A 113,987-nucleotide genomic window follows, 5' to 3' on the forward strand; every position below is an offset into this window, starting at 1 on the left:
GCCGGGCACCAGGGCGTTGAGCTTCTCGGCAAGCTCGATATAGCCCGGGTAGGGGGTGACCTGAAAGCAGGTGTGGCTGAATTTTTCCAGTTGTTCACGCACCGCCGCTACCACTTTGGGGTGGTTGTGACCGGTGTTGAGCACGGCGATGCCGGAGGCAAAGTCGATGTAGCGGTTGCCCTCCACATCCCACAGCTCGGCATTTTGCGCACGGTCGATAAAGACCGGCAGCAGGGTGCCAACGCCATTGACCACTGATGCTTCGCGGCGCGCTTGCCACGCCTTGTTTGATTCTGACTGACTCATCTTTCCTCCCTGAGGGGCCGCAGCCCCCGATATTCCCTGAAAATGTGGCAGGCGTTTTGGCGCCCATCACCGCCGATCAGCCCATCGGGCCAGTTCGGCGGCGCCTTGTCTCTCTGTTGCAGCCCTAGCGAATGGCGCCAAAGCAGAGGTATTTGGTCTCCAGATACTCCTCCAGCCCCTCGGCTGCTCCCTCCCGACCCAGACCCGACTCCTTGATGCCGCCAAAGGGGGCCAGCTCGGTCGAGATGATCCCCTCGTTGATGCCGACCATGCCGTACTCCAGCTGCTCGGCCACCCGCCACACCCGGGCGATGTCACGGCCATAGAAGTAGGCGGCCAGGCCATAAGGGGTGTCGTTGGCAATGGCGATGGCCTCGGCTTCTGTCTCGAAGCACACCAGCGGGGCGACCGGGCCGAAGATCTCCTCCTGCAGGATGGGGTTGGTTTTATCCACCTTGCCCAAAATGGTGGGTTGGTAGAAGAGGGGGCCGGCGGGGTGAGCTTCGCCCCCCAGCAGCACTTCGGCACCGGCGGAGACCGATTGCTGCACCAGCTCGGCCACCTTGCTGGCGGCGGCGGGGTTGATGAGCGGGCCGATCTGGGTGCCCTCCGCCATGCCATCTCCCACCTTGAAGGCCTTGACGGCTGCGGTCAGCTTCTCGGCGAAGGCGTCATAGACGCTGGCCTGTACCAGAATGCGGTTGGCGCAGACACAGGTTTGCCCGGCGTTGCGGTATTTGGAGGCGAGCGCCCCAGCCACGGCGGCGTCGAGGTCGGCGTCGTCAAAGACGATAAAAGGGGCGTTGCCACCCAGCTCCAGTGACAGCTTTTTCATGGTGTCGGCGCATTGGCGCATCAGCAGCTTGCCGATACGGGTGGAGCCGGTGAAGGAGAGCTTGCGCACCACCGGATTGCTGCACAGCTCGTTGCCCACCGTGCTCGCCTGATGGCTGGTGACGATATTGATGACCCCGGCGGGGATGCCCGCCTGCTCGGCCAACACCGCCAGCGCCAGCGCGCAGAGCGGCGTTTCTGCGGCCGGCTTGATGACGATAGTGCAACCCGCTGCCAGCGCCGGGCCCGCCTTGCGGGTGATCATGGCAATGGGGAAGTTCCACGGGGTGATGGCGGCGACCACGCCCACCGGCTGCTTGATGGTGGCCAACCGGCGATCGCCGCTAAAGCCCGGGATGGTGCGGCCATAGGCGCGCTTGCCCTCCTCGGCGAACCACTGGATAAAGCTGGCGCCGTAAGCCACCTCGCCCTTTGCTTCTGCCAGCGGCTTACCCTGCTCGCAGGTCATGATGCGGGCCAGCTCGTCGCTGTGGGCAGTGATGGCGGCAAACCAGGCGTAGAGCTTGTTGCTGCGCTCCTTGGCGGTCAGCGCAGCCCAGGTGGGTTGCGCCGCGTGGGCGGCCGCGATGGCGCGGCGGGCATCCTCGGCATCCATGTCGGGTACCTGGGTAATGACGGCACCGCTGGCGGGGTTGGTGACCTCGAAGGTGCGGCCGCTGGCGGCCTCGCACCACTGTCCATCTATATAGGCGCGGGATGTGATCAAGCTGGAGTGGGATGTTGTTCCTGACATGAGAAGCCTCGAGTGTGGGTCAGAGCAGCTGGTTGCCGGAGTGAGCCGACCCTTCCTGCGCCGCTGCCGTATAAAATAATAAGCACAGGAAGACCATAATTTGAGCTGAAATGTTTTTCAAGTGTTAAATATATTTGAATTGCTGGGGGGCGCCATGCTAGAAAATGGGCTGTGTAGCGCGCTTTCTCCAGTTCGCTTGCTGGCTGTAAGTGGGCAAACGACCGGGGGATGGTAAATCAGGTGTGCAAAATAATGAACGGCTGTGCTGTGTAACATAGTGAACGGCAAGGGAAAGCTGGTTGGCTATTTTAACCAGCAGGGTAAACAGGCTGCGCTTGATCCGATGCGATCACGCGCAAGCAGGAGAGGCTGATGATGCAAGGATGCAGATATGGCGCAGCAGGGGGCTTGTCATGAGCGGGCCACAGAGCCGGGAGGGCGTGGCTCGACCGTTGGGTGCTGCTGACGCCGGGGCGCGCACCATGGGGGAGCGGTTGGCGGCGGTGCGCCATCAGCTGGGGCTCTCCCAGCGGCGGGCGGCCGAGCTGAGCGGCCTGACTCATGGCGCCATCTGCATGATCGAGCAGGACAAGGTGAGCCCCTCGGTCGCCTCCCTGCAAAAGCTGCTCACCATCTATGGCCTGCCGCTGTCGCGCTTCTTCGCCGAGGAGGAGAGCCGCACTCCGGAAGTGGTGATCAAGGCTGATCAGCTGATCGAGCTGGGCAGTCAGGGGGTCTCCCTCAAGCTGGTGCACAACGGCAACAACCGCCGCCAGCTCGGCTTTATGCTGGAGACCTATCCCCCTGGCACCGACACCGGAGGTCAGGTAACCCATCAGGGGGAGGAGGTCGGCACAGTGCTGGAGGGGTCGGTGATCCTGACGGTGGCGGGCCAGAGTTATCCGCTGGAGGCGGGCGACAGCTATGTGATCGACACCGGCGAGCCCCACAGCTTCAGCAATCCGTCGGGGGAGACCTGTCGCATCGTCAGCGCCCACACCCCGGCGAGCTTTTAATCCTGACAGTAGTTTGGCAACCGAACCGGTAAGGAAACAGGGATCATGACCGAACATGTAAACAGTTACTATGCAGCCAGCGCCAATAAACACACGCCCTATCCGACACTGACCGAGCAGCTGGAGTGCGATGTCTGCGTCATCGGGGCGGGTTATACCGGCCTCTCCAGCGCGCTGCATCTGGTAGAGAAGGGCTACAAGGTGGTGGTGCTGGAGGCCGCACGAGTCGGCTTTGGCGCCAGCGGCCGCAACGGTGGCCAGATCGTCAACTCCTACAGCCGCGACATCGACACCATAGAAGCGAACTGCCCGCCGGATCAGGCCAGGCTGCTCGGTTCCATGCTGTTTGAGGGGGGCCAGATCATCCGCGAGCGGATCAAGCGCTACAACATCCAGTGCGATCTGCAGGAGGGGGGCGTCTTTGCCGCCGAGACCGAGAAGCAGCTGCACGAGCTCAAATCCCAATACGCCCGTTGGCAGAAGTGGGGCAACGACCAGCTGGAGCTGCTCGATGCCAAGGGGGTGCGCGAGGTGGTCGCGAGCGATCGCTACATCGGCGCCCTGCTCGACAAGAGCGGCGGCCATATCCACCCCCTCAATCTGGCCCTCGGCGAGGCTGAAGCCATCCGCATCCAGGGTGGGCTGATCTTCGAACAATCCGCCGTCACCAGTATCACCCCGGGGCAGCCAGCCTTGGTCAAGACCGCCAAGGGGTCGGTGAAGGCGCGCTTTGTGGTGGTGGCGGGCAATGCCTACCTCGGTAATCTGGTGCCGGAACTGGCCAGCAAGAGCATGCCCTGTGGCACCCAGGTAATCGCCACCGAAGTGCTGGGGGAGGAGCGAGCCCGCTCACTGCTGCCGCAAAACTATTGTCTGGAGGATTGCAACTATCTGCTCGACTACTACCGTACCTCCGGCGATCACCGGCTGCTCTATGGCGGCGGCGTTGTCTATGGGGCGCGGGATCCGGCGGATATCGAGCGGCTGATCATCCCCAAGATGCTCAAGACCTTCCCGCAGTTGGCCGACGTCAAGGTGGAGTACACCTGGACCGGCAACTTCCTGCTTACCCTGTCACGGCTGCCGCAGTTTGGTCGCATTGGCCCCAACATCTACTACATGCAGGGCTACAGCGGCCACGGCGTCACCTGTACCCATCTGGCAGGCAAGCTGCTCTCCGAGGTGCTGAGCGGTCAGGCGGAGCGCTTCGATGCCTTTGCCAAACTGCCGCACTACCCCTTCCCGGGTGGCCGCCTGTTCCGTATCCCCTTCACCGCCGCGGGCGCCGCCTGGTACACCCTGCGCGACCGGCTGGGGGTATAAGAGCCGCTCTGCGAGAAATGTGGGCTGGTGGGTGCCGCTTAGATAACGCTGACGCCAGCAGCAATGCCGGAAACAACAAGGCCACCGCGAGGGTGGCCTTATTGTTATCAAGCAGCAGCGCGCTGATTAGCTGTAGAAGGCTTCAACGGTGCCCTTGAGCTTGATCAGGATGGGCTGACCACGGCGATCCAGCGCTTTGGGGGAGGGGATCTTTACCCAACCTTCGCTGATGCAGTACTCCTCGACATCGGTGCGCTCTTTACCGTTCAGGCGAATACCGATCGGGTGCTCGAAGCAGGCGGCCACATAGTGAGGGCTGCGGGGATTGCAGGATAGGTGATCCGGCAGAGCCGGTTTGGTGTTGGTATCGCTCATCGATATAACCCGAAATGAATAAAAAGTGGGTCATTGTAGAGAATGCCGCCATGGCATTCAAGGCGGCCACAAAACAGGCAAAGTGTGCTCGCCATCGCTATGGGCGACCCGCTTATCCTTGTTGCCAATGCATCACCAGCTCGGGGTGGCCGCTATGCTCGCACAACTGCTGCTCACCCTCTTTGAAACCGTTGCGGGAATAGAAGCGCCGCGCCTGCTCATTTTCGGCGTAGACCGTCAACTCGAGTCGATCATATTGGGCTTTGAGGTGTTCGAGCAGTTGGCGACCCAACCCGTGTGATTGGTGATCTGGGGAGATAAACAGGGCGGCGACAGACCCCTGATACCAGGAGATAAAGCCCAGTAGCTGTCCATCCTCCTCATAACCCCAGCTCTTGCTGGCGGGCAGATAAATGTCCCGCATCGCTGCCCGTTGCTCATGCCAAAAGGCGGTGGGAATAAAGTCGTGGGCTTGCACCGATGCCTGATACCAGAGCTCGACGGCGGCATCCAGATCGGTGGCGGATAATGGACGGATCATCGTGGCCTCAATTACAAAGTGTGGAAATAACGCAATGACGTAGGCTCGATAAGCGCAGTGTAATCGGGCATTCGTGGTCGCGAGGAGGGGGAGAGTTCTGCACCACTCCCGGTTCGCCACCTTGGCCAAAATGGCAAGGCTGTGATTTATGCAATCCCTGTTACCGTATAGTGTCGCTCGACATTGACGGTAATTTCACCCCAGCGGGAGGATTTGATTCTGGCTTGGTGCGCTTGAAAAGCCACCTTATCAACAAACTCTTCGTATACATCGAATCGGCAGGGATTGAGAGGGTCTTGAGTCACCTGAAAGATCAGGCAGCCGGTTTCAGCTCGGGTGAGCTGAATATGATTATCAAGCTCATCCTTAACCGCCATTAAATCATTTTGGGATACAAGAATAAATCCCTTTAATATTATTTCCTTCATTAGTTATCCTAGTGATGAGGCTTTGCTTGGCATATTGTTTTCCTGTGAGATAAGTTTATTTTAATAGCCACTCTATAACTCTATCAATATTTAACTTGTATGATGTTTCAATTAAATTGGCTTGAAATGCTGTAAATACAACAAGTATTATAGTTAGTATAACAATCGATTTCTGGCTTCGACTATCAGATTTAGCTCTTGCAACTTCTATCTGATATTGCTCTAGCGTGGCAATTGCTTTGCCAGTTATTTGATAATTTCCTCTACATGCTTTTAGCTCTCCAGAGGCAACAAAAGAGTCTAGATATAAATGCATTTTTTGCGAGGTTTCTTTTCTTTGAGGATGTGAATACCAACGTAAGCCGTATACGTGACTCATTATATCTAAATGATCAAAGGGTTTCTGTGGATATACCGATTGTCTATCTATTATTTTTTCTAAAATCTTCATCCTGCTAGGGAGTTGCAACGCGACTTGGTTAAATAAATATTTTGGAATATGAAGCTTAGCTGAAGCAAAAAAAGTCTGTGCTTTATATAAACCGGTCCATTCATGCCATAAATAATCAAAAAGACCATTATAAACATGTGAATAGAGTCCGTAATAGTGTTCTATTCTTATAGAAACTCCGTACATTAATGAAAAAGGGATGCAGGCTTCAGGATTAAATCTATTGCTTTCAAAATAGAAACCAAAAAATCCGTTTTCATTAATTTTTTCAACTAATAATGACGGGATATTGCCTGCATATAAACTAATGGAGTAACAGTTTACTTTTTTACCTTTTTCACCACTCCTAGGTATATTTGTAGGGCATGTCTTATGAAGTAATCTTTCAAATATTCTTATTTTATATTTGTTCATCATATCTCAATTAACTTAATATTATATTTTCAAGGAGGTTGTTTTTATGTCTGATCATAACATTTTGCTCCATAAGACGTAGAGATACGTAAAACGCTATCGCCCCCGGTGCGCTGCTTTTAACCCATGTTCTGCGGAAACACCCTTCTGACAGCGAATGCTCATGGTGTGGCTCCGGAAGCAGCTTTGTGCCGCGCAACCATGATACCGATTGAAGCCGGTGGTGGAAGGGCAGAGGGGCGATGATCAGTGCCGGATCAATAAATTAAAACAACTTGGGTGGCAGAAACGACAAGGCCCCCGAGGTTGGGGGCCTTGTGGTAGGGCCATCACTGGCGAGGCTGAGCAGGGCAATGCCGATCAGGGCAAGTCCAAGGTAAAGCGGGCACCGCCGAGGGGGGACTCATCGACCCGGATCTGGCCGCCGTAGCTGTGGACGATTTCGGTCACCACCGCCAGTCCGATGCCCTGACCCGGCGAGCTGTCAGCCCGCACGCCGCGCTGGAAGATCTGCTCCGATTTGGCCGGGTCGATACCCGGGCCATCATCTTCCACTTCGATGCGCAGCCGCTCGAGATGGCGGCGCACCGTCACCTTCACTTCGCTGATGGCAAATTTGCAGGCGTTGTCGAGCAGGTTGCCCATCAGCTCCATCAGGTCGCCCTGTTCGCCGTGAAAGAGGGCGTCATCGTCGAACTTGAAGTGGGTTTGCAGCTTCTTGTGGCGATAGACCTTGGTCAGGCTGGCCAGCAGTTTTTCAATCAGCGGCACCGGCTCGGTGCCCTTGCTGGCAAGGCGCTGGCGGCCGGTCACGGCCCGTCTGAGCTGATACTGGATCATCTGATCCATGGTGAGGATCTGCTCATTGATGTTGTCGTGGATCTCCCGCCCCAGCTTCACTTCGCGGGTGGTGATCTGGATCAGCGCCAGCCGGGTTTTCAGGCTGTGGGCGAGATCGTTGAGGGCGTGCTGGTAGCGCTGGGTCTGCTGGCGTTCGTTCTCCAGCAACTGGTTGATGGAGTCGGTCAGCGGGGCCAGCTCCCGCTCAAAATCGCTCGAGAGGTCATCGCGCTTGCCGGCCCGAATATCGTCGATCTGACGGGCGATGGTGCGCAGGGAGCTGAGGCTCCAGAAGGTGGTGAGCAGCAGCAGCCCGGCCAGCAGCATATAGGCGAGCAGCGCCTGTTTGGCAGTCTGGTAGAGATAGGTGCGGGACTCTTCGTGGTAGCGTTTGGCCGAGTCGATCATCACCACGTAGTAGGCGGTGGTGCCGCTGCCGGGATTGCGGATAAACCGCAGGCTGTAGACGAAGTAGCTCTCGCCGTTCTTGATGGTGTGCTTCTTGAAGAAGTAGTCGAGATCCATCCCCCCCAGATACTTCATCAGGTCGCCGCAGATGGTCTGTTTGGCCTTGATCACCTCCGGCATATGGAGGCTCGACCAGACCAGATCGCCATCGGCGCGGCAGATCAGGGTATCGAGGTTGCGATCCCCCGCACCACGGGATATCCGCCCCAGCTCGACGTTCGACCCCTTGTCATCCGGCTCGGTGGAGGAAAACAGCTTGGCCAGGTTCTCCTGCATCCGGGCGCTGGCCTTCTGGGTCTGCTCCTCGACGTGGCCAAGATAGAGGGCGTAGACGGCAAACCCCATGATCAGCGCGATGACCAGCAGCGAGCTGAGCAGCAGTTTGATGTGCAGTGAGCTGCGGATCATCTTGATAGGGCGCGGCAGATGAAACTGCATCAGTTACAGGAGAGGTTGAAGATGTAACCCTGACGCCGGATGGTGGAGATGGGTTGAATCGTTCCCTCCGGATCCAGCTTCTTGCGCAGGCGGCTCACCATCACCTCGATGGTGTTGGGGTCCCCCTCGCCGTCGCCGTAGAGCTGGTCGAGCAGTTGCTGCTTGGAGACCACCTGACGGGCGTTGCGCATCAGGTACTCCAGAATGAGGTATTCAAAGCTGGTGAGCACCGCCACTTCACCGGCGATAGTCAGCTCCTTGCGGGAGAGATCCAGCTCGTAATCACCGGCTTTCACCCTGGGCGAGATAAAGCCGGCACTGCGGCGCACCAGCGCATTGAGTCGGGCCAGCAGCTCATCTTTCTGGAACGGTTTGACCAGATAGTCATCAGCACCCGCTTCCAGTCCTTCGACCTTGTCCTGCCAGTTGCCACGGGCGGTCAGCACAATGATGGGGAAGGGGATCTGCCGTTCACGCAGTTGCCGGATCAGTTGCAGGCCGTCCATATCGGGCAGACCGAGGTCGATGATGGCCACATCAATGGGATAGTCGGCGGCGTAGTGCAGTGCAATCCCGGCCTGGTCGGTGCTGTAGACCTGATTGTCGGCTTCGGTCAGCAGAGAGGAGAGGTGGTGATTGAGCAGCTTGTCGTCTTCGACCAACAGAATTTTCATGATGTGAGCGGTCATAGGGATCCAGGCTGTCAATTAGAAAGTGTATGTCGCTTCGAGTCAATTCGAATCCTAATGCATCCCGGCTGTATCGGGACTGAATCAGTGGGACTTCAGAGTTCGCGCCAACTGGTCGTTTAACCATGGTCCGGGTTGTCGATGGCATGCTGGTCGGCAGCCATGCTGCGAAAGGTTTGATGTGATGAGAGAGATGGCCGGGAGGCTGCTGGCGCGACTGCAACAGCGTGAGCGCAGCGACCTCCTCTATATTGTCTGGCTCTGCTGGGGGGCAGCCTTGCTGCTCTACGTGCTGGGGTCGCCCTGTTTTCTGTGACCAGTGGCGCCGATGCCGCTGGTTCTGCTTGTGTGGTTGGTGGAGAGAGTACGGATGTTTGGAAGAAACAAAGGTGGTGCGGCTACTGCGTCGGCCGGCGCCACTGTGATTGCAGCAGGTGCCCGCTTCAAGGGCGAGTTGCAGGTGGAGGGGGATCTGGAGGTGCGCGGTCAGATCAATGGCACCATCCAGCTCATCGGTGGTGTGCTGCGCATCATGGAGGGTGGTAGCGTTGAGGGAGAGGTGAGTGCGCCCCACGTGATCATCAATGGTCTGCTGGAAGGCACCTGTACCTCCGCTGAGGTGGAGATCCTGGAGAGCGGCAAGATGCAGGGGATCTTCAAGGGGGGCAGTCTCTCCATCTGCAAAGGCGGCAACTTTGTTGGCCAGTCCCAGCCCACCGTGGCCGGCAAGGCCGATCCCGTGTTGCAAGCCTTGTCTGAAAACAGTTCATCCGGGAGCAAGCAGCCGGAGAGCAAGAGCAATGTGAAAAAGCTGCCGCACGAGCCGAAAGGCAAGCCGACCGAGGAGCTGGCCAAGCAGGCGTGATGCCATTTGCCAGCTGTGCAGATGACGGTTGTTCAGGAAAACAGAGAGGGGGCCATAACGGCCCCCTCTCTGTTTATCTGTCACCCGTTAGCTGCGGCGCGGCGGCAGCATATTGGTGAGGGTGTTGTCTTTGAGAATATGGTGGTGATAGAGGGCCGCCACCGTGTGCAGGCCGATCAGGGCGTAACCGATATTACCCAGCGTCTCGTGCACCTCCTTGATCAGCCCCTTGAGTTCCGGACTGGGGGAGAGCAGAGCAGGCAGCTCAAGCCCGAAGAATGGGACGGGCTTGCCTGCGGCGCTGAGCAGCAGCCAGCCAAACAGCGGGGTCAGAATAAGAAAACCGTAGAGGGCGAGATGGGCCAGTTTTGCCAGCTTGTGCATGACCGGGGAGAGCTCGGGCACGATACGGGGTGTCGGGCTCATCCAGCGCAGCGCCAGTCTGACAAAGACCAGGGCGAAGATAAGCAGCCCCAGCATAAAGTGCCACTCCTTCATCAGATCACGGCCAGGGTCCCCTTTGGGGAAGATATCGCGAAATTCGATCAGGGCGTAGACGGCGATCATGGCCCACAGGGTCAGCCAGTGCAGCCCGATATTCAGGGTGCCATAACGTTGTTCACTGTTCATCAGCATAGGTTTGTTCCTTCGAAGTGCTGTCACATCCGTGTGGCATCCCCGCACTCAAACGTGTCGGGGCCAGGCCAGATCCTTTGGTGGCAACAGCAGAGCTACCATGCTTGCCATACATCGATAGCCTGCCGCTGGCATCAGTCAGAGAGGAGATGCCCTCTGCTGTCTGCATGGTATCACTGGCAACCGGGTGGATAGTCTGATCAATGCCACACAATTTACAGGCTCATTAAGCCCCTTGTGACGTGAAGAAGGCGTGAAATAGCATCAGTGATGTCAGCCCGCCAAGGTTCAGGCGGGCTCGATGGCCAGCACCACGCAATCCGGCTCGCTGATGCGAAAACGGACGTTGCAGCCAAACAGCCGCACCCCGTACTCCTTCTCATCGGGCTTGCCCTTCTTGTAGGCGGGGCGCGGATCTTGTGCCAGCACTTCGCTCACCAGCTGGCGCAGCTCGGGATGGGCCTTGAGCCAGGGTTGCAACTGCTGCTCGGCCTCGGCACTGAAGCTCACCGCCAGCGGCGGGGTGGGGGCGTCGGGGGCAAAACCACCACGGGCATCCGGCAGGCTGTCGGCATAGGGAATATAAGGCTTGATATCGACGATGGGGGTGCCATCGAGCAGATCCACCGCCCCCAGCTCCAGCCACAGCTTGCCCCGCTCACGGCCGATCCCGTGCAGCTCGACCACCGAGAGCCCTAGCGGATTGGGGCGGAAGGTGGAGCGAGTGGCAAAGACGCCGACCCGCTCGTTGCCGCCAAGGCGCGGCGGGCGCACCGTCGGGTGCCAGCCCTGCGCCATGGTCTGATGAAAGACGAAGCTGAGCCACAGATGGGAGAACTGCTCGATGCCGCGCAGCACATCCGGCTGATCGTAAGGGGGGAGCAGCTCGAGGCGGGCGCGGGCCGATTTGACCAGTCCGGGCTGGCGGGGGATGGCGAACTTCTCCTTGTAGGGAGAGCGGATGATCCCGAGGGTGTCGATTTCGAACTTCATGGCGGATCCTGACTGAAAACCCCGGCAATTTAGCACAGGCGGCCCCAAAACGCAGGCTTGGCCTCGCTACGCCAATTTCTGCGGCGCTGCCGTGATCCCTGTCCCATCCCGGCCAGTCGGGGGCTGTGCCCGCGCGCCAAGTTGCGTAGGGTGGAGGCAACTGGCGTGTCAGGATGAAATGTGCGCACATGCGCCGAAGGGGGAGGGAGAGGGATGAAACTGCTGATTATCGGTGGCACCGGCTTTTTGGGGCGCCACCTCACCGCGCTGGCGCTGGATTGGGGCCATGAAGTGACGCTGTTCAACCGTGGCCTGCACCAGCATCCGGACTGGCGCGATCTGGTGCAGCTCACCGGCGACAGGGACAAGACCCTGAGCCCCCTGCAAGGGGCCGGGTTGCAGTGGGATCTCGTCATCGATACCTGCTGCTATCGCCCCGAGCAGGCGGCGAGCCTCTCGGCGGCTTTGCTCGGGTGCTGCGCACGGCTGATCTTTATCTCCACCATCAGCGTCTATCGCGATTTCTCACTGCCCGGGAGGGATGAATCTGCGCCGCTGCACCTTATCCCCGAAGGCGAAATGCCCACTGACTATGGCCCGCTCAAGGTGTTGTGCGAGGAGGAGTATCGCGCCCGCTGGGGCGAGCGGCTCTGCATCCTGCGCCCGGGCGTGTTGTGCGGCCCCCATGATCCTACCGGGCGCATGGCCTGGTGGATTAAGCGGGTGCAGCAGGGCGGGCCCTGGTTGCTGCCGGGCCGTGGCGAGGATCGCTTGCAGTATCTCGATGTGCGCGACTGCGCCGAGTTTGTGTTGCGCGCGGCCGAGCAGCAGTTGGGGGGCACATTCAACTTGCTCAAATCCGGTATTACCTTGAGTGACTGGCTGGAGCGGCTGAGCGCCCGGTTGCAGCCCGCCCGCCCCATCCAGCCCGAGTGGCTGCCCTGGTCCACCCTGATGGCAGCCGGAATCGAGCCCTGGCAGAGCTATCCCACCCTCTTGCCCTGCGCGCAGGCGGAGTTTGCCGGTTACGGCTCTATAAGCGCCGAGGCGGCCATCGTCCACGGGTTGAACTTCCGGCCACTGGAGGAGACCGCCGCAGACCTTGCCCACTGGCTGGCCATCGAGCCTGCCGCCGGGGGGGCGGAACATGCCATGACTCAGGCCGAGGAGACCTCGCTACGGCAGCAGCTGCTGGAGCCCAGTCTGCAATAGGAGAGGTGCATCGAGCCGCTGCTACCGAGCGTGGCGCGGCAGGTGTGAATACAACGAGAGAGGGCATCCCGCGGGATGCCCTCTCTGTCTATCCATGCCTGATGGTTGCCGAATACAGGCTGACGCGATTCCCCATCACATCGCTGTCGCTCACCGAGTTAGCGGAGGGTGGCCCCTGCAGCTATCAGCAGCTCTTTCAAGATGGCGCGATGGCAGCGGGACTCCTGCTCGCAGTAACAGCCCACCGACAGGTTGGTGGTGTGGGAGATGGCGGCCAGCAGCGCCAGATCATGCCTGGCGGCCGGTTGCGCCATCTCGGCCTTGTACAGTTTGCCAAACGCCGCCCACTGGGCGGGTGTCTCGGCTGCCTGCCCCAGCTTCATGGTCTCGCTGCTGGGAGCAAGGTTGGGAAACCAGACATCGTACCAATGCTGGTTGGCAAATTCGCTCTTGGGTACGCCGCGGGGCGGGCGGCGCACCGTGCCGATCCGCAGCCCCTCATCGGGCAGGCGCGGGCTGCCAAGGCGAACGATAGCGAGGGCCATGACAGTGGGTTACTTCTCTTCGGCCACTTTCAGCGCCTGCCCGTAGCAGATCACCTGTTTCAGGCAGCCCGGGGTGTCGCTGAACTCGGCGCACTTGTCGATGGTGACGCCGTTGCCACCCATGTCGGCCGCGCGGCGGCGAGCCAGGGTGCGCGCTTCACCGGCGTTGGGCACCGGTTGGTTGGCATCGGCCTGGCAGGATTCACCCTCGATGGTGCCGAGGTAGAGGTAGTTGAGGTCAGCCAGCTCATCCTGTTCATAGATGCGCACGCTACCGGGTTTGAAGTATTCGTCGAAGTTCTCTTTATCCAGATTGCTGTTGAAGGCGTAGTTGGCACAGCCGGAGGCAATCAGGGGCATCATCAGGATCAGGCGTTTCATCGTCTCGTATCTTGTGTCGGTGATGAGGACAGTAGAAATGCGCAGGCGCTCCATGTCGGCATCTTGTTGAATAATGAGGGGGACATTATAGGGGCCAGCCGCCTGCGGCGACCAGCCCCGTTTTGCGCCCGGTTGTCGGGGTGTGACCCCTATCAGCCTGATATCAAACAGGAGCCAGCCGCTGATAGAGGCTGCGGTAGTAATCATCCCCCAGCAGCTCGTCGTGCGGGGCGCAGAGGCGGATCTGTCCCTCTTCCATCAGGGCAATCCGATCCATCTGCTCCATCCCCAGCAGACGGTGGGAGATAAGCAGCAAGGTGCGATCTGCCCCGAGCTTGAACAGCAGATCCATGATCTCCCGCTCGGTCTGGCTGTCGAGCCCTTCGGTCGGTTCGTCCAGCAGCCAGAACGGCGCATCGTGCAGCAGGGCGCGGGCGATGCCGATACGGCGACGCTCACCACCGGAGAGGGGGCGGCCGCCGTCACCGAGCCAGGCGTCGAGGCCCGCCTCATCTTCCAGTAGATTGGCCAGTCCGACCTGGGTCAGCACCGCAATCAGCTGCTCGTCAGAGGCGGTCGGGGCGGCCAGTTTGAGGTTGCCCCGCAAGGTATCGGCAAACAGATGCACCCGCTGGCTCACCACCGAGATGGAGGCGCGCAGCGCCCCTTCGCTGTAGTCGGTGAGCGGTTTGCCACCCAGCAGGATTTTGCCTGCCTGCGGGCTCCACTCCCGGGTCAGCAGCCCCATCAGGGTCGATTTGCCGCAGCCGGTCTGGCCCAGCAGCGCCAGCTTTTCACCGGCGTGCAGTTGCAGGGTGCAGCCACGCAGCACCGGCTGGGGGTTGCCGGGGTAGCCAAAATAGAGGTCATTGATCTGCAGCGCACCAACGGTGGCATGGGTCTGTTCGTCGCCCCACACGGGGGCTTTGGCCTCTTGCAGGATCTCGTTCAGGCGGCGTGCCGAGGTAAGGCTGGTGGAGAGGTGCTGGAAAGCCCCCGCCAGTGGCATCAGTGCCTCGAAGCTTGCCAGGGTGGCAAAGACCATCAATGCGGTAATGGGGTCGGGCGCAGCACCCGCTACCCCATGACCGGCCAGCCAGAGCATCAGGGTCAGGGTCCAGCCGCTCAGCAGTTGCACCGAGAAGTTGGCCAGCCCGCTCACCTTGGCCATCCGGGCCTGCGCGACGAGCAGCGCCTGTTCGGCTTGTTGCAGCTCAACCAGCGCCTTGGGGGCGGCGGCAAACATCTGCAGCTCGGCCTGACCATCCAGATAGTCCACCATCCGGGTACGCAGGGTTGATTTTTCCGCAATCAGCGCCTGACCGGGGCGACGGCCGAGGAAGTAGAACACCAGCGGCAGGGCGATCATGCCAAACAGCAGAATGGCCCCCAGGGTGAGGGCGAGACGGCTGTCGAAAAACGACAGGAAGAAGACCAGTCCGGCGGTACTGAGCAGGGCCGCGCCTATGGGGGTGATCAGCCGCAGATAGACGTGGTCCATCGCATCGATGTCTGCCACCAGTCGGTTGAGCAGATCCGACTGACGAAAACCGGCCAGGGTACCGGTGGAGAGCGGCGAGAGTTTCTGCCAGAACCAGACCCGCAGTCGGGTCAGCACCCTGAAGGTGGCGTCGTGGCTCACTACCCGCTCACCCCAGCGACCGGCGGTGCGGACGATGGAGAAGAAGCGCACGCCGCCCGCGGGGGTCATGTAGTTAAAGGCATGGGTCGTCGCAACGGTCATTCCCGCCACCGCGGCGGCGGAGAGGAACCAGCCGGAGAGGGAGAGCAGCCCCATGCCGGCGGCCAGGGTCACCAGCGCCAGCAGCAAACCAATGGTGAGGCTGAGCCAGTGTTGGCGATAGAGGCGCAGAAACGGCAACAGATCACTCATCGAGAGAACCTCCGGAACGTTGGGAGAGCAGGCGGGCAAAATGCCCCTGCCCAGAACTAAGTTGCTGGAAGCTGCCTTGCTCCACCAGCTGGCCGCGGGCCAGCACCATTATCTTGTCCATCTTGGTAAGCTGGTCGAGACGGTGGGTGATCATCAGCAGGGTCTGGCCAGCCATCGCCTGCTCGAGGGTGGTCATGATGGCGCGTTCGGAGTGGCGATCCAGACTGGCGGTCGGTTCATCGAGCACCATCAGCTGGGTTGATTTGAGCAGGGTGCGGGCCAGGGCAAGGCGCTGGGCCTGACCGACCGAGAGGCCACCCGCCTGATCGCCGACCGGATAGTCGAGCCCCTTCTCCATGGCAAACTCCCACGCCTGCGCCCGTTTCAGGGCATCTTCCAGCTCGGCATCGCTGGCCGTCGGTTTGGCCAGCAGCAGGTTGTCACGCAAGGAGGCGTGGAACAGCTGCGGGTTCTGCGAGAGCCAGCCCAGTTGCAGGCGCCACTGGCTCATGTCGAGGGTGGCGAGCTCCTGCCCGTTGACCTTGAGCTCACCACGATAGGGGGCAAAGCCGAGCAGGGCGTTGACCAGCGAGCTCTTGCCTGCGCCGCTGACGCCGATGAGGGCGGTGCGCGTACCGGCTTCCAAAGTGAAGTCGATGGGGCCGACCAGCACCTTGCCTTCGGCGCTCAGCACTTCAAGGCCTTTTGCTTCTACCTTGACCGGGCTGTCGGCATGGAACTGCGCCGTGCCTGCGGCCGGTTCGCTCACCTCGGCTTCGAGGAATTCAAGCAGCTGCTCGGCAGCGCCGATAGCCTGCGCCTTGGCGTGGTAGTGGGCACCCAGTTCCCGCAGCGGGGCGTAGAACTCGGGGGCGAGAAACAGCACGAACAGACCGGTAAAGAGGGTGACCTTGACCCCATAGCTACCAAAGTTCAGATGGTCGATATAAGAGAAGCCGAAGTAGACGGCAACCAGCGCTACCGAGATGGCGGCGAAGAACTCCAGCACGGCGGTGCTCAAAAACGCCAGGCGCAGCACTTCCATGGTGCGCTCGCGAAAATCTTCCGAGGCGTCGCGAATGGCTTCACCTTCCGCCTGGGTACGCATAAAGAGTTGCAGGGTACGCAGCCCCTTCAGGCGATCGAGGAAGTGGCCGGAGAGGCGAGCCAGCGCCTGAAAGTTGCGGCGGTTGGCATCGGCGGCGCCCACACCTACCAGGATCATAAAGATGGGGATGAGGGGCGCAGTGCCCAGCAGGATCAGGCCCGCCGCCCAGTTGACCGGGAACACGGCCACCAGAATGACCACCGGAATAAAGACGGCGATGGCCATCTGCGGCAGATAGCGGGAGAAGAAATCCTGCATATTTTCAATCTGTTCCAGCAGCAGGCTGGCCCAGCTACCGGCCGGACGGCGCTGGATATAGGCAGGGCCGAGGCGACTTAAGCGCGTGAGCACCAGCTGGCGGATGGTTTGGCGCACCGCGCTGCCCGCCTTGAAACTGGCCACTTCCCGGCCGTAGGCCAGCGCCGCTTTGCCAAGCGTCACCAGCAGCAGGGTAATAAAGAGCGTGATGGATTGCTCAGGCGTTGAGCCTTCGATGATAAAGCCGTGCAACAGGGTCGCCAGCAGCCAGGCTTGCGCCACCATCAGAATGCCCTGGCCAAGGCCAAAAGCGATGGATATCGTGATCCAGCGGCGACCGTGACTCGATTGCTTGCGCAACCAGCCATAGAGACGTTTTTGCGTTTTTTTATCCATTACCACCATCCTCGCGTCGAGTGGCGCAAGACTATCCTTGCCGTTTGGCCTTGGCAACCTTGTAAATTATCTGTGTTGAAAATGTTTGATTGAAAAAGCAACCGTCTGTTCAATCCTTGTCCGAACAGATTGATTTATTGAAAAAAGTGGCAAAGGCGCCATTGCGCTCGGCGGCAAAATGCATATAGTAAGAGCCCTGACGCGGGTGTAGTTCAATGGTAGAACGGTAGCTTCCCAAGCTGCATACGTGGGTTCGATTCCCATCACCCGCTCCAAATTTCAGATGCCAGGCGGGCATCGTATAATGGCTATTACCTCAGCCTTCCAAGCTGATGATGCGGGTTCGATTCCCGCTGCCCGCTCCAGCTTCAAAACAAAAAGCCCACTCCTGCGAGTGGGCTTTTTGTTTTTCATCTGTCTTGTGCGCCGTTCGACGTCACGCTCACCATTTCTAAGCTTTAAGGCAAACCGCAGAGACAGAAAAGGCGCCCGAGGCGCCTTTTCAGATCAACAGCGTAGCGGGAGCTTATTCCTGCTCCAGCTCACCACAGAAACGGTAGCCTTCGCCGTGGATGGTGGCGATGATCTCCGGAGTATCGTTGACGCTTTCGAAGTGCTTGCGAATGCGACGGATGGTCACATCGACGGTACGGTCGTGGGGCTTGAGCTCACGGCCGGTCATCTTCTTCAGCAGCTCGGCACGGGTCTGGATCTGGCCCGGGTTTTCGCAGAAGTGCAGCATGGCGCGGAACTCGGAGCGCGGCAGCTTGAACATGTCGCCAGTCGGGCTGACCAGTGCGCGGCTGTTGATATCCAGCGCCCAGCCGTTGAACAGGTAGCGCTCAACCAGTTTCTTCTCTTCGCCACCGGCTGCCACGTTCATGGTGCGGCTCAGCAGGTTGCGGGCACGGATGGTCAGTTCGCGCGGGTTGAACGGCTTGGTGATGTAATCATCGGCGCCGATCTCCAGACCCAGGATCTTGTCCACTTCGTTGTCACGACCGGTCAGGAACATCAGGGCGATGTTGTCGTTCTCACGCAGCTCACGGGCCAGCAGCAGGCCGTTCTTGCCCGGCAGGTTGATGTCCATGATCACCAGATTGATGGTGTGGGAAGTGAGGGCCTGGTGCATTTCGTCGCCGTTGTTGGCTTCGAGCACGATGTAGCCTTCGGCTTCAAAAATGCTTTTCAGGGTATTGCGTGTGACCAGCTCGTCTTCGACGATCAGAATGTGTGGTGTTTGCATGAGTATTCCCAGATTCTTATCAGTTAATTATCTTAAATTTAACACTCTTTGGCGTTTCAAACCGATTTCCTGACTGATCCTGAAAATTTATTACGTCATCCTGGGTATGAGAGTCAGGTCGGAATATCGCGAATTAGGCATCAGTACCGGCAAGTATCCCTGTGCCACTTATAGGTTCCCGACAAGTCTGGTCGAGCAGAGCCTGGAAAGGTCGTCCATTACGAAAGTGGCCGCATTTTATCAGTTAACAGGAGCATAACAACACTCTTTGCCGTCAGATAGCAACTTTTTAACTCTGATTTGATATAGGTCAAACCCTGGTACAGCAGCATCATACTTGGCCTGAACCGGGTTTTCGCCCCTACAAAATGTAATGGAATGTAACATGTGATTGACATGAATTTGTGGGAAAACTACAAGAAAATCTGCTTTATCGCGCCATTTGAGCCACCAGGCTGGTCTGCCTTTGCCATTATCACAGCCTGGAATCCGGCCAGCCAGTGGGTCACAGAACGACGCAATATACGGCGGGAACGGGCGCTGTGGCGCCATCTGACCGTGGATTTGCATGTGCCCGTGGTGGGGCCATTTTGGGGATCTGACCCGGACGAACGCTGGCAGGAGTCATCGCTGGCGGTGGCGCTATGCCTGCCACAAGCCCGTCAGCTGGCTGCGCGTTTTGGCCAGAATGCTCTCTACTGGGTGGAGGATCGCCAGCTCTGGCTGGTACCAGTATTGATGGATAAATCAGCAGTTTGTCTGGGCAATATTGAATCCTTCTGGATTGCCAGAAACCTTGCCTGATGAAAGAATGAACACCTTCATGTATCTGAAAGGAATCAAATCATGCTGGATCTCCTGCCCGACCTCTGCGATCAACATGGCGATTTGCTGCAAGTGGCCGACTCGGTGTTTCAGGATTTTGGCGGCAAGGCCATCTTCTATGGTCGCGCCGTAACGCTCTCCTGTTATGAAGACAACAGTCTGGTGCGGGATCTGGTGACCCGCCCCGGTCACGGCAAGGTGATGGTGATCGACGGCGGCGGCTCGCTGCGCCGTGCGCTACTGGGCGATCAACTGGCGGTCAAGGCGGTGGAGCAGGGGTGGGAGGGTATCCTGATCCACGGCGCGGCGCGGGATGTGGGCACACTGGCGACACTGGCGCTCGGGGTCAAGGCGCTGGCCGCCTGTCCGGTCAAGACCGAGAAGCGGGGATTGGGTGAGTTGGGGGCCGTGGTCAGCTTTGCCGGGGTGACCATCCACGAAGGGGATTATGTCTATGCGGATCGCAATGGCGTGGTGGTGAGCGCCACGCCGCTGTTGTGATCATCAGAAATTGAAACCGACCCCCAGGCTCAGTGCCTGATCGGCAGTGATGGCGCTGACGCCGTAGTTGGCGGTGAGGGAGAGTCCGGGGGTCAGCAGCAGGCTGGAGTTGAGCTCCAGCAGGGTGCTGGCCTTGTTGAGATCGAGATGCTTGATCTGGCTGCCGATATTGAATGCCGGAGAGAGCTGGTAGCGTACCCCCGAACTCATATTGAAACCGGATGTGCGATTCTGATCCGCCACCGCCGGGCCCGCTTCCATAAAGAGGGTCACATCATCCACCACCGGATATTGATAGCCGCTATTGACCAGCCAGAGATCAAAACTGTCGCTGTGATGGCTATGGCCATTGAGCAGCACACCCGAGTAACTTTTGACATAGAGAGACGGGTTGGATTGCGGCTGAACCACTGCCCAGTCGGCGGCCTGTGCGGCCATGCTGGTGCAGGTTGCAAGCAGTGTGATGATGAGCGATTTGACCATTCGTTTCCCCTCCCTGGGTCCGGAACTGAGCCTAAGCATGGCACATGCCAGCTGGTAGTAAAGTGAAGCGAGATCACAATAAAATCCTTTGGCATGGGCGCCAGCCATGATAAACAGGCTGCCGTATTGATGGCTCTAATCATTAAGAGGTGAATCCATGAACAAGAAACTGACTCTGCTGGCCGCGCTGGCACTGGGAGGCTGCGCAATGGCACCAGGTTCCAGCATGGCTCAACTGCAAGCATCCAGCTGGCAGCTGCAAGGCGCCACCGGCGATACCTTCACCCTGCAAGTAGTTGACGGCAAGGTGGCGGGCAAGGGCGGCTGCAACCGCTATTTTGGCGGTATCACCAAGCAGGGTGACGGTGTCTTGACGCTGGGCGCCATGGGCTCCACTCGCATGATGTGCATCGGCGACGCCATGAGCAAAGAGTCCGAGTTCCTGCAAAAGCTGGAGAAGGTGGCAACCTACTCCATCAACGGCAACCAGCTGACTCTGAGCGATGCCAACAAGGCCGCCCTGCTTACCTTTAACTCTGTGCCAGCAGCCAAATAAGGCACGCGTTCGTCTGATTGCCCCGACAGCGCTGACTGTCTGATACGCCCTCCCTCTGGAGGGCGTCTGTTTATCTGCGATGAACCCTGTGTGGTCGTCCGCTACTGTTGTTCACTCGTCGATTCCCCTTTCTGCCCGGTTTGATACCAGAACCTCGTATCTTCGCTTTGGTACGTATCTTGATCATTTCAATGATTCTTGTATAGTTGAAATGAAAGATCACACCAAGGGGAGTGAAGATGAACAAAGAGATGGCCACCAAGGTCTTTGAATCGCTGGCATCCGGCATCCGGCTCGATGTATGGCGGCTGCTGGTGAAGGCCGGGCTGGAGGGGCGGGTCGCCGGTGAACTGGCCAGCGAGCTCGATATTGCCCCCAATACCCTCTCGTTTCACCTCAAGGCGATGCTCAACACCGGTCTGCTGTCGGTGGAGCAGGAGGGGCGCTTTCTGCGCTACCGCGCCAATATTCCCCTGATGCTGGATGTGATCGCCTACCTTACCGAGGAGTGCTGCGCCGGTCATCCTGAGGCGTGCGGCGTGATGCGTGCCGAGTCAGCCTGCTCCCCCCATGTTCTGCCTGCGCAGCCCTGCTGCAACAAGGAGTAATGCCATGTCCTCCATTCAGATTTTTGATCCCGCCCTCTGCTGCTCCAGCGGTGTCTGCGGTACCGAGGTTGATCAGGCACTGGTCACCTTCGCAGCCGACCTTGCCTGGGCCAAGGAGCAGGGCGTTGCCATCGAGCGTTTCAATCTGGCCCAGCAGCCGATGCAATTTGCCGAGACACCTGCCGTCAGCGCTTTTCTGACCCACGCCGGGGAGGAGGGGTTGCCGCTGGTGCTGGTGGAGGGACAGGTGGTGTTGACCGGCCGTTATCCGAGCCGCAGCGAGCTGGCCCGTTATGCCGGGCTGCCTGCGCCGCAAGCGGCCATCAAGGGGATCGTCAAGGGCGGCTGCTGCTCTGGCAGCGGTTGCTGCTGAGTCGCGACGCACCATTCGGGAGAGGCTATGTATCATTTTCTGACCAATCCACCACCGTTTCTCTTTTTCACCGGCAAGGGCGGGGTGGGCAAGACCTCGCTGGCCTGCGCCAGTGCGGTGGCTCTCTGTGATATTGGCAAGCGGGTGCTGCTGGTGAGCACAGATCCTGCCTCCAACGTGGGGCAGGTGTTTGCCACCGAGATCGGCAATCGCGTCACCGCCATCGCCGCTGTGCCCGGTTTGTCGGCGCTGGAGATAGATCCCCCCGCGGCGGCCAAAGCTTATCGGGAGCGGATCGTCGGGCCGGTGCGCGGCAAGTTGCCCGAAAGCGTGGTGCGCAGCATAGAAGAGCAGCTCTCCGGCGCTTGCACCACCGAGATCGCCGCTTTTGACGAATTCACCGCGTTGCTGACCGACCAAACGCTGCTGGCCGAGTATGACCACATCGTCTTTGATACGGCCCCAACCGGCCACACCATCCGGCTGCTGCAACTGCCGGGCGCCTGGAGCGAATTTCTGGAGCAGGGCAAGGGGGATGCCTCCTGCCTCGGCCCGCTGGCGGGGCTGGAGAAACAGCGCAGCCAGTATGGCGAGGCGGTCGCCGCACTGGCCGATGCCACTCGCACCCGGTTGGTGCTGGTGGCGCGGGCCCAGCAATCCACTCTGCGGGAAGTGGCCCGCACCCACGAAGAGCTGGCCGCCATCGGTTTGTTGAATCAGCAGTTGGTGATCAATGGCCTCTTCCCCGAAGGCGCCATTGCCGGAGATCCGCTGGCAATGGCGCTCTGGCAGCGCGAGCAACAGGCTCTCGCCCAGATGCCGCAGGGGATAAAGGGGCTGGCGCAGGATCATATCCCGCTGCTGGCCACCAATCTGGTGGGGCTCGACAGTTTGCGCCTGTTGCTGCAACCACCCGCGATGGCCGATCAATTCACGACCGTACAGTCCGGCATCCAGCATGCCCAGCCCGAGTTGAGTTCGCTGGTAGACGAGCTGGCCGCCGACGGTAACGGCCTTATCATGCTGATGGGCAAGGGCGGGGTGGGCAAAACCACGCTGGCGGCCGCCGTGGCGGTGGAGCTGGCGAGCCGCGGTTTGCCGGTGCACCTCACCACCTCGGATCCTGCCGCGCACCTGAGCGAGACCCTGGTAGCTAGTCTGCCCCATCTTGAGGTGAGCCGCATCGACCCCCACGCCGAGACCGAGCGTTACCGCGCCCAGGTGCTGGCCACCAAGGGGGCGGCGCTGGACGAGCAGGGGCGGGCACTGCTGGAGGAGGACTTGCGCTCCCCTTGTACCGAGGAGATTGCCGTGTTTCAGGCCTTTTCCCGCATCATTCGTGAGGCGGGCAAGCGATTCGTGGTGATGGATACCGCCCCTACCGGCCACACCCTGCTGCTGCTCGACGCCACCGGCGCCTACCACAGGGAGATCGCTCGCCAGATGGGAAACAAGGGGCTGCACTTCACCACCCCCATGATGCAGTTGCAGGACCCCAAGCAGACCAAGGTGTTGATTGTGACGCTGCCCGAGCCGACCCCGGTGCAGGAGGCGGCCAATCTGCAGGCCGATCTGCGCCGGGCTGGCATCGAGCCCTGGGGCTGGCTCATCAACCACAGCTTGCAGCAAGCCGCGGTCAGCTCACCGCTGCTGCAACTGCGGGCCGAGCGCCAGTTGCCCCATATCGAGGCAGTCGAGCAGCAACACGCCAGCCGCTACGCCGTGGTGCCGCTGCTTGCCGAGGAGCCGGTGGGGCCCGATGCCCTGCGCCATCTCTGCCAGCACCATTGAGTCGTCGCCCCGGTCTGCTGCCGGGGCGGCTTGAATATGCCGTTACTTGTTATAACCCCTTGTTTTGAACCAATAGAAGATGCGGGATTGCGCCGCATCGGGAGCTGTGATGTCTGCAACATGTGATGCCAAGGCCGTGCCTGCCATCGGCTTTTTTGAACGTTATCTGACCGCCTGGGTCGCCCTCTGCATTCTGGTGGGGATTGGGCTCGGGCAGGGTTTGCCGGATCTCTTCAAGGCGATCGGTGCCATGGAGGTGGCCAAGGTCAACCTGCCGGTGGGGCTGCTAATCTGGGTGATGATCATCCCCATGCTGCTCAAGATCGACTTTGGCGCCCTGCATCAGGTGAAGGGCCACATGAAGGGCATTGGGGTCACCCTCTTTATCAACTGGCTGGTCAAGCCCTTCTCCATGGCCTTTCTCGGTTGGCTCTTTATCCGCGTGCTGTTTGCCGACTGGCTGCCGGCAGATCAGCTCGACAGTTACGTAGCGGGGCTGATCCTGCTGGCGGCGGCCCCCTGTACCGCCATGGTGTTTGTCTGGAGTCGTCTCACCAACGGCGATCCCTACTTCACCCTGTCGCAGGTGGCGGTGAACGACCTCATCATGGTGTTTGCCTTCGCACCGCTGGTGGCGCTGCTGCTCGGGGTCTCCAGCATCATAGTGCCGTGGGATACCCTGCTTACCTCTGTGGTGCTCTATATCGTCATCCCGGTCATCATCGCCCAACTGCTGCGCAAGGCTTTGCTGAAAAAGGGTGAGGCCCATTTTGACGGCGTCATGACCCGCATCCAGCCCTGGTCGGTGGCGGCTCTGCTGCTCACGCTGGTGCTGCTGTTCGCCTTTCAGGGCAACGCCATCATCGAGCAGCCGCTGGTTATCGCCCTGTTGGCGGTGCCGATCCTGATCCAGGTGCTGTTCAACTCCGGGCTGGCTTACTGGCTCAACCGCAAGGTGGGGGAGAAGCACTCGGTTGCCTGTCCTTCCGCCCTGATCGGCGCATCCAACTTCTTCGAGTTGGCGGTGGCCGCCGCCATCAGCCTGTTCGGCTTTCACTCCGGCGCGGCGCTCGCCACCGTGGTCGGGGTGCTGATCGAGGTGCCGGTCATGCTGCTGGTGGTGCGGGTGGTTAACGCCAGCAAACCCTGGTACGAAGCTGGGCTGGGCCGTTAACTGATGGCCGCGAACTGATGCTATCCATTTTCTATTCACTTGATTCATGAGAGACACGCAAATGAGTGCAATCACCATCTATCACAACCCGGAATGTGGTACCTCCCGCAACACCCTGGAGCTGATCCGCAACAGCGGCGTGGAGCCCACTGTCATCCACTATCTGGAGACGCCCCCCTCCCGTGACCAGCTGGTGGCGCTGATCGCCGCCATGGACATGCCGGTGCGGGATCTGCTGCGCAAGAACGTGCCCCCCTACGAGGCGCTCGGGCTTGCGGAAGATCGTTTCAGCGATGATGAACTGATCGATGCCATGCTGGCCCACCCCATCCTCATCAACCGCCCCATCGTGGTCACGCCGCTTGGCACCAAACTGTGCCGTCCGTCAGAAGTGGTGCTCGATATTCTGCCCGATCAGCAAAAAGGGGCCTTCGCCAAGGAGGATGGCGAGCAGGTGGTGGACGCAAGCGGCAAGCGCCTCAAGTAATCATCTGAACGCTCAAGTACGGATTGAAACAGGGCCAGCTTCACGCTGGCCCTGTTTCGTTGTGTGAACAAGTTGAAAAAGTTACTCCGGCTAATCGTTTTACCGCTTTTTCTGTGACGATGATCACTGTACCATCGCCGCCCGACCTGCCACCCGGCCGCATCTCCCCCTGCGACGGCGCTGGCGTCACCCGATACATGCTGTCACCCGGAACGTGAATGACCCCAGGATGGGACCCGCCACTAACCTGTAGGTTTGTGGTCTGCGTGTCGCGTGGGTCGGCACCTCTCCCGCCGGATCGCCCGCGACGCCTGTCTGCAGACTTGCCATATGAAACTCCTCTCTTCATAGGTGCAAGATGACACTGTTATTGAGTCTGGTCGGTATGCTGGCCCTGATGTTTATCGCCTGGTTGGCGAGTGAAAACCGCCGAGCCATCCGCTGGCGAACCGTGCTGGGTGCGCTCGCCCTGCAAACCGGTTTTGCTGCCCTGGTGCTCTATTTTCCCCCCGGACAAATCATGCTCGGTGCCATGAGCAATGGCGTCTCCGCCCTGCTCGGCTTTGCCGACAGTGGCATCCGTTTCGTGTTTGGCGATCTCGCCAGCAACGGCTTTATCTTCGCCGTGCGGGTGCTGCCGCTGGTGATCTTTATCAGCGCGCTGATCGCGGTGCTCTACCACTTCGGCATTATGCAGTGGGTGATCCGGGTATTGGGCGGTGCCATTCATCGTCTGCTTGGCACCAGCCGCGCCGAATCTCTGGTGGCCACCGGCAACATCTTCCTGTCGCAAGGGGAGTCGCCGCTGCTGATCCGTCCCTTCCTCGCCGGTATGACCCGCTCCGAACTCTTTGCGGTGATGACCTGCGGCATGGCCTCGGTGGCGGGCTCGGTGCTGGGCGGTTACGCCGGTCTGGGTGTGGATTTGAAATACCTCATCGCCGCCTCCTTTATGGCGGCGCCGGGTGGCCTGCTGATGGCCAAACTGCTGGTGCCGGAGCAGCAGCAGGTGAGCGATCAGACCGAGATCACCCTCGACAAGAGTGACTACAGCAACGCCATCGACGCACTGGCGGGCGGCGCCATGGGCGGCATGAAGATCGCCGTGGCCATCGGCACCATCCTGCTCGCCTTTGTCAGCGTCATTACCATGATCAACGCAGGTCTCACCACCGTCGGCGAGTGGTTCGGCTGGGCCGATCTCTCCCTGCAGCAGCTGCTGGGCTATCTGTTTGCCCCGGTGGCCTGGCTGATTGGTGTGCCCGCCAGCGAGATGATGGCGGCAGGATCCCTGATTGGTCAGAAGGTGATCATGAACGAGTTCGTTGCCTATCTGGACTTTGCCAACATCAAGGAGGGCCTGAGCGCCCACACCCAGATCATCATCACCTTCGCGCTGTGCGGTTTTGCCAATCTGGGCTCCATTGCGGTGCAGCTCGGCTCCATCGGTACCATGGCACCGGAGCGTCGTCACGATGTGGCCAATATGGGCTTCAAGGCGGTGTTGGCGGCGACCCTGGCCAACCTGATGAGCGCCACCCTGGCCGGGATCTTTGTCTCCCTCTGATGAGATAAAGCCAGGCTGCGCCAGTAAAAAAGCGCCCGCCCCATCTGGGGCGGGCGCTTTGCTTTATGGGGCTTTATGGGCCGGGTGCTAGCGAGCGTTCGCTTCCCCCAGCCGTGGGTTGAGGGAGAGGATCCGGGTCTTGCTGACCCGGTGGCGATAGATCTCCCGCAGATAGAGCAGCGCCTTTTTCACCGAGTCGCGGCTGAGGCGAATATCGTTGATGGAGACGAACTTCTCTTTTTCGCGGATAAGCTCCCGATATTTCTTCTCATACATGGGCTTGATAGCGTACCAGTTGGTATCGAGGATCTTGGCCGGGTTCTCGAACTCGTTGAGCATGCTGTCGAGCAGCGCATCGTTCCACTCTTCATTGCAGATCATCTCGATCACTGCCTTGTCCAGATGCTCATCGAAGCGATAGTGATCCTTGGCAAAGCAGCGCTTGATAAAGGCCACGATCAGGGTCAGGAAGTCATCGCTCAGGCAGGGGCTCTTGACGATCAGGGTGGTGAGGGAGATGTTGGCCGACGCCCCGATGACCAGCGCATAGCGCTTGAGGGTGGTATTGGGGAAGAGCCCGTTGAGGTGAGACTTGAGCCGGTTGAGATCCATATAGGAGAGCTTGTACTCCTTGGGCAGGGAGATGATCGACACCACCGATGAGCAGTTCTTGAAGAAGTGCAGCTCGTTGAGGTGGGCCGGGTCATGGCCGCTTTTCACATAGTCGTCCAGATACTCCCGATAGTTGCCCGCCTCGATGGGCAGCAGACTGATCCCCTCGATGGCCTGGGTCATCTTGTTGAAGTGGGGCAGCTCGATGGAACGGGTGAAGAGATCGTCCACATTGAGCCCGTCCTCCTTGTCAAACAGGCCGCCGGGGGGCGAGATGGACTCGGCATACGCCACCGCCACCGGCCCCGCCAGACTCATAAAGAGGTCGTTGGCATCGAGCCGAATGGTCTCGCTGATGTCGATGCCCGCCCGGCGAAAGTAGTTCTCGTCGTAGTCGGTGGTGACGGCCTGAGCGGTAAGAATGTTGAAGATCTGCTGGGAGATGTACTGGTTGGCGTACTTCTCCATGGTGTTGACGTCAACATGCTGGATCTCGCCATCGTCGCTCTCTTCGGCGTAGCGCATGATGTCGTTGGAGATCAGCATCATGGCATTCCAGGGCCTGATCCGCTTGAGCATGCTGGCATCGCAAGCCTGTTCGTTGTCGAAGTGATAGGAGAAGTCCCACTCCTCGGCCAGATACTTGCACAGCAAACGCCCGGCATTGATGTGCAGCGCTTCCGAGATCTCGATACCCCGATCACAGATATTGGGCAGGATGCAGATGCCGCTGGTGAAGATGGGATCGAACATAAAGTGCTCCCCGAGGGAGAGGTGCTCCTCCTCTTCTGACGGAGGCGAAAAGGTCTTGCTCATGTAGGAGTACTGCTGGGCCAGCCCGAACTCGGAGGCCATGCCGGAGCCGGTGCCGCCCCCGGCACTGAAGATGTAGAAATAGAGGCGGGACTGGTTGGCCTTGATGCCGCAGGAGTCCACCAGATAGGTATGAATGGCCTGCCACTCGGAGTTGGCGAAGTAGTGGGGGCTCTTGTTGAGGATGATCTTGGCCAGATACTGGCCCAGGATGGGGGCGTTACCCGCTCCTCCCGCGTGGATCTCCGACAAGTCCATCACCCGCATCTTGGCGTAGTCACGCAAGGAGCCACCTTCGCCGCTGCGATTGGAGTGGCGGATGCGGCCATCAATGTCCTTGTCCAGATCCCCCAGCATCACCATGGGCTCGATCAGAAAGACCGGCCGGGCCCCGTTGTTTGGCAGCCGCAGATTGCGCCGGATCCAGCTCACCGGGCCAAACTCCTTCTCCCGCTTGCGTTGCTCTTCACTGTTGAACTCATTGAGATAAAAGCTGCGGGCGTTGTAGACCAGCGAGGCCACATCCTGCGCGATGTTGGAGCCGCAGCGTCCCAGCCCCACCAGACAGACGGACGGAAAGTTGTGGGGCACGGTGGTGCCCGTTTCACTCTCTCCGATGGCGGCCGGAAATACCGCGTGGCGCAGCTGCTCCAGATTGGCGAGAATGCGGGCCAGATCCCCTTCGGTGTAGTAGAGGTGACGGTTGCCTGCGTCCTGCTCATCATCCGTGTTGATAGGTAGCAGATCGATATGCTCGGTCATGAAAAAAGATCCCTCTTGGCGGCGAATGTATATAAATCAGCAGCTTTTGGACTGCCCGGTAACTCTAGATGATAAAAAGCGGGGGCGCGGTGAGAGGAGGGCGAGAGTTGTGACTGTGTGATCATGGGCACAGCAACACCCCGGAAATCAGCCGGTACCCCGCCCTGGACGGATGGGGCAACGGCGCCTCATTCCCCTGAAAAGGGGGGCGACCACACTCAACAACGTGTTGGCCGCGCGCCGGATCATCCCGCTCTGAGCGGCCTGTTTCCCTTGCGCTGGCATGGTGGAACAAACACGAAAAAGAATTTTTAGATTGGTTTTCGTACTTCCAATCGATTATTTGATTGGGCAGTAACGGCATTAGCGGTGTCAGATTAGGGGAGCAGGTTGGCCAACGCGCCGTCAGCCAGTCTTTACGCGGTCACACAAGGAGACACTCTGATGGAAACACTTGACCAGAAAATCGACACCATGCGAGAAGCATTTATGCAGCAGGAGCGCAAACAGGCCCACGACAAGTGGCAAGCCAGGGTCGAGGAGCTGCTACAGATACGGGGTGAGGAGAGACAACCGGAGGAGCAGGAAGAGTAGTGCTCGTTCCCGGGCGAAAGTTGAGGTAGCGAACCCTTTGTATCGGCTACCCGTTATCTACCACCGATAAAAAAACCACCGACCTTTTGCAGGTCGGTGGTTTTTTTATGGATTGCGGCCGATTGGATGGCCTGACTTCCGGGCCGAGCAATGGGGTCACATCCAGGGGCGTAGGGGCGCGACTACTTCGAATGGGTGACGGGCTCTTCGGAGAGCAACTCGTTAACGAGTCCTGCAGCCAGATGAATATTCGACTCCATCTTGTCGCCATCCACCGCATTCTCTTTCCACGATTCGGGGGCTTCGGGGTGTGGCCCGGAAACGGCCACCTTGCCTTTGCCGTATGAGCTGATAAGCGCGGCAATATGATGGTTTTGAAAATGGGCGATGACCTTGACCTGCTCGGGGCTTGGCACCGGCGTAAATTGCGGGCCGGCCTGGTAATACATCTGGCGCTCTTCACCAAGCCAGCTGATCGGGAAGATCCTGGCGCTAAAGTCGCCGTCATAATCATCGGATGTCGCAGGAACAAGGCCCAGCGCCGGCACAAAGCCCTCTTCTTCAGACCAGCCGGTAGATGCCACAAAGGCACCCCCACAGATCCCGAGGTAGCGGCCACCATTCTGCAAATAGGTTTTTAATGCCGAACGCGCGTCCGCGGTGAAGGCGTTGAGGAGCGGCTCAACATCGTCCTCAGTGCCGCCAACGATAAACACCCTGGCATTATCGAGCTCTGCAGGCAGCGCCTCGATATTGGAGAGATACCTCACTGGCAAGCCCACCTGCCTGACCACATCCGCAATCGCTCTGGTGCTATCCCCATCAGAAACCGGCCCGTTATAGATCAGCGCGTACGGCTCTTGCTGCGGCTGCGCAGAGGCGGCCTCTGCCATGCATCCAGTCACTAACCAAAGGCTGATAACGCTCGCAATCCGCACGATGCTTTTTGATACATTCATCGCTGCCACTATCCCTGTGATGTGAATCGAAGAGAGTACTTATCACGATCCCGCTCTGTATGTCAGCCGCTGTTAAATGAACATTTCAAGTTAACGCGCCAACGCTGATTGGGCCTGCGTTTAGCAAACAGCGAGCCAATACAGTGGGCGCACTTCACCTTCACTTCACCGAGCGGGGGTAGGCTCACGTTTTCAGTTGGAGCTTTATTCTATGCCCACCATAGTTACCCACGCCGCCGTGCCTCTCTGCCTTGGACTGGGGCTGGGCGGCCGCATTATTCCGCCGCGCCTGCTGTTGGCAGGAGTTGCCATTGCCATGCTGCCCGATGCCGATGTGCTCGCCTTCAAACTGGGGGTCGCCTATGGCCATGTCTTTGGCCACCGCGGCTTTACCCACTCCCTGCTGTTCGCCTTTGTCCTGCCCACGCTGGCCATGCTGTTTCACCGCCAGCTTAAGGCCAGTGCCGCCACCGTCTGGTCGTTTCTGCTGGTCTCTCTGCTCTCCCACAGCTTGCTCGATTCGCTCACCACCGGCGGCAAGGGGGTTGGCTGGCTCTGGCCGTGGCGGGACGAGCGTTTCTTCGCCCCCTGGCAGGTGATCCGGGTCGCCCCCTTCAAGCTGGAGGCCTATCTCACCGCTCGAGGTGAAGCGGTGATCCTCTCCGAGCTCTACTGGGTCTGGCTGCCGGGGGTTGTATTGATGCTGGTATTGATGGGATGGCGGGTGTGGGGGCCTGATTTTATCTTAAAAATGTGAGCCCTTTTTTATGATTAAATTTTGCTGGCTGTTATAGGTTTTGTCATGTCGAAAATAAATGTTCTTATGTTATCTAAAACTGGGCTGTTATCCCTAATGCTAATTTTATTTACATGATCTTGGATGTCTATATCATCGCCAATATTTGGCTTGTCGAACCACTCACCTTTGAAACTCAAAATACAGTAAGCACCATATTTAGATTTTGTAGAAGCCATATATGCTGGTAGTTGTTGAATGAGACCATGAGCTAGATCTTTAGAGTGAGCTAGTTTGAATTCCACGCAGAGCCTTACCATTCCACGATCTTTGACTGATGCGATTAAAACAAAATCGATATTACCAACGCCAGCACCATATTCTGGAATGATTTCGATATTACTTAATAGCATTTGATCAGACAACATACAGTGAATGACTGGCTGTAAGTCAACCTCTATTTTGGGTTTTCTAGATATTATTTTTTGCCCTTTGTACTCGATATTCCAAAATGATTTATATGCATTAGCTTCGCTGATTTTATCGTTGATAGATGATAAAGATGAATATACCCTGTTCCGAAACTCCTCCTCTGAATGATAGATGTCTTTATTTAAAAGACTATTCTTTCTTGCCCAGCGTAAAAGTTCGACAGGTGGGGCGACAGATTTTGTTTTTATCTCATAATGTTTGCGGGGCTCTCTATTTATTCCACAGTTAAGGGTGATGCTTGAAGTTGACCAAATAACAAATGTTCGGATATCAGCAGAGAGATAAATAAACTCGTTAAGTTCTAAAACAGAAACGGTATCATTTCTTTGGAATACGATTGAATTATTTTGAAAGCTTATGGAGAGAATGAATTCTTCATATTCTATATGGAATATTATTCCGCCATGTATGACCATGTCGCAAGAAACATCAAACATAATTGTTGCTTCTGTTCTAAATAAATCAGAAGGAATGAGTCCTCCTCGAAATGCAGGACTAATATAAACTATAGGTTCTATCATATAAATCCTTTTGACCGACGATAAGTTGGTGACGGTGGTTGTGATTCAACCGGCTCAGGTCAGCCTTAATTACCGCCATAAAGATTATTCTTCCATCTTCTTGAGTATTGGCTATGATATGTCTTGCTCGAAAAGACAGGGTTCCTAATGTTTGTTATATTTTTATTTTATCACCATTATCTTGTTTAGTTATCACAACCCTTTCATTTTTTTACTCAATTCTTCAGCATGTTTATCAGCTTTTTCAATGTCATCTTCTTCATTAATGAAGAATAGCAATCCATTGGCTAGTCGATACTCAAAAATTCCATACTCTTTTTCAACGTATGGTAGCACCCAATCCTCCACTACATTATTTTTGAAAATATAATTATCTAATCTTAAAAAGTCTAGCATATATATTTTCCAATCTTCATTTGTGAGGCGCATAGTTAATACATGGTTCTTTTCATATAGATCACTAAACATCAAATCAGGAGTGGGGGTTAAAGAAAAGAATACTAATGCATCTAAGTTTTCAAAGTGTTCTGGGTTCTTTATATAAATGCCATTCACAGGGTGGTATAAGTATGAAAACAACTCATCCATACTGGTTGCATATTGAAAAACAACGACTCCAAGATTTATAACAGCTGTCTCATAACGGAATTTTTTATTTATCTTTTTAATATTTTTAGATAATTGCCGATAGTGAGTAGAAGCCTTTAATAAAGTTAGGTTGTTATAATCGTCTCTTTCCGATAAATGATCTAGAGAAACACCGCTAAAAAATGGCTTTACATATTTGCAACCGATTTTCAAACTTGATTCTTCACGATATTCAGGTGCTGTTTCAATAGTTTTAACTTCGACAGCGACTAAAGCAGAACCATTTCCAAGCTTTAAGTCAAGAGCATACTCAAGAGTTTTATCTTTTACAAATGCTGGCGGTTCATAGTATACGCCCTTCAGTGCAACATTATCATTGTTAGTTTTTAATAAAAAACAACAAAAAAGATAATAAAGAACATTAAACTCACCAATCCCTTCTTGAAATCTATTGTGGTCATATTTTCCTGCGACTTTCCCATTTAATTTTTTAAATATCAGATCATCTACTATTACTTCACTATTAGTGAACTTCATAAAAATAGATAAAATAAGATGATAAAAATCCCCCTCAAATTTATCATCTAAGAATGGATGTTGCTTAGGGTAATTAGCTTCTTGGATTTTTTTAATAATCTTATTCTTTTCTTCTTTTAAGTACAAATCTAAACTCATTTTATACTTCTATTTAATAATATAACGGTGATTAGATGTAAGACGATACTAACTCAATAGCATAGCCTTCCGTATAACTCAGTCCTGCTCTGATAGTTACGACGATAAAAATAAAAATATTACCATCGCGTATGTTGGGCTAAAAATCGTAGGTTGGTGCTGAACGAAGTGAAGCCCAACGTTTACCGAGAATATATCTGTAAATTTGTTTTACCGATCTACCACATCTTTTTTATCCCGATCCGGTTGGTGCAATAATGCTCTCCTGTTGGGCTTCGCTACGTGCTGCGCCAACCTGTAAAAACCACGCTACCGCCCCTGAGTGACAGCCCCCAGTTTGCTGCTGTTAACCTGCGAGATAGCAACAATCGCAGCCATGGTGCGCTCCCGAGAGAGGGATTGTCGTTTGGCTATCTTAAGGGGGAGGGTGGTGCGTTGAGAAGCGTGTTTTGGCGGGAATCTGTGTTGGATCAATAAATTAGTCATCGGTTGTGCTTTGGGTGATCAAGTCATTTGGCAGGGAATGTAAAGCTACCATCACCCCAGCTCTCTCCCGGAGGGAGAGGGGGCAAGACGCCCAGAGCTGCAAGCGGGTGCGAGCGAGATAAAAAGAAAGGGAGCCGGTCAGGCTCCCTTTTACGTGGTTATGCGAACTGGCAGATCAGGGTCACAACCATCTGACCCGATTTCCAACCTTATCGATTGGTCGCAGCCTTCATCCCTTCCACAAACTCTTTCAGACGAGTGAGCATATGCTCCGGGTTCTGGTGGTGGGTCTCGATGATCTTCACCACGGCGGAGCCGGAGATGGCACCGGCGGCGCCAGCGGCGATCGCTTCACGCACCTGAGCTGGTTCGCTGATGCCAAAGCCGAGCAGGGCGGGGGGGGCATTGAACTCGCGCAAGGTGTTGATCAGTCCCTCCACCGGCATGCCGGCCTTGGTCTCGGCACCGGTGACACCGGCGCGGCTGACCAGATAGGTGTAACCATTGCCGAGCTCCGCCACTTGTTTCAGGGTCTCGGCGTCGCCATTGGGCGGGGCGATAAAGATGCTGTCGATACCGAACTTGTCGGCGGCCGCCTTGTAGGGGGCGCACATCTGCACCGGCACGTCGGCGACCAGCACCGAATCCACGCCCGCCTGCTGGCACTTCTCGTAGAAGCCGTCGATTTTACGCACATAGACCAGGTTGGCGTAGACCAAGAGGCCAATGGGCAGCTGCGGGTACTTGGCGCGGATGCGGCCAAGCAGCTCGAAGCAGTCGTCCGGGGTGGTGTGGCTGGCAAAGGCGCGCAGTGCGGCGCCCTGAATGGTGGGGCCGTCCGCGACCGGATCGGAGAAGGGAATGCCGAGTTCGAGGGCATCGGCACCCCCTTCCACCAGCGCATCGACGATGGCCAGCGACAATTCGGGTGTCGGGTCACCCAGCATCACGAACGGCACAAAGGCGCCCTGATTGGCCGCGTCCAGACGGGAGAAGAGTTGTGCGTAACGATTCATGACAAGGTTCCTTCTTTCTCGATGCTTTCTGTTTCCAAGATGTCAGCCACGGTGAAGATATCTTTGTCGCCACGGCCGGATAGGTTGACGATGAGCACCTGCTCTTTCTCCGGTTCACTGCGGGCCATCTTGAGGGCGTGGGCCAGCGCGTGGGAGGACTCCAGCGCCGGTATGATGCCTTCGGATTTGGCCAGTTCCTGGAAGGCGTCCAGCGCCTCCTTGTCGGTCACCGAGGGGTACTCGGCACGGCCGATGGCGGCCAGGTGGGCGTGCTGCGGGCCGACGGAGGGGAAGTCGAGCCCCGCCGAGACGGAGTAGGACTCCTGAATCTGGCCCTGATTGTCCTGCATCAGATAGGAGTGCATGCCAAAGAAGACCCCCTTGCTGCCGTGACCGAGCGGCGCACCGTGCTCGCCACTCTCGATACCGTGACCACCCGGTTCGACGCCGATGAGGCGCACCGACGGCTCATCAATAAAGTCGGCAAACATACCGATGGCGTTGGAACCGCCGCCGACGCAGGCGATCACCGCATCGGGCAAGCGCTCTTCTTTCTCGAAGCACTGGGCCTTGGCCTCTTCGCCGATCATCTTCTGGAACTCCCGCACGATAGTGGGGAAGGGGTGCGGGCCGGCGGCGGTGCCGAGCAGGTAGTGGGCCGACTCGTAGTTGGCGGCCCAGTCGCGCAGCGCCTCGTTGCAGGCATCTTTCAGGGTGCTGGAGCCGGAGTGCACCGGAATGACGGTAGCGCCCATCAGCTTCATGCGAAAGACGTTGGGCTTCTGGCGCTCGCAATCCTTGGCGCCCATATAGACCCGGCACTTGAGGCCGAGCAGGGCGCAGGCCAGCGCGGTGGCGACACCGTGCTGGCCAGCGCCGGTCTCGGCGATGATCTCGCTCTTGCCCATCCGCTTGGCCAGCAGCGCTTGCCCCAGCACCTGGTTGGTCTTGTGGGCGCCGCCGTGCAGCAGGTCTTCGCGTTTCAGATAGAGGCGAGTCTTGGTGCCCTTGGTCAGATTGCGAGTCAGGGTGAGCGGGGTCGGGCGACCGGCATACTCGGTCAGCAGGGACTGAAACTCGGCGATAAAGGCCGGATCATCCTTGGCATCGACAAAGGCTTTCTCCAGCTGGAGCAGGGCCGGGATAAGGATTTGGGGCACATACATGCCACCAAATTCACCGAAAAACGGGTTGAGCAGGGTCATAGACTATTCCTTGTATTTATAGGCTTAAGCGATTCATTCATTTGGTGCATTTGTTGAGCGGGTTCGCAGCGCTTTTTCACAGTTGGCGCAGTGCGCCGAAGGCGGCTGCAATCTTGTGCGCATCCTTCTGGCCCGGGGCACTCTCTACCCCGGAGTTGAAATCAAGGCCGAGGCAGCCCACTTGCGCCGCCTGCAGGGCGTTGTCGGGATTAAGGCCGCCCGCCAGCAGCAGCTTGGCTTTATCGAGATTGGCCAGCATGGCCCAGTCAAATGCCTGACCGGTACCGCCGCTCTGGCTGCCCACTTTGGTATCCAGCAGCAGGCGATCGGCCGGATAATCGAGGGCGGGCAGCGGTTCGCCACTTGTGACTCCAACCGCTTTCCATAGCTGGCAGCCAGTCGGCAGCAGCGCGCGCAATCCCTCGATATAGGCGGCATCTTCATCCCCGTGCAGCTGCACCGCGGCGAGCCCCAGCGCCTCCACCGTCTTGACGATGGTGGCGGGCTGGGCGTTGCGAAATACCCCTACATAGGAGAGCGGTGCGCCCGCCATCACGGCGCGGGCGGCGGGAATGTCCACATAGCGCGGGCTTTTGGAAACAAAGATCAGGCCACCGAATACCGCCCCCGCCTGATGGGCGGCGGCGGCATCCTCGGCGCGGGTGAGGCCACACACCTTGTTCTGGCCCAGAGTGAGCTTGCGCACCGCAGCCTCCAGATCCGGCTCGGCCATCAGGGATGAGCCCACCAGAAAGCCCTTGGCGTGGTGGCGCAGATCCGCCACCTGAGCGCGGTGGTTGATGCCGGATTCGCTGATCACTACCCGATCGCTCGGAATATCTTTGGCCAGCTGTTTGGTGCGGTTGAGATCGACGCTCAAGTCGCGCAGATCCCGGTTGTTGATACCAATCACCGGCGCGCCAAGGGCGATGGCGCGGGTCAGCTCTTCTTCGTTGCTCACCTCGGTCAGCACGCCAAGACCCAACTCTTTGGCCACCGCGAACAGGGCGCGATAGCCCTCGTCGGTGAGCACCGAGAGCATCAAGAGGATGGCGTCCGCTTGATAGTGGCGGGCCAGATAGACCTGATAGGGGTCAATCATGAAATCCTTGCAGAGCACCGGCTGGCTGACGCGGCTGCGCACCCGCGGCAAAAAGGCGAAATCCCCCTGAAAGAACTTCTCGTCGGTCAGCACCGAGATGGCGGTGGCGTATTTGCCATAGATGTCGGCGATCGCCTCCGGGCTGAAGTCGTCGCGGATCAAGCCCTTGGAGGGGGAGGCCTTCTTGCACTCCAGAATAAAGCGGGTGGAGCCCGCCTTGAGCGCCCCGACGAAATCCCGATCGCTTGGGGTCAGCGCGCTCTGGAAGCTCTCCAGCGGCTGGGTCAGCTTGCGGGCGGCGACCCACTCCTGCTTGGCCGCCACGATCTTGCCGAGGATGGTCTGGCTGATGGAGGCCATGTTCAGAAAAGCATGGGGGGCAATAAGGTCTGACATCTCGTTATCCTTGCGAAACTGGCTCTTGCCCTGCGGGCGTTCTGAATGACTGTTGTGCAACGTGGTGGCTGACATCATGCCTCCTGATGGCTCAGAGTAGCCAGCCGAGCGGCCAGATCCGCTGTCTTGCCACTGGCCAGCACTGCCAGCACCTCAGCGGCCGCGCTCTTGAGATCCTTCGCCTTGCCCGCCATCAGCAGCAGCGGTGCCACGTTGGCGGCGATGGCGGCGTTGTGGGCCGGGGTGCCACGCCCTTCCAGAATGGCGGCGGTGATGGCGCGGTTCTCTTCCGGTTCCCCGCCCTGAATGGCGCTGACCGGATAGGTCTCCAGGCCAAAGTCAGCCGGGGTGATCATAAATTCGCGGATCTCGCCGTCACGGATCTGGGCCACCTGGGTCGGGCCGTGGATGGCAATTTCATCCAGCCCGGCACCGTGCACCACCATACCGGTTTTCAGCCCCAGTGCCAGCAGGGTTTCTGCGATGGGACGCACCAACTCGGGGGCATAGACTCCCATCAGCTGATAGGTGGGGCGAGCCGGGTTGATAAGCGGCCCCAGCACATTGAACAGGGTGCGGGTCTTGAGGGCTTGGCGTACCGGCATGGCATGGCGCACCCCGGCGTGGTACTGGGGGGCGAACAGGAAGCAGATGCCGAGCTCGTCCAGACAGCGGCGCGCCTGCGCTGGGCTCATGTCGAGCTTGATGCCCATCTTGTCGAGCAGGTCGCTCGAACCCGACTTGCTCGAGACCGAGCGGTTGCCGTGCTTGGCCACTTTCAGGCCGCAGGCGGCGGCGACCAGCGCCGAAGTGGTGGAGACGTTGATGGTGTTGAGGCCATCGCCACCGGTGCCGACGATGTCGCAAAACTCATAATCCGGATGCGGGAAGTCGCGCGCTTCTGCCAGCAACGCTTCAGCGGCGCCGGCGATCTCCTCGGGGGTCTCCCCCTTGATCTTGAGGGCGGTCAAGAGGCTGGCGAGAACTATGGGGTCCACTTCGCCACGTACCACCTGGCCGAAGGCGTCGCGGGTACTTTCACGGCTCAGAGACTGACCCTGATAGAGGGTGTTGAGATGATGATGCATGTTGGTCTCCTTACCGCACGCTGCTTTCTGGACGGGTGATATGGGCGAGCGCCTGAGTCAGCAGGCGGGCCCCTTCCGAGGTCATGATGGATTCCGGGTGGAACTGGAAGCCCAGTACCCGCTCATCCTGCTGCTCGATGGCCATGGGCATGCCCTGATAGTGGGCAATCACCGTCAGCTCTTCCGGTACATAGGTGGCGACCAGCGAGTGGTAGCGGGCTACCGGCAGCGGGCTCGGCAGACCGGCGAAGGCGCCGTGGCCGTTGTGCTCAATCAGGGAGCGCTTGCCGTGGACGATCTCGCCCGCCGCGCCGACGGTGCCGCCGTAGGCTTCGCACAGGGCCTGATGACCGAGGCAGATGCCGAGGATGGGCACCTGACCGCGGGCCAGTTTGATCAGATCAATCAGGCAGCCCGCCTCGTGGGGGGCACCCGGGCCCGGCGAGAGCACCAGCACGGCGTCCCCTTTGCAGGCGGCGATCTCGCTCATGATGCGGCTCGCCGGCAGGCTGTTGCGGTAGATCCGCACCGGATAGCCGAGGGAGCGAAACTGATCGACGAGGTTGTAGGTAAACGAATCGAAGTTATCGAGCAGGAAGATGTTAGTCATGGCTCACGTCCTTATGTTGCTCCTGCTGGGCGCTCAGGGCTTGCAGGGAGGTGCCATGGCTGGCGGCGATGGCGGCCAGCACGGCGGCCGCCTTGGCGCGGGTTTCGTCCGCTTCGGCCTGGGGTTTGGAGTCATAGACCACCCCGGCACCGGCCTGCACGTGGGCCACGCCATCTTTGACAAAGGCGGAGCGGATGACGATGCAGGTATCCATCTCGCCGGCACCGTTGATGTAGCCGACCGCGCCGCCGTAGCTGCCGCGGCGCTTGCCTTCCACCATGCGAATGAGCTCGCTGGCGCGGATCTTGGGGGCGCCGGTGAGAGTGCCCATATTCATGCAGGCCTGATAGGCGTGCAGGGCGTCAAGGTCGGAACGCAGGGTGCCGACCACCTTGGAGACCAGATGCATCACGTGGCTGTAGCGATCCACTTTCAGCAGCTCCTTGACGTAACGGGTGCCCGGTTCCGAGATGCGGGCGATGTCGTTGCGGCCCAGATCTACCAGCATCAGGTGCTCGGCCACCTCTTTTTCGTCCTGACGCAGTTCCAGTTCGATGCGGCCGTCGAGATCCCGGTTGATGCTGCCATCCGGGTTGAAGCCGCGGCGGCGGGTACCGGCGATGGGGTACATCTCCACATCGCGGCTGGCGGCGCAGAATTTCACCGCGCTCTCCGGCGAGGCACCAAACAGGGTGAAGCCCTCATCCTGCACGTAGAACATGTAGGGGCTGGGGTTGGTCTGCTTGAGGCGGCGATAGGCGGCCAGCGGGCTTGGGCAGGGCAGGGAGAAGCAGCGGGACGGCACCACCTGGAAGATGTCGCCACGGCGGATAAAGCCTTTGAGCTTCTCCACCTCGGCGCAAAACTGCTTGTCGCTCTTGTCCACGCTGATGCCGCCACTCAGGGCTGGCGTTACCGGCTCCTGTTGCGGCGCCTGCTGGCAGGCTTGCTTGAACCGGGCGAGGCGCTCGCTCAGGCGGTGGTATCTGTCCTCTACCCGGCTCTCGTCGCTGTCGCCGCCAAAGATGCAGGCAATAAGCTGGGTGGTGCGCTCGATATGGTCGATGGTGATCAGGGTTTCGGCCACGTAGAAGCAGTAGTCGGGGCAGTTGTTGCTCCCCTCCGGTACTTCGGGCAGATCTTCAAAGGATGCGATGAGGTCGTAGGCGAAGCTGCCCGCCATAAAGAGCGCCTCTTTGCCGAGCTGGCAATCGAGCTCCCGCTGCAGGGTGCGCAGCACGTCCAGCACGCTGATCCCCTTGAGGCGGGAATCTTCATCCTGCTCCCGATCGGAGGCCGGGAAGTCGAGTTGCAGCTCGCCGGCCACCATGCTCTGGATAACGGCGGCGGGCAGGCGCTCGGTCAGCAGGCTCTGCAACTGGGCGCCATTGTCATTGAGGCTGCGCACCCGCACGGTGCGGCCGCGGCACTCGATGCGCAGACAGGCATCGACCAGCAGCAGGCTCTGTTTGCCTGCCTTGGAGTCGATCTCGACCGATTCCAGCAGCAGGGTGTTGGGGCGCTCCTGGCAAAACTCGCTGTAGAGCGCCAGTGGATCGGCCACATAGGGGGCGTTGAGTTTGAGGGTATCGAATTCACCCAGAGGAAGGCGGTGCGTGGCTGTCATAGTGCGTTCCCTTGCGTGTGATGCGTGTTACCGATGTTCATGACGTCTAATACCTTGAAAAAGTGCCTTGAAAATGAGGTGGGTTCTGGCGGTTTCAGCAGGGGCGCCATCGCCTGGTCATTACGCTTGTCTGAATTCTCGGTTTCATCACAGCTCCATTTGCCGGATAATAAAAAAGCCCGCTGGGGTCAGCGGGCTTTTTCTTTGGGTTCTTAATTTGCTGTCAGTTTACAGGTACAGCAACGACCACACGCCCGCATGTCAGGGAGTGTGCCACCACCAAATGGTCAGGATGGAAGTCGTTTGCATGATAAAGTCCTGTAAAAAGATGTTTGCAATGAAGTGCCTACAGAAAACGATAAAGCCGCGGCCAAGTCAAGTCGCTTTTTAGCCTTCTTTCACCGATTTTTCATGAATGGTGACCTGACCACGAGAGCGGAATAACCCGATGAGATTCGATCTTCACTGTCATACTACCGCTTCGGATGGCGTGCTGAGCCCCGCCGAACTGGTGCGCCGCGCCGCCGAGAAAGAGGTCGAGGTGTTAGCAATTACTGACCACGACACCCTTGCCGGCCTTGATGAGGCACGCAGCACCATCGCCGCCGAGCAACTGTCGCTGCGACTGGTGAGCGGGGTCGAGATCTCCACCGGCTGGGAGCATCACGAGATCCATATCGTGGCGCTGGGAGTGGATGAAAAAAATCCGCAGCTGACCGACTTTCTGGCCGGTCAGCAGGCCCGCCGCGAAGAGCGCGCGCAGGAGATCGGGCGCCGTCTGGAGAAGTGCCTCATTCCCGGCACGTATGATGAGGCCAAAGCGCTGGCCGGTGATGCGGCCGTGACCCGGGCCCACTTTGCCCGGGTGCTGGTGGCGCGCGGGGTGGCCGACAACATGCAAAAGGTATTCAAGAAGTACCTGAGCCGGGGCAACAAGGGGTATGCTCCTGCCCAGTGGCCCGAGATGGGCGACGCGATCACTGCGATTCACGCCGCGGGCGGGCTGGCGGTGCTGGCCCATCCCAGCCGTTACGATCTCACCGCCAAGTGGATCAAGCGGTTGCTGGTGGCCTTCAAGGCGGCAGGCGGCGATGCCATGGAGGTCTCGCTGCCCCAGCAGAGTCCGCAGGAGCGGGCCAATCTGGGCCAGTGGGCGAACGAATATGGTCTGGCCATTTCGGTGGGGTCCGATTTTCACTTCCCCTCCAACTGGACCGAGCTGGGGCGCCACCTCTGGCTACCCAAAGAGGGGACGCCGCTCTGGCTGGTCTCTCCCGATCACTTCGGGCTGAGTCAGGAAGAGCATGCCGCTCTGGTGGCCAGCCGCTGACCGGCGGCAAGAGACGAATTTTAAAGCAGAATAGTAAGTGAGTGCCGTGGAGCCCGGCTCCATGGCCATCAAGCGGGCAGATGTTGCTGCCCCCATTGCGAGAACAAGGTATGAGTCAGCACTTTTACGTACATCCGGAAAACCCGCAGGCGCGTCTGATCAGCCAGGCGGTGCAGATCATCCAGAACGGCGGCGTTATCGTCTATCCGACCGACTCAGGTTATGCGCTGGGTTGCCACATGGGTGACAAGGGGGCGCTGGAGCGCATCTGCCGCATCCGTCGTCTCGACGCCAACCACGATTTCACCCTGGTGTGCCGCGATCTTTCCGAGATCGCCACCTACGCCAAAGTCGATAACGGCGCGTTTCGCCTGATCAAGAACAACACCCCGGGTGCCTACACCTTCATCTTCAAGGCGACCAAAGAGGTGCCGCGCCGCCTGATGAACGAGAAGAAGAAGAGCATCGGGATCCGGGTGCCGGACAACAAGATTGCCCAGGCGCTGCTGGAAGCCCTCGGCGAGCCGCTGCTCTCCACCTCGCTGATCCTGCCGGATTCCGAGATGGCGGAGTTCGACCCGGAGGAGATCTACGACAAGCTGGGCAAGCAGATCGACCTGGTGGTCAACGGCGGTTATCTGGGCGAGCAGCCCACCACGGTTGTGGACTTCTCCGACGACGACCCGGTAGTGCGTCGTCGCGGTGCCGGAGACCCGACCCCGTTTGAGTGATACCGCAGATCCTGTGACGACCAGCACCGGCGATAACGGCGCGGGCGTCACACCTCCCATCGCGAAAGTCCTGGGGCAGCCCTACCACGAGCTGCCCCAGGACTTGTTCATCCCGCCCGATGCGCTGGAGGTGTTCCTCGATACCTTCGAGGGACCGCTCGATCTGCTGCTCTACCTCATCCGGCGTCAGCAGCTCGATATCCTCAATCTGCCGATCCTGCAGATCACCGCCCAGTACATGGAGTACGTGGAGCTGATGCAGGGGCTCAATCTGGAGCTGGCTGCCGAATATCTGCTGATGGCGGCCTGGCTGGCCGAGATCAAATCCCGCTTGCTGCTGCCCAAGGCACCGGAGCTGGAAGATGAAGATGAGGGGGAAGATCCCCGCGTCACACTTATTCGCCGCCTGCAGGAGTACGAGCGCTACAAGGTAGGTGCGGAGCGGGTCAGCGAGCTGCCGCGGGTGGAGCGGGAGATCTTTATCGCCGCCGCCCTGCCGCCCGATTTTGGCGATCTCAAGCCGCTGGCGCCCGATGTTTCACTGGTTGAGCTCGCCCTTTACATGCAAAGTGTGGTAAAACGCGCGACTCATTTTGAGCATCATCAGATCCGCCGCGAACAGATCCCGACCCGGGTACGCATGGCGGAGATCCTCGCCATGCTCTCGCTGGGCCAGACCCTGCGTCTTGAGCAGGTGCTGCGTGCCGAAGAGGGGCGGATGGGCGTGCTGGTGACCTTTCTGGCGCTGCTGGAGCTGTGCAAGGAGCAGCTGATCTGGATTTTGCAGGCCGAGCCTCTGGGTCCGATCCATTTTGCCCTGGCCAGCCAGAGCGAGGAGGGGGAGCGTGGTCTTGCCCATTGAGATGGCTTTTGCGAGGAACGCCCAATGGCGCTGCCAGCTGAACGATTAAAGACGCTGATCGAGGCGGCCCTCTTTGTCGCCGGGCGTCCGCTCAACGTCAGCGAGCTCAAAGGCAGCGTGCTGGCCGACTATCCGGTCACCACCCGCTACGTGCAACTGCTGCTGGCGGAGCTCAAACAGGATTACAGCGAACGGGGCGTCGAGCTCAAGGAAGTGGCCTCCGGCTGGCGCTTTCAGGCTCGTCAGGATTATGCCGAAGAGCTCTCGCGGCTCTGGAGCGAGCGGGCGCCCCGCTACTCGCGCGCCGTGATGGAGACGCTGACGCTGATCGCCTATCGTCAACCCATCACCCGGGCCGAGATCGAAGCGATCCGCGGGGTCGCGGTCTCGAGCCAGATAGTGAATACCTTGAAAGATCGTGGCTGGGTGCGCAGCATAGGCCACAAAGAGGTGGCGGGTCGCCCCGAGCTGCTCGCCACCACCAGAGCGTTTCTGGATTACTTTAATCTGCAGAGTCTGGAGCAGCTCCCCGAGCTGGATCCCGAGCTGCAACCCCCGTTGTCCGCCATGTTTACGGGCAGCGATCAACAATCAGGTAACCCCGATGAGTGAAAAACTGCAAAAAGTGTTGGCCCGCGCGGGTCACGGCTCCCGTCGTGAGATGGAGGCCCTGATCACCGCAGGTCGGGTCAGTGTGGATGGCAAGGTCGCCACGCTGGGGGATCGCGTCGAAGTGAACGCCGTGATCCGGGTGGATGGTCACCAGGTCAAGACCCGTGCCGCAGAGGAAGTGATCTGCCGCGTACTGGCTTACCACAAGCCGGAAGGGGAGATGTGTACCCGTCACGATCCGGAAGGTCGTCCTACCGTGTTTGATCGCCTGCCCAAGATGGAAGGGGCCCGCTGGATTGCGGTTGGTCGCCTCGACGTCAACACCTCAGGTCTGCTGCTGTTCACTACCGATGGTGAGCTGGCCAACCGCCTGATGCACCCGAGCCACGAAGTGGAGCGGGAATATGCCGTGCGCGTGTTTGGCGAAATCACCGAAGCCATGCTGCAGCGCCTGCGCAAGGGTGTGCAGCTGGAAGATGGCATGGCCAAGTTCAACAAGATCAAGCCGGCTGGCGGTGAGGGTCTGAACCAGTGGTTCAACGTCACCCTGACCGAAGGTCGCAACCGTGAAGTGCGCCGCCTGTGGGAATCCCAGGAAGTGCAGGTGAGCCGCCTGATGCGGATCCGCTACGGCGACGTCAAGCTGGATCGCGCCATCCCGCGCGGCGGCTGGCAGGAGCTGAAACTGCCGGAAGTGAACTACCTGCGCGGTCTGGTCAACCTGCCGCCGGAGACCGAATCCAAGGTCGATCTGCAGCAGGATGGCAAGAGCAGCCGCCACAAGCAGGCCGCCCAAATCCGTCGCGCCGTCAAGCGCCACAAGGAGCTGCAAGGCAAGGAGCCCCGTGCCCGTGCCACCACCGCCCGTCGCAAGCCGCAAGCCTCTACCCGCAACTCCGGCACCGGCAGCAAATAAGCGCCGTTTGCCAGTGATGCACACTGATAGACGTGCAAACTTGCCAAAAAGCCCGCACCAACTGGTGCGGGCTTTTTTTATCTAACGCAACCATCCGATGGTTGGCGCCTAGGTTGCTGTAGCGCAGGAACAGGCAATGAAAGAGTAAAGTCGTGTGCTAAAGCTATATCGCCTCTTATGCCAGACAAGAGGCGATGTAGTGATTTGATTACCAGATTAGCGATCGCCAGACATCCCGAACTCTATTGGCATCAAGGTATAAAACACACTCGTGTTGTGCTTCTTTAGCAGGTCGAAAATGAGGTTTACCTCGTTGTCAGTGACTGAAAACGTCACTTCCAATGGCTGATCTGACAGTTCGAAAAAATGAGCCGAGTGTAGACGCCGGTCATGTCCAAGACCTTCATTGGCAGCCAACAGGGTGGCCCCCTGAATACCGAGCTCTTTAGCCTGTTCGACCAGCCATTGTGCCAAGGGTTGACCCTCGATTGAGCGATCCTGGCGAGTGTAAAATGTTAATTGATAGCCTTGCATAGATACTCCTGTCACATCCGTTGCAGCATTGACATTGACCACATGCCGGCAAGAGTCATAGCCAGCGAACCCAGTACATGGACACAAATCGCCCCCCCTGCCCAGGCCAATCGACCTGCCTGCAGTAATGAAGTGACTTCAGCAGAGAATGTTGAGAAGGTCGTTAACCCGCCGAGAAAACCGGTGATCACCAGCAGCCGCCATTCAGGGGGGAGATTGGGGTTTGCGGAAAAGAAAGCGATAGCGATCCCGATCAGGTAGCCTCCCAGCAAGTTTGCCACGAGAGTGCCCAGCGGGAGGGTAGGAAAGATAGCGTTCAGGGATGTGCCCAGTAGCCAGCGAAATATGGCACCAAACGAGGCGCCAACGCTGATGGCAAGAATCGAATTAAGCATATAAATCGTCCTTTAGTGCAGAGACTCCAGGACAGTGGTGCATATGCTACGCAGCCCTGACCTGGACTGAAACGTAGGCATCATTAGCCACAACGGCGGTTTGTGTGCGTATGCATGTGGAGGAATGCCATCTCCAGTGCATGGATTGTATCTTTCGCGGAGAAAAAGTCGAGCCGCTGTTTGGTGTTGTCGGCCAGCCATGGTGGCAAGAAGGTCGTCCAGCCAAGCTCCCGTCCGATGCGATGATTTTTGCATCCATGTAACGAGTTACTGGTTCGCTGTATCACCAGCGAAATAATCCCATAAGGGGTTGCAGAGTGAGTCACCGAATAGCGGGGCAGGCAACTGCCTCCGATCCTGCGGTATTGATAGTGCCGATGCGGCCAGGCTGTGTTCTCAGGTCTGGGGGCGGGGATATGCGGCGGTGTCTGCGAGCTGGAGGGGCGGTCGTGTCAGTAGGCCTGGGCGTTCCATTTGTCGTTGAAGTCGTGGATAAACTTCTCCCCCTCTTCGTTGCGGGAGGTGACCAGATAGAAGGTGACGTTCTGGCGAAACAGCGAGAGGCGGTAGAGGGCCGCGTTGTCCTCTTCGGATAGGTTCTTTTTCGAGGTGTCGTTGATAGGCACCAGATCGACTTTGCCCTTTTTCAGCAGCTCGACGCACTGGTTGAGGCGGTTGGTGGTTCTGACGATCAGCCCCTGATCGTTGATGACCTGCTCGATGGCATCGGAGAACCACCCTTTGGGCACGCAGGCGGTTTTTTGCTGCCAGGGCGGGGATTCCAGCCCCTTCTTGTCGGGCGTGGTGTACCAGGACTGGATATCGAAGGCGATGGGGGTGCTGAACAGCAGGCTGTTGCTGCGCTCGTTGGTCCAGGTAAAGGGGAACGCGGCGATGGCGTTGCCCAGCTCGATGTTTTTAAGTCCGCGTGGCCAGGGCTGATAGGAGATCTGCAGATCCGGGTGGCCAGCCTCTTTGAGAATGGTGAGCACCTTGCTTGCCAGCTCGCCGCCGTTGGCCAGCTCCGCAGAGGAGTAGGGGGGCAGTTCGCCGGTGATGATCACCGCGCTCTGCGCCGCGCTGGCAGGGAGCAGCGAGAGCGCAAGGAGAGGGGCAAGCAGCGGATGGCGCAGGCGCAAACAAGAGGGGTGAGCGACAGAGAGGGTGAGTGGATAACGAATGTGCATGGCTGGTGACCTCGCCTCTATCGACTTTTTTCAGATTAACGGTTTCACCGGGGAAAAAACAGATTCGAAGCGCACTGTTTCTGCGCCTTCCGGGCGACATGAACGGACGCGTGGCGGTTGCTCTGCTCCGGTGAGCTTGTTAGCCTGTGCGGCTCTGACAGAGGAGTGAACAATGAGCAAGGTACTTGATGGGCTGCTGGCGTTGCTGGCGCTGGAAAAAATCGAGGAGGGCCTGTTTCGGGGCCAGAGCCAGGATCTCGGTCTGCGGGCCGTGTTTGGCGGACAGGTAATGGGGCAGGCCTTGTCAGCCGCCAAGCAGACGGTCGAGACCGGCCGTCAGGTTCACAGTTTTCACTCCTACTTCCTGCGTCCGGGGGATGTGACCCGTCCCATCGTCTATGACGTGGAGAATATCCGTGACGGCCAGACCGTCTCCACTCGCCGGGTCAAGGCGATTCAGGGCGGCAAGCCCATCTTCTATCTCAACGCCTCGTTTCAGGTGCCCGCCGACGGCTTCGAGCATCAGGCGCAGATGCCGACCGGCATTACTCCGCCGGAGGAGCTCAAGAGCGAGCTGGAGCTGGTGCGCCCCTACGAGAACCTGATCCCTGCCTCCCTGCGGGACAAGATCCTCTGTGAGCAGCCCATCGAGATGCGCCCGGTGACCCTAGTCGACCCTATTCGGCCGACGGTGCAGGATCCGGTGCGCCACGTCTGGTTCAAGGCCAACGGCCAGATGCCGGACGATCTGCGGGTGCACAAATACCTGCTGGCCTACGCCTCCGACTTCAACTTCCTGCTCACCTCGCTGCAGCCCCACGGGGTGTCCTACTGGGAGCCGGATATGCAGGTGGCCACCATCGACCACTCCATGTGGTTCCACCGGGATTTCCGCTTCGACGACTGGCTGCTCTACGTGGTAGACAGCCCGAGCGCCAGCAGCGGTCGTGGTCTGGTGCGCGGTCAGTTCTTCACCCGTGACGGGGTGCTGGTGGCGAGCACCATGCAGGAGGGGGTGATCCGCCGTCGCGGCAGTTAAGGCGCAAAGCGGATAGCAAAACGGGGTGGCTTTGGCCACCCCGTTTTCGTTGCTGCGATGTGCGCGGGCCAGCGGGATCAGCCGCCGCGCTGGTACTTGAAGCGCTTCTTGCGCCGGTAGGGGTAGACATCCTCGAACACCCCCACCTTGATGTTGCTCTGCAGCATCTTCCAGTAGTTGGCGTCAAACATCTCCTTGTGCAGTTGCAACATGATCTCCCGCACCTGCGGTTTTTGCAGCAGGAAGGTGGCGAACTCCTCGGGGAAGATGTCGTTGGGGGCGACCGAGTACCAGGGCTCGGCGCTCCACTCATCCTCGGGGTAGCGCGGCGGCGGGATCTGGCGGAAGTTGCACTCCGTCATGTAGCAGATCTCGTCGTAGTCGTAGAAGACCACCCGGCCGTGACGGGTGACGCCAAAGTTCTTGAACAGCATGTCCCCCGGGAAGATGTTGGCCGCCGCCAGCTGCTTGATGGCGTTGCCGTACTCCTCCAGCGCGAGGCGGGTCTGCTGCTCGTCCGCCTTGTCCAGATAGAGGTTGAGGGGGATCATCTTGCGCTCGGTATAGAGGTGCTTGATCACCAGCTTGTCGTCGCTGATGGTGAGCGCCGAGGGTGCCACCGTCTTGAGCTCGGCAAGGAGCTCCGGCGAGATGCGGTCCAGCGGAAACTCGAAGTTGGTGAACTCCTGGGTATCGGCCATCCGACCCACCCGATCGTGCTGTTTAACCAGCCGGTATTTTGCCTTCACCTGCTCGTGGCTCACATCCTTCGGGGGAGTGAACTCGTCTTTTATCACCTTGAACACCACATCGTAGGAGGGGAGGGTAAACACGCTCATCACCATCCCCTTGATGCCCGGCGCAATGATGAACTGATCCCGGCTCTGGGCCAGATGGTGGCGGTAGTGACGATAGAGCTCGGTCTTGCCATGCTTCTGGCAGCCGATGGCGTTGTAGATCTCGTAATCGGGCTTGTGGGGCATGATCTGGCGCAGAAAGGCGACAAACAGTGCCGGTTCGCGGGCATAGACCATAAAGTAGGCGCGGGCGAAGCCAAACACGATGGAGGCGAGATCCGGCTCGAAGATGACGGTATCCACATAGATGCTGTGGCCGGTGCTGAGCAGGGGCAGGATAAAGGGGAAGACCTGATCCTTGACCCGGATCAGCCCCACCAGATAGGCTCCCTTGTTGCGGTAGAACACCTCTTTCAACAGCTCGATGGCAAAGGGCTCATCATGAAGGATTTGCGGGCCGTTCTCAGCAAGATGGCGGTGGATGTCGACAATATCCCGCTGCTTGTCCTCGTAGGGGAGGGTGAAGCTGTAATCCCCGAGCAGCTGACTCAGGGTCTGCGGCAGGTGGGCGAGATCGGTGCGATAGATGCGCAGCAATGCGCCGAGATCGGGTTTGTCGCCACGGCTGACGAAGGGGTGGATATAGAGGTTCTCGTCGCGGATATTGCGATGGCGAAAGATCCGGCGATAGACGGAGTTGAAGAAGGACTCCGCCACCTCGAAGTTGTCACAACGGGGCAGCAGATCGCTGAAGGCACTTTTGACCCGCTTGAGCAGCTCCTGAGTGGCGTGGTGCTCCCCCATCATCTGGCGGATGGAGCTGGCGGTGGCCCCCACATGGTGGTCATAGAGGCGAATTCGCTCGCGCCCCGCCAGCTGCACTCCCAGCCAGTCACTGTTCTCGAAGCGGCTCTTGCTGCCCTGGGTTATCTCGAGAAACCGGCTGTAAAACGACTCGAAGCGTTGCAAGATAGTCTCGGCGACGGCCTGTTCCAATGGCTGCTGCATCTCTCTCTTCCTTGTGATCTGTCGGGCCGATAGCGCGAAGGATTGGGTGTAATTTGTTCACACGTCAGGCCACTATCGCAACATTCAAACGTCTGTTCAAGTGGCAATTTTGGGGGATAAACGGTAGATTGCGCCCCTGTTTTGGTGATGGTTTAGCGACTGTTTGCTGTCTGTTTGAGAGGCCGTCCGGCCTGTGAGGAAACCCGATGAAGCTCTATTTTGTCCTAGTGGCACCTGCCCGACCTGCGAACGTGGGGGCGGCTGCCCGCGCCATGAAAACCATGGGATTCGATGCCATGCGACTGGTGGCGAGCCGGGTACACGAAGAGGAGGAGGCGAGCTGGGTGGCCCACGGCGCCCAGGAGATCCTGACTCAGGCCGAGGCGTTCGATACCCTGCCCGAGGCGCTGGCGGACATGGATCTGGTGATCGCCACCACCGCCCGTGAACGCGGTCGCTACCAGCACTACCTCACGCCGGGGGAGATCCGCGAGCAGATCCGCAGCAAGCCATCGCTCAACAAGGTGGCCATCGTCTTTGGCTGCGAGGAGTCGGGGCTTTCCAACGAGCAGTTGGCCGAGGTCGATCTCATCAGCTATCTGCCCCTCAAGGTGAGCTACCCCTCCCTCAATCTGGGGCAGGCGATCATGCTCTACGCCTACGAGATGAGTCAGCTGATGGATGAGCTGAACGCCGACGGCGGCGCTGCGGTAGCAGAAAATTTTGATAACGCTGGGCAGGTTCGGGTGCTGAAAAGCAAAACAGCAGAATTGCTGGGTGAACTCGGAGTTTCGCAGGATGAAAAACTGCATCAGTGGGTGATGGACCGGGTGCCCATGCTGCCGCAGCGGGATTTGAACATGCTCCACCTGCTCTGCAAAGACCTTGCTCGCCGCTTTGGGCGTGAGTAGCGAAGAGGTTTAAGTTGACAGCCCAGCGCCCGCCGCGGTATTGCTAAAAGCCAGCTTCGTCAACGAGTGTTCGTCATGCAGTTATTCACCAACGTCATCACCACCACCATTATTACCGGTACCACCACAGGTGGCACTGGGGCCGGTTGATGCGCTGACGAACAAGCACAGAAATCAAAAAAGGCCCGTACCCACCCAGTACGGGCCTTTTTGTTGGATTGGTTTTTAGATTGAATTTCATAGACTTACAGGGAGAGAAAGCGATGAGAGTGTTGAAATTTGGCGGGTCTTCACTGGCCGATGCAGAGCGTTTTTTACGGGTGGCCGATATCGCGGTCAACACCCACGGCCAATCTCAGGTAGCCCTGGTGCTCTCTGCACCTGCCAAGGTGACCAATCATCTGGTGGCGCTGGTCGAGCAGACCAGTCGCGGCATGGATGCCAGTTCCACCCTGTTTGAAGTCAACGGTATCTTCTCCCGACTGCTGGCCGGGTTGAAGGCGGCCTATCCGGCGCTCGATGACAAGGCGCTGCTGGCCCGTCTCACCGCCGAGCTGGATCAGGTGGAGCGGCTGATGCAGGGCATCCGTCTGCTGGGCCTCTGCCCGGACAACGTGCAGGCGCGCATTCTGAGCCGTGGCGAGAACCTCTCCATCGCCTTTATGCACGAACTGCTGCGGGTGCGCGGTCTGGATCTGGAGCTGATCGTACCTGAAGAGCTGCTGGTGACCGACGGCGGTTATCTGGAAGCCCACGTCGATATCGAAGCGTCCCGCCTGCGTTTTGCCGCCAAGGGGCTGCGTAGCGATTGCCTCTACCTGATGCCGGGCTTTACCGGTGGCAGCGACAAGGGCGAGACCGTGCTGCTGGGCCGCAACGGCTCCGACTACTCCGCCGCCGTCTTGGCGGCATGCGTTGATGCCGAGTGCTGCGAGATCTGGACTGACGTCGAGGGTTGCTACAGCTGCGATCCCCGTCTGGTGCCGGATGCCTATCTGCTGAAAACCCTCTCCTACAAGGAGGCGATGGAGCTCTCCTACTTCGGCGCCAAGGTGCTGCACCCGAAAACCATCGCGCCGGTGGCCCAGTTCCATATTCCCTGCCTCATCAAGAACAGCTTCAACCCGCAAGGGCCGGGCACCCTGATCGGCCCCGAGAGCGGTGACGATGACCTGAAAGTGAAGGCCATCTCGGATCTCTCCGGCATGTGCATGTTCAACGTCTCCGGCCCCGGCATGAAGGGCATGGTCGGCATGGCCGGTCGCATCTTCTCCGCCGTCTCCCGCGCCGGGGTCAGTATCGTGCTGATCACCCAGTCATCTTCCGAGTACAGCGTCAGCTTCTGTATCCACAGCTACGACAGCGAGAAGACTCGCAAGGTGCTGGAGCGCGAGTTCGAGCTGGAATTCAAAAACCAGCTGCTGGAGCCGCTGGATATCATCAGCGATCTGGCGATCATTTCCCTGATCGGTGACGGCATGCGCACCAGCAAGGGGATGGCAGCCCGCTTCTTTACTTCGCTGGCGCAAGCCTCCATCAATATCGTCGCCATTGCGCAGGGGTCGAGCGAGCGCTCCATCTCGGCGGTGGTGCGGGATCGCAAGGTGGCGGAAGCCATCAAGGCGTGTCACCAGAACTTCTTTGGCAGCCAGCAGTTTATCGATCTCTTTGTGGTCGGAGTCGGCGGCGTCGGTGCGGCGCTGGTGGATCAGATTGCCCGCCAGCAACCGGTGCTGGCCGAGCAGGGCACTGGCCTTCGCGTGGTCGGCATCGCCAACAGCCGCCAGATGGCGGTCAACAAGGATGGCCTGAACCTCGCCAACTGGCGCGAACAGCTGGCGGAAGCCCGCGACAGCTTCTCGCTGGAAGGGGTGAAAAAGCTGGTGGAAGATAGCCACATCATCAACCCGGTGATCGTTGACTGCACCTCCTCCGAGGAGGTGGCCGTCCAGTATGCCGACTTCCTCGCCGCCGGTTTCCATGTGGTGACTCCGAACAAGAAGGCCAACACCGGCTCGCTCGATTACTACAAGGCGCTGCGTCGCACTGCCCGCCAGACTCGCCGCAAGTTCCTGTACGAGACCAACGTGGGAGCCGGTTTGCCGGTTATCGAGAACCTGCAGAACCTCATCAAGGCCGGTGACAAGCTGCGTGCCTTCGACGGCATCCTGTCCGGCTCCCTCTCCTTTATCTTCGGCAAGCTGGATGAGGGGATGGCCTTCTCCGAGGCAACCCAAATCGCTCGCAGCAACGGCTTTACCGAGCCGGATCCCCGCGACGATCTCAACGGCATGGATGTGGCGCGCAAGCTGCTCATTCTGGCTCGCGAGGCGGGCATGGCGCTGGAGCTCTCCGATGTGGACGTGGAGCAGGCGCTGCCGCCGGGCTTTGACGTCAGCGGCGACGTGGAAGCCTTTATGGCCCGCCTGCCGGAGGCGGACGGCTGGTTCCGCGACCAGTTCGCAGCGGCCCAGCGTGAAGGCAAGGTGCTGCGCTATGTGGGCTCCATTGAAGGTGGCAAGTGCAAGGTCGCCATCAAGGCGGTCGGTGGCGACGAGCCGCTGTTCAAGGTCAAAGACGGGGAGAACGCGCTCGCCTTCTTCTCCACCTACTACCAGCCGATCCCGCTGGTGCTGCGCGGCTATGGCGCCGGTACCGAAGTGACTGCGGCGGGCGTCTTTGCCGACGTGCTGCGCACCCAGAACTGGAAGCAGGAGCTATAAGCATGAGTTCAGACATGTACCCCTCTTATATGACGGACGGCGGTAGCGTCGTCGCCTATGCGCCCGCCTCCAGCGCCAACCTGAGCGTGGGATTCGATGTACTGGGGGCGGCGCTCGCCCCCGTTGATGGCTCTCTGCTCGGTGATCGGGTGCAGGTGAAAGCGGCAGACGTGCCTTTTGCGCTGTCCTCTGTGGGCCGTTACGCCCACAAGCTGCCGGACGATCCGAAAAAGAATATCCTCCATGACTGCTGGGTCGCCTATGGCGAGGCGCTGGAAAAGCGCGGCCTGAAACTCCAGCCGCTCGAAATGGTGCTGGAGAAGAACTTGCCTGTCGGTTCGGGTCTGGGTTCCAGTGCCTGCAGCGTGGTGGCGGCCCTTGAAGGGCTCAACGCCTTTCACGGCGCACCGCTTAATGAACACGACATGCTGCTGCTGATGGGGGAGATGGAGGGCAAGATCTCCGGCTCCGTTCACTACGACAACGTGGCCCCCTGTTATCTCGGCGGCATGCAGCTGGTGGTGGAGGAGGCGGGGGTTATCAGCCAGGGCATCCCGGTGTTTGACGAGTGGTACTGGGTGGTCTGCTACCCGGGCACTGTGGTCTCCACCGCCGCCGCCCGCGCCATCCTGCCGGCCCAATATCGCCGTCAGGATTGCCTCACCTACGGTCGCCGCTTGGCTGCCTTTGTCCACGCCAGCTACACCGGGCAGGAGGGATTGGCCGCCAGCGTATTGAAAGACGTGATTGCCGAGCCCTACCGCGCGGCGCTGATCGAAGGCTTTGCCGAGGTGCGGGCTCAGGCGGCCCAGAACGGGGCGCTCGCCACCGGCATCTCCGGCTCCGGCCCCACCGTGTTTGTGGTGATGAAGGAGCTGGCGCAGGCCGAGCGGATGAAGGATTGGATGGAAGCACATTTTGTGCAGAACGAAGATGGATTTGCCCGGGTCTGCAAACTGGACATGGCCGGGGCACGGGTAACAGGAAGCGAGCTATGAATCTCTACAACATCAAGGACAACAGCGAACAGGTGAGCTTCGCTCAGGCGGTGCGTCAGGGCTTGGGTCGCGAACAGGGGCTCTTCTTCCCCGAACAACTCGAACCGCTCGCCGATGTGGATGCCCTGCTCGATCTGCCGCTGGCCGAACGCTCTGCCCGCATCCTGAGCCACCTGCTGGGGGACGAAGTGCCCGCCGCCAAGGTGAGCGAGCTTGTCAACGCCGCCTTCACCTTCCCGGCGCCGCTGGTCAAATTGAAAGACGGCACTTATGCCCTTGAGCTGTTCCACGGCCCGACTCTGGCGTTCAAGGATTTCGGCGGCCGCTTTATGGCCCAGTGCCTCGCGGCCTTTAGAACCAACGACAAAATCACCATCCTCACCGCCACCTCCGGCGACACCGGCGCCGCCGTGGCCCACGCCTTCTACGGGCTGGAGGGGATCGAGGTGGTGATCCTCTATCCCAAGGGCAAGATAAGCCCGCTGCAGGAGAAGCTCTTCTGCACCCTCGGCGGCAATATCCGCACCATCGCCATCGACGGCGACTTCGATGCCTGTCAGGCGCTGGTAAAACAGGCCTTTGACGACGAGGCGCTGAAAAAGGCCATTGGCCTCAACTCCGCCAACTCCATCAATATCAGCCGTCTGCTGGCGCAGGTTTGCTACTACTTCGAAGCGGTGGCCCAGTTGCCCAAGGCCGACCGTGCCAAGGCGGTGATCAGCGTGCCGTCCGGCAACTTTGGCAACCTCACCGCGGGCCTCATCGCCAAGGCGCTGGGACTGCCGGTGAAGCGCTTTATCGCCGCCACCAACGCCAACGATACCGTGCCGCGCTACCTGAAAACCGGTCAGTGGGAGCCGCACCAGACAGTGGCCACCCTGTCTAACGCCATGGATGTGAGCCGCCCCAACAACTGGCCACGAGTAGAAGAGCTGTGCCGTCGCAAGGGCTGGGCATTGGAGACCCTTGGGTCAGGCATGCGTGACGACGCCCAGACTCGCGATGCCCTTAAACGCCTGCACCAGCTGGATTACCTCTGTGAACCCCACGGCGCCATCGCCTGGGATCTGCTGGGGGAACAGCTGGCCGAGGACGAAGTGGGGGTGTTCCTCTGCACCGCCCATCCCGCCAAGTTCAAAGAGTCGGTGGACGAGATCTTGCATCTCGATGTACCGCTACCCGGCCCGCTCGCCAAGCACGCCGAACTGCCGCTGCTCTCCGTGAATTTGCCAGCGGAGTTTGCCCGGTTAAGAGCGTTTTTGGTGGGGTAAGTAGCTGAGCTGAGATAACCGATAGAAATAAAAATCCCCCGGTAACGGGGGATTTTTATAAGTAGCAAAATGAAGCTGGATGCCGAACGCATTCTAAGTTGTAATAAATCTCAATGCAGGTGTTAATGCTGCTGCAAGTTCTTGGGAGTAGTGTATTGATAGAGATAGTTGAGTTCTAACTTCTTCAGTGTTATTGAATTTTCCACCAGCTCCAGGTTTAATCGCTAATATTTTTTGCCTGATGTAACGTTGTAATGACGTTTTGAGCATTTTCCCTGGGAAGTCAAATGCAACAGACTCTGATGGGGTAAAGTTTTCTCTGTAGTAAATTCTAGCCTCATCAATTGTAAAATTACCATCAGTCAGAGATTCAATCAGTCTACCGATCTTTTCTCTACATAGCTTCCAATCATGGTCTTGACATAAGAAACTATCTCCCCATGCAACTACCTCAACTCCTTGAGCATGTAATACTTGGCTATGTTGACGTTGATAGTAAAATAGAACAACGATTAAATCGCTAAGTGATGAACTCATTTCCTCGAGATATTCATCAATAGAAAATAGCTCCTTTGCATCTTGGAGTTTACAATTAAACACGAATTTCAAAGCGTGAGCAATGACATCATTATTGATGAAGTAATTTTCAATGGAGTAGCGATCAAGGGAAATTATTCTATCATCATCTAATTCTAGGTCATTAAAATCTTTATCTATAATGAACATTGCATTTTTACATGCGTTTGAAGTAGCAAAGTCTCTGATTTTTCCCTTGCCGCCAGCAAATACAACATCGTATTCAGCAGGCTCTTTTTTTAATAGTGATTGAATGCAGGATTCATAGATAGGTAGGTCATCGCTTCCCTCAACGACAATAAATTTCAACTGCCGTTGCATTTTAATTCGTCTCAGGTTTTCGTCTGCGTTATATGCTGGAATGTTACTCATTGTATGCAATCTTCCAAATTAATTTCGTTGGCATTTTTTGATGTAATAGAAGGAGAGTGTGTTGCTACAATGATTTGTGATTTTGGGGATAGTTTTATAACAGATGGTAGAATTTTTCTTTGCCAATCAAGATGCAATGATAGTTCAGGTTCATCGGCAACGAAGACGGTTCCATCATCACTAGATAGTGCTGCTCTGCCTAAGATCGTGAGGATATGCTTTTCCCCAGAAGAGAGTTCAGATAAATTCAGATTTTTAGTACCCACGTATACATGTAGATGGCCATCATCAGTAAGCGAAAAGTGTTTGTTATGTAGATACCTGTTCACCTCGGTCTCATAATCTTTAAATGATTTCGTTAGTGCAGATTTGGATTTTTGCATATTCTCTACATCAGACACTATTGAAAGAAATCTGTCATTGAAGTGAGTCATTGCAAAAAGACTAAAATATGATGAATTAAATCTCTGTGAAGCTTCAAATTTTTTGGAGCTGGATGCATTCTGGTCATTATGCACACTGTTCATGTGTTGGTAATCTTTTTTGGCTGTTGCTAATATATCTCTCCATTTGGTAAAGTGCTCCTTTAGTTTATTTTCTGGAATGTCTATCCCAGCTTCTGTTAACTTGGATAGAGAGTTCTCGACATTAATATCCTCTGGTTCAGTATTAAGTAGTTTTGAAATTTTGCTAAAGGCTTTTGACACTTGTTTTACAAGTGCATCATCAATCATCACTTTTTCAATCAAACTAGATTTTAGTCGTTCTAGTTTTTCATTTATTTGTTTTCTGTTTTCGTTGGCTTGTGTAATAAACTGTCTCTGTAAGGATGATAAAACCTTCGCACTAGGATCTAATATTTCGGAGATCTCCGAGTTAGATAGATTTTTTCTTCTTAATGCTGAATGAAGAAGTTCATCGCGTTCCCCTCTAGAAAAAGCAAGGTCACCATCATAAAATCTAGAAAGTGGGATATGTGTTAGATTGACGCTTCTTGATATTATGTGTTTAAGTTTATAAATGATTTCACTGTATTTGTCATCTGTTCTCTGATCATATCCGAAAGGAGGGAGAACAAAGTTGAAACTGAGAGAGAAAGTATCTTTTTCAGAGCTATGATGTTGTAATGAAAGCTCATCCATATTAAATAGTTCATAATTTAATTGTACTGAGCCATAGTCAATGCTTGATATATCTGTGGAGACTGTCCTAGTAATTGTTATAAATTTTCTTAGGCGTGTTTGGTTTTCTTTTGATAGATAAATGTTTAATGATGTAAATGGTGTTTTTGCAATAGTTTCGAGCCCTAAAGATAGGCTGTTGACGATTAAGTTTATTATGGTTGTCTTGCCTGTACCATTTCCGCCATATATACAGTTACACCCTTCTGTTAAGTTTATCTTATAGTCGTTGTTACTTTCGAAGAGATTTTTAATGTTTACTTGTCTTATATAATTCTTCATGCGGGCTACCTTGTTTCAATCACGTATGTTGGGCTAACCCTCGTAGGTTGGTGCTGAACGAAGTGAAGCCCAACGTTTACCGAGAAAGCTAGATTTGATTTTGGTTATCGATTCTATATGGTCAAAAATGATCTTATTTGGGAAATCATATCTCCCATTTGTTGGGCTTCGCTGCGCTCAGCGCCAACCTACAAAATATTCCAAGCCGATTATTCCCTACCCGAGTCGCTATCAATGGCCCAATCTGGTTCTATCCAGCCTGCGGCGATATGGCGATGAATAGAGGAGTAAGGCCAGTCGACAGGTTTGGCACAATAACCATATTTGACTGGATTGAAATGGATGTAATCGACATGGGCTTGTAAATCCTTGTCATCCCGGATCAGATGCTCCCAATAACGGCGTTGCCAGATACCGCGTTCCCGTTTTCTGAGTCGGCTCTCCCGTATCCGCTCTGTTTTGGCGAGACTTCGTGAAAAGCCGGCCTTGATTAGAGACCAGCGCATGGGATAGTCACTGTCACCCGGCGGTAGTTGCCAAATGGCATGAAGATGATCCGGCATCACCACCATGGCAATAATCTCGAAGGGGTGTTGCTGTTTGACGTGGCGGAGCACTTCGCGCAGCAGGTCGATATGACGTACCAGCAGATCCTGCTTTCGGTCAGCCAGGTTGACGGTGAAGAACCAACATGCCCCACTGGTTGTTGCTCGGCGATAGCGCATGGTTCTCCTTTCCGGAAATATCCAGTCTGTTCGGTTACACCGAATGGCCACCAACTGACCGAGGGCTCGCGTGTTGGGCTTCGCTACGCTCAGCGCCAACCTACGCAATGCATCAATCACTGTGCAAAAGCCACGCTACCGCCCATGGATTACAGCTTCCAAAATGCTCCATTAACCAGCGAGGGCAGCAGCCCATCACAGATGAATAGGCACCGGATGGCTATGTTAAGCCAATCGAATCTGGCCATACCAGTCAAAAAGTGACGTAAGTGTCAGTAATGACTGATTTTTTGCGCTGGCTCAACAAATCGCACTGGCCGGGCTCTGGATTCCCATGGCCCTTGATTTTATTGGGGTTGGTGGGTGTTGCGGGAAAGTAGGGGCGGGCTTGCCGCTGAGGAAGGGTTGGCCAGGGGCAATCCCGCTCCGGCAATCGGCGCTATAGTGCGGGCGATGGTTGCCCTGTGCTCCGTGGCCCAAGCTGGCGAGGCGGGGGGGCTGCGGCAACAATCAGCTGTTGCAATCACAGCCATTGGCAACACATCGTCATGCAAATATGACCATGCAAACACATCACCAGATAGAGAGGAGATCACCCATGAAGCGTACCATCCTGTTCGGCCTGCTCTGCGGCAGCGTGCTGCTGGCCAATCCGGTCTTTGCCAACGACACAGCCCAGTTGCAGTGCGAGGCGCAGGCCGCAGCCAAAAAGCTTAACGGCGCCGCCAAGACCAGCTTTGTCGGCAAATGCGTGAAAGATGCCGCGGGCGCCACGACCGGCGAGTGCGAGAAGGCGGCCGCCGACAAGAAGCTGGCCGGTGCGGCCAAGAACAGCTTTATCCAAAAATGCGTGAAGACGGGCGCGGCAGTGGATCCGGCGGCCAAGTGCGAGAAGGCGGCGGCCGACAAGAAGCTGGCTGGCGCGGCCAAAAACAGCTTTGTCCAGAAGTGCGTGAAGGATAGCGCTGCCAAGTAAGACATTTTCTCATCCGGTGTGTTTGCGGGGGGCCATCAGGCCCCCCGCGCTTTTTGGGGCGCAGTGATGGCGCAACGCACAAGCCTTGTATCGGGGCTGCAATAGCGACACTATTGACTCCTTTTATGGATTCCGCAGAGGCGCAGCCATGACCTGCCGTGACCGGACGAGGCGTTGGCGAGCCCGGTTTGTGCGGGATTACGCGGGATAAGGGAGCAAAGCAGGATGATGGAAGAGCAAGAGTGGCGTTGGCTCAATGAACCGGCCGAGTGGCACCAGACAGACGACGGTTTGCAGGTGGTGACAGACCAGCAGACCGATTTTTGGCGCAGCACCTGGTATGGCTTCGAGCGCCACAGCGGCCATGTCTACGGCTGCGAGGTGGCAGGAGAGTTTACCTTTCAGGTCTGCGTCGAGGGGGAGTTCACCACCCTCTACGATCAGGCGGGGCTGATGCTGCTGCAAGACGACGCGCACTGGCTCAAGGCTGGCATCGAGTACAACGACGATCAGCCGATGATCGGCAGCGTGCTGACCAATCCGCGCTCTGACTGGGCCACCGGTATTTTCCCCGGTAATCCACGCCGCTTCTGGCTGCGGCTGACCCGGCTGGCGGACTGTCTGCGTTTGCAATACTCCACCGATGGCAAGGTGTGGCCGCTGCTGCGTCTCGCCCCGTTCCCGCCAAGCGAGCGCTGCTTTATCGGGGTGATGTGCTGCACGCCGGAGCGGCAGGGGCTGGCGGTGCGCTTCTCTGACTTGCGCCTCACGCCGCCCCTTGGCAAGGCGCTCCATGATTTGAGTTAGACCAGCGGTTTTTCCTGCGCTATTGAGCCAATAAAAAAGCGCCCGCAGGCGCTTTTTTCATTTGGCAGGTAGAGCCTTAATTAGCTGATCAGGCTGGCCCACAGGTCATATTCGTCGGATTCGTCGATCCGTACCTTGACCATATCCCCCGGCTTGAGGCCGGTTTCGCCGTTGAGGTAGACCAGACCGTCGATCTCCGGTGCATCGGCAAAGGAGCGGCCAGTGGCGCCCTCTTCATCCACTTCGTCGATGATAACGGTCATCTCCTGACCCACTTTGCGGGCCAGCTTGCGGATGGAGACCTGCTGTTGCAGCTCCATAAAGCGCTGGAAGCGCTCTTCCTGAATCTCTTCCGGTACCGGATCCGGCAGCTCGTTGGCCAGCGCCCCTTCGACCGGGCTGTATTTGAAGCAGCCGACGCGATCCAGCTCCGCCTTGTCGATAAAGTCCAGCAGCATCTGGAAATCTTCCTCGGTCTCGCCCGGGAAGCCAACGATAAAGGTGGAGCGCAGGGTGATCTGCGGGCAGATTTCGCGCCACTTCTGGATCCGCTCCAGAGTGCGCTCGACAGTACCCGGGCGTTTCATCAGTTTCAGGATGCGCGGGCTGGCGTGCTGCAACGGAATATCGAGGTAGGGCAGTACCTTGCCATCGCGCATCAGCGGGATGACGTCATCTACGTGTGGGTAGGGGTAGACGTAGTGCAGACGTACCCAGATATCGAGCTTGGCCAGCTCTTCGCACAGGGCGACCATGCTGGTCTTGACCGGCATGCCGTCGTAGAAACCGGTGCGGTGCTTCACATCGACGCCGTAGGCGGAGGTGTCCTGGGAGATCACCAGCAGCTCCTTCACGCCCGCCTCTTTCAGGCGCTTGGCTTCGGCCAGCACGTCGCCGATGGGGCGGCTCACCAGATCCCCGCGCATGGAGGGGATGATGCAGAAGGTGCAGCGGTGGTTGCAGCCCTCGGAAATCTTCAGATAGGCGTAGTGGCGCGGGGTCAGCTTGACGCCGTGGGCCGGTACCAGACTGGTGAAGGGGTTGTGCTGCGGCTTCTCCACATATTTGTGGACGTGACCCAGCACCTCTTCATAGGCGTGGGGGCCGGTGATCTCGAGCACCTTGGGGTGGATCTCGCGGATCTGGTTCTCTTTGGCGCCGAGGCAGCCGGTGACGATCACCTTGCCGTTCTCGGCCAACGCTTCGCCGATCGCTTCCAGCGACTCTTGCACCGCGCTGTCGATAAAGCCGCAGGTGTTGACGACGACCAGCTCGGCATCGTCATAGCTGGGCACCACATCGTACCCTTCGGTACGCAGCTGGGTCAGGATGCGTTCTGAATCGACCAGGTTTTTGGGGCAACCCAAGGAGACGAATCCTACTTTGGGGGCCTGTTTTGTGTTGGACATCGCTCAATCACTCTTAGGTGGCTCTTCTTTAAGGGCGCGGATTTTACCGGAATGGTTAACCAAAAACTATACAGCCAGCATGGCAGAACCGAACAATATCTCCGACCAGGCAAGATTGGGCTGCACCAGCAGCCGTTGATGGCGCGCCCTTGGTAAGGCTATTGCCTCTGCCATGCGGGTTGGTTGTGGGGATGCTGCTTTGTTGATTTTTCTGTCAATTTTGACGCTGTGGCGGGGAGAGCGTCAAAGGGAGTCACTATACTTCCATCACGGGGTCCCGTTGGAGAAGGCGATGGAAAGTTCATTTGGCGAAAAAATGCAGAGCGTACATGCCACGCTCAGGCAGCGCTTTGACAAGCTGAGTCGGGTGGCCATCGCGATTTACGATCCCCATACTGATCAGCTCAAGACCTTTGCCCACAGCACCGAGGGGCCCTCGCCACTGGTGCAGTATGAGGTGAAGCTGAGCGATGTCCCCTCCCTGAGTTATCTGGCGGAGCACAAGCAGCCCCGGGTGCTCGGCAATCTGGATGCCCTGCGTGGCTCGGCGTCAGAGCACAGCCGCAAGGTACTGGAGGCGGGTTATGCCTCCAGCTATACCGAGCCGCTGCTGTTCAACAGCAAGCTGTTTGGTTTTCTGTTTTGCGATGCTATGGAGCCGGGATACTTCGAGGAGCCGATCCTAAGCGAGCTGTCGGCCTATGCCCAGGCGCTCTCGGCCATCATTGCGGTAGAGTTTTTCTCCATCCAGACCCTTGGCGGCGCGCTGACCACGGCGCGGGAGTTCAGCCGTTATCGGGATGAGGAGACCGCCAACCATCTGCACCGGATGTCGGCCTACTCCCGGCTGATTGCCAAGACGCTGGCCCCGACTTGCGGGCTGAGCGATGAGGAGGTGGAGTTTATCTACCTCTTCTCCGAGCTGCACGACATCGGCAAGATCGCGGTGCCGGATGCCATTTTGCTCAAGCCGGGCAAGCTGACGCCGGAAGAGTTCGAGATCATGAAGATCCACCCCGGCAAGGGGCGGGAGATGATCAGCCTGATGATCAACGAGTTTGGTCTCGATGGCATTCATCACACTGACATGCTGACTAATATCATCGCCAGCCATCACGAGCGTTTCGACGGTACCGGCTATCCGCTGGGGCTGGCGGGGGAGGCGATCCCGCTGGCGGCGCGCATCGTGACGGTGGCCGATGTGTTTGATGCTTTGACCAGCGAGCGCCCCTACAAGAAGGCCTGGCCGTTCGAGACGGCGTTTGCCTATCTGGAGGAGCATGCCGGCAGCCAGTTTGATCCCGCCTGTGTCGCCGCAGCCCTGCACAACAAGGCCGAGTTTTATGCCATCTATCAGCAGTATCAGGATCCGGCCTGCTCTGCGAGTGTGGCGCCCAGCGGCGCCGAGCCAGGTTGAGCGCGTGTGATGAGCATAAGGGGGAAAGAGGCGGTTCAAGCATTACGAGGAGTAAATAGAGAGGGGGCACCAGCAGGTGCCCCCTCTCTTTTATGCGCCTCTCGATTCCACGCGCCCTTATTTTGCCGACCTTGTATCTGCGGCTATAGCGGCTGCGGTCAGGTTACTTTTTTGGCGTCGGCTCGCTGATCTGGTAGAGGTGATCCGCGCAGGCGCTGGAGCAACCACAGGGGCGCACCTCTTTATCTTCCCGCTTCTGGGCAAGCTGGTATTGGCGCCACCAGATGATGGTGCCCATGGCCAGGATCAGCACGAACGAGGCGAGCAGGCTCAACAACCAGATGGACATGATCTCTTCTCCTTGATGGTGATGACATGCACGGCGATGGCATCAGTGATGATGGCAGCAACCGCCCTGTTGGCCTGCGCCCTCACTGTCGTGACAACAAGTATGGCCTTGCCGTGGGCTCTCTGCCTGATGGCCACCACTGGCGCAACAATGATCGGAGCCACTGTTGCAACCACCATGACAATGGCTATGACTCTGGCCTGCGCCGACGGGCTGGATGGCACGGATAGTCGCCTTGCTCTGATGACGACGAGACGGACGGCCCTGACTGGCCTCGGTAAGAGGTTGCAAATTGGCGGGGGCCAGCAGCGCTGGCAGCGGCAGGCGGGCAGAGCGGCACTGCAGCACCCGGATATTGACCGCCAGCAGGCGCCCCAGCATTCGCTCGCCGATATTGCGCACCACCACCTGACCCACTTGATGATGGGCGAGGGCGTCGAGCAGCGCTTGCTTGCCGTGGCAGCCTTCGGCTGCGGCCGGATTGGGCAGGGTGGCGATGACGTTCCCTTCGGGGTTAAGAATTTGCAGCTGCTCGGCACGGGTAAAGTGGCCAGCCAGCAGCCCCTGACTCAGCATCAGGGCGCTGTTGCTGGGGTTGGCGGTCATGGTTGTGACAGCATTCATGTCGGCTCTTCTCCACTGGTTGGGTGGTCGGGCTCGGCGGGTTGCATCATCAATGCCTTGCCCAGACTCAGACACTCCACCACCTTGTAGCGCCCTTTTTTCAGGATATTGGCCAGGGTCTGGCGGGAGACCCCCATCACCAGGGCGGCCTCCTGCTGCTGCATTCCTTGAAGGTCGACGAGGCGCAGTGCCTCGAACTCGTCAGGGCCCAGCGTGACCTGTTCCAGCTGATGCATGGGGCGGCCGTTGGGTTTGAAGCAGCTGTTGGCGGGGCGGCCACAGATCTGGCGGGCAATCTTGGGTCTTGGCATGGTGGCTCCTAATTGGCATAAGCCATTTATACGCTCATATGTGGCATATGCCAATAATTTTGTCTGATGCAGAGGGTAGCGCCAGTGCTGTTTACGGCAGAGAGGGGTAAAGAGGGGGGAGGAGGAATACGTACAAAAGCTGTGAAGGTGGCAGAAACGACGCAGGCCCGAACATGGTTCGGGCCTGCGGTTTTGCAGAGGATGGTCGGGCCATCCCGGCGAGCTTACGCCTGTTCGGCCTCGGCCACGGGGGCAGCGCTCTCGCTGCCACTGGCGAAGCGATCGGCCCACAGGGCAATCACGCCGTCACCGGTGACGTTGCAGGCGGTGCCGAAGCTGTCTTGCGCCAGATAGAGTGCGATCATCAGGGCGATGGAGGCTTCACCAAAACCGAGCATGGAGGTGAGCAGGCCCAGCGCCGACATCACGCCACCACCCGGGGCGCCCGGTGCGGCGATCATGATCACCCCCAGCATCATGATGAAGGGGAGCATGGTCTCGATGCCCGGAATGGCCAGATGCTCGGAGAGGAACATCACCGCGGTGGCGCAGGTGACCAGGGTAATGGTGGAGCCACAGAGGTGAATGGTGGCGCACAGGGGCACAGTGAAGTTGGCGATGCCGTCGCTCACCCCGTTGTTCTTGCTCGATTGCAGAGCGACCGGAATGGTGGCGGCGCTCGACATGGTCCCCAGCGCGGTGAAGTAGGCGGGCAGCATGTTCTTGATGAGCTGGGCCGGTGAGCGGCCAAGGGCCAGACCGGTACCAACGAACAGCACGGATAGCCAGATCCAGTGCATCAGGATGGCCATCACCAGCACCACGCCGAAGGTTTTCAGGGTAGCGAATACGGTGCCTTCTACCGTCATCTCGACAAAGACGCCGGCGATGTAGAACGGCAGCAGCGGAATGATCACCTTGGCCAGCAGGCGGTCGATGATGTCACGACCCTGATCGGCGACCCGGCGCAGATCGGTGGCCTGGGTGGCGCTGATGCCGATGCCGAACACGAAGGCGGCGGCCAGTGCCGACATCACGCCAAACAGCGGCGGGATCTCCAGATTGACGTAGGAGGCAAGCTTGATAGCCGTGGCCGTGGTGGGCTCGGCGGCGGTGGTGAACTGCGGGATAAGGTGGCTCGCCACGGTAAAGGCGAACAGCCCCGCCAGAATGGTGGAGCAGTAGGAGAGGGCCACGGTTTTGCCCAGCAGCTTGCCGGAGTTTTTCGGCAGGCTGGCGATGCCGCTCATGATAAAGAACAGAATGATGAGCGGAATGGTGAAGGTGATCAGCTGACCTATCACTGTCTTGGCCGTAAACAGCACGCGCGCCACCCACTCAGGGGCGTAGAGACCGAGCAAGAGACCGGCAAGGATGCCAGCAATGAGTTTCAGGACAAGTTTCATAAGGAAATCCGGAGTTGGTTGTATTGTCTGTTTTGTTATTAAAATTTGATATTAATCACACTTTTTAACACGTAAGCCGTGTTATGTCTGCCTTTTCTGCGTTAACGCCGAGTTAAATATTGTCGAAAGCCAGGATCGCCGACTAGCTGTCGGCTTGGTGTTGAACGGGAAAATCCGTGATGAATTAGCCCATTAGGTGGCCTGATGATCGCCACGCAGCAACATGACGTACTGGGTGGCGTGTTGACCTGTGCATGATGGCGTGTTGGTCGAGGCGGCTTCCATCGGCGCCAGTTGCAGTGCTATCCCGGATGTGGTGACCAGTTGCTGTAGCTGATGGTGACTTATCTTGCCGCTTGGCGGCAGGGGGAAGCAGAGCGGAGCACCCGCTTTGAGCAGGGTCGCCAGCTGTTGCAACTGGGGAACAAGGGTGGCCGCGTCGCCATCAAGCGGGTGGCTCAGCCAGATGCCATCGTAAGGGAGCACCGAGTGCATCTTCGCCAGCGGGCAGACCCGCACTGCTTGTCCGGATTGCTGCGAGGCAACTTTGGCGTCAGCCAGCACAGCGTCACAGGCAGTGACTACATACCCTTCTGCACGCAGCCAGCACAGATCCTCCCCCATACCGCACTGACCATTGAGCAGGTGAGCACCGGGTGTGAGACGCGCCACAAAGGCAGCCCGAGCGTGGGCGTGCTGGTCGTTAAATGGCCAGGAAGCGGGGATGGCGTCAGAGTGTGGCACAGGGGTTACCTCAAGCAGGGGGCTCATAGGGTAACAAATCGGGGCCTGACTGCCAAAGCGCGCGGTCAGGCCCCGATTTGGATGGGTGGGAGTTGCCGGAGCTGATTAGCGGCCGCAGGCAGGCCCGTGGGGCTGGGCCAGCATGGTGAACATGCTCTCTATCATAAAGGCGGATTCGCCCTGCAGGTCTATCCGCCCCGGAAAGTGGAGCCAGTTGATGATGTAGCCATCCAGAGTGCAGTGGAGCAGGGTGGCGGCGCGCTGCAGGTTGAGGTTGGCGGGCAGTTGGCCCCGCCGTACCGCGTTGGCTAGGGTGGTCTCCAGGTCCCGAAAGAAATTGGCGGACTGGCTGCGGATATGTTCGCGCAGTGAGATGGCTTCCCCCTCCAGCGATTCGAGATTGAACAGTATGGTAAACATTTGCCGCTGGGCCGGATTGTGAATGAAGCTGTGGAGCACCCCTTCGAAGAAGAGGCGCAGTTGCCCCAGCGGATCCGGCTCATCTGGGTTGAGGCAGGCGTCGAGCTGATGGGCGAGGGGGCTGCAGAGCTCCTGCCAGAGCGAAATGAAGAGTTCATCCTTGTTCTTGAAGTGCCAATAGATGGCCCCGCGGGTCAGGTCTGCCGCCCTGGCGATGTCGGTCAGGCTGGTCTTGGCCAGGCCCTGAGAGCAGAACAGATCCAGCGCCGTGCTCATGATGTGGCAGCGGGTTTGCTGCGCCTCTTCTTTGGTTCGTCTGGCCATCGAAATTTGTGCCTCATGCAAGCAAAAAGTCACTTACATACATTTATGAATGTATGTATATTGCCTCATCTTTCGACTATTTACCAACAGGGCCCATGCGGCCCTGATTGTTCATTGACTGGCAAAGGCTCAGGTGTTTCATGCATAAACATATTCTTGCTCGTTCAGTTGGTCTTGCCTTGCTGGCTACAGGCTTGCTGGCAGGTTGTGGTGACAAGGGGGGGGCACCCCAGGGACAGGACGGCATGCCGCCCGCGGCGGTCAACGTGGTGACCCTGCAGAGCGGTCCGCTGATGTTGACCACCGAGTTGACCGGCCGCAGCGCCCCGTTGCGGGTGGCCGAAGTGCGTCCGCAGGTGAGCGGCATCATCCTCAAGCGTCTCTTTACCGAGGGAAGCGATGTGAAGGCGGGTGATCTGCTCTATCAGATCGACCCGGCTGTCTATCAGGCGGCGGTTGCCAGCGCCAAGGCCAATCTGGCCAAGGCAGAGGCCAACGAGCAGAGTGCCCGCCTCAAGGCGCAGCGCTATCAGGAGCTGCTCAAGGTCAAATCCATCAGCCGTCAGGACTATGATGACGCCGACGCCAGCTGGAAGCAGGCCAAGGCGGAGATCATGGCGAGCAAGGCGGCTTTGCGTACTGCCGAGATCAATCTCGGTTACACCCGCATCACCGCCCCCATCAGCGGCCGCATCGGTAAATCCGCGGTGACCGAGGGGGCGCTGGTGACCGCCCAGCAGGCGGACAGCCTCACCGCCATCCAGCAGCTCGATCCCATGTATGTGGATGTGCGTCAGTCCACCGCCGATCTGTTGCGCCTCAAGCGACTGGTCGCCGAGGGCAAGCTGACCCAGGACGAGCAGAAGGGGGCCAAGGTGACCTTCCAGCTGGAAGATGGCTCCACTTATGGCGAAGAGGGCTCGCTGCAGTTCTCTGATGTGACCGTGGATGAGACCTCCGGCATGGTGACCCTGCGGGTGATTGTGCCCAACCCTCACCAGCTGCTGCTGCCCGGCATGTTTATGCGCGCCACCCTGCAAGAGGGTGAGCGGGCGCAAGGACTGCTGGTGCCGCAAACTGCCGTGACTCGCACCCCCAATGGCGGCGCCACCGTGATGGTGGTAACCGCTGACAACAAGGTGGAACTGCGCAACGTGCAACTGAGCCGTGTCGTCGGCAGCAACTGGGTGGTGGAGTCAGGGCTCACCTCCGGCGAGCGGGTGATCGTGGCTGGCTTGCAGAAAGTACGACCGGGCGCCGTGGTCAATCCCGCCGAGCAGGGTGCTGATGCACCGTCTGCTCAAGCTGCGTCCAACACCCCGGCCAACAAGTAGGATGGAGTAGTCGCTTCATGGCTCGATTTTTTATAGACAGACCCATTTTTGCCTGGGTGATCGCGCTGGTGATCATGCTGGCGGGCAGCCTGGCCATCATCAAATTGCCGGTCGCCCAGTATCCGAGCATTGCGCCGCCCGCGGTCGGTATTTCTGCCAGCTATCCGGGCGCATCCGCCAAAACGGTAGAAGACTCGGTGACCCAGATCATCGAACAGAACATGACCGGGCTGGATCACCTGCTCTACATGTCTTCCCAGTCTGACTCCGCGGGGCGGGTGTCGGTGACCCTCACCTTCCAGCCGGGGACCGATCCCGATATCGCCCAGGTGCAGGTGCAGAACAAGCTGCAGCAGGCGATGTCGCTGCTGCCGCAAGAAGTTCAGCAGCAGGGGATCCGGGTACAGAAGACCTCCAGCAGCTTCCTGATGGTCGCGGCCTTCATCTCCAGCGATGGCTCGATGAACAACGACGACCTGGCGGATTATGTGGTCTCCAACATCAAGGAGCCTCTGAGTCGTCTGGACGGGGTAGGGGACATCACCTTGTTCGGCAGCCAGTACTCCATGCGGGTGTGGCTCGATCCCAACAAGCTCAACCGGGTGCAGATGACCCCGGGGGATGTGCAAGCAGCCATCAAGGCGCAGAACGCCCAGGTCGCGTTCGGCAAGCTGGGTGGCACCCCGTCGGTGGAAGATCAGCAGTTCACCGCGACTATCATGGGGCAGACCCGTCTCTCTACCGTGGAGCAGTTCAACGATATCCTGCTGCGGGTGAATCAGGATGGCTCCAAGGTACGGCTGAAAGATGTGGCCCGGGTCGAGCTGGCGGGCGAAAGCTATGACGCCGATGCGCTCTACAACGGCCAGTCTACCGCCGCGGTCGCCATCAAGCTGGCGACCGGTGCCAACGCGCTGGATACCGCCGAGAAGGTGCGTGCCAAGCTCAATGAGCTGTCGGATTACTTCCCGGCCAATATGGAGATCGTCTACCCCTACGACACCACGCCATTTGTGAAGATCTCCATCGAGGAGGTGGTGCAGACCCTGATCGAGGCGATCTTCCTGGTGTTCTGCGTCATGTATCTGTTCCTGCAGAACTTCCGCGCCACCCTGATCCCGACCATTGCGGTGCCTGTGGTACTGCTCGGTACCTTCGGGGTGATGGCGGCGTTCGGCTTTTCCATCAACACCCTCACCATGTTCGGTATGGTGCTGGCCATCGGCCTGCTGGTGGATGACGCCATCGTGGTGGTGGAGAACGTGGAGCGTCTGATGAGCGAGGAGGGTCTCTCCCCGCTGGAAGCGACCCGCAAGTCGATGACCCAGATCACCGGCGCGCTGGTGGGGATCGCGTTGGTGCTCTCCGCCGTGTTCGTGCCGATGGCCTTCTTCGGCGGCTCGACCGGTGCCATCTATCGCCAGTTCTCACTGACCATCGTCTCGGCCATGGTGCTGTCGGTGCTGGTGGCGTTGATCCTGACTCCGGCGCTCTGTGCCACCCTGCTCAAGCCGATGAAACATGGCGAGTTTGGGGCCAAGCGCGGCTTCTTTGGCTGGTTCAACCGCGCCTTTGATGCCGGTACCAACCGCTATCAGAGCGGTGTGCGCAAGGTGATCAAGCAGGGCGTGCGCTACAGCCTGATCTACGGCGCCATGCTGGCGGTACTGGCAGTGCTCTTTATGCGAATGCCCACCTCCTTCCTGCCGGAAGAGGATCAGGGGGTCATCATGTCCATGGTCCAACTGCCGGTGGGGGCGACCAAGCAGCGCACCGAGGTGGTGCTGGCGGACATGCGCGACTACTTCCTGAAAAACGAGAAGGATAACGTTGACTCCGTACTGACCGTATCCGGCTTCAGCTTCGCCGGTAGTGGCCAGAATGCGGGGATGGCCTTTATCAAGCTCAAGGACTGGAGCGAGCGCAAGAGCCCGGATCGCAGCGCCAATGCCATCATCGGCCGCGCCATGGGCTATCTGTTCAGCATCAAGGAGGCGCAAGTGTTCGCCTTTAACCTGCCTCCGATCCCGGAGCTGGGTACGGCGACCGGTTTTGACTTCTTCCTGCAGGATCGCGGCGGTATCGGTCACGACAAGCTGATGGCTGCGCGCAACCAGCTGCTCGGCATGGCGGCGCAGGATCCCACCTTGGTGCGAGTGCGCCCGAACGGGATGGAAGATACGCCGCAACTCGACATCAAGATTGACTACGAGAAGGCGCTGGCGCAGGGGCTATCCATCGCGGATATCAACAACACCCTGGCCACTGCCTGGGGCTCGTCCTACGTCAATGACTTCGTTGATCGTGGCCGAATCAAGAAGGTCTACATGCAGGCGGATGCCCCCTTCCGGATGAACCCGGAAGATCTGAAACTCTGGTATGTGCGCAACAGTGCCGGTCAGATGGTGCCCTTCTCCGCCTTTGCCAGTACCGAGTGGAGCTTCGGTTCGCCCCGTCTGGAGCGCTACAACGGCGTGCCGGCGATGGAGATCGTCGGTGAAGCAGCGCCCGGCAAGAGTACCGGTGATGCGATGGCCGCCATCGAGCAGATGGTGAAACAGCTACCGGAAGGGGTGGGTATCGAGTGGACCGGGCTCTCCTTCCAGGAGCGGCAGGCCGGTTCACAGGCGCCCGCGCTCTACGCGATCTCGCTGCTGGTGGTGTTCCTCTGTCTGGCTGCCCTCTACGAGAGCTGGAGCATTCCGTTCTCGGTCATGCTGGTAGTACCGCTCGGGGTTCTGGGGGCCATTGTGGCTGCCACCCTTCGCGGATTGGAGAACGACGTCTACTTCCAGGTTGGTCTGCTCACAACCATAGGCTTGTCGGCGAAGAACGCGATCCTGATCGTGGAATTTGCCAAAGAGCTCTACGACAAAGGGATGGGTTTGGGTGAGGCGGTGGTGGAGGCGGCACGCCTGCGTCTGCGTCCGATCCTGATGACCTCGCTCGCCTTTATCCTCGGGGTGCTGCCGCTGGTGATCAGCTCCGGCGCAGGTGCCAGCAGCCGCAACGCCATCGGTACCGGCGTGATGGGGGGGATGATCAGCGCCACCGTGCTGGCCATCTTCTTCGTGCCGCTCTTCTTTGTGTTGGTGATGCGCTACTTCACCAGCCACAAGAGTAAAGAGGCGCGCATGGCTGCAGCGGTTGAGTCAAAAGGTGACTGATGGCATGCAGGTTTAGCTAATTTGAACAGAGTTCAATAAATCGCCAGCCAGCTTTGGTCTGGCTGACAATCAAACAGGGCAACCCCATGGGTTGCCCTGTTTTTTGTGAAAAATGTAAGCAAAAATTGCGTGGTTGTAAGAGGTAAACCGTGACCCGAGCAGGCATTTCGTGACCTTGAGGTTGTGATGAGTCTCAAGTTGCCCCCATCACAAAATACTTTCGACTGTTCATCTTTGGGAAAAACGGGATAGAATTCCCTATCAAATCGGGCTGGTGCAGTGTGCCAACTCGCGGCATGTCCGTGAGAGGTAGTTGTGATAGACGCTGCCAATACATAACGATGCTGGAGGCATGATGACCAAAGGCGTGAACAATATGGTAAAAAGCAGCAAGCTGGGGGCTGTAACCCAGGGGCGGTAGCCATGATGTTTGCCTGTCATCAATGTAACTTTTGCTTTGTCTAAAATGTCAGCTCTCGGATATTGAGTGAATTTTAGAGATTGCTTCAGTTCTTCAGCGTTTACTCCATTTCAGTCCGCACCTATCACATATCAACTCTTCGCAAGAGATAACATATCTATGAAAATTCTCGTTACCGGTGGCGCTGGTTTTATCGGCTCTGCTGTGGTGCGCCATATCATCCGTGATACTCAGGATGCAGTCATCAATCTCGATAAACTCACCTATGCCGGCAATCTGGAATCCTTGGCCGATGTATCGTCAAGCGAGCGTTATGCATTTGAGCAGGTGGATATCTGCAATCGTGCCGAGCTGGATCGGGTGTTTGCCCTGCACCAGCCGGATGCCGTGATGCATCTGGCCGCCGAGAGCCATGTTGACCGCTCCATCACAGGCCCGGCTGACTTTATCGAGACCAATATCGTCGGCACCTATATGTTGCTGGAAGCGGCTCGCGCTTACTGGAACGGTCTGGACGAGACCCGCAAGGCGGCCTTCCGCTTCCACCATATCTCCACAGACGAGGTGTATGGTGATCTGCCCCATCCGGATGAAGTGGCTGTCGGTGAACCATTGCCGCTCTTCACTGAAACCACCCCCTATGCCCCCAGCAGCCCCTATTCTGCCTCCAAGGCCTCCAGCGACCATCTGGTGCGCGCCTGGCGCCGCACCTACGGTCTGCCGACCATAGTCACCAACTGCTCCAACAACTACGGCCCGTACCACTTCCCCGAGAAGCTGATCCCGCTGGTCATTCTTAACGCGCTGGATGGCAAGCCGTTACCTGTCTATGGCAAGGGCGACCAGATCCGTGACTGGCTCTATGTGGAAGACCACGCGCGCGCGCTCTACAAGGTGGTGACCACGGGCTTGGTCGGAGAGACCTACAACATTGGCGGTCACAACGAGAAGCAGAATCTGGAGGTGGTACACACCATCTGCGATTTGCTGGACGAGATGGTGCCGAAAGCGGGCTCTTACCGCGATCAAATCACCTATGTGGCGGATCGCCCTGGCCACGATCGCCGCTATGCCATCGATGCGACCAAGATGAGCGCAGAGCTGGATTGGCAACCGCAAGAGACCTTTGAATCTGGTATTCGCAAAACCGTGCAGTGGTATCTGGATAACCAGCGGTGGGTGAGTAACGTCAAGAGCGGTGCCTACCAGTCCTGGATTGAGCAGCACTATTCTGCGATTGAAAAGAACGATGGGGAGCGTGCTTGATGCATATTCTGCTGTTTGGTAAAAACGGCCAGGTAGGCTGGGAGCTGCAACGCGCACTGGCGCCGCTCGGGCGCATCACTGCCGTTGATTTTGACTCCACTGACTATTGCGGTGATTTCAGCAACCCGGCAGGGGTGGCCGGAACGGTACGTCTGGTCAAGCCGGACGTGATTGTCAACGCCGCAGCCCACACCGCAGTCGACAAGGCAGAAAGCGAGCGGGAGTTTGCCGAGCTGCTCAACGCGACCAGCGTGGCTGCTATTGCCAAAGAAGCGGAAGCATTGGGTGCCTGGTTGGTGCATTACTCCACCGACTATGTGTTTGATGGCAGCGGTGAGCGCCCCTGGGTGGAAACCGATACAACCGCCCCGCTCAACGTCTATGGTGAAACCAAGCTGGCGGGTGAGCAAGGGGCTGCACTTTGTTCCCGTCACCTGATCTTCCGCACCAGCTGGGTTTACGCCGCCCGCGGCGCCAACTTTGCCAAGACCATGCTGCGCTTTGGCAAAGAGCGTAGCGAGATGTCAGTGATCAATGACCAGTTTGGCGCTCCGACCGGCGCCGAGTTGCTGGCCGATTGCACCGCCCATGCTCTCCGCGTGGCGCAGCGCAAACCCGAGGTCGCCGGGCTGTACCATCTGATTGCCTCCGGTACCACCACCTGGTTTGACTACGCCCAGCTGGTGTTTGCCAAAGCCAGAGAGGCCGGGGTTGAACTGGCGGTGACGCAGCTCAATGCGGTGCCGACCAGTGCCTTCCCAACCCCGGCCAAACGCCCCCATAACTCCCGCCTTGATACCGGTAAATTCCAGCGCACCTTCGATCTGGTGCTGCCGGAGTGGACCGTCGGTGTGGAGCGGATGTTGACCGAGATCCTCGGCAAGTAAATCACTGGCCAGGGATGTAGTGACTGTCTCCCTGGCTGGCAGGGATAAAACAGAAAGGTGTGGCCGCAAGCCACCCTTTTCTTTTGCAATTTAACAATAAGAAACAAGCATCATGACCAAACGTAAAGGCATTATTCTGGCCGGTGGCTCAGGCACCCGTCTCTATCCGGTGACCATGGCGGTGAGCAAGCAGCTGTTGCCTATCTATGACAAGCCGATGATCTACTATCCGCTCAGCACCCTGATGCTGGCGGGTATTCGCGATATTCTGATCATCAGCACGCCGCAAGATACCCCCCGTTTTGAGCAATTGCTGGGTGATGGCAGCCAATGGGGCCTGAATTTGCAATACAAGGTACAACCAAGCCCGGACGGGTTGGCACAAGCCTTTATTCTGGGTGAAGAGTTTATCGGGTCAGACCCCTGTGCGCTGGTGCTGGGGGACAACATCTTCTACGGCCACGACCTGCAGAAGCAGTTGGCGGCGGCAGCGGCCAAAGAGAGTGGCGCTACCGTCTTTGCCTACCATGTGCATGACCCCGAGCGTTATGGGGTGGTGGAATTTGATAAAGAGGGTACCGCTATCTCTCTGGAAGAGAAGCCACTGGAGCCCAAGAGCAACTATGCGGTGACCGGCCTCTATTTCTACGACAACAGCGTGGTGAAGATCGCCAAGAGCCTGAAGCCATCGCTCCGTGGTGAGCTGGAAATTACCGATGTGAACAGTATCTACCTGGAGCAAGGCAATCTGTCGGTGGCCATGATGGGCCGTGGTTATGCCTGGCTGGATACCGGTACCCATGAAAGCCTGATTGAAGCGAGCAACTTTATTCAGACCATCGAGACCCGTCAGGGTTTAAAAGTGGCTTGTCCGGAAGAGATCGCCTATCGCCAGAAGTTTATCAATATTGACCAAGTCCGTGAACTTGCAGCACCATTGGCAAAGAATGCTTATGGACAATATCTGCTGAGAATGGTTGCCAAAGTCTGAAGTGATATGGTGGGAATATGCTCTCCCGATAAAGAGCGAATCAAATGTGGAAGGACAGATGAATATAATCAAAACATCAATTCCTGATGTGCTTATTTTTGAGCCCAAAATATTTGGTGATAAACGGGGCTACTTTTTTGAAAGTTATAATCATAATAAGTTTGAAAAAATTCTTGGTCATTCAGTAAATTTTGTGCAAGACAATCACTCTAAATCAGTGAAAGGAGTATTGCGAGGATTACATTTTCAATTAAATCCACATGCTCAAGGTAAATTAGTTCGCTGTGTCTCGGGTGAAATTTTCGATGTCGCAGTGGATATAAGAGATAGCTCGCCGACATTTGGGAAATGGGTTGGTTTAATTATTTCAGAGGAGAACAAAAAGCAAGTTTATATACCTGAGGGGTTTGCTCATGGATTTTATGTAATAAGTGACCTAGCTGAGGTAATATATAAAACCACAGCATATTGGAGTAAGGAACATGAGCGTAGTATACTTTGGTCTGATATAGACATTAATATAGATTGGCCGATATCTACACATCCTATTTTATCAGAAAAGGACGCTTGTGCAGTATCATTAAAAAAAATTAAAGAGTTAAATCATGAGTAATAAAGAGTCAGTTGTTATTGATAACAATGTAAGACCTCCAATTAACATATTTAAACTTGTTTTATCTATACAAGAAAATAAAGGTCTTGTTATTGCTTTAATAAAAAGAGACCTATTGAGTAAGTATAAAGGTTCCATACTAGGAGTTCTTTGGTCTTTTATCACACCATTATGCATGTTGCTTGTATACACATTTATGTTTAGTGTTGTTTTTAATGCAAGATGGGGCTCTAACGGGAATAAATCTGAATTTGCTCTAGTACTTTTTTCTGGGCTTATGATTTTCAATTTTTTTTCCGAGGTAATAAACCGAGCGCCAGGATTGATTTTAACAAATCAGAGTTATGTAAAAAAAGTAGTATTCCCATTAGAAACATTACCGTTTGTCATATGTGGGGCGGCATTAGTAAACTTGATTATTAGTTTGATCGTTTGGGTGTTATTTTATATATTTCTATTTGGAATCCCGCACATAGAAATTTTATTATTTCCTGTTATCTTACTTCCTCTTATGTTTATGACTGTTGGCATTACATATATTTTGTCCTCTCTTGGTGTATTTTTAAGAGATTTGGGGCAGTTTATTTCTGTGGTTTTAACGGCTATGATGTTTTTATCCCCTATTTTTTATCCAGTATCAGCGCTACCAACAGATTATCAAGTCTGGATGCAATTAAATCCTCTCACGGCAATAATTGAGTCTAGTCGAGCTGTACTAATCAATGGTGAATTACCAGATTGGCGTCTGTACATCATGTATTTTGTAGTTTCATTTAATGTTATGTGGTTGGGATTTGCATGGTTCCAATATACTAAAAAAGGTTTTTCAGATGTTCTATGAAAATGATGTTGCAATTAAGGTTGAAGGCATCAGTAAGTGCTTTCAAGTATATTCTCATCCTAAAGACAGACTTAAACAGTTTATTCTTCCAAAAGCTCAAACACTCTTAAGTAAAGAAAAGAAAAAATATTATGAAGAGTTTTGGGCTGTTAAGGATGTGAGCTTTGATGTAAAAAAAGGGGAAAGTGTAGGTATTCTTGGACGCAATGGGTCTGGTAAGTCAACATTGCTGCAAATGATTTGTGGAACACTATCACCTACTAGTGGAAAAGTTACAACAAGAGGCAGAATTGCTGCATTGTTAGAATTAGGATCAGGTTTTAATCCTGAATTTACTGGTCGTGAAAATGTCTACATGAATGGTATGCTATTAGGATTAACTAGGGAGGAAATAGACCATAAATATGAAGATATAATATCATTTGCGGATATAGGTGACTTTATTAATCAGCCAGTAAAGACTTATTCTAGTGGTATGTTGATAAGATTGGCATTTGCTGTACAGGTACAAGTTGAACCTGATATTTTAGTTATCGACGAAGCACTGGCTGTTGGTGATGCTTTATTTCAAAAACGATGCTTCCAAAGAATAGAGCAGTTAACGTCTATTGGTACAACATTACTATTTGTCTCTCACGATCAAGAGAGTATTAGAACCTTAACTAACAGAGCCCTTCTATTACAAAATGGTTTGCCACTCTCATGGGGTAAGTCATCTGATGTCATTTTAGACTATAGGAAATTATTACATAATGATGAAATGAAATATTTTTCTTCAATTACAGATAAATTGAAGAAAAATAATTTGATTGGAGCTACTTCAGTAACTAGCCAAGGGGAAACGGAAAAATTAACGTTAAATATCGAAAATAATACCAATGATAGCAACCGTTCCAACTCCTTAAGCTTTGGTGATGGAGTAGTAAAAATTAAATCAGTGGATATCATCAATGCCAGTACTGGAGAACCTTGTGCACTTTTTTATCCAGGGGATTTGATAGAAATAAAAATTAAATGCCATGTGACAGCAGATATAGAAAAGTTAAATGTCGGAATAAGAATTAGAAATAAAGAAGGTATTAAAATCTACTCTTGGGGTACGTTGAATCAAGATATGGCAATGATACATGCTAAACATGGAAGTACTGATGATACGTTTTGGTCGTTAAATCATAAAAAAGATGATGAGTTTATAGTATCGCTACGATTCAATTCTTCGTTGGGAATTAACTTATATGAGGTGCAAGCTTCAGTGAGTTATGAGGATACTCCTGATTACATGGCGCAGCGATTACTTCATTGGATTGATGAAGCTGCTTTTTTCCAAGTGTCAATGAAACGTGAAGAGCATTTTTTCGGTGGCGTATCTGACCTTCAAATGAAAGCTGTTTGGTACAATTAATTCTGCCATAGCTAAATTTTTCAAAAAACGGTATCCCAATATGCATCAGACATCTCAACTTGAAACTATAGTAGATGAGTTTATTCAATCTATTGGTTATAGAGATACATTAGTTATTGGCTCGGATTGTCAATATGTAAAAAAGCATCTCAATAAAAAAGGAATAAACTCGTTTCTCAATCATGATGATGCCATCATAGATAGTGCAGGTTTAGATACCGCAATTATATACAATATATCAGCAGATAAGATATTTTCAGTTTTTAGTGATCTTTATCATGCTAATATTGATAGTGTCTATATTGCACTGGAACTTGTTAAAGAAAATGAAGGTTTATTTAGAAAAGATATTGAGGAAATAATTTTCTCGTGTGGTTATAAAAAGAAACATTCATATTATAATATCAATGATTATAGCAAAATAAGCGATAATGATATATGCATCCATGGTGTTTATGAGAAAATAAGAAAGAATAGTATATCTAGCTTCCCATTCTCACTCTTGCTTGAAGAGAGGGATTTGCATATGGATATGATGAGAGAGTCTGGTAGTCGGTCTGATGCTCATATCTATCGCTATAAATTTGCATGCGATTATATCAGACCTGGTGATCGGGTATTAGATGCTGCATGTGGGCTTGGTTATGGTTCGCATGTCATCGCGCATCAATCCAAGGCTAAAAGTGTGCTTGGGGTTGATGGCAGTCGCTTTGCTATTGAGTATGCTAATGCAACATATGCTGATGAGAGTACGAAATATATGGAGGGTTATCTCCCTGATACTCTTTCATCGTATAGTGATGCTAGTTTCGATATTATTATTAGTTTTGAAACATTAGAGCATGTTGAGAATCCTGAATCAGTTTTGAATGAATTCTATCGTTTGTTATCCCCCGGTGGGCGTTTGATAACTAGTGTGCCTAATGATTGGAGTGATGAGTCGGGAGAGGATCCCAATCCATTTCACTTCCATGTATATAAATTGGGAAAATTTGATTCACAATTAGGTGCGCTTTTTGATATTGAATCATATTTCGCACAGACTGCTGATAGAGTTAAATTGCTTCATTCTGATTGCATGTGGGAGCGTAGAGGGCGGAGCCTATATCAAATTGACTTGAACCGAGTATCTGTGGGAGTGGAATCTGAGTGGATTTTAGCTATAGTGACAAAAGATCCTACGGATCATAAACGCATCGATTATAATCAAACCTTATTTTACAATGAGAATAAATGTGTTTTAGAAAATGTCATTTCATTTGAGCGTGATTATAATAATCCTTGGCTTGTAAAATCACTCATTTCAATTGGTTGGTGTGCTGTTAATGCAGACCTACGGGAGAAATGGGCAGATAAAATATTATCAACATATCCTTCCACATCCGCAGATTATGGTGCCGCACTTTGTATCAAACTTTACAGATATTTGGATGATATTAACGATAAGTCACTGGTAATTTCAGAAAACACTGTTAATGAATATCTTTTATTAAAATATAATTCTAGTGTTAATCCAACCGTAAAAAGATGGGTGTACTCCATAGCTTATGTTTATGGCCTTATAAAAATGTATAATGGGGATTATGATTCAGCAGAAAAGTACTTTGAAATCATAGATTGTGATGGTGTATGCAATTATGACCTGACCTTATTGACAAAGTATGTTCTTTCTTTTTTTTGGCGATGCATTCTTTCCATTGATGATAAAGATAGGTGTGTTAGTTTAATAGATGAGTGTGCCTCTAATGTAATATCATCTTTAAAGTTAATACCAACAGAGAGTATTGAGTTTCCTGACTTTTATCTTAGAGAGTTATCTTCTGTTGTCGCTTTATTATCACAACTTGTCTCTTTTAAAAATAACTATGATAATATCAAATATAAACCATCATTGTTTAATGATGAATTGTCTTCAAATATTTTATCAAGGCTATCTATTGAGCTAGATAAAAGTAAAAAATTGAATTTTCAAATTCATGATGCCGAATCAAAACATCATGATGCTGTGTCTACTTTAAACAATAAAATTAATTTGATATTTGAAGGAAAAGAATGGCTTGAAAAAGCATGGACTAATGAGAAAAACAATGGCTTATTACTAACGTCAAGGCTAGATCATATACAGAAAAATTTATCAGAGAATGAGCTGCAGTTAGCTACCGCAAGAGATATGTTGTCAGAGAAGGATCTGCAGTTAGAAGCCACAAGAGATATGTTGTCAGAGAAGGAACTGCAGTTAGAAGCCACAAGAGATATGTTGTCAGAGAAGGATCTGCAGTTAGAAGCCACAAGAGATATGTTGTCAGAGAAGGATCTGCAGTTAGTGGCCTCGAGAGATATGTTGTCAGAAAGAGAGGTAGAATTAGCTATCTTGCATGAGAGATTGCAAAAAATAGAATCATCATATTGGTTTAAATTTATAAAAATGGTACGTAATTTAAGGGGGCAGCATGTGCAATAATAACATAGATATCTCGTTGTTGGTAACAGTCCACAATGAAGGCGCACTCATACATTCAACCTTAAATTCAATAGAGAGGTGCCGTATATTTGCTAACTCTAAGGGCATATCTTGTGAGTATATTTTTGTTTTAGATTGCTGTGACTCTCAGACAAAGAATATTTTACAATGCCACCCTGTTTTTAAAAAATGCCAATGTACCTTAATTGAGGTTAAAAATAGGGATTTGGGTGCGTCAAGGAATGACGGAATATCACAAGCTAATGGTAAGGTCATCGCTGTTCTTGATGGTGACGATTATTTTTCTGAGAATTGGTTAGAGAGAGGTTGGTTTTACCTCCATGAATATGGAAAAGAAACTATTCTTCATCCGGAGTTTGTCATAAATTTTGGTGCTCATAGAGCGTACTGCTGGCAAGTAGAGCAATGTGGAGAGTATTATCAGGAAAGCGGTCTTCTATCTGGTAATTTTTGGACTTCATGGACTATTGCTTTTAAAGAGGTATACGTATCTTGTCCCTATCAAGTTACACGGCCATCAGCTACTGGATTTGGGTATGAAGATTGGCATTGGAATTGCGAAACCATTGCTAATGGATATAAACATCGATTAGCTTGGGGAACAATAGGCTTTTATCGTCGTAAAAAGCAAAGTCTTGTTAATTCAACCTTTAGTTCTGGCGCAATTATTCCAAAGTCGAAACTTTTCGATTTTTCACATGTCAAAGGTTAATAATGAAAAAAAGAATTTTCCTAGTATTAAGAACTATATATGTCGTTCTTGATAAAATAATCTTTAATTCTATGGGTATTTCTGCTCGACAGCGATATGTTCGTGTATGTTATAAACTTAAATCCTTTTTCTTTAAAGAGTATGGAACGCATATTCCTGATTTGTCAGAAATTGGCTCTGTTTCTATTGCGTCAAGTTTATTGACACCTTCAATACCTAGTTGGGTAATAGAGGAAATGAAGTCGATAGGTATGACTATAGATCCAGAGTTATATCCTACAGATGAATTCATATCTACATGTAATTATTATTCATATCCTATCATAGCTGCACCAGGGAATATCTATAATGAGATTATAAAAACCTCTTGTTCTAGAGAAGATTACTCTCATTGTTTTGCAATTCCATGGCTTAAGAGAGGTGGGGCTGATTATGTTTCCATCAAACATATAGAGCTAGCTGCAAAACAATCATTGTCAAAGATCTTGGTTATCATGACGGAACCAGGGGATTCTCCGTGGTTAAGTCGTTTACCTGAAAATGTTGATATTATTAATTTTAGCAAAATCGCATCTAAGATATCTCATGCGGAACAAATTAGTGTTTTAGTTAGACTTGTCATACAGCTGAAAATTGGTGTTCTACATATAATAAACTCAAGGCATATGTGGGATGTATTGGATAAACATGGACTTGCTTTAACGTCCTCAGGAATAAAAGTTTTTGTTTCTATTTATTGCGATGACTATGACAGCTATGGTAGACCTGTCGGATTTGCACGTAAATATTTGCCAACTACATATAAATATATTGAGCGTATTTTTACTGATAATATAAAGTTCAAGAAATTGATACATAATAATTATGGTTATCCACAAGAGCTTTTTGAAGTTATATATAGCCCTTTTGATTTATCAGTTATTCAACAAAATAATCACGAAGAACAGTATGATAAACGTGTTATTTGGGCGGGTAGAATTGATAGACAAAAAAGGCCTGACATATTACTTTCTATTGCAAGGTTGATGCCTGATGTTGAGTTTAGTGTTTATGGTGAAGCTGTTTTAGATTCCGCTACTGATTATTTATCTGACATGAGGAAGCTAGGTAATATTACTTTGCATGGGAAGTTTAATGGCGTTGAAAGTTTACCGTTAAACAAACACTCAATTTTCTTATATACGTCCCAGTGGGATGGAATCCCAACAATATTATTATCGGTAGCCGCAACTGGTATGCCTATAGTTGCATCTGATGTGGGGGGAGTGAGCGAAGTGATTGATGCTGAAACTAGAATGTTAGTTGGTGATTTTGAAGATCCTCACTCTTATAAAGAGGCTATTGATTGGGTCTTTAATAATTATTCTGATGCGTTAAAACAGGCAGTTCATACAAGAGATAAGGTTCTATCTAATCATAGTGATGCTAGCTTTGCATCTAAAATGAATACCGTACCCGGATATTTTTGATTTATCTATTAGATGTCTATTAGATTAGAGGTTTTATATGGTTTTTTTTATTCTTGGGGCCGGTGGATTTATTGGTAATGCTTTGGCTACTTATTTAATAGATAAAGGACATAGCATAAAAACATATGATAGAAATGATATTAATAGACTAGGTGATAGGCATATTGAACATTATGTTGGCGATTTTTCAACAGAGGATAGATGGACTGATATTTTATTAGGTGTTGATGTTTGTTATCATTTCATATCAACAAGTTTACCTAGTACCTCTAATGAAAATCCTCAATTAGATGTCGAAGGAAATATTATCGGAACAATCAGGCTATTAGATGCGTTAAAAAATAATGTTAATGTTAAATTAATCTTCTCATCTTCTGGTGGTACAGTATATGGTTTTGGATGTGATGGATTGATTTCTGAGTCAGATAGTACAAATCCTATTTGCTCCTATGGAATAACCAAGTTATCAATAGAGAAGTACTTGTATCTTTACAACGTTTTATATGGCGTTAAATCTTTATCATTAAGAATCTCTAATCCCTATGGTATGGGGCAAATGAGGAATATATCGCAAGGTATTATTGGTGTATTTCTTAGTAAAATAAAGAAAGGTGAAAAATTAACAGTTTGGGGTGATGGTTCTACTATCAGAGACTATCTGTATATAGATGATTTAGTGTCGGCCTTATATAGCGCCTCATTGTACACAGGTAATGTAAATGTTATGAATGTTGGTTCTGGAGTCGGAACATCTATAAATAACATTTTGGATGTATTTAAAGAACATTTCAATGACATAGTTGTTGAATATGAACCAAAAAGATTGTTTGATGCCCAGTCAAATGTGCTTAATATATCTTTGATTCAAAATGAATTAGGTTGGAAACCTGATGTTTCTATTTCCAATGGTATTGCCAAAATAATTGAAATGCATGGTTTTTTTAATGAAAAGTAATAATAGATATTATTGCTTTTAATGTTTTATTTTTATGACAATTATTGTGGGTTGTTGAATTGTAATCGCTCAATTTTATGAAACTTACTTTCTAGATTACCTTTAGAATTCCCTCTCTGGGGAGGGTATGTAAGTCTGCTTTTCATGATTTGATTAGTTCGCTAGTTCGAGATTAGAAAACTGCCAGTTTATATAATTAGAGCAACACTGAGGTAATACAAGGCATTAATTTTATTGTAATTAGCCTTAATTTTATAGGTTTGTGGTAATTTATGAGAGTTACTGATTATATTATTTTTATAAGGCTGATATTATGTCTAATTTCATAGATAAAAAGTTATCAGCAATTGTTATAGTTACATATTTCCCAGACTCACGTGTTACTTCTAAAGTGATTGGGATGTCAAAGTTGGTAGATCTTGTTTATGTGGTAGATAATACCCCAGAGAACGGTTCTGGCTTTACTACTGACGTTATCCCAAGCAATGTTAGTATATTAGCGTTAGGTGAAAATAAGGGCATTGCTACTGCATTGAACCATGGGGCAGACCTAGCATTTAAAGATGGTGCTGATTTTGTGTTTTTCTTTGATCAAGACAGTAATCCAGATCAGTCCATGATTGATACATTGATCACGGTAAGTTCCGGTTTTGTGGATAGTAATGTCGCAGTTGTGGGTCCAGCATATTTTGATACGCGTTTAGCCAAGAAAGCGCCATTCATCACGTTTAAACAAGGTAGGTTATGTAGGATTCCTGCTGAAGGGGACAAGCTGATTGAGGCCGATTATCTTATTACGTCTGGCAGCATCATCAGTCGTAAGTCTTGGGAATGCATAGGACCTCACGATGACTCGCTATTTATAGATTATGTTGATATTGAATGGTGTTTGCGGGCTAAAAGTCTTGGGTGGCGTGTTATTGGCGTTCCATATGTAGTTATGGAACATACACTTGGAGATGAGCCAATAAACGTATTTGGTAAGAAATTACCTGTACATTCACCAATCAGGCATTATTATTTTTTCAGAAATTGTATTTCTTTACTACGTAGAGATTATATACCCACAGGTTTTAAATTAAGAGAGCTTTGTTTTTTGCCGATTCGATTTTTTGTCTATGCATTTTTCACAAAAAACAAGTTGTCTCACATTACTAAGATGAGTAAGGGGTTGCTGGATGGGATTTTATCTAAGTCAGGTCCCTATCTGTGATTCCTATAAATTACTTAGCGGTATTTTTTAATGAGTAATGTGATAAGTGTCAGTCTTGTTGTATATAAGCCAGTCAAACAAGAGTTATATGCTACGTTGCAGAGTTTGTTTAATGCAGCCTTGAAGTACTCGGCCATTGAATTGACCATTGTTGACAATTCACCAAGCAGCTCTAGGGTACAAGTTGAGGACTATATATCTGCAGAGTTGATTAGTAAGGCTAGCGTGATTTATCGACATAATCCGGATAACTTGGGCTTTGGTGAAGGGCATAATCAAGCATTACAGAACGATTCCAAATACCACCTTATCCTCAATCCTGATCTTGAAGTTGCTCCAGATGCACTGAAAAATGCGCTCGAGTTTATGGAGCTACATCCGGATTGCGGATTATTGACGCCTTTCGCTACATGGGAAGATGGTGAGGTACAACGGCTTTGTAAACGCTATCCAACCGTATTTGATTTACTGTTGCGTGGTTTTGCACCCGCGTTTGTGAAGAAGTTATTCCAGACGCGCTTGGCGAAATATGAGATGGCAGATCAGCTCAACAATCTTGACGTGCTGTGGGACCCACCCATTGTCAGTGGTTGTTTTATGCTGTTTCGCTCAGATGTTCTGCAGCAGCTCGGAGGGTTTGACCCTCGCTTTTTCCTCTATTTTGAAGATTTTGACATCAGTTTGCGGGCTGGAAAGATCAGCCGGATTGCTTATGTCCCTCAGGTGAAGGTCGTTCATCACGGTGGGCATGCATCCCGCAAAGGCTGGCGCCATATCTGGATGTTTGGGCGCTCCATGGTGACTTTCTTCAATATTCACGGTTGGCGTTGGTGGTAATGATAGATATCAAAAGTACAGTCTTGGTCACTGGTGCCAACGGATTTGTAGGCAAAGCGGTCTGTGAACACTTGCTGGCGCTGGGGGCGAATGTTAAAGGAGCGGTGCGAAGTCACTCGCTGGCTTCTTACCATGTTCAGGCTCCCTCTCTGACTGCGGATGCCAACTGGACTGCTCAATTGCAACAGGTGGATGTGGTTGTTCACTGTGCTGCCAGGGTGCATGTAATGTCGGATACCGCGACAGATCCCCTGGCGGCTTTTCGAGCGGTGAATACAGAGGGCTCCCTCGCTCTTGCTCGACAAGCGGCTGAGGCAGGAGTAAAGCGCTTCATCTTTATCAGTTCGATCAAAGTGAATGGCGAGCAGACCGAGCCTGGCAAGCCATTTGATGAGAATGTGCAAAGTCCGCCAGAAGATCCCTATGGACGCTCGAAGTATGAGGCGGAACAGGGGCTGATGGCACTCGCGAAAGCGTGTGGTATGGCTGTAACCATCATTCGTCCTCCTCTTATCTATGGAGAAGGAGTGAAGGCTAACTTTGCCAGCATGATGACGTGGGTGCGCAAAGGGATCCCGCTCCCTTTTGCCCGTTTGACCAATGCGCGTAGCCTGTTGGCGTTACCTAATCTGTGTGACTTCATTGCCCATGCGATGGCGCACCCTGCTGCAGTGAATCAGGTCTTTTTAGTCGCAGATCCTGTCGCAGTGTCGACGTCGCAGTTATTAGCGGCGATTGCAGAAGCAGAAGGAGTTAGCTGTCGGCTCTTTTATCTCCCACCAGGAGTAATAAGAGTGCTTGGACGCTGTTTGGGGATTGATGCCAAGCTACAACGGATTTATGGCTCTCTGGAAATGGATACCCGCAAGGCTCAGAGCCGATTACAATGGTCGGCACCCTATTCGCTCTCTCAGACCCTATCTCTGATGGCGTCAATCCATAGTGAGTCGTCTTGATGCTGGCATTTGTTTTGTTGTCGATATTTTGTCTTTTTCTTTCAATCACCATGACCGGCCTGCTCAGGCGCTACGCAAAGACCCGCTTGCTTGACCAACCCAATCATCGCAGTTCGCATCAGGTGCCGACCCCGAGAGGCGGTGGCATGGCTATCGTGGCGACCTTTCTGCTGGCAGCCCCGTTGTTTGCCACCCTGATCCCACTTCCCTCCGGCATATCCCAGAGCAGCTTTGCATTGATATGGGCTGCGGCGCTGGGCATTTCCTTGGTTGGTTTTATCGATGACCACATCTCTCTCAAGCCCCGAACCCGCCTGATTGTGCAGAGCATGGCGGCAGCTTTGGTGGTTTCTGCGGTTGATGGTTTGCCAGCGCTGACCTTCTTTGGTTTGCAGCTCGATCTGGCCTGGTTTGGTTACCTGCTGGCCTGGCTGGGGGTGATCTGGTTTATCAATCTCTACAACTTTATGGATGGCATCGATGGCTTGGCGGCTGGCGAGGCTGTTGTCGTCTGCCTGTTCATGGGGTTATTTCACTATCTGGTTGGGGGGGAGTGGTCGTCTGCCAGTTTGATCCTGCTACTGGGGATTTCGGCGGCGGGCTTCTTGTGCTGGAATTTTCCGCCCGCCAGGATCTTTATGGGCGATGGTGGCAGCGGATTTCTTGGCTTGATGCTGGCTTCCCTGATGCTGCTGGATGCTGCTTCTGCACCTCAATTCCTGTGGGCATGGCTCGTCATGCTCGGAGTCTTTGTGGTTGATGCGACCTGGACGTTGCTGAATCGCTTTCGTCTGAAATGCCGTTTGAGCCAGGCTCATCGGACTCATGCATTTCAGTATGCGGCGAGGCGTTGGCAGAGCCATCGAAACGTGACCTTGGCTGTGCTTCTTATAAATAGCCTCTGGCTTGCGCCGATCGCTGTCATGATTGTATTGGGCCAGCTTGATGGTGTGAGCGGTCTGGTCATTGCCTACTTGCCGTTAGCTTTTCTTGCGTATCACCTGAATGCAGGAGTACCAGAATGAGAAATGAGCTTTTACCCGGTGGGAGCTGGCTACTGACTTGCCTGGGCTCCCTGTCACGAGCCAGCAAGCGTGCCATCTCTGTCACCGTTGATATGATCCTGATCACCATGACCTATTGGGGGGCGTACTGGATCCGGCTTGAACATAATTGGCCAATCGATAGCCCGCATCACTGGGCACTGCTTGGCGCAATTATCATTGTCAGCATCGGTCTGTTTGTAAGGCTGGGTCTTTATCGCGCAGTGCTCCGATATGTCAGCTTTCGCGTGCTATGGACAATCTCGCTAGGGGCATTTCTTTCAACCTGTTTCTTTGTTCTCTCTGCGTTTTACTTCGATATCTTCCTGCCGAGAACGGTTTCGGTTATCTATCTCTCCTTTTTAGTGCTGCTGGTTGGCGGTGTGCGGCTGTTTTTCCGGGCGCTCCTTAATACCACCCGTTTAGCTCGCACCCAGGTGTTGATTTACGGCGCGGGCTCTTCGGGCCGACAGCTGCAAATGGCCTTGTTGCAAGGCAATGAGTTTTATCCCGTTGCCTTTGTTGATGATGATCCAGCCAAGCAGGGGTGTGTAATCCAGGGGTGTACTGTCTATAACAGCGCCCAGCTGCCAACCTTGATTGACCACCATGGGGTGCAGAAGATCTTGCTGGCCATGCCGAGCAGCACCCGGGCTCGCCGTCAGGAGGTGATTAATGCACTTGAGCCCCTCTCTTGCGAAGTGCTCTCTATCCCGGGGATGGCCGATCTGGTCAATGGCTCTGCCCGCATAGATCAGCTCAATGAGGTCTCCATCGACGATCTGTTGGGCAGAGATCCGGTAGAGCCTGTGGCCACCTTGATGGAAGCCAATATCACAGGCAAAGCGGTCATGGTGACAGGTGCAGGTGGCTCTATTGGTTCTGAGCTCTGTCGCCAAATCTTGCGGTGCCGGCCATCCACTCTGGTACTGTTCGAACTATCCGAATACGCCCTCTATGTCCTGCACAAGAACCTGCGGGAGCAGTGTCAGCGTGAAGAAATCGAAACGGATCTGGTGCCGTTACTGGGGTCAGTACAGCGCCAGCATCGTCTCAAGACGGTGATGCAGAGTTTCAGGATCCAGACCGTCTACCATACGGCTGCTTACAAACATGTCCCGCTGGTTGAGTTCAACATCATTGAAGGGGTACGTAACAACGTATTCGGCACTCTTTATGCGGCACAGGCGGCCATTGAGGCAGGGGTGGAAACATTCGTGCTGATCTCTACCGATAAAGCCGTGCGGCCAACCAACACCATGGGGGCCAGCAAGCGTCTGGCCGAGTTGATCTTGCAAGCCTTGACCCGCGAGAAGCACAGCACCCGTTTTTGTATGGTGCGTTTTGGCAATGTTCTTGGATCTTCCGGCTCTGTGGTGCCGTTATTCAGACAGCAGATAGATAAAGGTGGGCCCATCACCCTGACTCACCCCGATATCATCCGTTACTTTATGACGATACCTGAAGCTGCCCAGCTGGTGATCCAGGCTGGCGCCATGGGGGAGGGGGGCGATGTCTTTGTGCTCGATATGGGTCAACCGGTACGGATCATGGAGCTGGCCAAACGCATGATACGCCTCAGCGGCCTGACACTGCGTGATGAGCAGCGGCCCGATGGTGATATCGCCATCGAGGTGACGGGATTGCGGCCGGGTGAAAAGCTCTACGAAGAGTTACTGATTGGTGATGATGCCAGAGGAACCGAGCATCCCCGGATCATGGTGGCACAAGAGAGTTGGCTGCCCTGGTCGCGACTGCGCCCCTTGCTGGCCTCACTGGATGATGCTTGTCACCGTTTTGATCAACAGCAAGTGCGCGACATCCTGATGCATGCTCCGGCTGCCTTTGAACCGACGGATGGTATTTGTGATCTGGTGTGGCTGGCCAAGCAGCAGCTACCACCAAGTGATAATGTTGTTAAATTGCCCTCACATAACATAGATTTTTTGCTTGCCAATCACTGAGTTTTTATATAGGCGCCCATTATTGGGCGCTTTTTTTTTGCTTCTCTACCTATTTGTTTGTTTTTTAATCGAGCGAGCCAGTCGCGGACTAGATTGGCTACTCATTTCGATGAACCATAGGTACAATCCCCCCCGCTATTTCGGAATTATCCTACATTTTGGCGTGAAATATTGGTGCACAGTGTAGGGGCTATGGCGAATAGCTGGCGTGGCGACTGGTTTTGTCGCCCCTCTTGCCAGAGGTTGATGATTGTAAATCACTACGCCATTTACTAACTCTTTTAACAATATAAAAAAGACTGCATGCACACTGGGAGCTGTAACTCAGGGGCGGTAGCCATTATTTTTTTATAGATTGGATTGTTTTTTAGTCCGTTGCTGACTTCTTTGTAGTCAATTCGGCGCTTTAGTGATAGCGATGATATCGATACAAGAGGGACCGTCAGTAGTCCCCAGATACATGGCACGGGATAGAGAGTGTGACAACGCCGGAGTGTGATCATTCGGGTGTCTGTCACTGGTTGGCAATCGATTGTAATTGAAATGTTTTTACTGCCGGACTCGTCAACTCGACGAGTTTGCCGAGCTCCTCCTGTCCAGCCCTTCGCTTTCAAATAAAAATCAATCTCTTTTCTTTGTTCGTTTCTCGCTGCTGCTCGTTTCGACAAGCTGCCGGAGGGAAACACAAAATCTACGTGACGTGGCAGTCGAATGCCGATGAGACAAACCTCAATGGTGGTTTCTCTGGGTATAGACATGAAGAGAGCTTATGGGAATGCATAATAAAATAGACAGTAGTGCAGCCTTCGGGATTGCTGCGAATGAACAGTTGACGGCCGAGAGCCATTCACTGGATATTGGTAATCTGGTGTATGAGCTTAAGCGGGTTCACATGAAAAGTGATGAGCTTTATGTTTACTGCAGTGACAATGACAAAAAGCTTATCGAGCGAGTGCTTGCTGATTACCCCTTCACATTGAACTTCAATGTGACAGACCTCTCGGCCCTGAAAGGCAAAACCCTTGTGCATTACAAGAGTGGTGACCTTCCCGATGAACTGGCCGCAATGCTGGTGCTGGCCACGAAATATGGCGCCTACGTTGAACCGCTGGTCAGTTATCTGGACCGTCGTTTCGGCCGCACTGAAGTGGAGTTGCTGCACAGCGGCTACTTCCTGCACATGAAATCTTTCTCCATCCTCTCCCGTCCATCCAATCGCATTGTCAAGCGTGCGCTGGATCTGGTCTCTGCCATTGCGCTCAGTCTGGTTGCCATTCCCATTGGCTTGCTTGCTGCGCTGGCCATCAAACTGGAATCTCCTGGTCCCATCTTTTATCGTCAAGCCCGGGTTGGCCTGTTCAACCAGGAATTCGACGTAATCAAATTCCGCTCTATGCGAAATGATGCCGAAAAAAATGGTGCTCAATGGGCAAGCAAGAACGACGCCCGAGTCACTCGTGTTGGCCGTTTCATTCGCAAGACCCGTATTGATGAACTGCCGCAACTGATCAACGTCTTTAAAGGCGAAATGTCTCTGGTTGGCCCAAGACCCGAGCGGGAAGTATTTATCAAAGAGCTGGAAGCCGTTATCCCGTACTATCGCTTCCGTCATGCGGTCAAGCCCGGCATTACCGGCCTGGCCCAGGTCAAATACCCCTACGGGGCATCTATTGAAGATGCCGTTTGGAAGCATAAATACGATATCTTCTATATCAAGCATCAAAGTCTGATGTTGGATATCAAGATCCTACTGCTGACAGTCAAAACTGTACTGTTTGGGATGGGAAGATAAGTAGGCGCTTACATACAGGTCACTATATTTTGGATTGCAGTTAATGCGAGTTAAAGAATCAAGTTATATAGAACAAGCATTGCTTTTTTTTATGTTTTCAACGCTAACGATGCCAAGCGTTGGCGTGAAACTCGCAGCAATTGGTACGTTGAAACTATCACTTATTGTTGCATTGTTTGTTTGTATCTATTTTGTTTTATGTGGTCGGTGTCATGTTAGTAAACGGGTGTTTTACATTGTGCTCCCGTTTTGCTTTTATGCACTGACAGCCTTTTGGTCTATTGATTATTATAGTTCGCTTATAGGTGTACTGGGTATTATTCAGCTAACTATATATGTTCTCTCATTCTTCTTATTGTGTCGTGAGCTAACAGAAGATAACTTTCATAAAGTTATTGGCTTGTCATGTCTTTGCGTATTAACTCTTCATTTTTGTTATTATTTTATCGGGTTGATATCATATAATGGTTCTTTTTTAGAAAATGAGAAGATATTTGGCATCATGATAGATCGTGGGATGATAAGAGCAAAAGGTTTAACTGATGATCCTAATATATTGTCTTTGTATGCAGGTATAGTCTTCATCTATGCACTTTTTAATAAGAACACTGTTAGATATAAAGCTATTATTGTTTCTTTATCTTTAGTTCTTACTGTACTGACGCTATCCCGCGGAGGAATGTTAGCGTTAGTTATAGCCGTTTTTAGTATTCTTGCTATTTGGTTTTTGACTAAACCACAAAAGATGCTGTTATTTTCGATCGTTGCTAGTCTATTTTTAATTGCTGCATGGTCGTTTTTAAAAGATAATCCAGTTGTTGTCGATGTGGTTAGTAAGAGGATTGATAATGCGTCTTCAGGTAGTGGGCGGTTTTATTTATGGGAGTATGCATTTGAGCGTATAAATGATAGCCCTATATTAGGGCATGGGATATTTACTACCAAATACATTTTTATTAAATTGTTAGGGCAAGAAGGATATAGCCACAATACTATTATTGAGATCCTATTGGAGGGAGGGATATTTTTATTGTTTATTTATATAGCATTATTTATTGTTGCTATTGGTTATTCATTGCAGAAATTCAGTTCGCAACCATATATGTTAGGGTGTATTGTCTTTATATTAGTGCAATATCAAACTCTGTCCCTTTCTTTTAACGAATTTATATATTTTGTTATTTCGTTAGTATTCATTGAAAGAGGGGGGGTATCTAAAAATGCTTAAAAACATATTTTATGCATTGTTAATGAAAGGAGGGAATTTATTAATCCCTTTTTTTACATACCCTTATCTAGTTAGGGTATTAAGCCCTGATGGTTATGGTGCCATTGGTTATGGGTTGGCACTTTTCCAGTATTTAAATCAAATGTCGGATTATAGCTTACCACTGACATCAACAAAGTCTCTGGTTACAAGTACATCAGATATTGAGCGGTCAAAAATATTTAGCGTATCATTAAGTGTAAAGGTAATCAATATTATAGCTTTTTCAGCCTTGTCATTATATTTTGCTGGGCCTGACTTAATATATATAAGTATTGTTTTTGTTTGTGCTAGCATATTTAATGCTATGACACTGAATTGGTATTTCCAAAGCAGGGAAAACTTAAAAATTATTAGTTTGATATCTATTATTCCAAGATTAATTCAGGCTATTTTTATTTTTATTTTTATCACTGAGCCTGGAGATGTTATATCTTTATCTTTTTCATATTTAGCTGTGTCAATTGTGTCTGGATTGATTTGTCTTTTCATTGTTTTCTATAAAGATAAAATTAGAGTTGTTCGTGTGAGTGTTGTTGATATAATGAGATTTTACACTCAAGGATTTAATACATTTATTGGCCTTTCATGTGTCATGCTGTACACATTGTGTACGCCAATAATTATTACTTATCTTAGTGGGACTGAAGCTGCTGGTTTATATCTTTCCATTGACAAAATTAAAGTTGCTGCAGTAGGTATAATTGTTATTGCCGGGCAAGCGATTTATCCAAGAATATGTAATGTAATGCGTAGTAGTGAAAGGGATGCAATTTCGCTTTTTTTGAAGGTGTTTTCCGTTCAAGCAATGATTGGATTTTTTATTTCATTGTCTCTTTATTATTATGCAGAAGAGATAATTGAAATAGTCCTCGGGGAACAATATAGAAGTATGATTGGACCTTTTGCGATTCTTTCATGGACGGTATTTTTTATCTCATGCTCATTTGCATGTAACACATATTTTATTTTGCCATTTGGCTATGATTCAATATACAGAAATATTCCATTAATATCCGGTGTTTTACATTTGGCCATACTGTTTTTATACATGCCGAAATATGGTTTAAATACAGCAATATACAGTGTTTTCTTAATTGAGTTTTCTGCGATGATTCTTTGCATTGTCGTATCATTTCTTTTATGTAAAAAAATATGGAGAGATACAGAGTGAGTAAGAAGATCTGTTTCTTAGGGAGTGATTTCGGAAAGCTAGGTGGCGTTGAGATAACAACAAAGAATTTAGTCTACGGATTAAAAAATCTACTTTGTGATAGTGATGATATTGCGATAAATGCATATAGCATTGTTGACTCATCAAATACTAGCAATGACATAGATGACAAATGGTACAAAGTTATACCAGTTAATATTAAAAACAAATACATTAAAATTGCATACTCAATATATTATTTATCCGTAGTCAAAAAATATGATTGTATAATAACATCATATTTTCTGTTGAATGTTATAAATGTTCTTTTTTCCATTATAATGGGGCACAAAGCAGTTATTCAAGAGCATTCTTCTTATCATTATGATGGGTTTTTAAAAAGAATAATTAAAATTGTTTCATATAGGTTTTCATGGTTATTTATCGTACTTAATAAGTATGACTATAATAGGTGGTCAAAATATTTACTCAAGCCTATTGTTATATTCAATGTCGTTGATGTTCCCGTCAACAAGCATCGGAGGCCTAAAGGTGATTATTTCTTAGTTTGCTCTCGACTTGATAAAAATAAGCGTGTAGACCTAATCATTGATGCATATAAAAAATATCGTTTCATGGGGGGGGGGCTAAAATTAATTGTGTTGGGTGATGGCCCTGAGTATGAACGACTAGTTATGCTTTCTCATGGGACTCCTGAAATTGTTTTCCATGGTGCGATAAACAAACCATATGATTTTTATTCTAGTTGCAAAGCATTACTTATTGCATCGAAACTTGAATGCCTACCTACCTCAGTTATTGAGGCAACAAAACATGGAAAGCCGACAATAGCATTTAATGTGCCTTCTGGTATGTCAGAGGTAATTACTGATAATGTAAATGGTTATTTGATTGATAATGATGATAAACATATGTATGCGATGAAGATGTTGGAGGTTGAGTGCTCAGTAAACATTAATGATATCGAGCATGGTTGCAAGTTGATTTCGGAAAAATTCGACAACAATGTAATTATTTCCACTTACCTGAATATATTTAAAAAATTACATAACAATGAATAATGTAAATATATCAATAGCAATATCTACCATTTCTGACAGGTTACTTAAGCTTAACTTAAATGAGTTTCCCAACGTCGAATATATAATAGTACATCAGAATTACAATGATATCTCACCTGAAGATATTAGTATATTTTCAACTCGCTCTGATGTTAAATATATTCAACTAGATAAAAAGGGACTGTCAGCAAGTAGAAACGTAGCCATATCAAACTGTAGTGGAGAATATGTTTTCATTATGGATGATGATGTTGGCTTTTCTTTTTCTAATATGTTGTACATCATTAGCATGATGAAGATGGATGGTACTGATGTTGGGACTTACTATCATAAATATACTGATGGTCGTTCAACCCAAAACACTAATAAAGTAAAAAAATTAAATAGAGTAAATATTGCTAAACCATCCTCCATTGATATATGTTTCAATAGGGCTTCGTGCATAAAAAATAATTTGTATTTTGATGAGTCATTTGGTTTAGGCACTGGCTATCCATCAGGGGAGGAAATGGTTTTTTTATCTGACTGTCTTAAAGCAGGACTCGTAATTACAAGATATCCAAGAGAAGTATGTGAGCATCCACCAATAACCTCAGGTGCGGATTTTTATTCTACGAGACAGAAAGTCATAGCAAAATCAGCTATGTTTAAACGTGTATATGGAAAAGTAGGTAATTTAATTTTTCTATTATTTGTCGTGAAGAAATTACCTCTTGCTTATAAATCTGGTTATGCTTGGTTTTTTATTTTAAATTCATTGCGTTGTGTCTTTGGTAAATCATTATGAATATTGAGCCACTAGTATCAATTATAATGCCTACGTATAATTCTGCCTCAACAATTAGTGAGGCTATTAATAGCGTTATACTACAACGCTATACCAACTGGGAATTAATTGTTACAGATGATTGTTCTACCGATGATACAAAAGATATTCTCATAAATTATGTAAAAAATGATTCTAGAATTAAATTTCTTTGTAATCAAGTAAATTCAGGTGCTGGTTTTTCAAGGAATCGCTCAATCGATGCCGCCAAGGGGAAATATATAGCATTTTTGGATGCTGATGATCTCTGGCTTGAGAATAAACTCTCCAATCAGATCTCTTTTATGGAAAAAAATGGATATTTGTTCTCATTTTCATCCTATCAAAAGTTTTCGAAAGATGGTGACGGTGGCGTCGTTGTGGCACCAAGCTCAGTTACATATCAGCAACTTCTGTATGGTAACGTCATCGGCTGCCTTACTGCTGTGTATAATGCTGAGGTTTTGGGAAAAAAGAAAATGCCACTTATTAGAAAGCGGCAAGATATGGGGCTCTGGCTTACCTTGTTGAAAGAGTGTGATGCTGCATATAGTCTACCGGATGTATTAGCTAAATATCGCACGGATACTGGTATGACTCAGAATAAGATAAATACAGCAAAGTATCAGTGGGAATTTTACAGAACGGTTGTTCAGTTGAATTTATTTAAATCCAGTTGGTATTTCTGCTGGTATGCATTAAATGGTTTGTTAAAACATAGAGTATAAATAATATGAAAATTGCTATCGCTGGCACGGGATATGTCGGTTTATCAAATGCTGTTTTACTTGCGCAACACCATGAAGTGGTCGCGGTTGATGTGATTGCCAGCAAGGTTGAGCTGATCAATCAGCGCCGCTCCCCCATCGTCGATAAAGAGATTGAAAGCTATCTGGCCAGCCGTGATCTGCATCTGCGAGCCACCCTTAATAAAGAAGAGGCTTATCAAGGGGCAGACTTCGTTATCATCGCAACGCCAACTGATTATGATCCCGAGACCAACTACTTCAATACCAGCACGGTGGAGTCTGTGGTGAAGGATGTGATGGCGATTAATCCCGATGCGGTGATGGTGATCAAATCCACCATTCCGGTCGGCTTTACTGCTCGGCTGCGTGAAGAGTTGGGATGTGACAATCTTATTTTCTCGCCGGAGTTTTTGCGTGAAGGGCGCGCCCTTTACGACAACTTGCACCCGTCTCGCATTGTGGTAGGCGAACGGTCCGAGCGGGCTCACGTGTTCGCCAATTTGCTATTGGAAGGGGCGATCAAGAAAGATGTGCCTGTGTTGTTTACCGACAGCACAGAAGCCGAGGCGATCAAGCTGTTTGCCAATACCTATCTGGCCATGCGGGTTGCCTTTTTTAATGAGCTCGATACCTATGCCCAGCTGCATGGTCTCGATAGTCGCCAAGTTATAGATGGTATCGGTCTCGATCCCCGTATTGGTAGCCACTACAATAACCCGTCATTTGGCTATGGTGGTTACTGCTTGCCGAAAGATACCAAGCAGCTGCTGGCCAACTACAACAAGGTACCGAATAACCTGATCCGGGCGATTGTTGATTCCAATACCACGCGTAAGGATTTTGTTGCCGACTCGGTGATCCGCAAGAATCCAAAACGAGTGGGTGTCTATCGACTGGTGATGAAGGCAGGGTCCGATAACTTCCGTGCTTCTGCCATTCAAGGAGTCATGAAGCGGATCAAGGCGAAAGGGATTGAAGTGGTCATTTATGAGCCCACCTTGCGCGAACCCGAGTTTTTCCGCTCCAAAGTCATGACTGATCTGGCGCAATTCAAAGAGAGTTGTGATGTGATATTGGCCAACCGTATGGTTGAAGAGTTGAGCGATGTGACAGACAAGGTATATACCCGCGATCTGTTTGGTAGTGACTAATAAGTCGATAGCGGTTCCCTCAAGCAGGGGGAATCGCATTATATTGTAAATAAGCCGTTAAATATCACGTCGGTGCGATTCAAGCACATATCTGGTTCAACCTGTTGGCAAATCAAGGCTGATTTTAATATCAGCACCAAAGATGGTGTGCTTGAAAATGGGTATATATCCATTGAATTGTCAGTGTTCTGCTTATATTGAGCGGTTCCATTGTTGCTGTGATTTTATCCGTAAATTTATCTCAGAATTCTCCGTGTTTTCCGCTATCATACGGCGATTTTTCCGTTCAGTTCTTGATGGCAAGCTTAATAAGGTGTGGTAGTGAAAAGGATTCAGCTCATTCCTCTGTTGTCGGCCGTGGCCCTGCTCAGTGCGTGCACTGTGGTGCCCGGTACCAATCTTTCCACCAGTGGCAAAACCGAGGTGGCTACAGGTTCCGTTGATGTTGATCAGCTGGCAGATGTCTATCCGGTTACACCGGCGTTGATCAGCCAACTGCGCAAGGCGCCGGTGGTGGGCAAGGCCAACCCCGAGCTCAATAGCGAGATCAGCCGTTACGAGTACCGGATTGGTGTGGGCGACATCCTCAATGTCACCGTGTGGGATCACCCCGAGTTGACCATCCCGGCCGGTTCTTACCGCAGTGCCAGCGAAGCGGGCAACTGGGTCCACGCCGATGGCACCATCTTCTACCCCTATATCGGCAAGGTGGCCGTGGTGGGTAAAACTGTGGCGGAGATCCGTACCGATATCGCCAAGCGCCTGGCCCAGTTTATCGAGAGCCCGCAGGTGGATGTGAGCATTGCGGCGTTCCGCTCCCAGAAGGTTTATATCTCCGGTGAGGTGACCAAGCCGGGCGCCCAGCCTATCACCAATGTGCCGATGACCCTGCTTGATGCCTTCAATCTGGCTGGCGGGTTGACCCCGACTGCAGATTGGCACCATGTGGTGTTGACCCGCCAGGGCAAGGAGTTCCCGCTCTCCATGCAGGATCTGCTGCAGTATGGGGATCTCTCTCACAATCAGCTGATGCGTGACGGCGACATGCTCTACGTGCCGCGCAACGATGCCCAGAAAGTTTTTGTGATGGGTGAGGTCAACAAGGCATCGACCCTGACCATTGGTCGTGAGGGGATGAGCCTGACCGAAGCGCTGAGCAGTGCCGAGGGCCTTAACCAGAATGCCGCCAATGCGACCGGCATCTTCGTATTGCGCCCCGCCGCGAAAGCCCAAGAGAAAGCCGCCATTTATCAGCTCGACCTGAGTGATGCCACCGCGCTGGTGATGGGGACCGAGTTTGCGTTGCAACCTTATGACGTGGTCTATGTCACCACGGCGCCGGTGACGCGCTGGAATCGCGTGTTGAGTCAGCTGGTGCCCTCCATCAACGGCTTTAATGAGCTGACCGAAGGCATGCTGCGGGTTCGCAACTGGTAAGACCGTGATGTTGCTTAACCTCTCCCGCTTTATTGACGTGTAGCCGCACACCCTCAGGGAGACGGCATTGAGGGGGGGTGATGCCTCCTTTATCTTCGATTGTTTGTTGCCTTGATACGGAGACAAACGGGGAGGATAGGGCAGGGGAGTATGCCCTCTATTCGCCTTGCTTCAGGAAGATGCACGTAGTGAGGGGCGGTGGCTGCAGATTTTATTTTTAAAGAGCGACAGCGATATGTTTGAAAAAATTCTTGTGGTGTGTGTTGGCAATATTTGCCGCTCCCCAACCGGTGAACGACTGCTTCGCGAGCGTTTGCCCGGCCGTCAGGTCAGTTCTGCCGGGGTCAGTGCCCTGGTTGACAAGCCGGCCGACAAGGTTGCGAGCGAGGTGGCACAGCAGCATGGTCTCTCCCTTGAGGGACACTCGGCGCGCCAACTGACCCGCGAGCTCTGTCAGGATGCCGATCTGATCCTGGTGATGGAGAAAGGACATATCTCTGCCGTCACGGCCATTGACCCGGGGGCTCGTGGCAAAACCATGCTGTTTGGCCACTGGCAGGGGGAGAGTGAAGTGCCCGATCCCTATCGTCTGAGCCGGGAAGCTTACGAACATGTTTACCAACTGTTGGTGCGTAGCGCCGATGGGTGGGTGAAAAAACTGTAACGACATCCGCAGCGTCTGGTGGTGTTTGGGTTGTATCTGACTATAAAAATGGATTGTGTTTAATGACGACTTCTTCTGTTTCGTCCCGGCAGAGCAGTGCCGCGGTGGAGAATGACGAGATCGATCTGGGGCGCCTGCTGGGTTACCTGATCGATGGCCGTTGGTGGATTGTGACGATCACCGCTCTGTTTATGGTTCTTGGCGTTGCATACGCTCTGTTGGCGACCCCGGTCTTCAAGGCAAACGCCTTGCTGCAGGTGGAGAAAAAAGCCAGTGGTGCTGCGCTGCTCGGGGATATGGCTGATGTATTGGGCGGTGAACAGCCTGATGCCGCTGCCGAGATTGAGCTGCTGACTTCTCGTATGGTGCTTGGCCGTACGGTACAAGAGCTTCACCTCGATACCGTAGTGACTCCTAATTTCTTCCCGCTGATTGGCCGTGGTCTGTCACGGCTGATGGGGCATCCCTATCCCAAGATGGCGGTAAGCCGTTTTGAAGTTGCTCCTGAACTGTTGGATGTACCGATCACATTGACCCTGGGTGAAGACAAGCACTTTACCCTTGAGGTTGAGGGGCGGGTGCTGGAAGGTCAGGTAGGCAAGCTGCTTGAGAAAGAGGATGTCACCCTGCTGTTGTCTGATGTGGCTGCCGATGAGGGGCAGGTCTTCACGCTGGTCAAACAACCGGTACTGGATGTGATTGCCGAGTTGCAGCGTGATCTTCAGGTCAGTGAAAAGGGCAAAAATACCGGGATCATCTCACTGGCGCTGGAAGGGGATGACAAGGGCCGCATTCGTGCGGTGCTCGACAACATCAGCCAGAACTATCTGCAGCAGAATGTGGTACGCAAGACCGAAGAGGCCCAGAAGAGCCTGGATTTCTTGCAGACGCATCTGCCTCAGGTTAAAGAGGAGCTGAATCGTTCTGAAGAGCAGTTAAATGCTTATCGCCAGCAGAATGAGTCGGTCGATCTGTCGCTGGAAGCGAAAGCCGCACTGGATACCATGGTGGGCCTCGAGAAGCAGCTCAACGAGTTGACCTTCCGGGAAGCGGAGTTGCAGCAACTCTATACCCGCCAGCACCCGGCTTACATCGCCCTGATGGAAAAGCGCCAGACCTTGATGAATACCAAAAATGCGATCAACAAGTCGATCAAGCGTCTGCCAAAAACCCAGCAGGAGATTTTGCGTCTGACCCGTGATGTACAGGTCGGTCAGGAGATCTTCGTCCAGCTGCTCAACAAGCAGCAGGAGCTCAATATCATGAAGGCGGGCACCATCGGCAATGTGCGGATCATCGATGATGCCGCTGTTGAAACCCGTGCCGTCAAGCCGAAGAAACCGCTGATCGTGGTACTGGCGACACTGCTGGGTGGCATGTTGTCGGTGGGGTTGATCCTGGTGCGCGCTGCCTTCCACCGTGGTGTGGAAAGCCCGGAACAGTTGGAAGAGATGGGGCTGTCTGTCTATGCCACCATCCCCTATTCCGCTGAGCAGGCCACCATCGAGCAGCAGCAGAAAAAGCGGCGGCAGGTCATGCCTCTCAACGAGGCCTTGCTGGCTGCGCGAAATCCGGCCGATCTGGCGATGGAGTCACTGCGTAGTCTGCGAACCAGCCTCCATTTCGCCATGATGGAAGCCAAAAACAACATAGTGATGATCTCGGGCCCCGGCCCGGGTCTTGGCAAAACCTTCGTGTCGACCAACTTCGCTGCCACGTTGGCTCTGGGCGGCAAGAAGGTGCTGGTTATCGATGCCGACTTGCGCAAAGGCTACATGCAGAAGGTTATGGGGCAGGAGATGGGCGCAGGTCTGAGTGCCTATCTGGCGGGTCAAACAGAGCTGGCACACGTTGTGAGTCAGACCGGGTTTGATGGCCTTGATTTTGTCTGTCGTGGGGCAGTGCCACCCAACCCTTCCGAGCTGTTGATGCACCCTCGTTTCAAAGCGTTGCTGGATTGGGCGAGCGAGCACTACGATTTTGTCATCGTTGACTCCCCTCCCATCCTGGCGGTCACCGATGCGGCCATCGTTGGTCAGCATGTGGGGGCATCCTTGCTGGTTGCCCGCTTCGCCAAGACTGCGGTCAAAGAGGTGGAGGTGGCCATTCGCCGCTTCGAGCAAAACGGGGTCGCTATCAAGGGGATCTTGCTCAACGCGGTCGAGAAGAAGGCGAGCAGTTATTACGGTAACTACGGATATTATCAATACAGTTATGGCAGCAAGGAAAAAGCCTGACATTCTGTTTGGATAACCGCAATAGGTGAATGCAGGGTGCGTCTTCATGGCGCACCTTTTTTATGACCACCATAAAATAGTTTTCGAATGCAACCTGTATTTCAGTGCAATAATAGCGTCCCGATGGTATGCTATATTTGCAATTATCTATGTTTACAATGAGTTACTTAACTTTTTGTGAACATGGCAATGCGCTGGTAAAGGGATATATGGTAATAGCATTGTTGTCATGCCATATTTTCTCCGAGCCACAAGTAGACAATAAACAAGGAAAGATGAAATGAAAAAAACCGCCCTGATTCTGGCTGCTGCCATGGCATTCTCTCATGGTGTGATGGCTGCTGAAGAAGCTGCTGCTGCTACCGCATCCACCGGTTCTGCCGGTGCCGCAGGTGCTGGTGCTGCCAGTGCTGCTGCCATCGGGACTGGCACCATTGTTGCCGTTGGTGTAGGTGCTGCGGTTGTTGCTGGTGTTGCCATTGCAAATGCCAACTCCAACGATGATGCCGGCCGTGGTACCGGAACCACAACCAGTACTCGTTAATATGATATAGGGCTGCTTTGGCAGCCTTATTTTTTTATTTGTCACTGTGGTCACTCTATGTCTTTATCGCGCAATCTTGTTTTTCTTGGTTTGTTATCTCTCACCGGTTGTTCAAATACTGCTTCTGTGACGAGCGAAACTATCAAATATGCCGTATTGGGGGCTGATGATGTGACCGTCAGTGCCGAGCATGTCAATAAACTGCCTTATGCAAGCGCTTATCTGAAAATCGGTGATAACCCGCGGATCTTCGTGGTATTGGCTTATGTCAATGGAGATGAACTCTCCTGGCTGACAGCTGATCGGGTCATGATTATTACCCGCTATGGTCGGGTCATTAAAACTGTCGGTATGGAAAATGACCTGGTCATGAGCGAGAGTGGTTCTGCCGACCCACTGTCGATGGCTGCTACCTCATCTGCCAACTGGAGTGCCTTGTCAGAGTGGGAACAGCGCTATCTCAGCGGCTACCGTCTTGAAGGGAAGATGGTCCGTGCCGGACAGGATGAGCTGGATCTGGTGACGCGCCGAGTTTCAGCTACGCGTTTTGAAGAGACGGTTTCAATGTTCCCGGGGGGGAAATCCTGGACCAACGTTTTCTGGCGAGATCCGGTTAATGGACAGGTAGTAAAAACCCAGCAACATCTCGGCCCTGATCTGCCGGTCATTGAACTCACCATTTTGAAGCCATTCTCGTCATGAAAAAACTGACCCTATCTCTTTTATTGCTGTCCGGTGCTTGCTTCGCGGATACCAGTGTCAGCATTTACTATCAGGGGCATCTTCAAGATCCCATCACCTTGAGTGAAGGGGCACGCCTTGACGCCTTGCTGAGAAACAAGCTGCTGCCATCACCCATCTATTGGCGCTCTGCCCAGATTACGACGCCGGCCCGTCAACATGAGTTTGAGTTCAAGCAAGCGGCGGTGATCCGTGAGTTGGAGAGTCTGGTGAGCATATGGCGTAGCGAAGGTGAGGCTCAACGTGCCTCTTCTGCTACTCGTCTTGCACATCAACTCGAAGGCATCACCGTTACCGGCCGCTTGCCTGTGATAGTTGATCCTGACAATGCCCAGCGCTCCCCGCAGGATAACCCTCGCCTGGAAGGCAACTACCGGTTGTTTGTTGCTGCCCGCCAGCCTCAGGTTGCCATGTTTGGCCTGATGGAGGCACTCCCCACGTTGCCTCTGGTTCCCGGTGCAGGTGTTGATGAATATTGGAAGCGTGATGCGCTGCTGGAGGGGGCCGACTCGGCTCATCTGCTGTTGATCCAGCCAACCGGTGATATCGAGATGGTCCCCGTTGCCGTCTGGAACAAGCTTCATCGTGAACCCATGGCGGGGGCTGCACTGCTGGTTGGGTTTGATCCTGACCTGTTGCCCTCTTCATTTGCCGGAATAAATCAGCGGATCGCCGAGATAATTGCAAACAGGGTGCCTCATTAATGATTCCAAAACTTTCATATATAGCCCTGGCCGTCTCGACCGTTTGTGTTGCTGCACCCGGGGCGAATGATCCCTATGGCCCATCGCAAAGTGATTTCGGTGGGGCAGGTCTGCTGCAGATGCCCAGTGCCAGAATGGCCGCAGAAGGCGAGTTCAGTTTCAACTACATGGATAACGAAGAGTATCGACGCTGGTCGATCTCCATGCAGCCCTTTGACTGGTTTGAGGCCACGCTGCGTTATACCGATGTCAGAACTCGTCTGTATAGCCCTTACGAGCAGTTCAGCGGGGATCAGACTTATAAAGACAAGTCGATGGATTTTAAATTCCGACTTTGGCAAGAGTCTGATTACTTACCCCAAGTATCATTGGGCTTCAGAGACTTGATGGGGACTGGCCTGTTCGATAGCGAGTACGTTGTTGCCAGTAAACGTTATGGCCCGTTTGATTTCACCCTTGGAATGGGCTGGGGGAATATGGCCGAGAGCGGCAATATCAAGAACCCCTTCTGTGAATACAAAGAGAGTTGGTGCCAGCGTAATGATGGTTATGCGGGCAATGGCGGCAAATTTGAGGTCGATAGTCTGTTCCACGGCCCGGCTGCCTTGTTTGGCGGTATCGAGTATCAGACGCCATGGCGCCCTTTGCGTCTGAAGCTGGAATATGACGGTAATGATTACAGCCGCGAGTATGCGGCCCGTAACAGCAAAGGCGGCTATGGAGCCTTGCCGCATAGCTCACCTGTCAACATAGGTGCCGTGTATCGTATTTTCGATAATATGGATACTCATCTCAGTTATCAGCGTGGCAATACCCTGATGTGGGGTATTACTATGCGCACCAACTTTAATGAGTTGCAGCAGGCCCATCTGGATGAGCCTCGGCCCGAGTATCAACCGGAAAAGAGTCCGGCCCAACTGGATGAGGTCGATTGGGCTGCACTCAGTGCGCAGACGAAAAGCAATGCCGGATATCGTGATTTGGTCTGGTATGGCACGGAAGATCGTGTTTTTGTCAGCGGTGAGCAGCTGAAGTATCGCAAGCCAGATGAAGCCGAAGCTCGAATGTCATTGTTGGCCGCGAATGCGTTGCCCGCTTCCGTTCACTCTCTGCATATCGTTGAGCAGAAGAAAGGGCTCGATATCCGTGAGACTGTAGTGGACATGGACTCTGTACGGTTGGCAAACAGTGACCTCCCATTGGGACAAGAGACTACTTATAAGTCGGATGTCATCGCAGCCAATGCACCGTCGGCACCAGTTCGTCATGAAAGTCGCAGCTCGGCGCTGAGTTACAGCGTGGATCCGGTGCTGAACCAGTCTGTTGGGGGGCCGGAGTCTTTCTACATGTATCAGCTTGGTCTCAACTTCAATGGTGATTGGCGGGTGACCGAGAAGAACTGGCTGGGGGGCACGGTATTTGTGAACCTGGCCGATAACTACGACAAGTTCAATTACAAGAATCCACCGCTGGACGGGGATGCTTTGCCCAGGGTGAGAACCTGGATCCGGGAATATGTCAGCTCCTCCGATGTATTGCTTAACAACCTGCAAGCGACCCATTTCGAGCAGTTCTCACCTGAGTGGTATGGTCAGGCTTATGCCGGTTATCTGGAGATGATGTACGCCGGTGGTGGTGCCGAACTGCTGTATCGTCCTTTTGGTCGTTCATGGGCGATTGCGGCTGATGTGAGCTGGGTCAAGCAACGGGATTGGAACAATACCTTGCGGATGGCCGATTACGATGTGGCAACAGGCCATGTGACCGGTTATTGGCAACTGCCCTATGTTGATGATGTGACTGCCCAGCTCTCTATTGGCCGTTATCTGGCAGGGGATGTCGGGGCGACACTGGATCTGTCCAAACGCTTCTCATCCGGCGTTGTGGCAGGGGTGTTTGCAACGCTGACCGATGTGTCTGCTGATGAGTATGGAGAGGGGAGTTTTACTAAAGGTATCTATGTGACGATTCCCTTCGACTTGATGCTGCTGCGCCCGACAACCAGCAAAGGCTCGATTGGCTGGATGCCATTGACCAGAGATGGGGGCCAGATGCTGGCCAGAAAATACAGTCTTTACAGTTTGAGTAGCAACGCATCATTTCCTGACTAATTAATGCTATAGCTTGAGTAAAGCGCTCTGAATATGGTTGTATGAAACACCATTTTTTCAGAGCGCTTTTTTTATGCCTACATTTCCGTCCACCGGGTCATCAGTGCTATCAACCCATCGGGAAAAGCGAGTATTTTTTCTCTTTTGGGGGATAAGCATACTTTGGCTGGGACTTGGAATGCATTTTTTTATGCATAACCCGGGTGGGGCAGGTCTCTATCTTCCTTTCAACGCATGGGGATGGATATTTGCTTCTTTGATGATCTGTCTGGGGTTGTGGCATATCACGTTGAAAGGCGAATTGGTATCCAGCAGGCTCTTGCAAGTTTGGGGGGGCGCGATTGTATTGATGCTGCTACCCATGGCGTGGTCTGACGCCACCTTGCGTGATTACGCACTTCCTCGCCTCGGTGGTCTTGTCGGCGGCGGATTATTTCTCTTCTCGCTCTATCAGTTCCGTCTTGCACCGAAGGCGCGTCAACAGCTATTGACGCTTATGCTGGTCGCGATAGCTATCGAAATGACCTTGGGCCTGGTGCAGTATTACCTGCTAACACCGGGCAATTGGCTTGGCTATGACACCAAAGCAAACCGTCCCTATGGTATTTTTCAGCAACCCAATGTGATGGCCAGTTTTATGGCCACCGGTTTGTCTCTGGCTGCTTGGCTAAATACCCTCAACCAACATCGATGGCTGAAGGCACTTCAGGGTTATGTGATCGTTGGTTCAGTGGTGTTGCTGATTGTTCTTCAATCCAGAGTTGGGCAATTGGGTGGAATATTGGCTTTGCTGATTATGCTTCCCTGGTTGAAGAGAAACCACGCTTTGAAGGTGACTCTTTCATGTGTCTTATTGGGCGTGCTGTTCGGACTCGCATCTTTGTATGGTGTGGAAGGGGTCAAGCGGGGTCTTTCTGTCTATCAGTCGGGGGGATATCGTACGATTTATTGGTCGTATGCATTGCACCTGCTGTCACAACATCCCTTTACCGGATGGGGGTATGGTTCTTTCGAATCTGTATTCCTGCATAACTATATGGCAGATAAGTTATTGAATCCGGCAATGCCACAGATTGAGTACAACCTTGATCATCCTCATAATGAGTTGCTCTATTGGGCTGTTGAAGGCGGTATCTTGCCTGTCATCGGGCTCTTGGTGATGGGGGCCGCTGTGATATGGCGTGTAGCGGGTCAATCCTGGTCGCATGGATTGGCCTTATTGGCATTAGTCGTACCCATTACACTTCATACCCAGGTCGAATATCCCCTCTATCACTCCATTGCTCACTGGATTTTTTTATTGATGTTGGTCTGGTATATCGATGAAACCTGTGGGGCAGACGCTGCCAGAGGGATAGCCGTATACCGTTACCCCCATAAGTTGTTGTTACGCTTTCTGGCGGTTTCCATCCCCTTGTTTATCGTACCATTCATGTTGACTGCGCTTCATACTGCCTGGGTCGTCACCAAATACGAACGGGGTGGGTATAAGGAGCCATCATTGTTGCTGGATATTATTAATCCAATGGCTTGGTTGACGCGGGTTGAGTTTGATGTAAATGCGGTACGATTGATGGTGGGTTTACAGACTCAGAATAAGACCGAACTGGAAGCTTACCTGGCATGGGGGCAAGATTTTGTACGCCATACACCCAGAGCCAATATCTACGCGAATATGGTTGTTGCATTGAATGCGTTGGGGCGCCCTGACGAGGCTCGTAATTTAAGAGCCGAAGCGCTCCGTTGGTATCCAAAAGAACCATTGCTGATTGAGGCAACCTCTAAACCAATGGTCAGTGGTGTGGATACGTTACCTACTGGAGCAGCCAACTAAGGCGTGGAAAATGGGATATGAGGCAATCATAGCGGCTTGTCTCTATCCCGTTATAGCTGTAGGAATGAACCTGTGGTTTCCGTGCAAGAGGTAAGTTGGAGGGGAAATGCATCTTTAGTCGCACGCCTTTTTTATGTTCATTGGGTTGTTTTTAACTTGTTGTTTTTAAATGGTTTTAATCCCTGGTGCGATTGATTGGGTAATATGACGCATGGTCTTAATCTGCTCATGATGCGAGCAGGCATCGTTCTATTTTTTTATGCAGGTATTGCTCAGGAATCGTTTGACGCACTAGTTGCATTTTCTGAAAAATGTTGATGGCAATTACCCTGAACCTCATATTAATAGTTTCAGATGTGTATGTTCGATTTGGTGGTGATATCAAAAGAGATGTCTAGGCGAGATAGGTTTAATGGGTGAAAGCGTGAGTTTGTTGGCAAGTTTATTTTCATATTCTTTCCAAGTATCCCCTGATAGTAAAAATTGCATGTAGTTATGAATTGTCCATGCTATTCTGAAACAGTTATCCCTGTAACCGACTTTTTTGTGAGGAAATAATGAACGAGTTTCTGAAAGTTCTGCTGAACATTCGCAGTTTGCGTGCGGCTATTCGTGAGCTGCCGTTTGAGCAACTGCTGGAAGCTAAAGAGAAGTTTGACCTGGTTTACCAAGAGCGCGCCGATTCTGTTGAACAGGAGCGTGCTGAACAGGAAGAGCGTCAGCGCAAGCTGAATGAATTCACCGAGATGCTGCAGCAGGCTGGTATTGATCCTCGCGAGCTGCTGGCGACTGCTGCTGCTCCGGCTGCTGCGACTGGCGCTGCCAAGAGCAAGCGTGCTCCGCGTCCGGCTAAATACAAGTACGAAGAAGATGGCCAGGAAAAAACCTGGACCGGTCAAGGCCGTATGCCGAAAGCCATTGCTGCTCAAGTAGCACTGGGTAAAGACCTGAACGATTTCCTGATCTAATTCGTCAGGTTCAGAGATTGAATAATGCCGCCCTTGGGCGGCATTATTTTTTGCCGTTTTACTCGTTGCTATCCAATCCGCCACTTCACCCCACTGTTATCTACATCCTCGCTTGTATCCTTTTTACCGTCGTTTTACTTCACTGTTACTTTACTCAATATCACTCGTTGCTTGCGATTAATTTTGTCGTGCAGGATTAACTGCGTGATATCGCTATTTGTATAGGTCGTGCAGATATGCGCTTCGGATATGTCGCTCATGATTCACGGGGTGCCGCTCGGTAAGAGCCGAGCTCTCTGCTGATGGAATATCCGGTAACCGTTATCTCTGGTCAGGGAGCGTGAGGGATAGAGATAGCCGCAAGGTATGGCCGGGATATTCTGGGTCACCGATGCATGTAATTGGCTGCGCTGCCATAACAGCCCCTGATAATGGGCAATGGAGTTCGGTTACCATGTGGGAGAGGGAATTCTGTGCGGTCGATGATGATGGCATTCCCCACTCTGCCGGCAGAGTGGGGAATGCCCAGGTGAAGCGCTATCGGGGCGTCACGCTATCGCTGCCACCCAGGGCGCGATAGATTTTGGCGGCGGTGGTGAGCTGCTCTTTTTGCTGGGCCAACAGGCTCTGCTGGGCATCCCATAGCCGGTTCTGCTCATCAAGCCAGGCTTGCACGCCGGTCGCGCCCGCCTGGAAGCGAGCCTTGGCCAGTCGTTCTGCCTCCTGGGCATAACTCAGCTGCTCTTGCAGATAATCGAGTCGCTGCTGGCCATAGTGGCGGGCGGCCAGATTGTCTTCCACCTCCACCAGTGCGGTGTAGAGCTGTTTGCGAAACTCGGTTTCAGCAATCCGGTAATCCAGCTCTGAGCTTTCGATGGCAAGCTGGGTGCGGTTGTATTCAAGGAAGGGGAGGGCGAGGCTGGCTCCCAGCCTACCAACTGGATTTTGCAGCACCTGCGCCAATCTATCGGATGCGGTGCTGGCACTGCCGGTCAGGGTCAGGCTGGGGTAGAAGCTGGTGCGGATCTCGTCCCCTTTTGCCAGCGTCTTGCGCAGCCGCAATTCGGCCGCTTTGACGTCGGGGCGGCGTGCCAGCACATCAGCCGGAATACCCACCGCAAGTTCAGGAATGGTCTGCTTTGCAAGGGAAGCGGGTGCATACTCCAGCGGCCCGCTGCTGCGGCCCAGCAACAGACGCAGGGCATTGCGAGCTTGCTCCTGCTGCGCCTTGAGGGAGGCCAGCTCGGCCTGTTTGCCTGCCAGTTGTTGGCGTGCTTGCGCCAGATCGAGCCGGGTGATGGCGCCAGCCCGGTATTTGGTCTGGGTCAGTTGCTCGGTTCGGGTCAGGTTGGCCAGCTGCTGTTCTCCGAGTGCGATGGCAGAGCCGAGATAGCCGAGCTGCCAATACTGCTCCAGAGTATTGCCGATCAGCAGCAGTCGGGTGCTGGCGAGATCCTGCTCGCTTGCTGCCGCTTCCCAGCTTGCCTGATCTCGCACCGAGGCAAGCTTGCCCCACAAATCTACTTCGTAACTGAGGCTCAGCGAGGGACCCAGACTGTTGGTGCCTTTGCCGGTTTTCAGATCCTTGTTGCCACTGGCTGCGAGAGTGCCATTGACCGAGGGGGTGAGGTTGGTATCGGCCTGCTCGGCGCCCAGTCTGGCGCTTTTGAGCTTGAGGGCCGCCACATGCATGTCCGGGTTGGCGGTCAGTACCGCCTCGACCAGTTTGTCGAGTTGGGGATCATGAAATTCCTGCCACCATTGGCCTGCCTGCGCAGCCAGTTGGGCGCCCTCTGCTTGTTGCCATGTGGGGGCGATCGCCAGTTCGGGTCTTTGATAGGTGCTGTGCTGACTGCAGCCGCTGAGGGCCATGCAGAGAGCCAGCCAGGAGAGTTTGTGCATTGTTATTCCCTCGCCAGTGCGACAACAGGGTCGAGCCGCGCCGCATTGCGTGCCGGCAGGTAACCAAACAGGATCCCGATGAGTGACGAGCAGCCAAAGGCCATCAGGATGGAGAAGAGCGAGAACTGCATCTTGATGGAGTCCACCAGCAGTGAAAAGAGCGCACCAATGCCTAGCGAGAGGCCGACGCCGAAGATCCCCCCCAGCAGGCTCACCATCACAGCCTCAATCAGGAATTGCTGCAGAATATCCGACTGGCGGGCACCCACGGCCATGCGAATACCGATCTCGCGGGTGCGCTCCACCACCGACACCAGCATGATGTTCATCACGCCCACCCCGCCGACGATCAGCGAGATCACAGCGATGGCCGAGACCATCAGGGTCATGGTGGCGGTGGTTTTCTCCACCGATTTGATGATGCTGTCGCTGCTGAAGGTGAAGAAATCCTTCACCCCGTGGCGCTTGGTGATCAGCTCGATCACCGCCTGCTCGGCCAGTGCCGGTTGTACCCCGTCTTTGACCCGGATGGTGATCTGGCTGAAGTGGTGCTGCGAGATGAGACGACTCATCACCGCGCTGTAGGGCAGCCAGATATTGACCGACTGGCTGGTGGGGCCGAAGCCGGTCTCCTGCGAAACCACACCGACAATCCGCACCGGCAAGGTGCCGACCAGTACCACCTTGCCGACCGGCTCCTCCTTGCCAAGCAGGCTGGTGATGCTCTTCTTGTCCACCACGGCAACAGCGGCACGCTGCTGGATATCCTGCCACTCCAGTAAGCGACCACTGACCAGCGTCATCCCCTTCACCTTGAAATAGTCGTTACCAACCCCGGTCACGTTACCGCTGTTGGTCTTGTTGCGATAGCGCAACTGGCCGGAGCTGCCGATCTCGGGGCTGGCGCCCGCAAGATAGGGTTGCCCCAACAGGGCATCGAGATCCCCCTTGTTGAGGGTCTGGATGCTGGCCATCTTCTCATCGCCCCATCCTTTACCCGGGAAGATTTCGATGGTGTTGGTGCCCATCGCATTGATCTGGTCGATCACTTTAGCGCGCGCCCCCTGACCAAGAGCGACCACGCTCACCACTGCGGCGATACCGATGATGATGCCGAGCATGGTGAGGAAGGTGCGCATCCGGTGGGCGAGCATGGCATGGATCGCCATCCGTCCCGCTTCCCGATAACGATCCCAGTCGTGACCCATGGCGCCTTTAGTGGGAGCTATTTTTTGAGCGGCTACAGCGGTGGCTGGGGCCAACACGGCCGTTTGGCTGGGGCCGCTATCTTGTTCAATCCGACCATCTTTGAGAGTGATGATACGGTCGGCATGGCTGGCCACGTTCATATCGTGGGTGACCAGAATGATGGTGTGGCCCTGAGCGTGCAGCTCCTTGAGGATCGCCATCACCTCCTTGCCGCTCTGGCTATCCAGTGCGCCGGTCGGTTCATCGGCGAGGATCACTTCGCCGCCATTGGCCAGCGCCCGGGCGATACTGACCCGCTGCTGCTGACCGCCGGAGAGCTGGCCCGGGGTATGGTGACTGCGATCGGCCAGCCCCAGTCTACTCAGCAGCTGACGCGCGCGCGCCTGGCGATCCGGGCGGCTGGTACCGGCATAGACGGCGGGGATCTCCACGTTGGCGGCGGCATCGAGATGGGGCAGCAGGTGGTAGCGCTGAAAGATAAAGCCGAAGTGGTGGCAGCGCAGCCGGGCCAGCGCCAACGCATCCATGGTGGCGGTGTCCTGACCGCGAAACAGATACTGGCCGCTGCTCGGGCTATCGAGACAACCCAGCAGGTTCATCAGGGTCGACTTACCGGAGCCGGACGCGCCGACAATGGCGATCATCTCTCCTGCCGTGATGGTTAGGTCAAGAGGGTGGAGCACGGTGACTTCGCTGTCGCCGCTCTGGTAGCGTCGCTCGACCCCTTTCAGCTGGATCAACGGCAGCTGGTTCAGGGGCTCACTCATAGCATCACCGCCATCTCATCAT

103 protein-coding genes, 2 tRNA genes, 1 pseudogene and 1 riboswitch (2 of these 107 cut by a window edge) are annotated in these 113,987 nt (G+C 54.0%); of the genes and pseudogenes, 63 read left to right on the forward strand and 43 right to left on the reverse strand.

Annotation, left to right across the window (positions count from 1 at the left end):
• Together gabT and AB5Y71_RS14425 are read right to left on the reverse strand one after the other, a co-directional pair.
• Positions 1-306, reverse strand: partial view of a 4-aminobutyrate--2-oxoglutarate transaminase gene (gene gabT / locus AB5Y71_RS14420; RefSeq protein WP_199416669.1) — the 5' portion only. Its footprint begins 984 nt before the window's first position; the window shows 306 of its 1,290 coding nt (coding positions 1-306); the start codon lies at positions 304-306; the stop codon falls past the left edge of the window.
• 124 nt (positions 307-430) lie between these two features.
• Complete coding sequence (locus AB5Y71_RS14425) at positions 431-1,894, reverse strand: NAD-dependent succinate-semialdehyde dehydrogenase (RefSeq protein ID WP_368171863.1); 1,464 nt, start codon at positions 1,892-1,894, stop codon at positions 431-433.
• 413 nt (positions 1,895-2,307) lie between these two features.
• Between AB5Y71_RS14425 and puuR the strand changes: the two genes are divergently transcribed.
• Together puuR and AB5Y71_RS14435 are read left to right on the forward strand one after the other, a co-directional pair.
• Positions 2,308-2,910, forward strand: a complete 603-nt coding sequence (gene puuR, locus AB5Y71_RS14430) for an HTH-type transcriptional regulator PuuR (RefSeq protein WP_021230501.1) — start codon at positions 2,308-2,310, stop codon at positions 2,908-2,910.
• Between the two features lie 45 nt (positions 2,911-2,955).
• Positions 2,956-4,233 (forward strand): NAD(P)/FAD-dependent oxidoreductase, encoded by a 1,278-nt coding sequence (locus tag AB5Y71_RS14435; RefSeq protein WP_368171864.1) that lies wholly within the window; start codon positions 2,956-2,958, stop codon positions 4,231-4,233.
• A gap of 126 nt (positions 4,234-4,359) precedes the next feature.
• Here the strand turns inward: AB5Y71_RS14435 and AB5Y71_RS14440 are convergent, their stop codons facing one another.
• The 6 genes from AB5Y71_RS14440 to AB5Y71_RS14465 form a co-directional block, all read right to left on the reverse strand.
• Positions 4,360-4,608 carry a DUF3297 family protein gene (locus AB5Y71_RS14440; protein ID WP_204419334.1) on the reverse strand — a complete coding sequence of 83 codons (249 nt, stop codon included), beginning with the start codon at positions 4,606-4,608 and terminating at the stop codon, positions 4,360-4,362.
• 112 nt (positions 4,609-4,720) lie between these two features.
• Complete coding sequence (locus tag AB5Y71_RS14445) at positions 4,721-5,149, reverse strand: N-acetyltransferase (RefSeq protein ID WP_368171865.1); 429 nt, start codon at positions 5,147-5,149, stop codon at positions 4,721-4,723.
• Between the two features lie 146 nt (positions 5,150-5,295).
• Positions 5,296-5,577, reverse strand: a complete 282-nt coding sequence (locus tag AB5Y71_RS14450; RefSeq protein ID WP_368171866.1) for a putative quinol monooxygenase — start codon at positions 5,575-5,577, stop codon at positions 5,296-5,298.
• 55 nt (positions 5,578-5,632) lie between these two features.
• Positions 5,633-6,442 carry a hypothetical protein gene (locus tag AB5Y71_RS14455; RefSeq protein ID WP_368171867.1) on the reverse strand — a complete coding sequence of 270 codons (810 nt, stop codon included), beginning with the start codon at positions 6,440-6,442 and terminating at the stop codon, positions 5,633-5,635.
• A gap of 360 nt (positions 6,443-6,802) precedes the next feature.
• Positions 6,803-8,188, reverse strand: coding sequence for an ATP-binding protein (locus AB5Y71_RS14460; RefSeq protein WP_005338217.1), 1,386 nt, complete (start codon positions 8,186-8,188; stop codon positions 6,803-6,805).
• Positions 8,188-8,862, reverse strand: a complete 675-nt coding sequence (locus tag AB5Y71_RS14465; RefSeq protein WP_041201856.1) for a response regulator transcription factor — start codon at positions 8,860-8,862, stop codon at positions 8,188-8,190. The genes AB5Y71_RS14460 and AB5Y71_RS14465 overlap by 1 nt, the downstream gene beginning before the upstream one ends.
• Positions 8,863-9,061: 199 nt before the next feature.
• Between AB5Y71_RS14465 and AB5Y71_RS14470 the strand changes: the two are divergent.
• Positions 9,062-9,742 (forward strand): annotated as a pseudogene (locus tag AB5Y71_RS14470) (polymer-forming cytoskeletal protein).
• Positions 9,743-9,829: 87 nt separating this feature from the next.
• On the opposite strand, the gene AB5Y71_RS14475 reads toward AB5Y71_RS14470, so the two are convergent.
• Both AB5Y71_RS14475 and tsaA read right to left on the reverse strand, forming a co-directional pair.
• A complete protein-coding gene (locus tag AB5Y71_RS14475) occupies positions 9,830-10,378 on the reverse strand; it encodes a cytochrome b (protein WP_368171868.1) in 549 nt (182 codons plus the stop codon).
• A gap of 288 nt (positions 10,379-10,666) precedes the next feature.
• On the reverse strand, positions 10,667-11,371 hold the full coding sequence (gene tsaA, locus AB5Y71_RS14480; protein ID WP_368171869.1) for a tRNA (N6-threonylcarbamoyladenosine(37)-N6)-methyltransferase TrmO: 705 nt from the start codon (positions 11,369-11,371) through the stop codon (positions 10,667-10,669).
• A gap of 213 nt (positions 11,372-11,584) precedes the next feature.
• Between tsaA and AB5Y71_RS14485 the strand changes: the two genes are divergently transcribed.
• Complete coding sequence (locus AB5Y71_RS14485; protein WP_103251332.1) at positions 11,585-12,583, forward strand: NAD-dependent epimerase/dehydratase family protein; 999 nt, start codon at positions 11,585-11,587, stop codon at positions 12,581-12,583.
• Between the two features lie 158 nt (positions 12,584-12,741).
• Here AB5Y71_RS14485 and AB5Y71_RS14490 read toward each other — a convergent pair whose 3' ends face one another.
• The 4 genes from AB5Y71_RS14490 to cydD form a co-directional block, all read right to left on the reverse strand.
• Positions 12,742-13,128, reverse strand: a complete 387-nt coding sequence (locus tag AB5Y71_RS14490; RefSeq protein WP_103251333.1) for a DUF488 domain-containing protein — start codon at positions 13,126-13,128, stop codon at positions 12,742-12,744.
• A 9-nt stretch (positions 13,129-13,137) separates the two neighbouring features.
• A complete protein-coding gene (gene rcsF, locus AB5Y71_RS14495; RefSeq protein WP_013723982.1) occupies positions 13,138-13,509 on the reverse strand; it encodes an Rcs stress response system protein RcsF in 372 nt (123 codons plus the stop codon).
• A 163-nt stretch (positions 13,510-13,672) separates the two neighbouring features.
• Entirely contained in the window at positions 13,673-15,403 is a 1,731-nt protein-coding gene (cydC, locus tag AB5Y71_RS14500) for a cysteine/glutathione ABC transporter ATP-binding protein/permease CydC (RefSeq protein ID WP_103251334.1), read from the reverse strand.
• Positions 15,396-17,165: a cysteine/glutathione ABC transporter permease/ATP-binding protein CydD gene (cydD, locus tag AB5Y71_RS14505; protein ID WP_103251335.1), complete on the reverse strand. Its 1,770-nt coding sequence runs from the start codon at positions 17,163-17,165 to the stop codon at positions 15,396-15,398. Before cydD ends, cydC begins: the two co-directional genes overlap by 8 nt.
• A 201-nt stretch (positions 17,166-17,366) precedes the next feature.
• On the opposite strand from cydD, the gene AB5Y71_RS14510 reads away from it, so the two are divergent.
• Positions 17,367-17,440 (forward strand) — tRNA-Gly (locus tag AB5Y71_RS14510).
• A 15-nt stretch (positions 17,441-17,455) separates the two neighbouring features.
• Positions 17,456-17,530, forward strand: a tRNA-Gly gene (locus tag AB5Y71_RS14515).
• A gap of 161 nt (positions 17,531-17,691) precedes the next feature.
• Here AB5Y71_RS14515 and arcA read toward each other — a convergent pair.
• Positions 17,692-18,411, reverse strand: coding sequence for a two-component system response regulator ArcA (gene arcA, locus AB5Y71_RS14520; protein ID WP_005338193.1), 720 nt, complete (start codon positions 18,409-18,411; stop codon positions 17,692-17,694).
• A 396-nt stretch (positions 18,412-18,807) separates the two neighbouring features.
• Here arcA and AB5Y71_RS14525 point away from each other — a divergent pair, with 396 nt between their 5' ends.
• Both AB5Y71_RS14525 and AB5Y71_RS14530 read left to right on the forward strand, forming a co-directional pair.
• On the forward strand, positions 18,808-19,215 hold the full coding sequence (locus AB5Y71_RS14525; RefSeq protein WP_103251336.1) for a DUF3293 domain-containing protein: 408 nt from the start codon (positions 18,808-18,810) through the stop codon (positions 19,213-19,215).
• A 42-nt stretch (positions 19,216-19,257) separates the two neighbouring features.
• Positions 19,258-19,737, forward strand: a complete 480-nt coding sequence (locus AB5Y71_RS14530; protein ID WP_103251337.1) for a putative 4-hydroxy-4-methyl-2-oxoglutarate aldolase — start codon at positions 19,258-19,260, stop codon at positions 19,735-19,737.
• Positions 19,738-19,740: 3 nt separating this feature from the next.
• Here AB5Y71_RS14530 and AB5Y71_RS14535 read toward each other — a convergent pair whose 3' ends face one another.
• Positions 19,741-20,220 carry a hypothetical protein gene (locus AB5Y71_RS14535; RefSeq protein ID WP_103251338.1) on the reverse strand — a complete coding sequence of 160 codons (480 nt, stop codon included), beginning with the start codon at positions 20,218-20,220 and terminating at the stop codon, positions 19,741-19,743.
• A gap of 157 nt (positions 20,221-20,377) precedes the next feature.
• On the opposite strand from AB5Y71_RS14535, the gene AB5Y71_RS14540 reads away from it, so the two are divergent.
• The 7 genes from AB5Y71_RS14540 to AB5Y71_RS14570 all read left to right on the forward strand — a co-directional run bounded on the left by AB5Y71_RS14540 (position 20,378) and on the right by AB5Y71_RS14570 (position 26,776).
• Complete coding sequence (locus AB5Y71_RS14540) at positions 20,378-20,776, forward strand: META domain-containing protein (RefSeq protein ID WP_368171870.1); 399 nt, start codon at positions 20,378-20,380, stop codon at positions 20,774-20,776.
• A gap of 239 nt (positions 20,777-21,015) precedes the next feature.
• Positions 21,016-21,384 carry a helix-turn-helix transcriptional regulator gene (locus AB5Y71_RS14545; protein WP_005338181.1) on the forward strand — a complete coding sequence of 123 codons (369 nt, stop codon included), beginning with the start codon at positions 21,016-21,018 and terminating at the stop codon, positions 21,382-21,384.
• 4 nt (positions 21,385-21,388) lie between these two features.
• Positions 21,389-21,757 (forward strand): arsenite efflux transporter metallochaperone ArsD, encoded by a 369-nt coding sequence (arsD, locus tag AB5Y71_RS14550; protein WP_005347398.1) that lies wholly within the window; start codon positions 21,389-21,391, stop codon positions 21,755-21,757.
• A gap of 27 nt (positions 21,758-21,784) precedes the next feature.
• Complete coding sequence (arsA, locus tag AB5Y71_RS14555) at positions 21,785-23,548, forward strand: arsenical pump-driving ATPase (RefSeq protein ID WP_368171871.1); 1,764 nt, start codon at positions 21,785-21,787, stop codon at positions 23,546-23,548.
• 109 nt (positions 23,549-23,657) lie between these two features.
• The gene (arsB, locus tag AB5Y71_RS14560) at positions 23,658-24,722 is read left to right on the forward strand and encodes an ACR3 family arsenite efflux transporter (protein WP_019445633.1); all 1,065 of its coding nucleotides are present in this window, start codon (positions 23,658-23,660) and stop codon (positions 24,720-24,722) included.
• A 61-nt stretch (positions 24,723-24,783) separates the two neighbouring features.
• Positions 24,784-25,209, forward strand: a complete 426-nt coding sequence (gene arsC, locus AB5Y71_RS14565) for a glutaredoxin-dependent arsenate reductase (protein ID WP_080741219.1) — start codon at positions 24,784-24,786, stop codon at positions 25,207-25,209.
• 358 nt (positions 25,210-25,567) lie between these two features.
• Positions 25,568-26,776 carry a NupC/NupG family nucleoside CNT transporter gene (locus tag AB5Y71_RS14570; RefSeq protein WP_139443907.1) on the forward strand — a complete coding sequence of 403 codons (1,209 nt, stop codon included), beginning with the start codon at positions 25,568-25,570 and terminating at the stop codon, positions 26,774-26,776.
• A gap of 87 nt (positions 26,777-26,863) precedes the next feature.
• On the opposite strand, the gene AB5Y71_RS14575 is transcribed toward AB5Y71_RS14570, so the two are convergent.
• Complete coding sequence (locus tag AB5Y71_RS14575; protein WP_368171872.1) at positions 26,864-28,963, reverse strand: hypothetical protein; 2,100 nt, start codon at positions 28,961-28,963, stop codon at positions 26,864-26,866.
• 444 nt (positions 28,964-29,407) lie between these two features.
• Between AB5Y71_RS14575 and AB5Y71_RS14580 the strand changes: the two genes are divergently transcribed.
• Positions 29,408-29,557: a hypothetical protein gene (locus AB5Y71_RS14580; RefSeq protein ID WP_005338159.1), complete on the forward strand. Its 150-nt coding sequence runs from the start codon at positions 29,408-29,410 to the stop codon at positions 29,555-29,557.
• Positions 29,558-29,739: 182 nt separating this feature from the next.
• Here AB5Y71_RS14580 and AB5Y71_RS14585 read toward each other — a convergent pair whose 3' ends face one another.
• A complete protein-coding gene (locus AB5Y71_RS14585) occupies positions 29,740-30,516 on the reverse strand; it encodes a BPL-N domain-containing protein (RefSeq protein WP_368171873.1) in 777 nt (258 codons plus the stop codon).
• Positions 30,517-30,727: 211 nt separating this feature from the next.
• Between AB5Y71_RS14585 and AB5Y71_RS14590 the strand changes: the two genes are divergently transcribed.
• Entirely contained in the window at positions 30,728-31,273 is a 546-nt protein-coding gene (locus tag AB5Y71_RS14590; protein WP_368171874.1) for a metal-dependent hydrolase, read from the forward strand.
• A gap of 14 nt (positions 31,274-31,287) precedes the next feature.
• Here AB5Y71_RS14590 and AB5Y71_RS14595 read toward each other — a convergent pair whose 3' ends face one another.
• The 8 genes from AB5Y71_RS14595 to AB5Y71_RS14630 all read right to left on the reverse strand — a co-directional run bounded on the left by AB5Y71_RS14595 (position 31,288) and on the right by AB5Y71_RS14630 (position 41,058).
• A complete protein-coding gene (locus tag AB5Y71_RS14595) occupies positions 31,288-32,265 on the reverse strand; it encodes a hypothetical protein (RefSeq protein WP_368171875.1) in 978 nt (325 codons plus the stop codon).
• 192 nt (positions 32,266-32,457) lie between these two features.
• Entirely contained in the window at positions 32,458-33,528 is a 1,071-nt protein-coding gene (locus tag AB5Y71_RS14600) for a hypothetical protein (protein ID WP_368171876.1), read from the reverse strand.
• Positions 33,529-34,223: 695 nt separating this feature from the next.
• Positions 34,224-35,030 carry a tryptophan synthase subunit alpha gene (trpA, locus tag AB5Y71_RS14605; RefSeq protein WP_043851420.1) on the reverse strand — a complete coding sequence of 269 codons (807 nt, stop codon included), beginning with the start codon at positions 35,028-35,030 and terminating at the stop codon, positions 34,224-34,226.
• Entirely contained in the window at positions 35,027-36,235 is a 1,209-nt protein-coding gene (gene trpB / locus AB5Y71_RS14610) for a tryptophan synthase subunit beta (RefSeq protein WP_159163166.1), read from the reverse strand. Before trpB ends, trpA begins: the two co-directional genes overlap by 4 nt.
• Before the next feature lie 76 nt (positions 36,236-36,311).
• Positions 36,312-37,808: a bifunctional indole-3-glycerol-phosphate synthase TrpC/phosphoribosylanthranilate isomerase TrpF gene (gene trpCF, locus AB5Y71_RS14615; protein ID WP_368171877.1), complete on the reverse strand. Its 1,497-nt coding sequence runs from the start codon at positions 37,806-37,808 to the stop codon at positions 36,312-36,314.
• Positions 37,808-38,821 carry an anthranilate phosphoribosyltransferase gene (gene trpD, locus AB5Y71_RS14620; protein WP_368171878.1) on the reverse strand — a complete coding sequence of 338 codons (1,014 nt, stop codon included), beginning with the start codon at positions 38,819-38,821 and terminating at the stop codon, positions 37,808-37,810. The genes trpCF and trpD overlap by 1 nt, the downstream gene beginning before the upstream one ends.
• A gap of 10 nt (positions 38,822-38,831) precedes the next feature.
• Positions 38,832-39,431, reverse strand: a complete 600-nt coding sequence (locus tag AB5Y71_RS14625; protein WP_368171879.1) for an aminodeoxychorismate/anthranilate synthase component II — start codon at positions 39,429-39,431, stop codon at positions 38,832-38,834.
• A complete protein-coding gene (locus AB5Y71_RS14630; protein WP_368171880.1) occupies positions 39,424-41,058 on the reverse strand; it encodes an anthranilate synthase component 1 in 1,635 nt (544 codons plus the stop codon). The genes AB5Y71_RS14625 and AB5Y71_RS14630 overlap by 8 nt, the downstream gene beginning before the upstream one ends.
• Before the next feature lie 448 nt (positions 41,059-41,506).
• On the opposite strand from AB5Y71_RS14630, the gene AB5Y71_RS14635 reads away from it, so the two are divergent.
• The 5 genes from AB5Y71_RS14635 (at position 41,507) to rluB (ending at position 45,509) form a co-directional block, all read left to right on the forward strand.
• A complete protein-coding gene (locus AB5Y71_RS14635) occupies positions 41,507-42,388 on the forward strand; it encodes a PHP domain-containing protein (RefSeq protein WP_368171881.1) in 882 nt (293 codons plus the stop codon).
• Between the two features lie 110 nt (positions 42,389-42,498).
• Complete coding sequence (locus AB5Y71_RS14640; RefSeq protein ID WP_041208296.1) at positions 42,499-43,119, forward strand: L-threonylcarbamoyladenylate synthase; 621 nt, start codon at positions 42,499-42,501, stop codon at positions 43,117-43,119.
• On the forward strand, positions 43,112-43,981 hold the full coding sequence (locus AB5Y71_RS14645; protein ID WP_368171882.1) for a ScpA family protein: 870 nt from the start codon (positions 43,112-43,114) through the stop codon (positions 43,979-43,981). Before AB5Y71_RS14640 ends, AB5Y71_RS14645 begins: the two co-directional genes overlap by 8 nt.
• Positions 43,982-44,005: 24 nt before the next feature.
• Positions 44,006-44,593, forward strand: a complete 588-nt coding sequence (gene scpB / locus AB5Y71_RS14650) for an SMC-Scp complex subunit ScpB (RefSeq protein WP_033113297.1) — start codon at positions 44,006-44,008, stop codon at positions 44,591-44,593.
• Positions 44,586-45,509, forward strand: a complete 924-nt coding sequence (gene rluB, locus AB5Y71_RS14655) for a 23S rRNA pseudouridine(2605) synthase RluB (RefSeq protein WP_042032448.1) — start codon at positions 44,586-44,588, stop codon at positions 45,507-45,509. The genes scpB and rluB overlap by 8 nt, the downstream gene beginning before the upstream one ends.
• A 216-nt stretch (positions 45,510-45,725) precedes the next feature.
• On the opposite strand, the gene AB5Y71_RS14660 is transcribed toward rluB, so the two are convergent.
• The 3 genes from AB5Y71_RS14660 to AB5Y71_RS14670 form a co-directional block, all read right to left on the reverse strand.
• Positions 45,726-46,043 (reverse strand): DUF190 domain-containing protein, encoded by a 318-nt coding sequence (locus AB5Y71_RS14660; protein ID WP_043851430.1) that lies wholly within the window; start codon positions 46,041-46,043, stop codon positions 45,726-45,728.
• An 11-nt stretch (positions 46,044-46,054) separates the two neighbouring features.
• A complete protein-coding gene (gene crcB, locus AB5Y71_RS14665; protein WP_033116160.1) occupies positions 46,055-46,438 on the reverse strand; it encodes a fluoride efflux transporter CrcB in 384 nt (127 codons plus the stop codon).
• Positions 46,439-46,505: 67 nt separating this feature from the next.
• Positions 46,506-46,582, reverse strand: a riboswitch (Fluoride riboswitch).
• A gap of 308 nt (positions 46,583-46,890) precedes the next feature.
• The gene (locus AB5Y71_RS14670) at positions 46,891-47,625 is read right to left on the reverse strand and encodes a substrate-binding periplasmic protein (protein ID WP_368171883.1); all 735 of its coding nucleotides are present in this window, start codon (positions 47,623-47,625) and stop codon (positions 46,891-46,893) included.
• Between the two features lie 172 nt (positions 47,626-47,797).
• On the opposite strand from AB5Y71_RS14670, the gene tesB reads away from it, so the two are divergent.
• Complete coding sequence (gene tesB, locus AB5Y71_RS14675) at positions 47,798-48,664, forward strand: acyl-CoA thioesterase II (RefSeq protein WP_042032451.1); 867 nt, start codon at positions 47,798-47,800, stop codon at positions 48,662-48,664.
• Positions 48,665-48,741: 77 nt separating this feature from the next.
• Here tesB and aceK read toward each other — a convergent pair whose 3' ends face one another.
• On the reverse strand, positions 48,742-50,469 hold the full coding sequence (gene aceK, locus AB5Y71_RS14680) for a bifunctional isocitrate dehydrogenase kinase/phosphatase (RefSeq protein ID WP_368171884.1): 1,728 nt from the start codon (positions 50,467-50,469) through the stop codon (positions 48,742-48,744).
• Positions 50,470-50,675: 206 nt separating this feature from the next.
• Here aceK and AB5Y71_RS14685 point away from each other — a divergent pair, with 206 nt between their 5' ends.
• The 4 genes from AB5Y71_RS14685 (at position 50,676) to thrC (ending at position 56,372) form a co-directional block, all read left to right on the forward strand.
• The gene (locus AB5Y71_RS14685) at positions 50,676-51,380 is read left to right on the forward strand and encodes a tRNA/rRNA methyltransferase (RefSeq protein WP_005350238.1); all 705 of its coding nucleotides are present in this window, start codon (positions 50,676-50,678) and stop codon (positions 51,378-51,380) included.
• A 263-nt stretch (positions 51,381-51,643) separates the two neighbouring features.
• Entirely contained in the window at positions 51,644-54,103 is a 2,460-nt protein-coding gene (thrA, locus tag AB5Y71_RS14690) for a bifunctional aspartate kinase/homoserine dehydrogenase I (RefSeq protein WP_368171885.1), read from the forward strand.
• Positions 54,104-54,105: 2 nt separating this feature from the next.
• Positions 54,106-55,101 (forward strand): homoserine kinase, encoded by a 996-nt coding sequence (thrB, locus tag AB5Y71_RS14695; protein WP_368171886.1) that lies wholly within the window; start codon positions 54,106-54,108, stop codon positions 55,099-55,101.
• Positions 55,098-56,372: a threonine synthase gene (gene thrC / locus AB5Y71_RS14700; protein ID WP_331485188.1), complete on the forward strand. Its 1,275-nt coding sequence runs from the start codon at positions 55,098-55,100 to the stop codon at positions 56,370-56,372. The genes thrB and thrC overlap by 4 nt, the downstream gene beginning before the upstream one ends.
• Positions 56,373-56,465: 93 nt before the next feature.
• On the opposite strand, the gene AB5Y71_RS14705 is transcribed toward thrC, so the two are convergent.
• The 3 genes from AB5Y71_RS14705 to AB5Y71_RS14715 form a co-directional block, all read right to left on the reverse strand.
• Positions 56,466-57,320, reverse strand: a complete 855-nt coding sequence (locus tag AB5Y71_RS14705) for a DUF4435 domain-containing protein (protein ID WP_368171887.1) — start codon at positions 57,318-57,320, stop codon at positions 56,466-56,468.
• The gene (locus AB5Y71_RS14710) at positions 57,317-58,783 is read right to left on the reverse strand and encodes an AAA family ATPase (protein WP_335812820.1); all 1,467 of its coding nucleotides are present in this window, start codon (positions 58,781-58,783) and stop codon (positions 57,317-57,319) included. Before AB5Y71_RS14710 ends, AB5Y71_RS14705 begins: the two co-directional genes overlap by 4 nt.
• Before the next feature lie 209 nt (positions 58,784-58,992).
• Complete coding sequence (locus AB5Y71_RS14715) at positions 58,993-59,508, reverse strand: transposase (protein ID WP_368171888.1); 516 nt, start codon at positions 59,506-59,508, stop codon at positions 58,993-58,995.
• A 598-nt stretch (positions 59,509-60,106) separates the two neighbouring features.
• Here AB5Y71_RS14715 and AB5Y71_RS14720 point away from each other — a divergent pair.
• On the forward strand, positions 60,107-60,484 hold the full coding sequence (locus AB5Y71_RS14720; RefSeq protein ID WP_368171889.1) for a hypothetical protein: 378 nt from the start codon (positions 60,107-60,109) through the stop codon (positions 60,482-60,484).
• A gap of 225 nt (positions 60,485-60,709) precedes the next feature.
• Positions 60,710-61,291 carry a DUF1349 domain-containing protein gene (locus tag AB5Y71_RS14725; RefSeq protein ID WP_204483898.1) on the forward strand — a complete coding sequence of 194 codons (582 nt, stop codon included), beginning with the start codon at positions 60,710-60,712 and terminating at the stop codon, positions 61,289-61,291.
• A gap of 80 nt (positions 61,292-61,371) precedes the next feature.
• On the opposite strand, the gene rimO is transcribed toward AB5Y71_RS14725, so the two are convergent.
• Positions 61,372-62,700, reverse strand: coding sequence for a 30S ribosomal protein S12 methylthiotransferase RimO (gene rimO, locus AB5Y71_RS14730; protein ID WP_021231199.1), 1,329 nt, complete (start codon positions 62,698-62,700; stop codon positions 61,372-61,374).
• 292 nt (positions 62,701-62,992) lie between these two features.
• On the opposite strand from rimO, the gene AB5Y71_RS14735 reads away from it, so the two are divergent.
• Entirely contained in the window at positions 62,993-64,117 is a 1,125-nt protein-coding gene (locus AB5Y71_RS14735) for an HD-GYP domain-containing protein (RefSeq protein WP_101531197.1), read from the forward strand.
• Positions 64,118-64,280: 163 nt separating this feature from the next.
• Here the strand turns inward: AB5Y71_RS14735 and AB5Y71_RS14740 are convergent, their stop codons facing one another.
• The 6 genes from AB5Y71_RS14740 to AB5Y71_RS14765 all read right to left on the reverse strand — a co-directional run bounded on the left by AB5Y71_RS14740 (position 64,281) and on the right by AB5Y71_RS14765 (position 68,295).
• Positions 64,281-64,466, reverse strand: coding sequence for a hypothetical protein (locus AB5Y71_RS14740; RefSeq protein WP_005338109.1), 186 nt, complete (start codon positions 64,464-64,466; stop codon positions 64,281-64,283).
• 42 nt (positions 64,467-64,508) lie between these two features.
• Positions 64,509-65,090, reverse strand: coding sequence for a NifB/NifX family molybdenum-iron cluster-binding protein (locus tag AB5Y71_RS14745; RefSeq protein ID WP_101531196.1), 582 nt, complete (start codon positions 65,088-65,090; stop codon positions 64,509-64,511).
• Positions 65,087-65,401: a DUF134 domain-containing protein gene (locus tag AB5Y71_RS14750; protein ID WP_368171890.1), complete on the reverse strand. Its 315-nt coding sequence runs from the start codon at positions 65,399-65,401 to the stop codon at positions 65,087-65,089. The genes AB5Y71_RS14745 and AB5Y71_RS14750 overlap by 4 nt, the downstream gene beginning before the upstream one ends.
• Positions 65,402-65,625: 224 nt before the next feature.
• Entirely contained in the window at positions 65,626-66,807 is a 1,182-nt protein-coding gene (locus AB5Y71_RS14755) for a dicarboxylate/amino acid:cation symporter (protein ID WP_101531195.1), read from the reverse strand.
• 192 nt (positions 66,808-66,999) lie between these two features.
• Positions 67,000-67,551 (reverse strand): hypothetical protein, encoded by a 552-nt coding sequence (locus AB5Y71_RS14760; protein WP_101531199.1) that lies wholly within the window; start codon positions 67,549-67,551, stop codon positions 67,000-67,002.
• Positions 67,552-67,656: 105 nt separating this feature from the next.
• Complete coding sequence (locus AB5Y71_RS14765; RefSeq protein ID WP_005359187.1) at positions 67,657-68,295, reverse strand: TetR family transcriptional regulator; 639 nt, start codon at positions 68,293-68,295, stop codon at positions 67,657-67,659.
• Positions 68,296-68,435: 140 nt separating this feature from the next.
• Here AB5Y71_RS14765 and AB5Y71_RS14770 point away from each other — a divergent pair, with 140 nt between their 5' ends.
• From AB5Y71_RS14770 to AB5Y71_RS14930, 33 genes are all read left to right on the forward strand, one after another.
• Positions 68,436-69,629: an efflux RND transporter periplasmic adaptor subunit gene (locus tag AB5Y71_RS14770; RefSeq protein WP_204476521.1), complete on the forward strand. Its 1,194-nt coding sequence runs from the start codon at positions 68,436-68,438 to the stop codon at positions 69,627-69,629.
• Between the two features lie 17 nt (positions 69,630-69,646).
• Positions 69,647-72,796, forward strand: a complete 3,150-nt coding sequence (locus AB5Y71_RS14775; RefSeq protein WP_368171891.1) for an efflux RND transporter permease subunit — start codon at positions 69,647-69,649, stop codon at positions 72,794-72,796.
• Positions 72,797-73,376: 580 nt separating this feature from the next.
• The gene (rfbB, locus tag AB5Y71_RS14780; RefSeq protein WP_368171892.1) at positions 73,377-74,483 is read left to right on the forward strand and encodes a dTDP-glucose 4,6-dehydratase; all 1,107 of its coding nucleotides are present in this window, start codon (positions 73,377-73,379) and stop codon (positions 74,481-74,483) included.
• The gene (gene rfbD / locus AB5Y71_RS14785) at positions 74,483-75,370 is read left to right on the forward strand and encodes a dTDP-4-dehydrorhamnose reductase (RefSeq protein WP_236366475.1); all 888 of its coding nucleotides are present in this window, start codon (positions 74,483-74,485) and stop codon (positions 75,368-75,370) included. Before rfbB ends, rfbD begins: the two co-directional genes overlap by 1 nt.
• A gap of 112 nt (positions 75,371-75,482) precedes the next feature.
• A complete protein-coding gene (gene rfbA / locus AB5Y71_RS14790; protein WP_368171893.1) occupies positions 75,483-76,361 on the forward strand; it encodes a glucose-1-phosphate thymidylyltransferase RfbA in 879 nt (292 codons plus the stop codon).
• Positions 76,362-76,419: 58 nt separating this feature from the next.
• Positions 76,420-76,974 (forward strand): dTDP-4-dehydrorhamnose 3,5-epimerase, encoded by a 555-nt coding sequence (gene rfbC / locus AB5Y71_RS14795; RefSeq protein ID WP_323891039.1) that lies wholly within the window; start codon positions 76,420-76,422, stop codon positions 76,972-76,974.
• Positions 76,967-77,815 (forward strand): ABC transporter permease, encoded by an 849-nt coding sequence (locus tag AB5Y71_RS14800; RefSeq protein ID WP_368171894.1) that lies wholly within the window; start codon positions 76,967-76,969, stop codon positions 77,813-77,815. Before rfbC ends, AB5Y71_RS14800 begins: the two co-directional genes overlap by 8 nt.
• Complete coding sequence (locus AB5Y71_RS14805) at positions 77,805-79,217, forward strand: ABC transporter ATP-binding protein (protein ID WP_368171895.1); 1,413 nt, start codon at positions 77,805-77,807, stop codon at positions 79,215-79,217. The genes AB5Y71_RS14800 and AB5Y71_RS14805 overlap by 11 nt, the downstream gene beginning before the upstream one ends.
• 40 nt (positions 79,218-79,257) lie before the next feature.
• A complete protein-coding gene (locus AB5Y71_RS14810; protein WP_368171896.1) occupies positions 79,258-81,678 on the forward strand; it encodes a methyltransferase domain-containing protein in 2,421 nt (806 codons plus the stop codon).
• Positions 81,668-82,411, forward strand: coding sequence for a glycosyltransferase family 2 protein (locus AB5Y71_RS14815; RefSeq protein ID WP_323891046.1), 744 nt, complete (start codon positions 81,668-81,670; stop codon positions 82,409-82,411). Before AB5Y71_RS14810 ends, AB5Y71_RS14815 begins: the two co-directional genes overlap by 11 nt.
• Before the next feature lie 2 nt (positions 82,412-82,413).
• Positions 82,414-83,880 (forward strand): glycosyltransferase family 4 protein, encoded by a 1,467-nt coding sequence (locus AB5Y71_RS14820; RefSeq protein ID WP_368171897.1) that lies wholly within the window; start codon positions 82,414-82,416, stop codon positions 83,878-83,880.
• 37 nt (positions 83,881-83,917) lie between these two features.
• Complete coding sequence (locus tag AB5Y71_RS14825; protein ID WP_368171898.1) at positions 83,918-84,835, forward strand: NAD-dependent epimerase/dehydratase family protein; 918 nt, start codon at positions 83,918-83,920, stop codon at positions 84,833-84,835.
• 313 nt (positions 84,836-85,148) lie between these two features.
• A complete protein-coding gene (locus tag AB5Y71_RS14830) occupies positions 85,149-86,048 on the forward strand; it encodes a glycosyltransferase family 2 protein (protein ID WP_323891050.1) in 900 nt (299 codons plus the stop codon).
• 30 nt (positions 86,049-86,078) lie between these two features.
• Positions 86,079-86,885, forward strand: a complete 807-nt coding sequence (locus AB5Y71_RS14835) for a glycosyltransferase family 2 protein (protein ID WP_368171899.1) — start codon at positions 86,079-86,081, stop codon at positions 86,883-86,885.
• Positions 86,885-87,841: a UDP-glucose 4-epimerase family protein gene (locus AB5Y71_RS14840; RefSeq protein WP_368171900.1), complete on the forward strand. Its 957-nt coding sequence runs from the start codon at positions 86,885-86,887 to the stop codon at positions 87,839-87,841. Before AB5Y71_RS14835 ends, AB5Y71_RS14840 begins: the two co-directional genes overlap by 1 nt.
• Entirely contained in the window at positions 87,841-88,866 is a 1,026-nt protein-coding gene (locus tag AB5Y71_RS14845) for a glycosyltransferase family 4 protein (RefSeq protein WP_368171901.1), read from the forward strand. The genes AB5Y71_RS14840 and AB5Y71_RS14845 overlap by 1 nt, the downstream gene beginning before the upstream one ends.
• The gene (locus AB5Y71_RS14850) at positions 88,863-90,848 is read left to right on the forward strand and encodes a nucleoside-diphosphate sugar epimerase/dehydratase (protein ID WP_042080969.1); all 1,986 of its coding nucleotides are present in this window, start codon (positions 88,863-88,865) and stop codon (positions 90,846-90,848) included. Before AB5Y71_RS14845 ends, AB5Y71_RS14850 begins: the two co-directional genes overlap by 4 nt.
• 769 nt (positions 90,849-91,617) lie before the next feature.
• Positions 91,618-92,640, forward strand: coding sequence for an exopolysaccharide biosynthesis polyprenyl glycosylphosphotransferase (locus AB5Y71_RS14855; RefSeq protein WP_227016188.1), 1,023 nt, complete (start codon positions 91,618-91,620; stop codon positions 92,638-92,640).
• A gap of 43 nt (positions 92,641-92,683) precedes the next feature.
• Positions 92,684-93,868: an O-antigen ligase family protein gene (locus AB5Y71_RS14860; protein ID WP_368171902.1), complete on the forward strand. Its 1,185-nt coding sequence runs from the start codon at positions 92,684-92,686 to the stop codon at positions 93,866-93,868.
• Entirely contained in the window at positions 93,861-95,081 is a 1,221-nt protein-coding gene (locus AB5Y71_RS14865; RefSeq protein WP_368171903.1) for an oligosaccharide flippase family protein, read from the forward strand. The genes AB5Y71_RS14860 and AB5Y71_RS14865 overlap by 8 nt, the downstream gene beginning before the upstream one ends.
• The gene (locus AB5Y71_RS14870; protein WP_319855238.1) at positions 95,078-96,142 is read left to right on the forward strand and encodes a glycosyltransferase; all 1,065 of its coding nucleotides are present in this window, start codon (positions 95,078-95,080) and stop codon (positions 96,140-96,142) included. Before AB5Y71_RS14865 ends, AB5Y71_RS14870 begins: the two co-directional genes overlap by 4 nt.
• Positions 96,135-96,929, forward strand: coding sequence for a glycosyltransferase family A protein (locus AB5Y71_RS14875; RefSeq protein WP_319855237.1), 795 nt, complete (start codon positions 96,135-96,137; stop codon positions 96,927-96,929). Before AB5Y71_RS14870 ends, AB5Y71_RS14875 begins: the two co-directional genes overlap by 8 nt.
• Positions 96,926-97,675 carry a glycosyltransferase family 2 protein gene (locus tag AB5Y71_RS14880; RefSeq protein WP_319855236.1) on the forward strand — a complete coding sequence of 250 codons (750 nt, stop codon included), beginning with the start codon at positions 96,926-96,928 and terminating at the stop codon, positions 97,673-97,675. Before AB5Y71_RS14875 ends, AB5Y71_RS14880 begins: the two co-directional genes overlap by 4 nt.
• Before the next feature lie 5 nt (positions 97,676-97,680).
• Complete coding sequence (locus tag AB5Y71_RS14885) at positions 97,681-98,847, forward strand: nucleotide sugar dehydrogenase (RefSeq protein WP_368171904.1); 1,167 nt, start codon at positions 97,681-97,683, stop codon at positions 98,845-98,847.
• A 321-nt stretch (positions 98,848-99,168) separates the two neighbouring features.
• Positions 99,169-100,284: a polysaccharide export protein gene (locus tag AB5Y71_RS14890; RefSeq protein ID WP_323891071.1), complete on the forward strand. Its 1,116-nt coding sequence runs from the start codon at positions 99,169-99,171 to the stop codon at positions 100,282-100,284.
• Between the two features lie 235 nt (positions 100,285-100,519).
• Positions 100,520-100,948, forward strand: coding sequence for a protein tyrosine phosphatase (locus tag AB5Y71_RS14895; RefSeq protein WP_201955495.1), 429 nt, complete (start codon positions 100,520-100,522; stop codon positions 100,946-100,948).
• A 62-nt stretch (positions 100,949-101,010) separates the two neighbouring features.
• Positions 101,011-103,185 (forward strand): polysaccharide biosynthesis tyrosine autokinase, encoded by a 2,175-nt coding sequence (locus AB5Y71_RS14900; protein WP_368171905.1) that lies wholly within the window; start codon positions 101,011-101,013, stop codon positions 103,183-103,185.
• A gap of 280 nt (positions 103,186-103,465) precedes the next feature.
• Complete coding sequence (locus tag AB5Y71_RS14905) at positions 103,466-103,729, forward strand: hypothetical protein (protein ID WP_042080343.1); 264 nt, start codon at positions 103,466-103,468, stop codon at positions 103,727-103,729.
• 57 nt (positions 103,730-103,786) lie between these two features.
• Positions 103,787-104,431 (forward strand): YjbF family lipoprotein, encoded by a 645-nt coding sequence (locus tag AB5Y71_RS14910; protein WP_368171906.1) that lies wholly within the window; start codon positions 103,787-103,789, stop codon positions 104,429-104,431.
• The gene (locus AB5Y71_RS14915) at positions 104,428-105,174 is read left to right on the forward strand and encodes a capsule biosynthesis GfcC family protein (RefSeq protein WP_368171907.1); all 747 of its coding nucleotides are present in this window, start codon (positions 104,428-104,430) and stop codon (positions 105,172-105,174) included. The genes AB5Y71_RS14910 and AB5Y71_RS14915 overlap by 4 nt, the downstream gene beginning before the upstream one ends.
• A complete protein-coding gene (locus AB5Y71_RS14920) occupies positions 105,174-107,285 on the forward strand; it encodes a YjbH domain-containing protein (RefSeq protein ID WP_368171908.1) in 2,112 nt (703 codons plus the stop codon). The genes AB5Y71_RS14915 and AB5Y71_RS14920 overlap by 1 nt, the downstream gene beginning before the upstream one ends.
• Positions 107,286-107,463: 178 nt before the next feature.
• Positions 107,464-109,119: a Wzy polymerase domain-containing protein gene (locus tag AB5Y71_RS14925; RefSeq protein WP_368171909.1), complete on the forward strand. Its 1,656-nt coding sequence runs from the start codon at positions 107,464-107,466 to the stop codon at positions 109,117-109,119.
• Positions 109,120-109,676: 557 nt separating this feature from the next.
• Positions 109,677-110,087 carry an H-NS family nucleoid-associated regulatory protein gene (locus tag AB5Y71_RS14930; protein ID WP_005344269.1) on the forward strand — a complete coding sequence of 137 codons (411 nt, stop codon included), beginning with the start codon at positions 109,677-109,679 and terminating at the stop codon, positions 110,085-110,087.
• A gap of 537 nt (positions 110,088-110,624) precedes the next feature.
• Here the strand turns inward: AB5Y71_RS14930 and AB5Y71_RS14935 are convergent.
• The 3 genes in view from AB5Y71_RS14935 to macA are tightly spaced (at most 2 nt apart) and all read right to left on the reverse strand, a layout consistent with a single transcriptional unit that may run on beyond the window.
• On the reverse strand, positions 110,625-111,989 hold the full coding sequence (locus tag AB5Y71_RS14935) for an efflux transporter outer membrane subunit (RefSeq protein ID WP_368171910.1): 1,365 nt from the start codon (positions 111,987-111,989) through the stop codon (positions 110,625-110,627).
• Between the two features lie 2 nt (positions 111,990-111,991).
• Positions 111,992-113,965, reverse strand: a complete 1,974-nt coding sequence (locus AB5Y71_RS14940; RefSeq protein WP_368171911.1) for a MacB family efflux pump subunit — start codon at positions 113,963-113,965, stop codon at positions 111,992-111,994.
• On the reverse strand, positions 113,962-113,987 hold the 3' end of the coding sequence (gene macA / locus AB5Y71_RS14945) for a macrolide transporter subunit MacA (protein WP_368171912.1). 1,138 nt of this gene lie beyond the right edge of the window; 26 of the gene's 1,164 nt are visible here — the last part of the coding sequence; its start codon lies off the right edge, out of view; it ends in the stop codon at positions 113,962-113,964. Before macA ends, AB5Y71_RS14940 begins: the two co-directional genes overlap by 4 nt.

The sequence above is a fragment of the Aeromonas sp. R9-2 genome, from assembly GCF_040908025.1.
GTDB classification, from domain to species: domain Bacteria; phylum Pseudomonadota; class Gammaproteobacteria; order Enterobacterales; family Aeromonadaceae; genus Aeromonas; species Aeromonas veronii.

What these genes read in the sequence shown, in the direction of transcription:
- AB5Y71_RS14530 (WP_103251337.1), top strand. Translation starts at nt 19,258, where the DNA reads ATGCTGGATCTCCTGCCCGACCTCTGCGATCAACATGGCGATTTGCTG.
- AB5Y71_RS14830 (WP_323891050.1), top strand. Translation starts at nt 85,149, where the DNA reads ATGTCTAATTTCATAGATAAAAAGTTATCAGCAATTGTTATAGTTACA.
- AB5Y71_RS14810 (WP_368171896.1), top strand. Translation starts at nt 79,258, where the DNA reads ATGCATCAGACATCTCAACTTGAAACTATAGTAGATGAGTTTATTCAA.
- AB5Y71_RS14745 (WP_101531196.1), bottom strand. Translation starts at nt 65,090, where the DNA reads ATGAATGCTGTCACAACCATGACCGCCAACCCCAGCAACAGCGCCCTG.
- AB5Y71_RS14880 (WP_319855236.1), top strand. Translation starts at nt 96,926, where the DNA reads ATGAATATTGAGCCACTAGTATCAATTATAATGCCTACGTATAATTCT.
- AB5Y71_RS14450 (WP_368171866.1), bottom strand. Translation starts at nt 5,577, where the DNA reads ATGAAGGAAATAATATTAAAGGGATTTATTCTTGTATCCCAAAATGAT.
- arcA (WP_005338193.1), bottom strand. Translation starts at nt 18,411, where the DNA reads ATGCAAACACCACACATTCTGATCGTCGAAGACGAGCTGGTCACACGC.
- rfbB (WP_368171892.1), top strand. Translation starts at nt 73,377, where the DNA reads ATGAAAATTCTCGTTACCGGTGGCGCTGGTTTTATCGGCTCTGCTGTG.
- AB5Y71_RS14800 (WP_368171894.1), top strand. Translation starts at nt 76,967, where the DNA reads ATGAGTAATAAAGAGTCAGTTGTTATTGATAACAATGTAAGACCTCCA.
- AB5Y71_RS14625 (WP_368171879.1), bottom strand. Translation starts at nt 39,431, where the DNA reads ATGACTAACATCTTCCTGCTCGATAACTTCGATTCGTTTACCTACAAC.
- AB5Y71_RS14720 (WP_368171889.1), top strand. Translation starts at nt 60,107, where the DNA reads ATGAAGCGTACCATCCTGTTCGGCCTGCTCTGCGGCAGCGTGCTGCTG.
- AB5Y71_RS14905 (WP_042080343.1), top strand. Translation starts at nt 103,466, where the DNA reads ATGAAAAAAACCGCCCTGATTCTGGCTGCTGCCATGGCATTCTCTCAT.
- arsC (WP_080741219.1), top strand. Translation starts at nt 24,784, where the DNA reads ATGAGTGCAATCACCATCTATCACAACCCGGAATGTGGTACCTCCCGC.
- AB5Y71_RS14765 (WP_005359187.1), bottom strand. Translation starts at nt 68,295, where the DNA reads ATGGCCAGACGAACCAAAGAAGAGGCGCAGCAAACCCGCTGCCACATC.
- AB5Y71_RS14895 (WP_201955495.1), top strand. Translation starts at nt 100,520, where the DNA reads ATGTTTGAAAAAATTCTTGTGGTGTGTGTTGGCAATATTTGCCGCTCC.
- AB5Y71_RS14775 (WP_368171891.1), top strand. Translation starts at nt 69,647, where the DNA reads ATGGCTCGATTTTTTATAGACAGACCCATTTTTGCCTGGGTGATCGCG.
- AB5Y71_RS14845 (WP_368171901.1), top strand. Translation starts at nt 87,841, where the DNA reads ATGCTGGCATTTGTTTTGTTGTCGATATTTTGTCTTTTTCTTTCAATC.
- AB5Y71_RS14455 (WP_368171867.1), bottom strand. Translation starts at nt 6,442, where the DNA reads ATGAACAAATATAAAATAAGAATATTTGAAAGATTACTTCATAAGACA.
- AB5Y71_RS14570 (WP_139443907.1), top strand. Translation starts at nt 25,568, where the DNA reads ATGACACTGTTATTGAGTCTGGTCGGTATGCTGGCCCTGATGTTTATC.
- AB5Y71_RS14545 (WP_005338181.1), top strand. Translation starts at nt 21,016, where the DNA reads ATGAACAAAGAGATGGCCACCAAGGTCTTTGAATCGCTGGCATCCGGC.
- AB5Y71_RS14930 (WP_005344269.1), top strand. Translation starts at nt 109,677, where the DNA reads ATGAACGAGTTTCTGAAAGTTCTGCTGAACATTCGCAGTTTGCGTGCG.
- AB5Y71_RS14875 (WP_319855237.1), top strand. Translation starts at nt 96,135, where the DNA reads ATGAATAATGTAAATATATCAATAGCAATATCTACCATTTCTGACAGG.
- AB5Y71_RS14935 (WP_368171910.1), bottom strand. Translation starts at nt 111,989, where the DNA reads ATGCACAAACTCTCCTGGCTGGCTCTCTGCATGGCCCTCAGCGGCTGC.
- scpB (WP_033113297.1), top strand. Translation starts at nt 44,006, where the DNA reads ATGGCGCTGCCAGCTGAACGATTAAAGACGCTGATCGAGGCGGCCCTC.
- arsB (WP_019445633.1), top strand. Translation starts at nt 23,658, where the DNA reads ATGTCTGCAACATGTGATGCCAAGGCCGTGCCTGCCATCGGCTTTTTT.
- AB5Y71_RS14835 (WP_368171899.1), top strand. Translation starts at nt 86,079, where the DNA reads ATGAGTAATGTGATAAGTGTCAGTCTTGTTGTATATAAGCCAGTCAAA.
- aceK (WP_368171884.1), bottom strand. Translation starts at nt 50,469, where the DNA reads ATGCAGCAGCCATTGGAACAGGCCGTCGCCGAGACTATCTTGCAACGC.
- AB5Y71_RS14575 (WP_368171872.1), bottom strand. Translation starts at nt 28,963, where the DNA reads ATGACCGAGCATATCGATCTGCTACCTATCAACACGGATGATGAGCAG.
- AB5Y71_RS14435 (WP_368171864.1), top strand. Translation starts at nt 2,956, where the DNA reads ATGACCGAACATGTAAACAGTTACTATGCAGCCAGCGCCAATAAACAC.
- rfbC (WP_323891039.1), top strand. Translation starts at nt 76,420, where the DNA reads ATGAATATAATCAAAACATCAATTCCTGATGTGCTTATTTTTGAGCCC.
- arsD (WP_005347398.1), top strand. Translation starts at nt 21,389, where the DNA reads ATGTCCTCCATTCAGATTTTTGATCCCGCCCTCTGCTGCTCCAGCGGT.
- thrC (WP_331485188.1), top strand. Translation starts at nt 55,098, where the DNA reads ATGAATCTCTACAACATCAAGGACAACAGCGAACAGGTGAGCTTCGCT.
- AB5Y71_RS14425 (WP_368171863.1), bottom strand. Translation starts at nt 1,894, where the DNA reads ATGTCAGGAACAACATCCCACTCCAGCTTGATCACATCCCGCGCCTAT.
- arsA (WP_368171871.1), top strand. Translation starts at nt 21,785, where the DNA reads ATGTATCATTTTCTGACCAATCCACCACCGTTTCTCTTTTTCACCGGC.
- AB5Y71_RS14740 (WP_005338109.1), bottom strand. Translation starts at nt 64,466, where the DNA reads ATGTCCATCTGGTTGTTGAGCCTGCTCGCCTCGTTCGTGCTGATCCTG.
- AB5Y71_RS14855 (WP_227016188.1), top strand. Translation starts at nt 91,618, where the DNA reads ATGGGAATGCATAATAAAATAGACAGTAGTGCAGCCTTCGGGATTGCT.
- rimO (WP_021231199.1), bottom strand. Translation starts at nt 62,700, where the DNA reads ATGTCCAACACAAAACAGGCCCCCAAAGTAGGATTCGTCTCCTTGGGT.
- AB5Y71_RS14660 (WP_043851430.1), bottom strand. Translation starts at nt 46,043, where the DNA reads ATGCAAGGCTATCAATTAACATTTTACACTCGCCAGGATCGCTCAATC.
- AB5Y71_RS14715 (WP_368171888.1), bottom strand. Translation starts at nt 59,508, where the DNA reads ATGCGCTATCGCCGAGCAACAACCAGTGGGGCATGTTGGTTCTTCACC.
- thrB (WP_368171886.1), top strand. Translation starts at nt 54,106, where the DNA reads ATGAGTTCAGACATGTACCCCTCTTATATGACGGACGGCGGTAGCGTC.
- AB5Y71_RS14595 (WP_368171875.1), bottom strand. Translation starts at nt 32,265, where the DNA reads ATGATAGAACCTATAGTTTATATTAGTCCTGCATTTCGAGGAGGACTC.
- rfbD (WP_236366475.1), top strand. Translation starts at nt 74,483, where the DNA reads ATGCATATTCTGCTGTTTGGTAAAAACGGCCAGGTAGGCTGGGAGCTG.
- AB5Y71_RS14490 (WP_103251333.1), bottom strand. Translation starts at nt 13,128, where the DNA reads ATGGCCCTCGCTATCGTTCGCCTTGGCAGCCCGCGCCTGCCCGATGAG.
- AB5Y71_RS14630 (WP_368171880.1), bottom strand. Translation starts at nt 41,058, where the DNA reads ATGACAGCCACGCACCGCCTTCCTCTGGGTGAATTCGATACCCTCAAA.
- AB5Y71_RS14590 (WP_368171874.1), top strand. Translation starts at nt 30,728, where the DNA reads ATGCCCACCATAGTTACCCACGCCGCCGTGCCTCTCTGCCTTGGACTG.
- AB5Y71_RS14540 (WP_368171870.1), top strand. Translation starts at nt 20,378, where the DNA reads ATGAACAAGAAACTGACTCTGCTGGCCGCGCTGGCACTGGGAGGCTGC.
- trpD (WP_368171878.1), bottom strand. Translation starts at nt 38,821, where the DNA reads ATGCATCATCATCTCAACACCCTCTATCAGGGTCAGTCTCTGAGCCGT.
- AB5Y71_RS14915 (WP_368171907.1), top strand. Translation starts at nt 104,428, where the DNA reads ATGAAAAAACTGACCCTATCTCTTTTATTGCTGTCCGGTGCTTGCTTC.
- tesB (WP_042032451.1), top strand. Translation starts at nt 47,798, where the DNA reads ATGAGCAAGGTACTTGATGGGCTGCTGGCGTTGCTGGCGCTGGAAAAA.
- cydD (WP_103251335.1), bottom strand. Translation starts at nt 17,165, where the DNA reads ATGGATAAAAAAACGCAAAAACGTCTCTATGGCTGGTTGCGCAAGCAA.
- AB5Y71_RS14440 (WP_204419334.1), bottom strand. Translation starts at nt 4,608, where the DNA reads ATGAGCGATACCAACACCAAACCGGCTCTGCCGGATCACCTATCCTGC.
- AB5Y71_RS14635 (WP_368171881.1), top strand. Translation starts at nt 41,507, where the DNA reads ATGAGATTCGATCTTCACTGTCATACTACCGCTTCGGATGGCGTGCTG.
- trpCF (WP_368171877.1), bottom strand. Translation starts at nt 37,808, where the DNA reads ATGTCAGCCACCACGTTGCACAACAGTCATTCAGAACGCCCGCAGGGC.
- rcsF (WP_013723982.1), bottom strand. Translation starts at nt 13,509, where the DNA reads ATGAAACGCCTGATCCTGATGATGCCCCTGATTGCCTCCGGCTGTGCC.
- AB5Y71_RS14475 (WP_368171868.1), bottom strand. Translation starts at nt 10,378, where the DNA reads ATGCTGATGAACAGTGAACAACGTTATGGCACCCTGAATATCGGGCTG.
- tsaA (WP_368171869.1), bottom strand. Translation starts at nt 11,371, where the DNA reads ATGAAGTTCGAAATCGACACCCTCGGGATCATCCGCTCTCCCTACAAG.
- AB5Y71_RS14840 (WP_368171900.1), top strand. Translation starts at nt 86,885, where the DNA reads ATGATAGATATCAAAAGTACAGTCTTGGTCACTGGTGCCAACGGATTT.
- AB5Y71_RS14825 (WP_368171898.1), top strand. Translation starts at nt 83,918, where the DNA reads ATGGTTTTTTTTATTCTTGGGGCCGGTGGATTTATTGGTAATGCTTTG.
- rluB (WP_042032448.1), top strand. Translation starts at nt 44,586, where the DNA reads ATGAGTGAAAAACTGCAAAAAGTGTTGGCCCGCGCGGGTCACGGCTCC.
- AB5Y71_RS14525 (WP_103251336.1), top strand. Translation starts at nt 18,808, where the DNA reads ATGAATTTGTGGGAAAACTACAAGAAAATCTGCTTTATCGCGCCATTT.
- AB5Y71_RS14580 (WP_005338159.1), top strand. Translation starts at nt 29,408, where the DNA reads ATGGAAACACTTGACCAGAAAATCGACACCATGCGAGAAGCATTTATG.
- AB5Y71_RS14485 (WP_103251332.1), top strand. Translation starts at nt 11,585, where the DNA reads ATGAAACTGCTGATTATCGGTGGCACCGGCTTTTTGGGGCGCCACCTC.
- AB5Y71_RS14685 (WP_005350238.1), top strand. Translation starts at nt 50,676, where the DNA reads ATGAAGCTCTATTTTGTCCTAGTGGCACCTGCCCGACCTGCGAACGTG.
- AB5Y71_RS14460 (WP_005338217.1), bottom strand. Translation starts at nt 8,188, where the DNA reads ATGCAGTTTCATCTGCCGCGCCCTATCAAGATGATCCGCAGCTCACTG.
- AB5Y71_RS14925 (WP_368171909.1), top strand. Translation starts at nt 107,464, where the DNA reads ATGCATTTTTTTATGCATAACCCGGGTGGGGCAGGTCTCTATCTTCCT.
- AB5Y71_RS14940 (WP_368171911.1), bottom strand. Translation starts at nt 113,965, where the DNA reads ATGAGTGAGCCCCTGAACCAGCTGCCGTTGATCCAGCTGAAAGGGGTC.
- rfbA (WP_368171893.1), top strand. Translation starts at nt 75,483, where the DNA reads ATGACCAAACGTAAAGGCATTATTCTGGCCGGTGGCTCAGGCACCCGT.
- AB5Y71_RS14910 (WP_368171906.1), top strand. Translation starts at nt 103,787, where the DNA reads ATGTCTTTATCGCGCAATCTTGTTTTTCTTGGTTTGTTATCTCTCACC.
- AB5Y71_RS14865 (WP_368171903.1), top strand. Translation starts at nt 93,861, where the DNA reads ATGCTTAAAAACATATTTTATGCATTGTTAATGAAAGGAGGGAATTTA.
- AB5Y71_RS14860 (WP_368171902.1), top strand. Translation starts at nt 92,684, where the DNA reads ATGCGAGTTAAAGAATCAAGTTATATAGAACAAGCATTGCTTTTTTTT.
- AB5Y71_RS14445 (WP_368171865.1), bottom strand. Translation starts at nt 5,149, where the DNA reads ATGATCCGTCCATTATCCGCCACCGATCTGGATGCCGCCGTCGAGCTC.
- AB5Y71_RS14770 (WP_204476521.1), top strand. Translation starts at nt 68,436, where the DNA reads ATGCATAAACATATTCTTGCTCGTTCAGTTGGTCTTGCCTTGCTGGCT.
- AB5Y71_RS14815 (WP_323891046.1), top strand. Translation starts at nt 81,668, where the DNA reads ATGTGCAATAATAACATAGATATCTCGTTGTTGGTAACAGTCCACAAT.
- AB5Y71_RS14710 (WP_335812820.1), bottom strand. Translation starts at nt 58,783, where the DNA reads ATGAAGAATTATATAAGACAAGTAAACATTAAAAATCTCTTCGAAAGT.
- AB5Y71_RS14755 (WP_101531195.1), bottom strand. Translation starts at nt 66,807, where the DNA reads ATGAAACTTGTCCTGAAACTCATTGCTGGCATCCTTGCCGGTCTCTTG.
- AB5Y71_RS14735 (WP_101531197.1), top strand. Translation starts at nt 62,993, where the DNA reads ATGGAAAGTTCATTTGGCGAAAAAATGCAGAGCGTACATGCCACGCTC.
- AB5Y71_RS14900 (WP_368171905.1), top strand. Translation starts at nt 101,011, where the DNA reads ATGACGACTTCTTCTGTTTCGTCCCGGCAGAGCAGTGCCGCGGTGGAG.
- crcB (WP_033116160.1), bottom strand. Translation starts at nt 46,438, where the DNA reads ATGCTTAATTCGATTCTTGCCATCAGCGTTGGCGCCTCGTTTGGTGCC.
- AB5Y71_RS14585 (WP_368171873.1), bottom strand. Translation starts at nt 30,516, where the DNA reads ATGAATGTATCAAAAAGCATCGTGCGGATTGCGAGCGTTATCAGCCTT.
- cydC (WP_103251334.1), bottom strand. Translation starts at nt 15,403, where the DNA reads ATGAGTGATCTGTTGCCGTTTCTGCGCCTCTATCGCCAACACTGGCTC.
- AB5Y71_RS14820 (WP_368171897.1), top strand. Translation starts at nt 82,414, where the DNA reads ATGAAAAAAAGAATTTTCCTAGTATTAAGAACTATATATGTCGTTCTT.
- thrA (WP_368171885.1), top strand. Translation starts at nt 51,644, where the DNA reads ATGAGAGTGTTGAAATTTGGCGGGTCTTCACTGGCCGATGCAGAGCGT.
- trpA (WP_043851420.1), bottom strand. Translation starts at nt 35,030, where the DNA reads ATGAATCGTTACGCACAACTCTTCTCCCGTCTGGACGCGGCCAATCAG.
- AB5Y71_RS14670 (WP_368171883.1), bottom strand. Translation starts at nt 47,625, where the DNA reads ATGCACATTCGTTATCCACTCACCCTCTCTGTCGCTCACCCCTCTTGT.
- AB5Y71_RS14640 (WP_041208296.1), top strand. Translation starts at nt 42,499, where the DNA reads ATGAGTCAGCACTTTTACGTACATCCGGAAAACCCGCAGGCGCGTCTG.
- puuR (WP_021230501.1), top strand. Translation starts at nt 2,308, where the DNA reads ATGAGCGGGCCACAGAGCCGGGAGGGCGTGGCTCGACCGTTGGGTGCT.
- AB5Y71_RS14805 (WP_368171895.1), top strand. Translation starts at nt 77,805, where the DNA reads ATGTTCTATGAAAATGATGTTGCAATTAAGGTTGAAGGCATCAGTAAG.
- AB5Y71_RS14705 (WP_368171887.1), bottom strand. Translation starts at nt 57,320, where the DNA reads ATGAGTAACATTCCAGCATATAACGCAGACGAAAACCTGAGACGAATT.
- AB5Y71_RS14535 (WP_103251338.1), bottom strand. Translation starts at nt 20,220, where the DNA reads ATGGTCAAATCGCTCATCATCACACTGCTTGCAACCTGCACCAGCATG.
- AB5Y71_RS14725 (WP_204483898.1), top strand. Translation starts at nt 60,710, where the DNA reads ATGATGGAAGAGCAAGAGTGGCGTTGGCTCAATGAACCGGCCGAGTGG.
- AB5Y71_RS14885 (WP_368171904.1), top strand. Translation starts at nt 97,681, where the DNA reads ATGAAAATTGCTATCGCTGGCACGGGATATGTCGGTTTATCAAATGCT.
- trpB (WP_159163166.1), bottom strand. Translation starts at nt 36,235, where the DNA reads ATGACCCTGCTCAACCCGTTTTTCGGTGAATTTGGTGGCATGTATGTG.
- AB5Y71_RS14920 (WP_368171908.1), top strand. Translation starts at nt 105,174, where the DNA reads ATGATTCCAAAACTTTCATATATAGCCCTGGCCGTCTCGACCGTTTGT.
- AB5Y71_RS14750 (WP_368171890.1), bottom strand. Translation starts at nt 65,401, where the DNA reads ATGCCAAGACCCAAGATTGCCCGCCAGATCTGTGGCCGCCCCGCCAAC.
- AB5Y71_RS14465 (WP_041201856.1), bottom strand. Translation starts at nt 8,862, where the DNA reads ATGAAAATTCTGTTGGTCGAAGACGACAAGCTGCTCAATCACCACCTC.
- AB5Y71_RS14600 (WP_368171876.1), bottom strand. Translation starts at nt 33,528, where the DNA reads ATGAGTTTAGATTTGTACTTAAAAGAAGAAAAGAATAAGATTATTAAA.
- AB5Y71_RS14850 (WP_042080969.1), top strand. Translation starts at nt 88,863, where the DNA reads ATGAGAAATGAGCTTTTACCCGGTGGGAGCTGGCTACTGACTTGCCTG.